General features: G+C 62.1%; 112 protein-coding genes and 1 tRNA gene (2 of these 113 running past the window's edge). 52 read left to right on the top strand and 61 right to left on the bottom strand.

Annotated features, from left to right (window positions below; translation table 11 throughout):
- The 5 genes from radA to EB235_RS26330 form a co-directional block, all read left to right on the top strand.
- Window positions 1–272, top strand: the 3' portion of a protein-coding gene (gene radA / locus EB235_RS26310; protein ID WP_027034475.1) for a DNA repair protein RadA. 1,132 nt of this gene lie to the left of the window's left edge; only the last 272 of its 1,404 coding nucleotides appear in the window; its start codon lies beyond the left edge, outside the window; its stop codon occupies window positions 270–272.
- A gap of 44 nt (window positions 273–316) precedes the next feature.
- Window positions 317–973, top strand: coding sequence for a CvpA family protein (locus EB235_RS26315; protein WP_027034474.1), 657 nt, complete (start codon window positions 317–319; stop codon window positions 971–973).
- Between the two features lie 103 nt (window positions 974–1,076).
- Complete coding sequence (purF, locus tag EB235_RS26320) at window positions 1,077–2,546, top strand: amidophosphoribosyltransferase (protein WP_027034473.1); 1,470 nt, start codon at window positions 1,077–1,079, stop codon at window positions 2,544–2,546.
- Window positions 2,547–2,637: 91 nt separating this feature from the next.
- Complete coding sequence (locus EB235_RS26325; RefSeq protein WP_027034472.1) at window positions 2,638–3,378, top strand: SDR family NAD(P)-dependent oxidoreductase; 741 nt, start codon at window positions 2,638–2,640, stop codon at window positions 3,376–3,378.
- Window positions 3,379–3,538: 160 nt separating this feature from the next.
- Window positions 3,539–3,757 (top strand): hypothetical protein, encoded by a 219-nt coding sequence (locus EB235_RS26330; RefSeq protein ID WP_027034471.1) that lies wholly within the window; start codon window positions 3,539–3,541, stop codon window positions 3,755–3,757.
- A gap of 49 nt (window positions 3,758–3,806) precedes the next feature.
- Here EB235_RS26330 and EB235_RS26335 read toward each other — a convergent pair whose 3' ends face one another.
- Window positions 3,807–4,313 (bottom strand): OsmC family protein, encoded by a 507-nt coding sequence (locus EB235_RS26335; RefSeq protein ID WP_027034470.1) that lies wholly within the window; start codon window positions 4,311–4,313, stop codon window positions 3,807–3,809.
- 236 nt (window positions 4,314–4,549) lie between these two features.
- Here EB235_RS26335 and EB235_RS26340 point away from each other — a divergent pair, with 236 nt between their 5' ends.
- Both EB235_RS26340 and EB235_RS26345 read left to right on the top strand, forming a co-directional pair.
- Window positions 4,550–5,437 (top strand): DMT family transporter, encoded by an 888-nt coding sequence (locus tag EB235_RS26340; RefSeq protein ID WP_027034469.1) that lies wholly within the window; start codon window positions 4,550–4,552, stop codon window positions 5,435–5,437.
- Window positions 5,438–5,491: 54 nt separating this feature from the next.
- Entirely contained in the window at window positions 5,492–6,400 is a 909-nt protein-coding gene (locus tag EB235_RS26345) for a DMT family transporter (RefSeq protein WP_027034468.1), read from the top strand.
- Between the two features lie 160 nt (window positions 6,401–6,560).
- Here the strand turns inward: EB235_RS26345 and EB235_RS26350 are convergent, their stop codons facing one another.
- Window positions 6,561–7,424, bottom strand: a complete 864-nt coding sequence (locus EB235_RS26350) for a LysR substrate-binding domain-containing protein (protein ID WP_027034467.1) — start codon at window positions 7,422–7,424, stop codon at window positions 6,561–6,563.
- Between the two features lie 114 nt (window positions 7,425–7,538).
- Between EB235_RS26350 and EB235_RS26355 the strand changes: the two genes are divergently transcribed.
- Window positions 7,539–7,946 carry a tautomerase family protein gene (locus tag EB235_RS26355; RefSeq protein WP_027034466.1) on the top strand — a complete coding sequence of 136 codons (408 nt, stop codon included), beginning with the start codon at window positions 7,539–7,541 and terminating at the stop codon, window positions 7,944–7,946.
- A 139-nt stretch (window positions 7,947–8,085) separates the two neighbouring features.
- Window positions 8,086–10,308 (top strand): AMP-binding protein, encoded by a 2,223-nt coding sequence (locus tag EB235_RS26360; RefSeq protein WP_027034465.1) that lies wholly within the window; start codon window positions 8,086–8,088, stop codon window positions 10,306–10,308.
- Window positions 10,309–10,335: 27 nt separating this feature from the next.
- Here the strand turns inward: EB235_RS26360 and EB235_RS26365 are convergent, their stop codons facing one another.
- On the bottom strand, window positions 10,336–11,154 hold the full coding sequence (locus tag EB235_RS26365; protein WP_027034464.1) for a CDP-alcohol phosphatidyltransferase family protein: 819 nt from the start codon (window positions 11,152–11,154) through the stop codon (window positions 10,336–10,338).
- Between the two features lie 3 nt (window positions 11,155–11,157).
- Entirely contained in the window at window positions 11,158–11,856 is a 699-nt protein-coding gene (locus tag EB235_RS26370) for a phosphatidylserine decarboxylase (RefSeq protein ID WP_027034463.1), read from the bottom strand.
- Between the two features lie 203 nt (window positions 11,857–12,059).
- Between EB235_RS26370 and EB235_RS26375 the strand changes: the two genes are divergently transcribed.
- The gene (locus EB235_RS26375; RefSeq protein ID WP_027034462.1) at window positions 12,060–12,782 is read left to right on the top strand and encodes a lysozyme inhibitor LprI family protein; all 723 of its coding nucleotides are present in this window, start codon (window positions 12,060–12,062) and stop codon (window positions 12,780–12,782) included.
- Between the two features lie 94 nt (window positions 12,783–12,876).
- On the top strand, window positions 12,877–13,743 hold the full coding sequence (locus tag EB235_RS26380; protein WP_027034461.1) for an SMP-30/gluconolactonase/LRE family protein: 867 nt from the start codon (window positions 12,877–12,879) through the stop codon (window positions 13,741–13,743).
- On the opposite strand, the gene EB235_RS26385 is transcribed toward EB235_RS26380, so the two are convergent.
- The 4 genes from EB235_RS26385 to EB235_RS26400 all read right to left on the bottom strand — a co-directional run bounded on the left by EB235_RS26385 (window position 13,740) and on the right by EB235_RS26400 (window position 17,427).
- Window positions 13,740–14,087, bottom strand: coding sequence for an antibiotic biosynthesis monooxygenase (locus tag EB235_RS26385; RefSeq protein ID WP_027034460.1), 348 nt, complete (start codon window positions 14,085–14,087; stop codon window positions 13,740–13,742). The genes EB235_RS26380 and EB235_RS26385 overlap by 4 nt on opposite strands.
- Window positions 14,088–14,179: 92 nt before the next feature.
- On the bottom strand, window positions 14,180–16,063 hold the full coding sequence (locus EB235_RS26390; protein ID WP_027034459.1) for an ABCB family ABC transporter ATP-binding protein/permease: 1,884 nt from the start codon (window positions 16,061–16,063) through the stop codon (window positions 14,180–14,182).
- Window positions 16,064–16,088: 25 nt separating this feature from the next.
- The gene (locus EB235_RS26395) at window positions 16,089–16,430 is read right to left on the bottom strand and encodes an ArsR/SmtB family transcription factor (protein WP_027034458.1); all 342 of its coding nucleotides are present in this window, start codon (window positions 16,428–16,430) and stop codon (window positions 16,089–16,091) included.
- A 64-nt stretch (window positions 16,431–16,494) separates the two neighbouring features.
- Window positions 16,495–17,427, bottom strand: coding sequence for a LysR family transcriptional regulator (locus tag EB235_RS26400; RefSeq protein ID WP_027034457.1), 933 nt, complete (start codon window positions 17,425–17,427; stop codon window positions 16,495–16,497).
- Between the two features lie 94 nt (window positions 17,428–17,521).
- Between EB235_RS26400 and EB235_RS26405 the strand changes: the two genes are divergently transcribed.
- Window positions 17,522–18,313, top strand: coding sequence for an NAD(P)H-dependent oxidoreductase (locus EB235_RS26405; protein WP_027034456.1), 792 nt, complete (start codon window positions 17,522–17,524; stop codon window positions 18,311–18,313).
- Window positions 18,314–18,339: 26 nt separating this feature from the next.
- Here EB235_RS26405 and EB235_RS26410 read toward each other — a convergent pair whose 3' ends face one another.
- Window positions 18,340–20,088, bottom strand: coding sequence for a LysM peptidoglycan-binding domain-containing protein (locus EB235_RS26410; RefSeq protein WP_027034455.1), 1,749 nt, complete (start codon window positions 20,086–20,088; stop codon window positions 18,340–18,342).
- Between the two features lie 157 nt (window positions 20,089–20,245).
- Here EB235_RS26410 and EB235_RS26415 point away from each other — a divergent pair, with 157 nt between their 5' ends.
- The gene (locus tag EB235_RS26415; protein ID WP_027034454.1) at window positions 20,246–20,857 is read left to right on the top strand and encodes a TIGR00730 family Rossman fold protein; all 612 of its coding nucleotides are present in this window, start codon (window positions 20,246–20,248) and stop codon (window positions 20,855–20,857) included.
- A gap of 28 nt (window positions 20,858–20,885) precedes the next feature.
- Here the strand turns inward: EB235_RS26415 and EB235_RS26420 are convergent, their stop codons facing one another.
- Window positions 20,886–21,776 (bottom strand): LysR substrate-binding domain-containing protein, encoded by an 891-nt coding sequence (locus tag EB235_RS26420; protein ID WP_027034453.1) that lies wholly within the window; start codon window positions 21,774–21,776, stop codon window positions 20,886–20,888.
- Between the two features lie 111 nt (window positions 21,777–21,887).
- On the opposite strand from EB235_RS26420, the gene EB235_RS26425 reads away from it, so the two are divergent.
- The gene (locus EB235_RS26425) at window positions 21,888–22,178 is read left to right on the top strand and encodes a muconolactone Delta-isomerase family protein (RefSeq protein WP_027034452.1); all 291 of its coding nucleotides are present in this window, start codon (window positions 21,888–21,890) and stop codon (window positions 22,176–22,178) included.
- 174 nt (window positions 22,179–22,352) lie between these two features.
- Window positions 22,353–23,351, top strand: a complete 999-nt coding sequence (locus EB235_RS26430) for a transporter (protein ID WP_027034451.1) — start codon at window positions 22,353–22,355, stop codon at window positions 23,349–23,351.
- Window positions 23,352–23,384: 33 nt separating this feature from the next.
- On the opposite strand, the gene rarD is transcribed toward EB235_RS26430, so the two are convergent.
- The 8 genes from rarD to cysS form a co-directional block, all read right to left on the bottom strand.
- Entirely contained in the window at window positions 23,385–24,302 is a 918-nt protein-coding gene (gene rarD, locus EB235_RS26435; RefSeq protein WP_027034450.1) for an EamA family transporter RarD, read from the bottom strand.
- 136 nt (window positions 24,303–24,438) lie between these two features.
- Entirely contained in the window at window positions 24,439–24,978 is a 540-nt protein-coding gene (locus EB235_RS26440) for a hypothetical protein (protein ID WP_027034449.1), read from the bottom strand.
- A gap of 4 nt (window positions 24,979–24,982) precedes the next feature.
- Window positions 24,983–26,599, bottom strand: coding sequence for a citramalate synthase (gene cimA / locus EB235_RS26445; protein WP_027034448.1), 1,617 nt, complete (start codon window positions 26,597–26,599; stop codon window positions 24,983–24,985).
- A 46-nt stretch (window positions 26,600–26,645) separates the two neighbouring features.
- Window positions 26,646–27,605, bottom strand: coding sequence for a prolyl aminopeptidase (gene pip / locus EB235_RS26450; protein ID WP_027034447.1), 960 nt, complete (start codon window positions 27,603–27,605; stop codon window positions 26,646–26,648).
- Entirely contained in the window at window positions 27,602–28,078 is a 477-nt protein-coding gene (locus EB235_RS26455; protein ID WP_027034446.1) for a GFA family protein, read from the bottom strand. The genes pip and EB235_RS26455 overlap by 4 nt, the downstream gene beginning before the upstream one ends.
- Window positions 28,075–28,566, bottom strand: coding sequence for a GFA family protein (locus EB235_RS26460; protein ID WP_027034445.1), 492 nt, complete (start codon window positions 28,564–28,566; stop codon window positions 28,075–28,077). Before EB235_RS26460 ends, EB235_RS26455 begins: the two co-directional genes overlap by 4 nt.
- 21 nt (window positions 28,567–28,587) lie before the next feature.
- Window positions 28,588–28,974: a VOC family protein gene (locus EB235_RS26465; protein WP_027034444.1), complete on the bottom strand. Its 387-nt coding sequence runs from the start codon at window positions 28,972–28,974 to the stop codon at window positions 28,588–28,590.
- The gene (gene cysS / locus EB235_RS26470) at window positions 28,971–30,404 is read right to left on the bottom strand and encodes a cysteine--tRNA ligase (RefSeq protein ID WP_027034443.1); all 1,434 of its coding nucleotides are present in this window, start codon (window positions 30,402–30,404) and stop codon (window positions 28,971–28,973) included. The genes EB235_RS26465 and cysS overlap by 4 nt, the downstream gene beginning before the upstream one ends.
- Before the next feature lie 162 nt (window positions 30,405–30,566).
- On the opposite strand from cysS, the gene EB235_RS26475 reads away from it, so the two are divergent.
- Entirely contained in the window at window positions 30,567–30,707 is a 141-nt protein-coding gene (locus EB235_RS26475) for a hypothetical protein (RefSeq protein ID WP_167334841.1), read from the top strand.
- 109 nt (window positions 30,708–30,816) lie between these two features.
- On the top strand, window positions 30,817–30,972 hold the full coding sequence (locus EB235_RS26480) for a hypothetical protein (RefSeq protein ID WP_080680992.1): 156 nt from the start codon (window positions 30,817–30,819) through the stop codon (window positions 30,970–30,972).
- A gap of 127 nt (window positions 30,973–31,099) precedes the next feature.
- Here EB235_RS26480 and EB235_RS26485 read toward each other — a convergent pair whose 3' ends face one another.
- Window positions 31,100–31,861 carry an SOS response-associated peptidase gene (locus EB235_RS26485; RefSeq protein WP_027034442.1) on the bottom strand — a complete coding sequence of 254 codons (762 nt, stop codon included), beginning with the start codon at window positions 31,859–31,861 and terminating at the stop codon, window positions 31,100–31,102.
- A gap of 128 nt (window positions 31,862–31,989) precedes the next feature.
- Between EB235_RS26485 and EB235_RS26490 the strand changes: the two genes are divergently transcribed.
- The 4 genes from EB235_RS26490 to EB235_RS26505 all read left to right on the top strand — a co-directional run bounded on the left by EB235_RS26490 (window position 31,990) and on the right by EB235_RS26505 (window position 34,342).
- A complete protein-coding gene (locus EB235_RS26490) occupies window positions 31,990–32,424 on the top strand; it encodes an NUDIX hydrolase (RefSeq protein ID WP_027034441.1) in 435 nt (144 codons plus the stop codon).
- 83 nt (window positions 32,425–32,507) lie between these two features.
- A complete protein-coding gene (locus EB235_RS26495; protein ID WP_027034440.1) occupies window positions 32,508–32,885 on the top strand; it encodes a TIGR02301 family protein in 378 nt (125 codons plus the stop codon).
- Between the two features lie 349 nt (window positions 32,886–33,234).
- Window positions 33,235–33,492 carry a hypothetical protein gene (locus EB235_RS26500; RefSeq protein ID WP_027034439.1) on the top strand — a complete coding sequence of 86 codons (258 nt, stop codon included), beginning with the start codon at window positions 33,235–33,237 and terminating at the stop codon, window positions 33,490–33,492.
- A 70-nt stretch (window positions 33,493–33,562) separates the two neighbouring features.
- Window positions 33,563–34,342, top strand: coding sequence for a hypothetical protein (locus EB235_RS26505; RefSeq protein ID WP_027034438.1), 780 nt, complete (start codon window positions 33,563–33,565; stop codon window positions 34,340–34,342).
- Window positions 34,343–34,376: 34 nt separating this feature from the next.
- On the opposite strand, the gene EB235_RS26510 is transcribed toward EB235_RS26505, so the two are convergent.
- Window positions 34,377–35,708: a dihydroorotase gene (locus EB235_RS26510; protein WP_027034437.1), complete on the bottom strand. Its 1,332-nt coding sequence runs from the start codon at window positions 35,706–35,708 to the stop codon at window positions 34,377–34,379.
- 75 nt (window positions 35,709–35,783) lie between these two features.
- Between EB235_RS26510 and EB235_RS26515 the strand changes: the two genes are divergently transcribed.
- From EB235_RS26515 to EB235_RS26525, 3 genes are all read left to right on the top strand, one after another.
- Window positions 35,784–36,644 (top strand): YgfZ/GcvT domain-containing protein, encoded by an 861-nt coding sequence (locus EB235_RS26515; RefSeq protein ID WP_027034436.1) that lies wholly within the window; start codon window positions 35,784–35,786, stop codon window positions 36,642–36,644.
- Window positions 36,644–37,279: a YfbR-like 5'-deoxynucleotidase gene (locus EB235_RS26520; protein WP_027034435.1), complete on the top strand. Its 636-nt coding sequence runs from the start codon at window positions 36,644–36,646 to the stop codon at window positions 37,277–37,279. Before EB235_RS26515 ends, EB235_RS26520 begins: the two co-directional genes overlap by 1 nt.
- A gap of 66 nt (window positions 37,280–37,345) precedes the next feature.
- On the top strand, window positions 37,346–39,487 hold the full coding sequence (locus EB235_RS26525) for a putative bifunctional diguanylate cyclase/phosphodiesterase (protein WP_027034434.1): 2,142 nt from the start codon (window positions 37,346–37,348) through the stop codon (window positions 39,485–39,487).
- Between the two features lie 15 nt (window positions 39,488–39,502).
- On the opposite strand, the gene EB235_RS26530 is transcribed toward EB235_RS26525, so the two are convergent.
- Window positions 39,503–40,393, bottom strand: coding sequence for a fatty acid desaturase family protein (locus EB235_RS26530; RefSeq protein WP_027034433.1), 891 nt, complete (start codon window positions 40,391–40,393; stop codon window positions 39,503–39,505).
- Between the two features lie 113 nt (window positions 40,394–40,506).
- On the opposite strand from EB235_RS26530, the gene EB235_RS26535 reads away from it, so the two are divergent.
- On the top strand, window positions 40,507–41,424 hold the full coding sequence (locus tag EB235_RS26535) for a LysR substrate-binding domain-containing protein (protein ID WP_027034432.1): 918 nt from the start codon (window positions 40,507–40,509) through the stop codon (window positions 41,422–41,424).
- Between the two features lie 40 nt (window positions 41,425–41,464).
- On the opposite strand, the gene EB235_RS26540 is transcribed toward EB235_RS26535, so the two are convergent.
- The 19 genes from EB235_RS26540 to rpoZ form a co-directional block, all read right to left on the bottom strand.
- Window positions 41,465–41,737, bottom strand: a complete 273-nt coding sequence (locus tag EB235_RS26540; protein WP_027034431.1) for a DUF3303 domain-containing protein — start codon at window positions 41,735–41,737, stop codon at window positions 41,465–41,467.
- A gap of 18 nt (window positions 41,738–41,755) precedes the next feature.
- Window positions 41,756–43,219, bottom strand: coding sequence for a RimK family protein (locus EB235_RS26545; RefSeq protein WP_027034430.1), 1,464 nt, complete (start codon window positions 43,217–43,219; stop codon window positions 41,756–41,758).
- Window positions 43,216–44,322, bottom strand: coding sequence for a peptidase C39 family protein (locus EB235_RS26550; RefSeq protein WP_027034429.1), 1,107 nt, complete (start codon window positions 44,320–44,322; stop codon window positions 43,216–43,218). The genes EB235_RS26545 and EB235_RS26550 overlap by 4 nt, the downstream gene beginning before the upstream one ends.
- Window positions 44,323–44,528: 206 nt before the next feature.
- The gene (locus EB235_RS26555; protein ID WP_027034428.1) at window positions 44,529–45,320 is read right to left on the bottom strand and encodes an anti-sigma factor family protein; all 792 of its coding nucleotides are present in this window, start codon (window positions 45,318–45,320) and stop codon (window positions 44,529–44,531) included.
- On the bottom strand, window positions 45,317–45,835 hold the full coding sequence (locus tag EB235_RS26560) for a sigma-70 family RNA polymerase sigma factor (RefSeq protein WP_027034427.1): 519 nt from the start codon (window positions 45,833–45,835) through the stop codon (window positions 45,317–45,319). Before EB235_RS26560 ends, EB235_RS26555 begins: the two co-directional genes overlap by 4 nt.
- A gap of 157 nt (window positions 45,836–45,992) precedes the next feature.
- Entirely contained in the window at window positions 45,993–48,776 is a 2,784-nt protein-coding gene (locus EB235_RS26565) for a DUF2339 domain-containing protein (RefSeq protein ID WP_027034426.1), read from the bottom strand.
- Window positions 48,777–48,859: 83 nt separating this feature from the next.
- Complete coding sequence (locus EB235_RS26570) at window positions 48,860–49,378, bottom strand: PaaI family thioesterase (RefSeq protein WP_027034425.1); 519 nt, start codon at window positions 49,376–49,378, stop codon at window positions 48,860–48,862.
- On the bottom strand, window positions 49,375–50,151 hold the full coding sequence (recO, locus tag EB235_RS26575) for a DNA repair protein RecO (RefSeq protein WP_027034424.1): 777 nt from the start codon (window positions 50,149–50,151) through the stop codon (window positions 49,375–49,377). Before recO ends, EB235_RS26570 begins: the two co-directional genes overlap by 4 nt.
- A gap of 134 nt (window positions 50,152–50,285) precedes the next feature.
- Window positions 50,286–51,455, bottom strand: coding sequence for a porin (locus EB235_RS26580; RefSeq protein WP_027034423.1), 1,170 nt, complete (start codon window positions 51,453–51,455; stop codon window positions 50,286–50,288).
- A gap of 698 nt (window positions 51,456–52,153) precedes the next feature.
- The gene (locus tag EB235_RS26585) at window positions 52,154–53,029 is read right to left on the bottom strand and encodes an aminoglycoside phosphotransferase family protein (RefSeq protein ID WP_027034422.1); all 876 of its coding nucleotides are present in this window, start codon (window positions 53,027–53,029) and stop codon (window positions 52,154–52,156) included.
- On the bottom strand, window positions 53,030–53,962 hold the full coding sequence (era, locus tag EB235_RS26590) for a GTPase Era (protein ID WP_155256496.1): 933 nt from the start codon (window positions 53,960–53,962) through the stop codon (window positions 53,030–53,032). It lies immediately after the preceding gene.
- A complete protein-coding gene (gene rnc / locus EB235_RS26595; RefSeq protein ID WP_027034420.1) occupies window positions 53,947–54,660 on the bottom strand; it encodes a ribonuclease III in 714 nt (237 codons plus the stop codon). The genes era and rnc overlap by 16 nt, the downstream gene beginning before the upstream one ends.
- A gap of 2 nt (window positions 54,661–54,662) precedes the next feature.
- Window positions 54,663–55,412: a signal peptidase I gene (gene lepB, locus EB235_RS26600; RefSeq protein ID WP_027034419.1), complete on the bottom strand. Its 750-nt coding sequence runs from the start codon at window positions 55,410–55,412 to the stop codon at window positions 54,663–54,665.
- Between the two features lie 78 nt (window positions 55,413–55,490).
- Entirely contained in the window at window positions 55,491–55,904 is a 414-nt protein-coding gene (gene acpS, locus EB235_RS26605; RefSeq protein WP_027034418.1) for a holo-ACP synthase, read from the bottom strand.
- The gene (locus tag EB235_RS26610) at window positions 55,901–56,500 is read right to left on the bottom strand and encodes a DUF2062 domain-containing protein (RefSeq protein WP_027034417.1); all 600 of its coding nucleotides are present in this window, start codon (window positions 56,498–56,500) and stop codon (window positions 55,901–55,903) included. The genes acpS and EB235_RS26610 overlap by 4 nt, the downstream gene beginning before the upstream one ends.
- A gap of 260 nt (window positions 56,501–56,760) precedes the next feature.
- A complete protein-coding gene (locus EB235_RS26615) occupies window positions 56,761–57,141 on the bottom strand; it encodes a VOC family protein (RefSeq protein ID WP_027034416.1) in 381 nt (126 codons plus the stop codon).
- Between the two features lie 66 nt (window positions 57,142–57,207).
- Window positions 57,208–57,786, bottom strand: a complete 579-nt coding sequence (gene pyrE / locus EB235_RS26620; protein WP_027034415.1) for an orotate phosphoribosyltransferase — start codon at window positions 57,784–57,786, stop codon at window positions 57,208–57,210.
- A 59-nt stretch (window positions 57,787–57,845) separates the two neighbouring features.
- Window positions 57,846–60,077 carry a RelA/SpoT family protein gene (locus tag EB235_RS26625; protein WP_027034414.1) on the bottom strand — a complete coding sequence of 744 codons (2,232 nt, stop codon included), beginning with the start codon at window positions 60,075–60,077 and terminating at the stop codon, window positions 57,846–57,848.
- 128 nt (window positions 60,078–60,205) lie between these two features.
- A complete protein-coding gene (gene rpoZ / locus EB235_RS26630) occupies window positions 60,206–60,607 on the bottom strand; it encodes a DNA-directed RNA polymerase subunit omega (RefSeq protein WP_027034413.1) in 402 nt (133 codons plus the stop codon).
- Between the two features lie 326 nt (window positions 60,608–60,933).
- Here rpoZ and EB235_RS26635 point away from each other — a divergent pair, with 326 nt between their 5' ends.
- A complete protein-coding gene (locus EB235_RS26635; protein ID WP_027034412.1) occupies window positions 60,934–61,515 on the top strand; it encodes an NYN domain-containing protein in 582 nt (193 codons plus the stop codon).
- A gap of 12 nt (window positions 61,516–61,527) precedes the next feature.
- Entirely contained in the window at window positions 61,528–62,184 is a 657-nt protein-coding gene (locus tag EB235_RS26640) for a uracil-DNA glycosylase (RefSeq protein WP_027034411.1), read from the top strand.
- 68 nt (window positions 62,185–62,252) lie between these two features.
- On the opposite strand, the gene EB235_RS26645 is transcribed toward EB235_RS26640, so the two are convergent.
- Window positions 62,253–63,266: a zinc-binding alcohol dehydrogenase family protein gene (locus tag EB235_RS26645; RefSeq protein ID WP_027034410.1), complete on the bottom strand. Its 1,014-nt coding sequence runs from the start codon at window positions 63,264–63,266 to the stop codon at window positions 62,253–62,255.
- A 110-nt stretch (window positions 63,267–63,376) separates the two neighbouring features.
- Between EB235_RS26645 and EB235_RS26650 the strand changes: the two genes are divergently transcribed.
- Window positions 63,377–63,739: a winged helix-turn-helix transcriptional regulator gene (locus tag EB235_RS26650; protein WP_027034409.1), complete on the top strand. Its 363-nt coding sequence runs from the start codon at window positions 63,377–63,379 to the stop codon at window positions 63,737–63,739.
- Between the two features lie 26 nt (window positions 63,740–63,765).
- Here the strand turns inward: EB235_RS26650 and EB235_RS26655 are convergent, their stop codons facing one another.
- Entirely contained in the window at window positions 63,766–64,239 is a 474-nt protein-coding gene (locus EB235_RS26655) for an Lrp/AsnC family transcriptional regulator (RefSeq protein ID WP_027034408.1), read from the bottom strand.
- Window positions 64,240–64,375: 136 nt separating this feature from the next.
- On the opposite strand from EB235_RS26655, the gene EB235_RS26660 reads away from it, so the two are divergent.
- A complete protein-coding gene (locus tag EB235_RS26660; protein ID WP_027034407.1) occupies window positions 64,376–65,266 on the top strand; it encodes a DMT family transporter in 891 nt (296 codons plus the stop codon).
- Between the two features lie 102 nt (window positions 65,267–65,368).
- Here the strand turns inward: EB235_RS26660 and EB235_RS26665 are convergent, their stop codons facing one another.
- The 3 genes from EB235_RS26665 to dapA all read right to left on the bottom strand — a co-directional run bounded on the left by EB235_RS26665 (window position 65,369) and on the right by dapA (window position 67,631).
- Entirely contained in the window at window positions 65,369–66,079 is a 711-nt protein-coding gene (locus tag EB235_RS26665; protein WP_027034406.1) for a glycoside hydrolase family 25 protein, read from the bottom strand.
- 165 nt (window positions 66,080–66,244) lie between these two features.
- Window positions 66,245–66,724 carry an SsrA-binding protein SmpB gene (smpB, locus tag EB235_RS26670; RefSeq protein WP_027034405.1) on the bottom strand — a complete coding sequence of 160 codons (480 nt, stop codon included), beginning with the start codon at window positions 66,722–66,724 and terminating at the stop codon, window positions 66,245–66,247.
- 25 nt (window positions 66,725–66,749) lie between these two features.
- Window positions 66,750–67,631, bottom strand: coding sequence for a 4-hydroxy-tetrahydrodipicolinate synthase (gene dapA / locus EB235_RS26675; RefSeq protein WP_027034404.1), 882 nt, complete (start codon window positions 67,629–67,631; stop codon window positions 66,750–66,752).
- Window positions 67,632–67,992: 361 nt separating this feature from the next.
- Between dapA and EB235_RS26680 the strand changes: the two genes are divergently transcribed.
- Window positions 67,993–70,023, top strand: coding sequence for a lytic transglycosylase domain-containing protein (locus EB235_RS26680; RefSeq protein WP_027034403.1), 2,031 nt, complete (start codon window positions 67,993–67,995; stop codon window positions 70,021–70,023).
- Window positions 70,024–70,125: 102 nt separating this feature from the next.
- Window positions 70,126–71,025, top strand: a complete 900-nt coding sequence (locus tag EB235_RS26685) for an alpha/beta fold hydrolase (RefSeq protein WP_027034402.1) — start codon at window positions 70,126–70,128, stop codon at window positions 71,023–71,025.
- Window positions 71,026–71,083: 58 nt separating this feature from the next.
- Here the strand turns inward: EB235_RS26685 and EB235_RS26690 are convergent, their stop codons facing one another.
- Both EB235_RS26690 and EB235_RS26695 read right to left on the bottom strand, forming a co-directional pair.
- The gene (locus tag EB235_RS26690; protein WP_027034401.1) at window positions 71,084–72,151 is read right to left on the bottom strand and encodes a tyrosine-type recombinase/integrase; all 1,068 of its coding nucleotides are present in this window, start codon (window positions 72,149–72,151) and stop codon (window positions 71,084–71,086) included.
- A 241-nt stretch (window positions 72,152–72,392) separates the two neighbouring features.
- Window positions 72,393–73,580, bottom strand: coding sequence for a porin (locus tag EB235_RS26695; protein ID WP_027034400.1), 1,188 nt, complete (start codon window positions 73,578–73,580; stop codon window positions 72,393–72,395).
- Window positions 73,581–74,030: 450 nt separating this feature from the next.
- On the opposite strand from EB235_RS26695, the gene EB235_RS26700 reads away from it, so the two are divergent.
- The 3 genes from EB235_RS26700 (at window position 74,031) to EB235_RS26710 (ending at window position 75,750) form a co-directional block, all read left to right on the top strand.
- A tRNA-Ser gene (locus EB235_RS26700) sits at window positions 74,031–74,121 on the top strand.
- A 92-nt stretch (window positions 74,122–74,213) separates the two neighbouring features.
- Window positions 74,214–74,465 (top strand): GIY-YIG nuclease family protein, encoded by a 252-nt coding sequence (locus EB235_RS26705; RefSeq protein WP_027034399.1) that lies wholly within the window; start codon window positions 74,214–74,216, stop codon window positions 74,463–74,465.
- A 97-nt stretch (window positions 74,466–74,562) separates the two neighbouring features.
- Window positions 74,563–75,750, top strand: coding sequence for a porin (locus EB235_RS26710; protein WP_027034398.1), 1,188 nt, complete (start codon window positions 74,563–74,565; stop codon window positions 75,748–75,750).
- 350 nt (window positions 75,751–76,100) lie between these two features.
- Here the strand turns inward: EB235_RS26710 and EB235_RS26715 are convergent, their stop codons facing one another.
- Window positions 76,101–77,783 (bottom strand): tetratricopeptide repeat-containing sulfotransferase family protein, encoded by a 1,683-nt coding sequence (locus tag EB235_RS26715; RefSeq protein WP_027034397.1) that lies wholly within the window; start codon window positions 77,781–77,783, stop codon window positions 76,101–76,103.
- Between the two features lie 115 nt (window positions 77,784–77,898).
- On the opposite strand from EB235_RS26715, the gene EB235_RS26720 reads away from it, so the two are divergent.
- From EB235_RS26720 to EB235_RS26745, 6 genes are all read left to right on the top strand, one after another.
- Window positions 77,899–79,011 carry a pyridoxal phosphate-dependent aminotransferase gene (locus tag EB235_RS26720; RefSeq protein ID WP_027034396.1) on the top strand — a complete coding sequence of 371 codons (1,113 nt, stop codon included), beginning with the start codon at window positions 77,899–77,901 and terminating at the stop codon, window positions 79,009–79,011.
- A gap of 219 nt (window positions 79,012–79,230) precedes the next feature.
- A complete protein-coding gene (locus EB235_RS26725) occupies window positions 79,231–79,515 on the top strand; it encodes an acylphosphatase (protein WP_027034395.1) in 285 nt (94 codons plus the stop codon).
- A 71-nt stretch (window positions 79,516–79,586) separates the two neighbouring features.
- Entirely contained in the window at window positions 79,587–80,237 is a 651-nt protein-coding gene (locus tag EB235_RS26730) for a TetR/AcrR family transcriptional regulator (protein ID WP_027034394.1), read from the top strand.
- A gap of 69 nt (window positions 80,238–80,306) precedes the next feature.
- On the top strand, window positions 80,307–81,470 hold the full coding sequence (locus tag EB235_RS26735; RefSeq protein ID WP_027034393.1) for an isovaleryl-CoA dehydrogenase: 1,164 nt from the start codon (window positions 80,307–80,309) through the stop codon (window positions 81,468–81,470).
- A 1-nt stretch (window position 81,471) separates the two neighbouring features.
- Window positions 81,472–83,079 (top strand): carboxyl transferase domain-containing protein, encoded by a 1,608-nt coding sequence (locus EB235_RS26740; protein ID WP_027034392.1) that lies wholly within the window; start codon window positions 81,472–81,474, stop codon window positions 83,077–83,079.
- Between the two features lies 1 nt (window position 83,080).
- Window positions 83,081–83,608 carry an O-acetyl-ADP-ribose deacetylase gene (locus EB235_RS26745; RefSeq protein ID WP_027034391.1) on the top strand — a complete coding sequence of 176 codons (528 nt, stop codon included), beginning with the start codon at window positions 83,081–83,083 and terminating at the stop codon, window positions 83,606–83,608.
- A 320-nt stretch (window positions 83,609–83,928) separates the two neighbouring features.
- Here the strand turns inward: EB235_RS26745 and EB235_RS26750 are convergent, their stop codons facing one another.
- Window positions 83,929–84,192: a hypothetical protein gene (locus EB235_RS26750; protein WP_155256495.1), complete on the bottom strand. Its 264-nt coding sequence runs from the start codon at window positions 84,190–84,192 to the stop codon at window positions 83,929–83,931.
- Between EB235_RS26750 and EB235_RS26755 the strand changes: the two genes are divergently transcribed.
- Window positions 84,191–84,511, top strand: coding sequence for a hypothetical protein (locus EB235_RS26755; protein ID WP_245268932.1), 321 nt, complete (start codon window positions 84,191–84,193; stop codon window positions 84,509–84,511). The two genes, EB235_RS26750 and EB235_RS26755, sit on opposite strands and share 2 nt — an antisense overlap.
- Before the next feature lie 49 nt (window positions 84,512–84,560).
- Window positions 84,561–86,543 (top strand): acetyl/propionyl/methylcrotonyl-CoA carboxylase subunit alpha, encoded by a 1,983-nt coding sequence (locus tag EB235_RS26760; protein WP_027034389.1) that lies wholly within the window; start codon window positions 84,561–84,563, stop codon window positions 86,541–86,543.
- 78 nt (window positions 86,544–86,621) lie between these two features.
- On the opposite strand, the gene EB235_RS26765 is transcribed toward EB235_RS26760, so the two are convergent.
- Complete coding sequence (locus EB235_RS26765) at window positions 86,622–87,743, bottom strand: branched-chain amino acid ABC transporter substrate-binding protein (RefSeq protein WP_027034388.1); 1,122 nt, start codon at window positions 87,741–87,743, stop codon at window positions 86,622–86,624.
- 425 nt (window positions 87,744–88,168) lie between these two features.
- Window positions 88,169–88,435 carry a sel1 repeat family protein gene (locus EB235_RS26770; protein ID WP_010915070.1) on the bottom strand — a complete coding sequence of 89 codons (267 nt, stop codon included), beginning with the start codon at window positions 88,433–88,435 and terminating at the stop codon, window positions 88,169–88,171.
- Between the two features lie 449 nt (window positions 88,436–88,884).
- Between EB235_RS26770 and EB235_RS26775 the strand changes: the two genes are divergently transcribed.
- On the top strand, window positions 88,885–89,226 hold the full coding sequence (locus tag EB235_RS26775; protein WP_027034387.1) for a DUF2147 domain-containing protein: 342 nt from the start codon (window positions 88,885–88,887) through the stop codon (window positions 89,224–89,226).
- Window positions 89,227–89,390: 164 nt separating this feature from the next.
- Here the strand turns inward: EB235_RS26775 and EB235_RS26780 are convergent, their stop codons facing one another.
- Complete coding sequence (locus tag EB235_RS26780) at window positions 89,391–89,933, bottom strand: hypothetical protein (protein WP_155256494.1); 543 nt, start codon at window positions 89,931–89,933, stop codon at window positions 89,391–89,393.
- Window positions 89,934–90,516: 583 nt separating this feature from the next.
- Between EB235_RS26780 and EB235_RS26785 the strand changes: the two genes are divergently transcribed.
- The 4 genes from EB235_RS26785 (at window position 90,517) to EB235_RS26800 (ending at window position 93,626) form a co-directional block, all read left to right on the top strand.
- Window positions 90,517–90,675, top strand: coding sequence for a hypothetical protein (locus EB235_RS26785; RefSeq protein ID WP_167334910.1), 159 nt, complete (start codon window positions 90,517–90,519; stop codon window positions 90,673–90,675).
- Between the two features lie 39 nt (window positions 90,676–90,714).
- Complete coding sequence (locus EB235_RS26790) at window positions 90,715–90,909, top strand: hypothetical protein (RefSeq protein ID WP_027034385.1); 195 nt, start codon at window positions 90,715–90,717, stop codon at window positions 90,907–90,909.
- A 116-nt stretch (window positions 90,910–91,025) separates the two neighbouring features.
- The gene (locus tag EB235_RS26795) at window positions 91,026–92,489 is read left to right on the top strand and encodes an AMP nucleosidase (RefSeq protein WP_245268987.1); all 1,464 of its coding nucleotides are present in this window, start codon (window positions 91,026–91,028) and stop codon (window positions 92,487–92,489) included.
- A 102-nt stretch (window positions 92,490–92,591) separates the two neighbouring features.
- Complete coding sequence (locus tag EB235_RS26800; RefSeq protein ID WP_080680988.1) at window positions 92,592–93,626, top strand: endonuclease/exonuclease/phosphatase family protein; 1,035 nt, start codon at window positions 92,592–92,594, stop codon at window positions 93,624–93,626.
- Between the two features lie 77 nt (window positions 93,627–93,703).
- On the opposite strand, the gene EB235_RS26805 is transcribed toward EB235_RS26800, so the two are convergent.
- The 3 genes from EB235_RS26805 to EB235_RS26815 all read right to left on the bottom strand — a co-directional run bounded on the left by EB235_RS26805 (window position 93,704) and on the right by EB235_RS26815 (window position 96,266).
- A complete protein-coding gene (locus EB235_RS26805; RefSeq protein ID WP_027034382.1) occupies window positions 93,704–94,303 on the bottom strand; it encodes a DUF922 domain-containing protein in 600 nt (199 codons plus the stop codon).
- A 61-nt stretch (window positions 94,304–94,364) separates the two neighbouring features.
- Complete coding sequence (locus EB235_RS26810) at window positions 94,365–96,044, bottom strand: electron transfer flavoprotein-ubiquinone oxidoreductase (protein ID WP_027034381.1); 1,680 nt, start codon at window positions 96,042–96,044, stop codon at window positions 94,365–94,367.
- 63 nt (window positions 96,045–96,107) lie between these two features.
- The gene (locus tag EB235_RS26815; RefSeq protein ID WP_155256493.1) at window positions 96,108–96,266 is read right to left on the bottom strand and encodes a hypothetical protein; all 159 of its coding nucleotides are present in this window, start codon (window positions 96,264–96,266) and stop codon (window positions 96,108–96,110) included.
- On the opposite strand from EB235_RS26815, the gene EB235_RS26820 reads away from it, so the two are divergent.
- Genes EB235_RS26820 through EB235_RS26830 form a run of 3 tightly spaced genes read left to right on the top strand, consistent with a single transcriptional unit; the run spans window position 96,265 to window position 98,700 of the window.
- Entirely contained in the window at window positions 96,265–96,909 is a 645-nt protein-coding gene (locus tag EB235_RS26820; RefSeq protein ID WP_027034380.1) for a hypothetical protein, read from the top strand. The two genes, EB235_RS26815 and EB235_RS26820, sit on opposite strands and share 2 nt — an antisense overlap.
- Window positions 96,910–96,960: 51 nt before the next feature.
- The gene (locus tag EB235_RS26825; protein WP_027034379.1) at window positions 96,961–97,833 is read left to right on the top strand and encodes a uracil-DNA glycosylase; all 873 of its coding nucleotides are present in this window, start codon (window positions 96,961–96,963) and stop codon (window positions 97,831–97,833) included.
- Window positions 97,834–97,887: 54 nt separating this feature from the next.
- Entirely contained in the window at window positions 97,888–98,700 is an 813-nt protein-coding gene (locus EB235_RS26830) for a helix-turn-helix domain-containing protein (RefSeq protein WP_027034378.1), read from the top strand.
- Here EB235_RS26830 and EB235_RS26835 read toward each other — a convergent pair whose 3' ends face one another.
- Window positions 98,701–99,723, bottom strand: coding sequence for a DMT family transporter (locus tag EB235_RS26835; RefSeq protein ID WP_245268931.1), 1,023 nt, complete (start codon window positions 99,721–99,723; stop codon window positions 98,701–98,703).
- Window positions 99,724–99,870: 147 nt separating this feature from the next.
- Between EB235_RS26835 and pepN the strand changes: the two genes are divergently transcribed.
- Both pepN and EB235_RS26845 read left to right on the top strand, forming a co-directional pair.
- Window positions 99,871–102,516 (top strand): aminopeptidase N, encoded by a 2,646-nt coding sequence (pepN, locus tag EB235_RS26840; RefSeq protein WP_027034376.1) that lies wholly within the window; start codon window positions 99,871–99,873, stop codon window positions 102,514–102,516.
- Between the two features lie 196 nt (window positions 102,517–102,712).
- On the top strand, window positions 102,713–105,034 hold the full coding sequence (locus tag EB235_RS26845) for a PAS domain-containing sensor histidine kinase (RefSeq protein ID WP_027034375.1): 2,322 nt from the start codon (window positions 102,713–102,715) through the stop codon (window positions 105,032–105,034).
- 47 nt (window positions 105,035–105,081) lie between these two features.
- Here EB235_RS26845 and EB235_RS26850 read toward each other — a convergent pair whose 3' ends face one another.
- From EB235_RS26850 to EB235_RS26870, 5 genes are all read right to left on the bottom strand, one after another.
- A complete protein-coding gene (locus EB235_RS26850) occupies window positions 105,082–105,552 on the bottom strand; it encodes a hypothetical protein (RefSeq protein ID WP_027034374.1) in 471 nt (156 codons plus the stop codon).
- Window positions 105,553–105,601: 49 nt separating this feature from the next.
- Window positions 105,602–108,562 carry a bifunctional [glutamine synthetase] adenylyltransferase/[glutamine synthetase]-adenylyl-L-tyrosine phosphorylase gene (locus tag EB235_RS26855; protein ID WP_027034373.1) on the bottom strand — a complete coding sequence of 987 codons (2,961 nt, stop codon included), beginning with the start codon at window positions 108,560–108,562 and terminating at the stop codon, window positions 105,602–105,604.
- Window positions 108,562–110,043 (bottom strand): sensor histidine kinase, encoded by a 1,482-nt coding sequence (locus EB235_RS26860; RefSeq protein ID WP_027034372.1) that lies wholly within the window; start codon window positions 110,041–110,043, stop codon window positions 108,562–108,564. The genes EB235_RS26855 and EB235_RS26860 overlap by 1 nt, the downstream gene beginning before the upstream one ends.
- Before the next feature lie 112 nt (window positions 110,044–110,155).
- Window positions 110,156–110,830 (bottom strand): response regulator transcription factor, encoded by a 675-nt coding sequence (locus tag EB235_RS26865; protein ID WP_027034371.1) that lies wholly within the window; start codon window positions 110,828–110,830, stop codon window positions 110,156–110,158.
- Window positions 110,831–111,184: 354 nt separating this feature from the next.
- Window positions 111,185–111,918, bottom strand: partial view of a Do family serine endopeptidase gene (locus EB235_RS26870; protein WP_027034370.1) — the end only. It continues 826 nt past the right edge of the window; the window shows 734 of its 1,560 coding nt (coding positions 827–1,560); its start codon lies off the right edge, out of view; its stop codon occupies window positions 111,185–111,187.

Raw genomic sequence — 111,918 nt, forward strand, 5'->3', positions numbered from 1 at the left:
CACTGGTTTCCTCGCTCACCGGTCTTGCCCTTCCCGCCGATTGCGTCTATTTCGGCGAAATCAGCCTTTCGGGCGCTGTGAGGCCGGTTGCGCATGCGCAGCAGCGCCTCAAGGAAGCCGAAAAGCTGGGTTTTGGTAGCGCGGTTCTGCCCTTGGGCAGCGAGGAACTTGCCGGAGGGATCGGGGCCGGCGCTTTCCAGCCCACCGAGCTTGCCGACCTCGTGGCACGCATAGCCGGCTCACGGCGCAGTCGCGCGGACGAAGAAGAGTGACGCGGCTGGTCGTGTGGTAAACGACATGAAGTGGGGCGAAAGACATGCCGATTACGCTGCTTGACGGAATTCTCGTCGGCTTCACCCTGGTCTCGGCGATGCTCGCCATGGTTCGCGGCTTCTCGCGCGAAATCCTGTCGGTCGTCTCGTGGGCGGCGGCAGCGGCGGCGGCTTTCTTCTTCTACAAGCCGGTCCTGCCCTATCTGAAGCCCTACATCGAGAACGAAAAGATCGCCATGGCCGCTTCGGCCGGGGCCGTCTTCATCATCGCGCTGATCGTCGTCTCGGTCATCACCATGAAGCTTGCCGATTGGATCATCGATTCCCGGATCGGCGCGCTCGACCGCACGCTCGGCTTCCTCTACGGCGCCGCGCGCGGCATCCTGGTCGTCGCGGTGGCGCTTTTGTTCTTCAACTGGCTGGCCGGCGCCAAGGCACCGGCCTGGGTGACGGAGGCCAAGTCGCGGCCGCTGCTGGAACAGATCGGCGCCAAGCTCGAGAGCCTGCTGCCCGAGGATCCCGAAAACGCCATCCTGAAGAAGCTCAATCCGAATCAGCCGGCTACTCCAGCGGCTCCGGCTGCGGACGCTCCTGCCGGTGGCGACGACGCCAACACACCGGCGCCTGACGACAATGACGCAACACCGCCGCCAGCCGACAACGCGCCAGCCAATCCGGCACCGGCAGCACCGGCAAACTGACGCCTAAGGGGGCGTCAGGACCGACGATCGTGTGAACGACTGCACAGTGTGCGTTGCTTTCGACGCGTGAGCACCTTATATGGCGATTTTAGCGGAGCTTAAGATGGCAGACGCAGACGACGTGCTTTCCGCCGAGGCCGACGACCATTTCCATGACGAATGCGGCGTGTTCGGCATTTTTGGCCGGCAGGACGCAGCCGCCATCGTCACCCTTGGGCTGCATGCGCTACAGCATCGCGGCCAGGAAGCGGCCGGCATCGTCTCCTACGACGGCACCCAGTTCCATGTCGAACGCCATGTCGGCTTGATCGGCGACACCTTCACCAAGCAGCGCGTCATCGACAGCCTGCAAGGCAACCGCGCCATTGGCCATACGCGCTACGCCACGACTGGCGGCGCCGGCATGCGCAACATCCAGCCCTTCTTCGCCGAATTGGCCGATGGCGGTTTTGCCGTTGCCCACAATGGCAATTTGACCAACGCCATGACGGTGCAGCGCGCGCTGCAGAAGCAGGGCGCGATCTTCTCATCCACCTCCGACACCGAGACGCTTTTGCACCTGGTTGCGACCAGCAAGGAGCGCGACCTCAACTCGCGCTTCATCGACGCGGTGCGGCAGGTCGAAGGCGCCTTCTCGCTGGTGGCGATGACGGCCAAGAAGATGATCGGCTGCCGCGATCCGCTCGGCATCCGCCCGCTGGTGCTGGGCGATCTCGACGGCGCCTGGATTCTCGCCTCCGAAACCTGCGCGCTCGACATTATCGGCGCGCGTTTCGTGCGCGACCTGAAACCCGGCGAGATGGTCGTCGTCACCTCCAAGGGCATTGAAAGCCTGTTCCCGTTCGAGCCGCAGAAGACCCGTTTCTGCATCTTCGAATATGTCTATTTCGCACGACCGGATTCCTCGGTCGAAGGCCGCAACGTCTACGAGGTGCGCAAGCGCATCGGCGCCGAACTGGCGCAGGAGAACCCGGTCGAGGCCGACATCGTCGTGCCGGTGCCGGATTCCGGCACCCCGGCGGCCATCGGTTTTTCCCAGGCCGCGGGCATTCCTTTCGAGCTCGGCATTATCCGCAACCACTATGTCGGCCGCACCTTCATCCAACCGGGCGATTCGATCCGCCACATGGGCGTCAAGCTCAAGCACAACGCCAACCGGCGCATGATCGAGGGCAAGCGCGTGGTGCTGGTCGACGATTCGATCGTGCGCGGCACCACCAGCCAGAAGATCGTGCAGATGGTTCGCGACGCCGGCGCCAAGGAAGTGCACATGCGCATCGCCTCGCCGCCGACCAGCGCGTCGTGCTTCTACGGCGTCGACACGCCGGAGAAGTCGAAGCTGCTGGCATCGCGCATGTCGGTGGAAGAGATGGCCGAGTTCATCCGTGTCGATTCGCTCGGCTTCCTGTCGATTGACGGGCTCTACCGCGCCGTCGGCGAGGCGGGCCGCGACAACGATCAGCCGCAGTTCTGCGACGCCTGCTTCACCGGCCAGTACCCGACCCGCCTGCTCGACTTCGAAGGCCACGACAATGTGCGCACGCTGTCGCTGCTGGCGAACAACGGGGCGTAGGCCAGACTCTTTGTTTTGACGCAATTCCAGACGGAAAACCGCTTCACACTTTTCCTGGAATTGCTCTGGACCACCTTACGGAAATTCTCGCATGACCCTCGACCTTACCGGCCGCGTCGCGGTCGTCACCGGCGCCTCGCGCGGCATCGGCTATTTCATCGCCAGGGAATTGGCCGCCGCCGGTGCACATGTCATCGCGGTGGCGCGCACGGTCGGTGGGCTGGAAGAACTCGACGACCAGATCAAGGCAGCCGGCGGCCAGGCGACATTGGTGCCGCTCGATCTCGCCGACATGGCCGGCATCGACCGGCTGGGCGGCGCCATCCATGAACGCTGGGGCAAGCTCGACATTCTCGTCGCCAATGCCGGTGTGCTCGGTGTCATCTCGCCGATCGGCCATGTCGAGGCAAAGACCTTCGAGAAGGTGATGACCATCAACGTCACCTCGACCTGGCGGCTGATCCGCTCGGTCGACCCGCTGCTCAGGCTTTCCGATGCCGGCCGGGCCATTATCCTGTCGTCCAACGCGGCGCATTCGGCGCGCGCCTTCTGGGCGCCTTACGCGGCATCGAAGGCGGCCGTCGAGACCATGATGCGCTCCTGGGCGCATGAGACGCAAAGCCTGCCGCTGCGCGTCAATGCCGCCGACCCGGGTGCCACCCGCACCGCTATGCGGGCCCAGGCGGTTCCCGGCGAGGATCCGGAGATGCTGCCGCACCCCTCCGAGATCGCCAAGCGCATCGTGCCGCTGGCCAGCCCGGACCTGAAGGAAACCGGCCTGATCTTCCAGGCCAAGCACAACCGTTTTGTCGCCTATAGGCAGCCCGAATAGCCGTATCCGGCATGCAAATCCGCCGTATCATCACGCGGCTGTGATCTGAGCGAGAAAAGCAGCGCTTCTGTCATGCTTTCGTCGTTTCCACAGAGTTGGTAGGATCGTATAGACTCCCACAACAACGAGCGCCCGAGCTGGGCAGAACAAGGACATCCCCATGGCTACGACCGCAGCGTTGGTTTGGTATCTGGTAATCGCCGGCCCGCAGGGCGGCATGGTCGTGCTCCCCAGCACCTTCGACAAGCGCGAACAGTGCACCGCCGCCATCACCGAATATCAGAAGCAGCCGACACCCACCGGCTGGTCCATACAGTGCGTGCCAAGCGCATCGCCCTTCACCGATGAAGGCGATGCCGAAGAGCCGGCAGCGCAGTAGATATCCGTTACAACAAGGCCCGCAGCCAAGGGCTGCGGGCCTTGTTATTTCAGCGCCGGGCGCTCACCGTCAGTTCCGGCTTCTGGTTGATGGTCTGGAACACCACGCAATAGCGCTCGGTCAGCTTCAAAAGCGAGTCGATGCGCTCCTGCGGTTCATCGGTGTCGAGGCTGAAATTGAGGCGGATGGCACGAAAACCGACCGGCGCGTCCTTGGCGACACCGAGCGTGCCGCGAAAATCAAGATCGCCTTCGGCCTCAACAGTGGCGGCGCCAAGCTTGAACTCGAGCGCCGTCGCCACCGCCTTCAGCGTCACCCCGGCGCAAGCCACCAAGGCCTCAAGCAGCATATCGCCGGAACAGAGCTCGAGCCCCGAGCCGCCGGTTGCCGGATGCAGACCTGCAATTGCGATCGCCCTGCCCGTCTCGATCTTGCAGGCCACCGACTGGTCGTCGATCGAGCCCTTCGCTCTCAGTGTAATCAGCGCCTGCGAAGCGTCGTCGCGATAGGCCTGCTTCAGCGGCGCCTGCATCGCCTTCAATTCGGTTGCATCCATTTCCGTTGCCTCTTTCGCTTTTGCGGCCAGCCAGCAGCGTGGCTTTGTCCGATTTAAGTGCCGATCGCGTTCCGGAAGCAAGCCCGCAATCCCTGCCCCAACGCAAGCTCGGGGCTGGGCGTAGCACTGTCTCGCCTTTCACCCGTATAGCTTGAAGCCGGGGCCTGATTACGCAGAGTCCTCGAGTACTCCTCGTACCGTTGCTGTCGCCTCCCGCAACACTGGTCCCGTGCCTTATGGCCGATATCGCCATCCTCGAAACACGCGAGAGGGTTTTCGCCGGAATCCTGCTGACCGGTGCCGCCTATCTGCTGTTTTCGACGCAGGACGCCTCTATCAAGCTGCTGGTCACCGGAATGACCGTCTGGCAGATCATGTTCTTCCGCAGCATCACCATCCTCGGCGCCTGCGCGGCAATCGGCGGACGGCAGCTGTTTGCCGACGCAGCGCGCTCGCCGATCGTGCGGCCAATGCTGGTGCGCAGCGCCTTTACGCTTGCCGCCTGGCTCTGTTACTACAACGCCGCGCGCAGCCTGCAGCTTGCCGAACTGACCACCGTCTATTACGCGGCGCCGATCATCGTCACCGTGCTTTCGGTGTTCCTGCTCGGTGAAAAGGTGCCGATGCTGCGCTGGCTGGCGGTTTTGATCGGCTTTGTCGGCGTCTTCGTCGCCTGTGATCCGACCCATCTCGGCCTGTCCCTGCCGGTGCTGCTGGTGCTGGCGGCCGCTCTTTTGTGGGCCATCGCCATCGTGCTCCTGCGCAGAACCGCGCTAGCCGAACGCTCGATGATCCAGCTCCTGCTCAACAATTTCTATTTCCTGGTGTTTTCGGCGGTGCCGGCACTGTTGTGGTGGCATACGCCTGATCTGACCCAATTGTTGCTTCTTGCCAGCGTCGGCGCGCTCGGCGGCCTGGCGCAATATCTGCTCTTCGAGGGCATGAAGCGCACGCCGGCATCGATCCTGGCGCCGCTCGAATACAGCTCGCTGCTGTGGGCGTTCGCGCTCGGCTTCGCGATCTGGGGCGACGTACCGCGCCGCGAAGTCTTCCTGGGCGCTACCCTTATCGTCGCCGCCGGCCTGCTGATCGTCGGCGGCGAGCATTTCCGCAAGCGGCTGTGATGTGCATCACTGCTGACGCTACGATGTCAGGACGCACCGGCGTAGGCTGGCGGCATGACTGATGTGACCGCCACCACAGACACTGTCGCCGAGCGCACGCTGGGCATCATTCTGGTGTCCTGTTCGGCGGCCGTCTTTGCGCTGACCGGCGTGCTGACAAAATCGATCCATGCCGACCCGCTGACGATCATCTGCTGGCGTGGCTTTGTCGGCTCGATCCTCATCAGCCTCTATGTGCTGTGGCGGCGGCACCGCTCCGGCGGACGCGAAAGCCTGAGGTTGGGCTGGCGCGGCTGGCTGCTGGCGGTCGAAGGCGCGCTGGCGAGCATCGCTTTCATTTCGGCATTCAAATTCACCTACGTCGCCAATGTCGCGGTCATCTACGCCACCGCGCCTTTCGTCACCGCATTGCTGGCCTGGGTGCTGACGCGCGAACCCTTCCGGTTGCAGACGATGGTCGCCGCGGCCGTTTCGCTTTGCGGCGTGGCGATCATGGTCTGGTCAGGCTTCGGCACAGGCCATCTGTTCGGAGACGGGCTGGCGCTGCTGATGACCATCGGCAGCGGCCTCTACATGATCATGGTGCGCGCCTTCCGCGACACGCCGGTGGTGTGGGCCGGCGCGGTTTCGGCCTTTCTGTTGTTTGTACTTGGCTGGTTCGTCACCGATCCGCTGGCGGTGTCGCCAAGGGATGCTGTTCTGCTCGTGACCTTCGGCGCATCCTTCGCGCTGTCGTCGATCCTGTGGACCGAGGGCGCCCGACTGCTGCCGGCGGCCGAATCTGGGCTGCTCGGCTCGGCCGAGGTGCCGTTCGCGATCCTGTTTGCCTTTCTGTTTCTGGGGGAGATCGCGCCAACGGCCAGCATGATAGGCGGCGCCATCGTGCTCTGCGCGGTGTTTGCCCATGCCGGCCGCGACTGGCTGGTGGCACGCTCGCAGCAGGCAGCGTCAAATATTTCTTAAAAAAGTGACACGGTCACGGAACCATCATCGGGGTCAGGCATTATTGGTGCGACGGGCCACCCCCCAAGTCCCCCAAACCCCTCGGCCCGTCCTACTCCCAAGCCGACCGCAAGGTCGGCTTTTTCTTTGGTATCAGCCGCGGATATCTAGACCTGCGGCTTCAACCGAGATGTCCCGACATTGCCAGGTTGCCGCTGAGCAGCGCCGCCAGATCGCCAGCGGGAGCATCGGCGCCGGAGCGCAGCCGGATCGCGAACTCAGCCATCGGGACCAGCGGCAGGCCAAGCTCGCGCGGTGCTTCGACAATGCCGGAATGGGCAAAGCGCGGGGTTCGCAAGGTCAGCGCAACGCCGGCATTCACCGCCGTGCGCAGGCCGGCCAGGCTGGCGCTGCCGGCGGCTATGCGGTAGCGGCGGCCGGCGGCATCGAGCGCCGCGAGTGCGGCCTCGCGAAACCCGCAATAGGGATCGAGCAGCGCCAGCGGCAGCTCTTCCTGTCGCGAGGCCAGTCCCTTCTGCGAACACAGCCATATCATCGGCTCGCGCAGGACGCCGACCTCGTCAGGTGCGGCGGCCTGGCGCATGACGATCGCCAGATCGAGGCTGCCGGCCTGCAGTGCCTGCGCCAGCTCAGTGGAGCGGCCGACCCGCAATTCGATCCTGACGCGTGGATGGCTGGTGGCGAAGGCACGCAGCAGGTCAGGCAGGCCACTATCGGCGAAATCCTGTGTCGTGCCGATGGCGACACGCCCGGCGGCTTGTGCCCCCTTCAGCGCCAGCCACGCTTCGCGGTGCACCGCGAGAATGCGCCTGGCATGACCGACAAGGTCCTCGCCGGCCGACGTCAGCCCACGACCCCGCCCCTGCGGCGCCAGAAGCGGCTCGCCGACAATCTCCTCCAGGCGCTGCATCTGGGCAGTCACGGCCGAAGGCGAACGGCCGACAGTTGAAGCCGCCTGCGCCAGCGAGCCGCTGTCGACGAAAGCGAGGAAGGTTTTGAGCAGATCCGGATCGAGCGTTTCCATAATTCGATATTATCGAATCTTAAATTGAAAACAATTCGATTTTTTTGATTCAAGGTTGATGACATGGTCTCTCCAACGGCGATCAGATGCCGCTAGAAACCAAGGAAAAGAAAAATGCCCATCATCAACATCAGCGTCACCGGCAAGCCCGACGCCGCCCTTTCCGCCCGCATCGCCAAGGAGATCACCGAGATCACCGCCACGCAGTTGCGCAAGGATCCAACGATCACCGCCGTTGCCGTATCCTATATCGATCCGCAGCACTGGTTCGCCGGCGGCAAGTCGCTGGCCGAGCACGGCACCAACACGTTCTGGCTCGATATCAAGGTGGTCGACGGCACCAACACCAAGCTCGAGCTGGAAGCCTATCTCAAGGCTATCTTCGGCGCCTTCGGCCGTCTGCTGGGCGGTGTGCACGAGGAAAGCTATGCCTTCGTGCATGAGGTGCCCGCCGCCGCTTATGGCTATGGCGGCAAGACGCAGGAGTTCCGCTTCATCAGCGGGCGATTGAAGGCGGCATGAGGGGTCTTGTTCCTTCTCCTTCCGGAGGGAGGAGGAACACAGCCTCTTCACACATTGACCTCGGGCCTACTTCCGCTACCCTCTACCTCCGAAGCGGCCGCAGAGCCGCGATGACAAAAATCGTTGGGAGAGATGCGGCATGATCCTGACACTGGCGCTGCTTGCGGGTCTTGTTGCGGCCTGGCTGCTGATCGGCGTGGTGGAAAAATTCCGCCTCGGCCTGCGTTTTACCCAGGCGCTGCTCTATGTGCCGTTCAAGCTCGCCTACCGGATCAGCGACAACCGCATCCGTATCGCGCGCAAGGCGCAGGCTCCTGTCATCTACGTGATCTCGCACCAGTCGCGCTTCGAACCGGCGCTGATGCTGTCGCTGCTGCCTGATGACACGCTGCACATACTCGACGAGGTCTCGGCGCGCTCGCCATGGCTCGAACCCTGGCGCGAACTTGGCCGCACCATCGCCTTCAATGCCGAACATGTCTTCGTCAGCCGCCGGCTGGTGCGCGTGCTGAAGGGCAAGGGGCGGCTCGCCGTCTATCTGCCGGATGCGGTCGAGCCCGACATCAAGACGTTTCGGCTGTTTCGCGCCGTCACCCGCATTGCCATGCAGGCGGACGCCCGCATCGTGCCGATCTTCGTCGCCGGCGCGCGCAGCCTGCCTGTGTCGCTGACGCCAGCGGACAAGGCACTGCGGCACTGGTTTCCCCAACTGTCGATCAGCGTGCTGGAGCCGATGACCATCGCCGAACTGGTGGCGCGCAATCCGGATCAGGCATCGAACACCAATGCGCTGTTCGACCGCGTCGCCGAGGCGCGGCTTTTCGGCACCGATCTCGATCGCGGCCTGTTCCTGGCCATGCGCGATGCGGCGGCCAGGGTCGGCGCCTCGCATCCGATCATCGAGGACGTCATCTCTGGTGGGCTGAGCTATCGCAAGATGTTCATCGGCGCGCGCGTGCTGGGCAAGCGCTTCGAAGCGGTGACGGCGCCGGGCGAAGCGGTCGGAGTGATGCTGCCCAACGCCAATGGCGTCGTGCTGTCGTTGGTCGGCCTTCTCTCGGCGGGCCGGGTGGCGGCGATGATCAATTACACGGCCGGACCGGCGAGCGTTACCGCTGCCGTGCGCACGGCCGTTATCCGCACCGTCATCTCTTCGCGCGCTTTCGTCGAGAAAGCCGATCTCGCCGACATCGTCGGTGCGGTCGAAAAGGGCGGCGCCAAACTTCTGTGGCTGGAGGATATCCGCACCAGCGTCACCACGCTGGACAAGCTTGCCGCCGCCTTGCTATGGCGCTGGCCGCTGCAGCGGCAGGATGCGGCCAAGCCGGGGGTGATCCTGTTCACCTCGGGTTCGGAAGGCACGCCGAAGGCGGTAGTCCTGTCGCAAAAGAACCTTCTCGCCAACGCCATGCAGGCCGAAGCGCGCATCACCATCTCGCCGGCCGATATCCTGCTCAACGTGCTGCCGGTGTTCCATTCCTTTGGCCTGACGGGCGGCACCATCCTGCCGCTGGTCACCGGAGTAAAACTGTTCCTCTACCCCTCGCCTCTGCACTACAAGATCATCCCCGAGATCGCGCGCAAGGTGAAGCCGACCATCATGTTCGGCACCGACACCTTCCTCGCCAACTATGCGCGCACCGCCAAGGATGGCGATTTCTCCAGCCTGCGCTTCGTCGTCGCCGGCGCCGAGGCGGTGAAGCCTGAAACGCGCCGCGTCTATCGCGAGCGCTTCCAGGCCGAGATCATCGAAGGTTTTGGGCTGACCGAGGCTGCACCGGTGGTTGCCGTCAACACCGCCATCCATGGCCGCGACGGCACTGTTGGCCGGCTCTTACCGGCCATGCGCATGAAGCTGGAACCGGTCGAGGGCATTTCGGACGCCGGCCAGCTGTGGCTCGACGGGCCGAATCTGATGATGGGCTACATGACCGCTGACCGCCCTGGTGAGTTGCAGCCGCTGACCGGCTGGCACGACACCGGCGACATCGTCGCAGTCGACCGGGAAGGCTTCATCACCATTCGCGGCCGAGCCAAGCGCTTCGCCAAGATTGCCGGGGAGATGGTGTCGCTGGGTGCGGTCGAGATGCTGGTGCAATCGCTATGGCCGGAAGAACGCCATGCGGCGGTTGCGGTACCGGACAAGCGGCGCGGCGAGCGCATCGTGCTGGTCACCACCGCCGACGATGCCAACCCCGACGAATTGCGCAAGTTCGGCAAACAGGCAGGGGCGGCTGAATTGATGGTGCCCAACGACATCGTCAAGGTGGAGGAAATCCCGGTGCTCGGTTCGGGCAAGACTGACTATGTCTCGACACGAAAGCTGGCAATCGACAGGCTGGGGCTGGGAGTGGCTGCCTGAGTCAGATCAAGGACTTCGGCGGACCTTTTAACCTATGTCCGAAGGCGGCACCTTCTCGCCCTCAAGCTTGGCGCGCTTCGAATAGGCCCGCACGGAGAACGGCAGGAAGATCAGATAGCCTGCGACCGAGGCCGTCAGCGTGTACCAAGGATAGGTCATCAGCAACAGGATGTAGAGCACCGCGGCCAGAATGACCGGCAGCACCCTGTCGCCAGGGATTTTGATGCTCTTGCCGGAATAGACCGGCAGCCGGCTGACCAGCAGGAAGGCGACCAGGATGGTGAAGCCGGTGGCGACGAAGGCTGCCGGGCGGCTGGGCTCCACCCCGAAACGCAGGAAATACAGATAGAGCGGGAGCATCACCAGCACCGCGCCGGCCGGCGCCGGCACGCCGACGAAATATTCGGACTGCCAAAGCGGCCGTTCGGCCTTCTCGTCGTCGAGCACGTTGAAGCGGGCAAGCCTCAGCCCACAGGCGATGGCGAACAGGAGCGCCGCGATCCAGCCGGGCGAGCCGGCGCGGTCGAGCAGGAAGGCATAGAGCACCAGAGCGGGTGCCACACCGAAATTGACGATGTCGGCCAGCGAATCCATTTGCGCGCCGAATTTGGACGTCGCCTTCAGCATCCGCGCTAGGCGGCCGTCGATACCGTCGAGGAAAGCCGCCAGCAGCACCATCACCACGGCCGGTTCGAAGCGACCTTCGAAGCCGAAACGGATACCGGACAGGCCGGCGCAGATGGCAAGCACGGTGACCAGATTGGGCAGCACCATGCGCATCGGGATCTCGCGGATGCGCGGACCGCCGCTGGCATGGGCCTCGAATTTTTTGTATTGCGTGCCCACCGCTCAGGATATCCGTACGAGGGGCGTGCCGGCGACCCCGCCGAATTCGGCGAGCACCGTTTCACCGCCGACCGCCGTCTGGCCAACGGCGACACGCGGCGTCGCGGTCAGAGGCAGGAAGACGTCGACGCGCGAGCCAAAACGGATCAGGCCGAAACGCTCGCCAGTGCCGATCGAAGCGCCGGCTTCCGCCCAGCAAACGATGCGGCGCGCCACCAGGCCGGCGATCTGGACGGCGGCCACGGTGCCGTTGGGGCTCTCTATGACCAGGCCGTTGCGTTCATTTTCGGTGCTCGCCTTGTCGAGTTCGGCATTGAGGAATTTTCCCGGCCGATGTTCGATCCTGGCGATGCGGCCGCGCACCGGGGCGCGGTTCACATGGCAGGAAAAGACGTTCATGAACACCGAGATGCGGGTCATCTCGACATTGCCGAGGCCAAGTTCGCGCGGCGGCAAAGCCGGACCGACCGCCGAGATGATGCCATCGGCAGGGCTCACCACCAGGCGGTCGTCGACTGGCGTGACCCGCTCGGGGTCGCGGAAGAAATAAACGCACCAGGCGGTCAGGATCAGGCCGATCCAGAACAGGATCGAGGAGAAATAACCGAGGAACAGCGTTGCCGCGCCAAAGGCCGCGATGAAGGGATAGCCCTCGCGATGGATCGGTACGAACGCGTTCTTGACCGTATCGACAAGGCTCATCGGGCTGGGGCAGGCTCCGTTTCAAGTCCGGCCTCAATAGCCGAAAGCCCCCTTCGCCGCAACGCAACAATCGGCCGCGCGGGCGAACGGGCAAGAGCCGGTCGTGCCCGGACAGCCGGACGCTCCGCGTTTCGTGAAGTGGCGACCGGCTTGCACGCCTGTTCCATTGCCGTCAGAATTCCGACCTGGGCGGGAAAACCCTCATGAAAAGCCGAAAATGCACGGGCTACGTTGTTGCACTGGTGTTGGCCATGGTGCCGGTAGTGTCCGGCCCTGCGCAGGCACAGACCAAGCCATCCTTCGACTGCGCCAAGGCTGCCAGCGTGGCGGAAAAGGCCATCTGCGCCGACCCTGCCTTGGCGCAGGCCGACGCCGACATGGCGAAGAATTATGCGGCATTGCTGAAGACACTCGACCCTCATGCCGGCAAGGCCTTGCGGGACGACCAGAGCGATTTCATCTTATATCGCGACCAGATTGCCGGCTTCAACGAGAACACGCCCAAGGACCAGCAGACTTTCGATCTCGGCGAATTCCTGCGCGACCGCGCGACGTTCCTTACAGGCATCCGCAAGCCGGCCGATACCGGCTTCATCGGCACATGGAGCAGCACACGCGGCTCGGTCGAGATCAAGGCGGCGGCCGCCGGCAAGCTCGACGTGTCGGAAGACGTCGCCAATCCTGTCTCCGGCGGCGGTGAGTGCGATATCGACGGCACGGTCAAGGCCGGCAAAAGCTTGCGGTTGGTCGATACAGACGACAGCGACAAGCCGACCGGGTTTGTCTTCACCTTCCGCCGCAATGGCGATGCGCTTGTCGTCGGGCAAAGCGGTACCGGCAAGGATGGCGCTTCGGAGCCGCCCTCATGCGGTGCAAACGGCCATGTCGATGGCACCTTCTTCCTGGGCGAAAAGCAGAAAGACTAGTGTCGGGAGATCGCCGCCTCGCCCGTCCTTGGTGAGATAGCACCTCATCGCGCCGCAAGGGCCGATGGTGCACGCGCAATGGAGGCTCTTGATCATGCAGACATCATCCGGCATCAAAGCTCGTCTCGTCACGGAGGGCCTCGCCTTCGGCGAATCGCCACGCTGGCATGACGGACGTTTATGGCTCTGCAACTGGGGTACCGGAGAGATTGTCGCCATCGACGCCGACGGCAAATGCGAGATCGTGCTCACTGTGCCGGCCGTCCTGCCCTATTCCATCGCCTGGCTGCCGGACGGACGGCTGCTCGTCGTCTCAGGCCGGGAAGGTTTGTTGTTGCGGCAACAAGCCGATGGCAGGCTCGTCACCCATGCCGATTTGCGCGGCCTGTCGAAAAGTCCGTGGAACGAGATCGTCGTCGATGGGCGCGGCAACATCTATGTCAATGGCGGTAGGCCGGCGCCGGCTGTCGGCCAGCAATTCGGCCCGGGCACCATCGTCCTGATCACTCCGGATGGCGCGGTCCGGCAGGTGGCGGAGGATATAGCCTTCGCCAACGGCATGGCGGTGACCCTGGACAACAAGACGCTGATCATTGCTGAATCCCATGCCAACCGGCTGACCGCTTTCGATATCGCCGGCGACGGCACCCTGTCCAACCGGCGCGTCTGGGCCGATCTAGACGGCTACCCAGACGGCATCTGCCTCGATGCTGAAGGCGCGGTCTGGTACGCGGATGTTCCCAACAAGCAGTGTGCGCGCGTGCGCGAAGGCGGCGAAGTGCTGCAGACCGTCACCGTGGATCGCGGCTGTTTTGCCTGCATGCTGGGCGGTGTGGACAGGAAGACGCTGTTCATTGCCGCCGCCGAATGGCGTGGCTTCGAGCACATGGTCAGCGATATCAGAACCGGCCAGGTGCTCAGCATTGAAGCGCCGGCACCTGGCGTCGGCTGGCCGGGCTAAAGCCCGGGAACCCGCTGGTAGTTGGCGATGTCGGCCCGCACGCCGAGCCGGGCGAGAGTCTCCTGCGGGTTGAAGGCAACGCGTTCTTGCGCCGCCTTGACGATCGGCACGACCTTGTCGACAGCCGCCTGGCTCTCCCATTCGACGATCGTCACCAGATTGAATTCGCCCGGTCCCGAAAATTGCTCAAGCAGGAAATCCTGCACGAAACCCTGCTGCTGGCGCAGCAATTCGTGCGTCGTCCTGACCTTGGTGAGGATCTCGTCGCGGGCAGCGGCCGGGACGACGAACTTGTCCACCCTGAACACGCTGCCGCCGTTAATAGTCTGATTTATATCGCTCATTTCAATTGTTCCGTTCCTGGATCGTGGTGTTTTCGGGCTCCGGGAAACGGCGTACAATCTCAACTTAAGTTGAGGTCAAGCGGATTTTTCTCCTACGACACCTCCGACGTACGGCGGCGAACGATGACGCCGAGTTCGTCGCCTTCGCGGGCGAGGCGCAGCCGCTCTTCGGCCTCGGTCGCCTCGCGCTGGCGGTCCCACATCGAGGCGTAGAGGCCATGCTTTCGCATCAGTTCGATATGGGTGCCGCGCTCAGCGATCTGGCCGTCCTTGAGCACGATGATCTCGTCGGCGGAAATCACCGTCGACAGACGGTGGGCAATGACAATGGTGGTGCGGCCCTTGCTGACGAGGTCGAGCGCTGCTTGGATCTCCTGCTCGGTGTGGCTGTCCAGCGCCGAGGTCGCTTCATCGAGCATCAGGATCGGCGGCGCCTTTAGGATGGTGCGGGCGATCGCGACGCGCTGCTTCTCACCGCCGGACAGCTTCAGCCCGCGCTCGCCGACCATCGACTTGTAGCCGTCGGGCAGCTTCTCGATGAACGGGCCGATCTGGGCGAGTTCGGCGGCCTTCCGCACCTCCTCTTCGCTCGCCCCGACGCGGCCATAGCGGATGTTGTAGGCTATGGTGTCGTTGAACAACACAGTGTCCTGCGGCACCATGCCGAGCGCCGCGCGCAGGCTGTCCTGGGTGACATCCCTGACGTCCTGGCCGTCGATCAGCACCTGGCCGCCCTGCACGTCGTAGAAGCGGAACAAGAGACGCGAGATGGTCGACTTGCCGGCGCCCGAGGGCCCGACAATGGCGACCGTCTTGCCGGCCGGCACCTCGAAGGAGACACCCTTCAGGATCTTGCGATTCGGGTCGTAGGAAAAATGCACGTCGCGGAACTCGACCTTGCCGGCACCAACGACCAGAGCCTTCGCATCAGGCTTGTCGATGATCTCCTGCGGCACGTCGAGCAGGTCGAACATGTGCTCGATGTCGGTCAGGCCCTGGCGTATTTCGCGGTAAATGAAGCCGATGAAGTTGAGCGGCACGGACAACTGAATCAGCATGGCGTTGATGAAAACGAAATCGCCAACCGTTTGCGTGTGGGCCTGGACCTCCAGCGCCGACATGCACATGACGACGACGGTGCCGAGGCCGAAGATGATGCCCTGGCCAAAGTTCAGCCAGCCGAGCGAAGTCCAGGTCTTGGTGGCGGCGATCTCGTAGCGCGCCATAGAGCGGTCGAAGCGCTCGGCTTCCATGGCTTCGTTGGTGAAGTATTTGACCGTCTCGAAATTCAAGAGCGAGTCGATCGCCTTGGTGTTGGCGTCGGTGTCGCTGTCGTTCATGTCGCGGCGGATCGAGATGCGCCAGTCGCTGGCCCTGACGGTGAACCAGACATAAAGACAGACGGTGGCTGCGACCACGGCCACGTATTTCCAGCCATAGGTGAAACCGAATATGCCAGCGGTCAGCGCGAATTCGAGGATGGTCGGCGCCGTGTTCAGCATGATGAAGCGTACGATCGTCTCGATGCCCTTGGTGCCGCGCTCGATGATCCGCGACAGGCCGCCGGTGCGGCGCTCGAGATGGAAGCGCAGCGACAACTGATGCATGTGGACGAAGGTGCGGAAGGCGAGCTGGCGCACCGCATGCTGGCCAACGCGGGCAAAAAGCGCATCGCGCAGCTGGTTGAAGCCGAGCTGGACGAGCCTCAGCACGTTGTAGGCAATGACCAGCATCACCGGGGCGAGCAGGAAAGACGGCAGCGGCGGCGGCGTTTTGGAGCCGCCGGCCAGCGCATCGGTTGCCCATTTGAAGAAATAGGGGCCGGCGACCAGGGTCACCTTGGCGACGACAAGCAGCAGCGTCGCCCAGGTGACGCGTGCCCTGAGATCAGCGCGGTCGGCCGGCCACATATAGGGCCAGAGGTTGCGCAATGTCGTCAGTGTGGATGTTTCGGCGGAGACGGTTTTTTCGACCACTTTTCTTGCCTTTTGGGTGAGAGGGTCAGCGGCCGGAGCAGCAGGAATTGACGAGGGCGTTCAGCGATGCCGATATTTCGGCAAGTGCCGCGCGGTCAACCGCGTAGCGGGAACGCTGGCGGTCGGGCTCGAAGCGGACCAGGCCGGCCTCGACCAGTATCTTCAGGTGCTGTGAGACCGTCGACTGCGCCAGATCGAAACGGTCGACGACCTCGCGGCAGCAGCACGAATTGCTGGCGGAGAGGTGCTTGATGATTTCGATGCGCGCCGGATGCGAAAGCGCGGCCAGCCGGGCGGCGATTGCACGGCTGTCGGGCGCGCTCGAAATGGCGTTGGGTCCGTGGGTTTCGAAGGGAATGTCGATCATCGTCCATCGGCGATAACCGATGGTTGGCACCACCGCAAGCTACTCTTCTGGGCAGAGATAGCGGCTAACGCCGCGAGATGGACTTCTCGATCCCCGGTATGCCGGCAATCTGTTCAGCCAGAAAGTCCAGCAGGAGGCGGACCCTTGCAACGCCCGCGCGCTCCGGGACAATCAGCATGTTCAACGCGACGGACGGCAGCGAATAATCATCCAGTATCGTCTCAAGCTGGCCCGCTGCCAAAAGATCATCGACGAGCCATCGATGAGCCGGTGCGATCCCTCGACCCGCGACCAGGGCTGCGCGCGCGGCCAGTCCATGGTCGACACGCAATCGTCCCGCGAATGGAACCATATGGCGTTCGCCGCCGGCGGCCTGCAAGGCAAGAGTTTCACTGCCCGCCACATTCGACATCCTTATGCCCTCATGTCCGGACAGGTCCGACGGCACCACCGGCCGGCCTCTAATCGCCAGATAGTCTGGCGATGCCACGAGCAGGCGCCGCGACAGGCCGAGGGCACGCAGCCTCAACGAGCTGTCCGTAAGCGGCCCCAGGCGAAGTGCGATATCGACACCCTCCCGGACGAGATCCACGCGTTCGTCGGTAAGGCTGAGGTCGATTCCAATATCGGGATATCGCTCCTGAAAGGCGAAGATCAGCCGGCTGGTGTGCAGAACCCCGAAAGCGGCGGTGCAGGATATGCGGATAGTGCCAGTCGGTGCACCAAGCGCGCCGCGCGCTTCGTCGCTGGCCTGTTCGACAAGACGCAGGATCTGGATGCTGTTTGCATAGTAGCGGCTGCCCTCATCGGTCAGCGTGACCCGCCGGGTGGTCCGGCTGAGCAAAGGCACTCCCACTGCCTCCTCGAGCTCCTGCAAATGCCTCGTGACTGTCGATTGCCCGATGCCGAGTTCGCCGGCAACCGATGACAGATTGCCCCGCTCCGCGACACGAACGAAAGTCCGCATGCGTTCGAAGGTGATATCCGATTTATCCATTATTTGGCACAATCATATGCATTGCCGATACATAGCGGATTACCGCGATATTGCCTACCTGACTGACAGGTTTTCAACCCCTGGAGTCACCTGCATGAAAATCCTGCTTGTCTTCGCTCATCCTGAATCGCGCTCACTCAACGCAGCGCTCCGACACGTCGCCGTCCAAGAACTCGAAGCACAAGGCCACGAAGTGCGGGTGACGGACCTTTACGCCCAGGGTTGGAAATCAGTGGTCGATCGGGCCGATTTTCCGGTTTTGGACTCAGACGCGCGGCTGAAGCCTGCCGCCGCGTCGAAAAAATCGTTTGAGGCCGACGCACTGACAGAGGACGTCAAGGCCGAGATCGCAAACCTGATGTGGGCGGATACGTTGATCCTCCAGTTCCCGCTGTGGTGGTTTGCCATGCCGGCGATCCTCAAGGGCTGGGTCGACAGGGTCTTCGCTTACGGCTTCGCCTACGGTGTCGGTGAACACAGCGACAAGCGGTGGGGCGACCGCTACGGGGAAGGAACGCTGGTCGGCAAGCGCGCAATGCTCATCGTGACGGCCGGTGGCTGGAACGAGCACTATGCGCCGCGTGGCATCAACGGAGAGATCGACGATCTGCTGTTCCCGATCAATCACGGGATCCTCTACTACCCCGGCTACGACGTGCTGCCGCCGTTCGTCGTCTACAGCGTCGATCGCTTCCGTGAAGCCGACTTCGAGCCGACTGCCGAATGCCTGCGCGAGAGGATGAGGACGCTCCCTATCACCCAGCCTATCCCCTATCGCCGGCAGAATGGCGGCGACTATTTGATCCCGATCATGAACCTGCGCCCTGAGCTGGGCGATCAGAACATGACCGGGTTCAAACTTCACCTGAGCGGTCCAACGAGCTAGCGCACTCGACCGTTCGATAGCCTTGGCTATTCCGTCTTGGTAGGCGTGGTCGTCGCCTGTTCGCCCATGGCCTTGAGGTCGGCGGCTTCGCCTTCCTTCGACTTTTCCGGAACCTTGAACACCTGCCCGGGCCAGATGCGGTCAGGGTCGCTGATCTGGTCCTGGTTGGCCAGGTAGATGGTGGAATAGCGCACGCCGTGACCATAGACCCGCCGCGAAATCCGCCACAGCGTGTCGTTGCGGCGGATGATGACCGCGCCGTCGGCATGTTCGAGCTTGGGCGACACCACTTCGGGCACGTCGCTTGGCGGTGTTGCGGCCGCCACGACGGCCGGAGCCTCGGTGGCGGGAGCCGCCGGTGCGGCTGGTGCCGTCTCGGCCGGAGCGGCGGCAACGGCTGGAGCCGGCGCTGGTGCCTCGGTGGCTGGCGCGGCTGGAGCCGGCGCGGGCGCGGCCGGAGCAGCCGCGACAACAGCCGGCGCCGATGGCGCTGGAGCGGCAGGCGCCTCGGCAGTAGCGGGTGCGGCTGGTTTCGTTTCAGCCGGTTTTGCTTCGGCGGGCTTCGTCTCTGCAGGTTTGGTGTCGGCGGGCGCCACGGCGGCAACTGCTTCGCCCGGCTCGCGCTCGAACGGCACGGCGGCGCGAGCCACCACCTTCACGCCGTCGGCATCGAGGCCGTCGACATGGATGGTGTAGCTGCCGACCGGAATGTCACGTGTGGCCTCGACCAGGAAATGACCGTCTGGTGAGGTCTGCGCGTCACCGAGCAGGATGTCATTGGCATAGGCGCGCACTTTGCGGCCCGGATCGGCAAGGCCGGCGACAAAGATCTTGTTGCCATCGATCTCGACCGCCTCGACCACGATCTTGGGTTCCGCCACCGCCGCGGCGGGCGGCGTTGCCGGTGCCGTCGGGGCGGGCGCCGCCTCGACGGCGGCCGGCGCTGGTGTCGTTGCAGCCGGCGCCGGAGCAGCCGTTGCGGGCGCCTCAGCCGCCGGAGCGGCTGGCGCCGGGGCAGCCGGAGCGGCAGCCTGATTGCCAGTTGCCGGCGCGGCTGGCTTGGTCTCAGGCGCCGGAACCGTGAGCAGTTCGGCCGGCTTGCCCGGCTCCTCGACCATGGCCAGCACCTGGCCGGCGGCATCCTTGGGAACCGAAACCACAGCGGTCTGCGCGGAGGCGGTCACAACCGTGCCGACGGTCGCGCGCAGGGAAATCGTATAGTCGCCCGGCTTCAGCGGATCGTCGAGCACGATGACAAAGGCACCATCGGGTCCCGCCACTGTCGAACCCAGCACGGTCGTGCCGTTGAGGATCTCGACCTTGGAATTGGGTGCAGCATTGCCGGCAACCACGATGGAGCCGTTGGCCTCGACGCGCACGACATCGAAAGTCGGCGCGATCGGGCCTGATGTGGCGGGCGCGGCCGGTGCCGCCGCATCAGTCGCGGGTGCTGCCGGTGCTTTGGCCTCGGTTGCAGGTGCAGCCGGCGCTGGAGCCGCCGTTGCCGGGGCTGCTGGGGCTGTCGTTGCCGGTGCGGCCGGGGCCGTCGCCTGAGGCGCCGCGGCGGGAGCAGCAGGTACCGCCGGCGCCGGCAGGCGCCCTTCCGTGCCGGGATCCGCCGGTTTCGGCGTCTCGGGCGGCGTCAAGGCCGCTACCTGCGCCGGCGGCACTGGATGAAGATACGGGTCCAGTGCGCCCGATACATAGGCGGCTCCTGCCACCGCGACGGTCCCACCCGCCGCGAACAGAAACCCCTTCAATGGATTAATTGCCATATTCCCACCCCTTAGCCACCTAATGCCGGTCTAGCGTGTTTTGCCAAAGCCGACAAGAAAAAGCCCGGCTTGTTGACCCCTTGGGCTTGACCTCGGTCGTGAACTCATAAATCTGGTTCACGACCCTTAACTGCGAACCTCATTATCGATCAGTTGCATGAACACGATTCGATCCGTCTGCGTCTATTGCGGCTCGTCACCGGGCCGCGATGAAATCTATGCGAAGGCCGGACACCTGCTTGGGCGCTCGATTGCCAAAGCAGGCTTGCGGCTGGTTTATGGCGGCGGCACCAAAGGCATCATGGGCGCCGTCGCCGAAGGCACGCTCAAGGCCGGCGGCAAGGTCACCGGCATCATTCCCCGCTTCCTGATCAACAAGGAGGCAACTGAAACCGCGCTTGACCGGCTCGACGAGTTGCTGATCACCGACAACATGCATGAGCGCAAACACAAGATGTTCGAGAAATCCGACGCCTTTGTGGCGCTGCCGGGCGGCATCGGCACAGTCGAGGAGATCGTCGAGATCATGACCTGGGCGCAACTTGGCCATCACCGCAAGCCGATCGTCTTCGGCAATGTCAACGGATTCTGGGACCCGATGCTGTCGTTGCTTGATCACATGGCGGCAGAGGGTTTCATCCATACTGCAAAACGCGTTCAGCCATTGGTGATCGACGATCCGGAAGCAATCGTCGCCGCCATCATGGTGGCAGGTTCTTCCGTCGATGCGCCGACCGAGGGCGTGCAGTCAGTGATAGACAAGATGTAGGGAATAGGCCGTAGGGAATAGGGCTTGCCTACTGCCTACTGCCTACTGCCCTCCGCAAATCCCCAATCACCGCCCGCCGGTCCTGCCGCCGCCAGGCCAGATGAATAGAAACCGTGCGGTCGAACCATGGCAGATCGCGAAACACGATCCGCGGCGGTGCTGCGGCACGCAGGCTGGATTGCACCGTCGCCAGGCCAAGGCCTGCGCTGACCAGGCCGAGCGAAGTCAGCGGATCGGCTGTTTCATAGGCGATGTCGGGCAGAAAGCCGGCCTTGGCGCAAGCGGCGAGGAATTGGCCGCGATTGGTGTCGTCAGGCTGGCGCACCACGGTGATCCAGGTGCGGCCATCGAGGTGCCCCGGCCCGATGTCTGACATCTCGACAAGCGGATCATCTTCGGGGATCGCCAGCACCAGCGGCTCGCACCGCACCAACATGCTTTCGATGTCCGGATCGTCGGCAGGGGCCGGAGCGTAGACGAAGCCGAGATCGAGCACACGCTGCCGCAGATCCTCAAACTGCGCCGCCGTGCGACTGCTCCTGAGCTGAAGATGGAAATCGGGCCGCTCACGGCGAAATTGCCTGAGCATCTCAGCCACAAGCCCGGCATGCACGGCGCCTTCGACATAGCCGATGGCGAGCCGGCCGACCGCACCGCTAGCCAGGTTGCGACCGAACTCCTCCACACGTCGCGCATTGGCGAGCAGCGCGCGGGCTTCGCTGAGGAAGGCGCGCCCCTCGACATTGAGATGAACCCGTTGCTTGGTCCGTTCGAACAGAGCAACGCCCAGTTGCTCCTCAAGCTGCATGATCTGCCGGCTGAGCGGCGATTGCGAAATATGCAGGATTTCGGCGGCACGGCCGACATTGCCGGTTTCGGCGACGGTGACGAAATATCTGATCTGGCGCAGGTCGAACATTTTCCTCCGAAGCTTCAAGTCCTGATAGGTCTCAACTTTAGCCTAATCAGTCTTGGACAGTCTGACCAGCCAAAAGCAATAATCGGTCATCCCAACCCAGAGGAGACCGACATGCAGTTCTTTGCCCTTCTTACCCGCAACACCGCAAAGTTCAGCGACGCTGACTTCGCACCGCTCCTGCCCGGCGAGGCCGAGCAGCGGCGCACGCTCTATGCCGAAGGCGCTGTGCGCCAGGTCTGGAACCGCGGCGACATTCCCGGCAGCGGCATGATGTTGGAGGCGGCCGACGACGCCGAAGTGCGCGGCCATCTCGCCACTTTGCCGCTGATCAAGGCCGGCATGATGGACATCGCCGTGATCGTGCCGCTCAACCCCTATCCCGGTTTTGGGCCGAAGCGCTGAATTACCTCAATCGCGAGTGGTGACGGCGCAGGCGCGCCGTCACCACGCTTACTGCTCGACACAGTGTGATCGACCGTCAAGAAACTGTCACACGAAACCGGCTTCTCGCATGCTAAAACCTGGCAGTTGAGCCGCTAGCGCGGTTCGTTGCTTGGACCATCTGGAGAAGCGACAATGAATATCGCCCTCCCCGCCGAAGGCACTGATCTTTCGCCCTATTTGCCCGATGAACACGGGCTGTTCTTCATCTACCATTTCACCGCTGAAGGTTCCCGTACCAAGGACCCCGCGCAAGCACTTTGGACCTGGCGCAGCTACCAGATCACCGATCTCCACGCCCGCCAGGAAATCGCTGCCGAGCAGGCTCTGCCGGCCCCGGCGCGCGATGCATTCCTGGCACCCAGCCATGGCTGCCACATCGACTATGAGGATGGTTGGCTCTATGGCGATCTGCCTGATCTCAAGCACGACTTTTCGGAAGCGCGCGGGCTCGTCCATTTCCGCTTCGCCTTCAACGACACGATGCTGATCGGCGCCCGTAAGCAGCCGTTGGAATCGGTCGACGCGGTCCGCAAGGTGGTGGAAAATGGGGCTCGGAAATTCCGCTCGCCGGCGGACCTGATCGAGGCGGTCATGGGCCAGTCGCTCGATGGCATGGCGATCGAACTTGGCAAGCTCGGCGACACGCTCGACGGCATCGAGGACCGCGTCGTGCGCGATGCATGGCACAATGAGCGGCAAGCGCTGGTCGAGGCGCGCCGGCAGCTGGTGGTGATCCACCGGCAGATGGCGACGCTCACAAACCTGTTCCGGCATCTCGACCATTCGCATCGCGACGAGTTGCCTGACCCGATCAACGACATGGCGGCCCGGCTCTCGCACCGGGCGCAGACGCTCTATCATGACGGAGAGCAGTTGCAGGCGCGCACGAGGCTTTTGCAGGACGAGCTGATGGCCAAGCTGACGATGCAGTCGAACCAGTTGCTCTATGTTCTCTCGGTCATGACAGCGGTGCTGCTGCCGATGACCATTATCTCAGGTCTTTTCGGCATGAATGTGGGCGGGCTGCCGCTGGTCGACACGCCAGCGGGCTTCTGGGTGGTGACGGCTGTGTCGGTGGTTATCGCTTTGGCCACCTACCTGTTCGTCAGGCGGCTCGGCCGGGGACTGTAGCGGCAGCCGGTCGGCAATGTCTTGCACCGAAGCCTATCGGGCAGCCGCTTTGCGCGCTGTCGTCAGCATCGACCAGGAATAGATCGCGAGCGCTGCCCAGATCAGGGCAAAGGCGACGGCCTGGGTGGTGCCGAACGGCTCATCGAAGATCAGCACAGCGATGAGGAACACCATGGTCGGCGCGATGTATTGCATGATGCCGATGGTGGAGAGCCGCAACAGCTTGGCGCCGAAAGCAAAGAGCAGAAGCGGTATCGATGTGATTGGACCGCAGCCAATCAGCAGCGCCGTATCGGTACCGCTGCTTGACACGATATGGTCCTGCCCGGTCGCGATCAGGTAGACGATGTAACCGAGCGCCGGCACCGATAGCAACAAGACCTCCACAAGGAATCCCGGGCTCGGGCCGATGGGCAACGTCTTGCGGAAGAAGCCATAGGCGGCGAACGAAAACGCCAGCGCCAGCGAAACCCAGGGCAGCTTGCCGCCCTCGATGGTCAGCACAGTCACCGCCACCGCCGCCAGCACCACGGCCGCGATCTGCAAACGGTTGAGCCGTTCGCCAAGCAGCAGCGCACCGACCACAACGACCACCAGCGGGTTGATATAATAGCCGAGCGCGGTCTCGACGGTGCGGTCGACGGCGATCGCCCAGACATAGATGCCCCAGTTGACCGAGATGAGCGCGGCCGTCAGCGCGGCCATGGCGATGGTGCGCGGCGAGCGAATTGCGGCCTTGAAATCCGCTGTGCGGCCGGCCCAGACCAGAACCACTGCCGCGATCGGCACGGACCAGACGATGCGGTGAGCAATCACCTCGGCAAGCGGCAAATGGGCCACGGCCTTCATGTAGAAAGGCAGCAATCCCCACAAGAGATAGGCACCCAGCGCCAGCAGGAAGCCACGGCGGGCTTGTGAATCTGCGTCGAGGGCAATTGCTTCAGTGGCCATGGGCCAACGCTATGGCCCAGTAGTCTTGGCAAGACCATCGCAAAGTTCTGATGGATCAATGGACTTTCGCTGATGGTTCAAGCGGCTGCCTTCGAAGACCTGCGTCCCCGAGAGCTATGGCAGCAAACTTGTCAGCTCATTTTTGGATGGGCTTCTCGACAAGCTCAAAGAACAGCCTGTCGGGCGCGCGCTCATCATGCCTGAAGCCCGTCAGCTCTGCGGCAAGATCGAGAGGAATGTCGAAAACGGAGTCGACTCCTGAGCGTTTGGAATCTTCTTTATCCTGTTTTGAAAAGGCCGCCTGCCTTAGGCTTTCAAAGGATGTTGGGAGATCACCTGTGGTATGAAGGTCCCTGACGTTCTTGTCGCCGCTATGCCATACTCTCCAGATGTTCTTTCCGCTGCTCCAAAGTTCGGCGCGAGCGAACATCGCATGTTCTTCTATGTGCACGACGACCATTTCCCTGCCCTGCGAGAACGCCGACAGATAGCTGTCGGGAGGATTGGGAAAGCTGCAGTAGCCCAGGATGATAATCGCCCAATTCTTTTCGCTGCGATAAGCGTTCACCGTGGCATCGAAATCTTCCGACGAACTACCGACTTCCCTGCCGAACAAGGCTGCGGCTTCCTTGATCCCGTAACCGCGGAAGCCAAACCAGCTTATCGAGAAGCCCACGTGCCTACTCCGCCGCCACCAGCCCAGCCATCTCGCGGTTCTTCATCAGCTTGTAGACAATTGAATCCATGAGCGCCTGGAACGAAGCGTCGATGATGTTTTCGGAAACCCCGACCGTCCACCAGCGCGCACCGGTGCCGTCATGAGATTCGATCAGCACGCGGGTGATGGCCTCGGTGCCACCATTGAGGATACGCACCTTGAAGTCGGCGAGCTCGAGGTCGACGATCTCGCTCTGGTATTTGCCGAGGTCCTTGCGCAGCGCGATGTCGAGCGCGTTGACCGGGCCATGCCCTTCGGCGACCGACATCTTCTCCTCGCCGTCGACCTCGACCTTCACGATCGCTTCGGAGACCGTCTTCAGCTGACCGTTGGCGTCGAAGCGGCGCTCGACCATGCAGCGAAACGAAGTGACGTTGAAGAATTCCGGCAGGCCATGCAGCATCTTGCGAGCGAGTAGCTCGAAGGACGCATCGGCGCCCTCATAGGCATAGCCCTCTGCCTCGCGTTCCTTAACCACCGCAATCAGCGCGTCGAGCCGGTGATCGTCCCTGGGCACGTCGATACCGCGTCGCTTCAGCTCGGCGAGGAAATTGGCCTTGCCGCCCTGATCGGAGACCATGACGCGGCGGCGGTTGCCGACGGATTCGGGGGGCACATGCTCATAGGTCGCCGGCTCCTTGGCCAGTGCGGAGGCATGGATGCCTGCCTTGGTGGCGAAGGCCGAGGCGCCGACATAGGGCGCCTGCGCTTCCGGGGCGCGGTTCAGCAATTCGTCGAAGGCACGGGACAGTCTGGAGATGCCCGTCAGCGCCTCGGTCGAAATGCCTGATACAAAACGATCGGCAAAGGCCGGCTTCAACGCCAGCGTCGGCACGATCGAGATCAGATTGGCATTGCCGCAGCGCTCGCCAATGCCGTTCAGCGTGCCCTGGATCTGACGCACCCCGGCCTCGACGGCGGCCAACGAATTGGCAACCGCCTGGCCGGTGTCGTCATGGGCGTGGATGCCCAGATGATCGCCCGGTATGCCTGATGCGATGACCTTGTCGACGATGACGCGTACTTCCGAAGGCTGCGCGCCGCCATTGGTGTCGCACAGCACCACCCAGCGTGCGCCGGCATCATAGGCGGTCCTCGCGCAGGCCAGCGTATAGTCGGGATTGGCCTTGAAGCCGTCGAAGAAATGCTCGCAGTCGACCATTGCCTCCTTGCCCGAAGCGATTGCCGCTTCGACCGAGGCCTTGATCGAGTCAAGGTTCTCCTCGTTGGTGCAGCCGAGCGCGACGCGGACATGATAGTCCCAGCTCTTGGCGACAAAGCAGATGGCGTCCGACTTCGACTGCACGAGGGCAGCAAGGCCGGGATCGTTGGACGCCGACACCCCTGCCCGCTTGGTCATGCCGAAGGCGACGAATTTGGCCCGTGCCGTGCGTTTCTGCTGAAAGAACGCAGTGTCAGTCGGGTTGGCGCCGGGATAGCCGCCCTCGACATAGTCCATGCCGAATGCGTCGAGCAGTTTTGCAATCGCGATCTTGTCCTCGACGGAAAAGTCGATGCCCGGCGTCTGCTGACCATCGCGCAGTGTGGTGTCGAAGAGATAGAGGCGTTGCTTTGTCATGGCTGCGTGGGTGCCTGCGCACCCTCCTCTGGCCCGGAGGCCGATGTCATTTCTTTCCTGCGAACTTGTCCGTTGCCCTGATCAACTGATCGAGAATACCGGGCTCCGAATAGGCATGGCCGGCACCTTCGATCAGATGAAAATCGGCCTTCGGCCAGGCCTTGTGCAATGCCCAGGCGTAATGCGCCGGACACGGCATGTCGTAGCGTCCGTGGACGATGGTGCCGGGGATATCGCCGAGCTTGTGCGCATCGCGCAGCAACTGTCCCTCTTCCAACCAGCCGGCATGGACGAAATAGTGGTTTTCGATACGGGCAAACGCGATGGCAAAGTCGTCCTCGCCAAACTTGCCGCTGGTCTCCGGCTCCGGCAGCAGTGTGATGGTTTCGCCTTCCCACAGGCTCCAGGCGCGAGCCGCTTCCAGTTGCGCCTTACGATCCGAACCAACCAAACGCTTCCGGTAGGCGGCCATCATATCACCGCGCTCAGCTTCCGGAATCGGGGCTACGAAACGCTCCCACTTGTCAGGGAACATCTCGGACACGCCGAACTGATAGTACCATTCGAGTTCCGCACGGGTCAGCGTGTAGATGCCGCGCACCACCAGTTCGCTGACCCGGTCAGGATGGGTCTCGGCATAGGCGAGCGCCAGCGTCGAGCCCCAGGAACCGCCGAACACCTGCCATTTGTCGAAGCCGGCCATCTCGCGCAGGCGTTCGATATCGGCAACGAGATGCCAGGTCGTGTTGGCTTCCAGCGAGGCGTTCGGCGTCGACTTTCCGCAACCGCGCTGGTCGAACAGGATGACATCATAGAGCTTTGGGTCGAACAGCCGCCGGTGCTTTGGTGAAAAGCCGCCGCCTGGCCCGCCATGCAGGAACACCGCGGGCTTGGCGCCCTTGGTGCCGGACCGTTCCCAATAGATCTGATGGCCGTCGCCGACATCAAGCATACCGGAATCGAATGGTTCGATTTCGGGATAGAGGGTACGCAATTGACTGCTCATAGCTGCAAACCTTTGGTCGGCCAGTCGGCCGTTTCGTGGTCGGGATGCTGGAAGGAGATGATCTGCTCTTGCCTGGTGTAGAAGTCGGGATCCTGATGGACGGGCTGATCGAAGATCGTCTCCACCCAGGGCAGCCGCGCGGCATAGTTGACCTGGATTTGCGGGGCAAGGTCCGAGCGGTCGTCAAATGCGCCGATGGCGATCTCCAGCCCGCCGGGCTGGCGATAGGTCAACGGCGTGCCGCAACGGGCGCAAAAGCCGCGATCGATGTTGACCGACGACTGGAAATAACTCGGTTCCTCGTGGGTCCATTCGACACCATCCTTGGGTACCGTCACCAGCGCGCCGAAAAACGAGCCGAACTGTTTCTGGCACATGCGGCAATGGCAGATGGACGGGCGTCCGAGCGCCCCCTTGATGCGAAAGCGCACGGCGCCGCACTGGCAGCCCCCGGTTCGGACAGTTTCGGTCATGTTTTTTTCTCCGGCGGCCATTGGTCGGTATCGTGGTCGGGATGCTGGTAGGAGACGAGATCGGCGAGGTATGGAGCCGACGACATGTCGGCCATCGTGTCCTCGCCAGGCAGGTCCGGAATGGTGTCGACGTAGGGCAGTTTTGCCTCGGTGCCCCACTGCATCGACGGTACGATTTCCGCAGGATTGTCGAACGCACCGATGGCCAGCCCGACACCATCCGGTGCGGTGAAGGTCAGCGGTGTGCCGCAATTGGCGCAAAAACCGCGATCGACATGGCTCGATGAGCGGAAATATTTCGGCTCGCCACGCGTCCAGTCGAGCCTGGCGCCGCGCACCGACACCAGCGGCGCGTAGAACGAGCCGAACGCCTTCTGGCACATGCGGCAATGGCAGACCGATGCGTCGCCAAGCGCGCCCTCGACGCGGAAACGGACCGCACCGCATTGGCAGCCGCCGGTATAGATCGGCCGGTTGTCGAGGCTCATGCCCGCCTCCAAATCATGGGTTCACTCCGGCGCATGGCAGACGGCCTCGACATTGTTGCCGTCGGGATCGAAGACGAAGGCACCATAGTAATTCGCATGATAGTGCGGGCGCAGACCCGGTCCGCCATTGTCCTTGCCGCCGGCGGCAAGAGCCGCGGCATGGAAGGCTTCGACTTCGGCACGGCTACGCGCGGTGAAGGCGACATGCTGATGGGCCTTCTGGCCATCCTTGCCTTCCTGCAACCAGAACACCGGCCGATCACGGCCGTAGCCGCCAACCTTGGCACCGCCGGTGTACTCCAGCGGCACCATATAAAGCAGCGAGGCACCAAGCGGCGCCATTGCCTTGTCGTAGAAAGCCTTCGAAGCGTCGAAATCGGCAACGTCGATGCCGAGATGGTCGATCATCTTTTTACCTCCCAGGTGGTGATGCGTTCTCCAGTGGCCGGATCCTTGCCGTCCTTCAACTGCACGCCTTGCGCCAAAAGGTCGTCGCGCACACGATCGGCTTCGGCCCAGTTCTTGGCAGCGATGAGCGCGAGACGATTGGCGATTGCCTTGGCGACCTTGTCCTCATCGACCTCTGCCGAGGCCACATCGAAGCCAAGGAACAGCAGCGACGCCTTTAGTGCAGCGGCAGCCTCGTTGCCCTCAGTCGCTTCGCCGGCCAACTGCGTCAAGACCTGGAAGGCAGCGTAAGTGGCGAGGTCATCCGACAGCGCATCGATGATCTCCGCCGGCAACTGCCCGGCCACTGGTGCCAAATCCGCCGCGCGTTTCCATTTGCGCAGCGTGTTCTCCGCCTCCTCCAGCTTACGCACGGAAAAGTCGATCGGCTCGCGGTAGTGCGTCATCAACATCGCCAGCCGCAGGACATCGCCCGGCCACCGGCGACCGCCAAAGGTCTCGGTCTCCAGCAGCTCGTGGATCGAGTAGAAATTGCCGAGGCTCTTCGACATCTTCTGCCCTTCGACCTGCAGGAAGCCGTTGTGCATCCAGACATTGGCCATGACTGATGTGCCGTGGGCGCAGCGCGACTGGGCGATCTCGTTCTCATGGTGTGGGAAGATCAGGTCGAGGCCGCCGCCATGGATGTCGAACACCTCGCCGAGATAGGCTGCCGACATTGCCGAGCATTCGATGTGCCAGCCTGGCCTGCCCCTGCCCCAGGGCGAATTCCAGCCCGGCTCTTCCGGCGACGACAGTTTCCACAGCACGAAGTCGCCGGGGTTTTTCTTGTGGGCGTCCACCGCGATGCGGGCGCCGGCCTGCTGCTCGTCGAGATTGCGCTTCGACAATTGCCCATAGTCCGGCATCGATACCGTGTCGAACAGCACTTCGCCTGCGGCGACATAGGCATGGCCGCGTTCGATCAGGCTTCGAATCAAGGTGATCATGTCGGCCTTGCCGTCGGCGCGCGGCTCGACGAATTCCGTGGCGCGCGGTTCGACCGTCGGCTCCAGGCAACCGAGCGTGGCGACATCCCGGTGGAACTGGTCGGCGGTCTTTTCGGTCACCCGCCGTATCGCTTCGTTAAGCGAAAGCGTCCCCGAAGCGATCTCGCCACCGAAATCACGCAGGGCGCGCGCATTGATCTTGTCGTCGACGTCGGTGATGTTGCGCACATAGGTGACATGCGTCTCGCCATAGAGATGACGCAGCAAGCGAAACAGCACGTCGAAGACGATCACCGGCCTGGCGTTGCCGATATGGGCGAAGTCGTAGACGGTCGGGCCGCAGACATACATGCGGACATTCTGCGCATCGATCGGAACGAAATCCTGTTTCGTGCGCGTCAGCGTGTTGTAGAGGCGCAGACCTTGCGATGCGTCGGACATTCCATGCCTTCCCGGTTCAGAACTTAATCTGGATGGAGCCAAGCCGCGCCGAGGCGCATCCGGACTCCAGCCTGCTGGCCGGGGCGTTTGTCCAATCTGGGGAAAGATGAGGCGAAAACGTCCGGACCAGCGCGAGGCTAGCCAATAATGCAAATGCCACAAATGGCGAAAGACGTTTTCATGGGCGGCTTTATCGCCTTGGTCAGTGTTGCCGTCAAGCCGCTGATCCCAGGAAAAACGTCGCCGGAACTGGCAAACTCGTCGCTCGATCACGCGGAATCAGCCAGTGAAACATTTTATTAAACATGTCGGCACAGTCATGAAACATTCGCCCGCTAGATCACCAGACGTCACGATTTGGTCGGAATCAGTCATCAAACCCAGACACGAAAACGTTACCAGGGAAGAGAATATGTCTCGAAGCAAGCAAGAAGCCAACCGCGCCAATCAACCGGCGCTGGCCAACCACTATCGCGCAATCGGCCCGGCCGCGATCGTCGCTGCCCTTCTTCACACCGCGAAGAAGAAGAAGCCGGCACCCAAGATCGTATCGCCCCGCGCTGCCTGAAGCGATGTGCGACCGGCGCCAACGGCGCCGTGCATGAGGCGCTCATCCACGCCTCCAGATAACAGCTTCAGTCTTTTGCTGAGCATGATCTTTCCCGAAAACCGGGGCCACTTTTCGGGATCATGCTCTAAAACAAAGTCATCTGACTGTCGTCCGCGCCGGACTTCTGGCGCTTGACCTTTTCGGGCTCCGGCCCGATCTCGCCCTTTTCCTGAATCTCCGGTCCAGTGTTGGCGACCTTGTTGACGAGATCGGACACGGGGATAGCCTCGAAGAAATCGAGTTGTGCCGGCCGCAGCAGGTTGGCGACATCGCGCGGCTCGAGCGTACGGCAATCCAGCCAGCGGGCGAAATCCCTGGGATCGATCATCACCGGCATCCGGTCATGGATATGAGCGATGTCGGCATTGGCGTTGACCGTCAGGATCGCGCCGGTGTCCATTTCCGAGCCGCCCGGCTCGGCATAGGTCTCGATCAGGCCGGCAAAGGCGACCAACCCGCCATGCCTGGGTCGGATCCAATAGGGTTGCCCCTTCTTGCCCCCTGTCTGCCGCCATTCATAGAAACCTGACGCCGGCACCAGTGCGCGGCGATGGCGCATGGCAGCCTTGAACGAGGCCTTTTCAATTGCGCCTTCGGAGCGCGCGTTGAACAGCAGCGGAAACTCCCTGGTGTCCTTGACCCAGGCGGGAATGAGTCCCCAGCGCACCAGCATCGCCTGCCGGTCCGGCAGATTGGAACCCGGCGCCCGGGGAACCCCGGCGGTCGCCATCAGCACAGGCTGCGTCGGCGCGATGTTGTAGCGAGCCGGAAAATCCTCCAGCTCGGCCAAGCCCAGCAAGGCTGCGGTCTGATCCGGCGTGGCGGTCAAGGCAAAGCGTCCGCACATGATCGATTGTGCCCTTTGAACAATTCGGATTGAAAGTGGCGATCGAACTGGCGTTGCGCAACCGCTAAAGCTTCACCATGCTGCGTGGTCCACAACAGACCTGCCTCCAGTGAACCGATCGAGAACAAATGAACGCAGCGCGCAAGACACTTCCGGCAGTCTCGGTCGCCGTGGTGCGTGGCGACACCGTGCTGCTGGTCAAGCGGGCACGGCAGCCCTCGCAAGGGCTCTATGCCTTTCCGGGCGGCAAGGTCGAGGCCGACGAAACGCTGGAGGATGCGATACGGCGCGAACTGCTGGAAGAGACCGGCTTGATGGCCACCAACTATCGCCCGCTGCGGGAAATCCACATCGACGGCAGGGACGACAGCCACCCGGTCGACTACCGGCTGACGGTGTTCGGTGCCGACTATGCCGGCGGCGAGGCCGTGGCCAGCGACGATGCCGAGACAGCCGCTTTCTATACGCTGGGCGAGATGGCGGCGCTGCCGCTTGCCGGTTCGGTGTTCGCGGTGGCCGAGGAACTCCTCGGTCCGCATTCAAACACCCCGACCCGGCCCTGAAAATCGCCTTGCAGACGACAAATTGTTTCGTCACAAAGGCTTACATTATCTGGCCAGCCATAACGGCCTAGGCAGAGAAGCCTATGAACCGTCCGTCAATACTCCTCGCCATTTGTCTCGCCGTCAGCACGGCCGTCCCCGCGCGGCCGGCACTCAGCGCCGAATCGCCGTTCGAGCCGGGACTGATGCGGCTGGCAGAGGTTCTGGGGTCGCTGCATTTCCTGCGCAATCTGTGCGGCGAGAAGGGCGACCAGTGGCGTGGCGAGATGGAGAAACTGCTCGATTCGGAAAATCCCGACCCGGAGCGCCGCGCCCGTTTCATTGCCAGCTTCAATCGCGGCTACCGCTCCTTCGGCGGCACCTATACCCAATGCACCGCTTCGGCCACCGAAGCCATCAGCCGTTACATGAAGGAAGGCGAGACGCTGTCGCGCGATATCGCCTCGCGCTACGGCAACTAGGCATCCGCCAACAGATATCCGCATCCGAGCCACCTGCGACCGACATATCCTGCTTGTGCCGGGCGATTTCTTGGTGCAATCCTGATGTGGCACTTCTGCAACAGTATTAACGAAACATTACCGCGCAGATGCGGAATTAACTCAAACTGAAGGTTTTCGCCCCGCAGGCCGGTCTTATCGGCTAAGTTTGAGCCGAATTGAATGAAGCTTCGCCAAGCGCAGTCGGCTTTTGTAAAGAACGATCAAAAAAATGTCGTATTTACAAATACTTACTTGAGGCTGCGTGTAAACGGAACAAATCAAGCCTGATCCGCTGATGGATCGCCGCTTGAAAGGGTGGACATCGCTTATGGAACATGCTGCCAACGACATCGACGCGCTGGTCCGGGAAGAAAAGCGCCTGACGGCGGTGGAGAGCCACAGCGAAGCCTGGGCTGAGGGGCTTTCGGCCGGCATCGAGCCAGAGATCATTGCCGAGGCGGCGCTCGAGACCGCGTTCGGCGAAATGTTGCGCGCCAATGGCGAGACCTCAGCTCTTGCCCTGCTCGACCGCATGCGTGAAAAGGTGATTGGTGGTGCCTTCGAACCTGAGCGGCTGCGGCACTGAACCCATATCCGGTTCTTTGACGATCCAGTGCCGTTCGGGCATCATGCCCGTGAGCAAGGAGATACGGGCAGTGAATTTTCCGATGTCAGGCGGGCCGAAGGGCCTAGTCCTCTACATCCGCCTCGCCGCTTGCTGCGCGGCGATTGCCTTGCTGACGTGCCTTGCCAGCAGCCCTGCCTATGCGCTGAGTGAGATCAAGCGTGAGGAGCTTCCAGCTCCTGTCACACCATCCACGAATGGCGAAGCACCGGGAACCTCGATTCCCATGCCTGACCCGGTGGGCAGGCCGCCCTCGACCAGCCAACCGGCTGCTCCGGACGCCGAGCCCGAAGGTCCATCGGACAGCGGCAGCAACAGGCCGCGCGTCGATCCGGAGACGCCCGCGCCGGAGGTCGTCTACGACCTTGGCAAGCTGCCCGAGCCCGTGCGGCGCATGCATGACCTGATCATCGAAGCCTGCAAAAGCGGCGACATCGAAAAACTCAGGCCCTTGATCGGCAAGGGCGACAGCATGACCCAGCTGTCGCTGACCGACATTGACGGCGACGCCATCACCTTCCTCAAGGGGCTCTCGGGTGATCCGGACGGCCAGGAGATCCTGGCCATTCTGGAAGAGGTGCTTAGTGCCGGTTATGTCCATGTCGACGCCGGCACGCCGCAGGAGCTCTATGTCTGGCCGTATTTCTTCGCGCTGCCGCTGGACAAGCTCGATGCCAAGCAGCGCGTCGAACTGTTCAAGATCGTCACTGCCGGCGATTTCGACGATATGAAGCAGTTCGGCGCTTATATCTTCTACCGTGTCGGCATCACACCCGCCGGTCAGTGGACATTTTTCGTCGCTGGGGATTAAGCGGCTTACCCTCCACGAGGGAAAGCAACGAAGGCTAGGCAGGCAACGCCTCGGAAAACTCCACCGCCCTGCCCTGACTTGGCGTGACGATTTCGCCTTCCCACATGATGCTGCGGCCACGAATGACGGTGCCGACCGGCCAGCCGGTGACTTGCTTGCCATCGTAAGGCGTCCAGCCTGCCTTCGAGCCAGCCTGGGCATTCGTGATGGTCTCGCGCCGCTTCATGTCGACAATGGTAAAGTCGGCATCGTAGCCGGCGGCGATGCGGCCTTTTCTGGCCATGCCGAAAATGCGCTGCGGGCCGTGGCTGGAGAGATCGACAAAGCGCTGCAGGGTGAGCCGTCCCGCATTGACGTGGTCGAGCATGATCGGCACCAGCGTCTGAACGCCGGTCATACCGGAGGGCGAGGCCGGATAGGGTTTTGCCTTCTCGGCCAGCGTGTGCGGCGCGTGATCGGAGCCGAGCACGTCGACGATGCCTTGCGCAATGCCATGCCAGACGCCGTCGCTATGGCGGGAGGCACGCACCGGCGGGTTCATCTGGATCAGCGTGCCGAGCCTGGGATAGTCGTCGGCACTCAGCGTCAGATGGTGCGGCGTCGCCTCGCAGGTCGCGACGTCCTTATGCTGTTCGAGGAACAAGATTTCCTCCGCGGTAGAGATGTGCAGGACGTGGATGCGGGCGCGGGTCTGTCTGGCGATGCGAACCAGCCGTTCAGTGCAGCGCAAGGCGGCGATCTCATCGCGCCAGACCGGGTGCGATGACGGATCGCCCTCGATGCGTTCACCGAGGCGCTCGCGCAGCCGGAACTCATCCTCGGAATGAAAGGCAGCCCGGCGGCGGGTATTGCGCAGGATCGAGGCGACGCCTTCGTCATCCTCGACCAGCAGGTCGCCGGTGGACGAACCCATGAAAACCTTGATGCCGGCAGCTCCCGGCAACCGCTCGAGTTCGCCGACGTGCCTCGCATTCTCACGGGTTCCGCCGACCCAGAAAGCAAAGTCGCAATGCATGCGATCACTGCCACGCCGAACCTTGTCGGCAAGCGTTGTCTCGCTGGTGGTCAACGGGTTGGTGTTGGGCATCTCGAACACGGCGGTGACGCCGCCAAGCACCGCCGCCCGCGAGCCCGTTTCCAGATCTTCCTTGTGCTCCAGCCCCGGTTCGCGAAAATGCACCTGACTGTCGACGACACCCGGCAGGATGTGCAGGCCACGGCAGTCGATCGTCTCTCCGGCCGAGGCCTGGCGGAGATCGCCTATTGCCGCGATGCGCCCGTCCCTGACACCGATGTCGCGGGCACCTTCGCCGTCATGATTGACCACAATGCCGCCTGTCAGGATGAGGTCGTAGGTCATGGCCATGCTCTCTTGCGGGGGGAGTGTCAGCGGCTTACGTAATGACCAACCGTTTTGCAAGATCAGGCTTTTATCCGTCCCATGCCCTTTGCCCTGCTGAAAGACCGCACCCTCATCTCCGTCTCCGGCCCGGATGCCGAGCACTTTCTGCAAAACATCCTGACCACCGATCTCGACGCGCTGGCTGCCGGCGAGGCCAAGCCCGGCGCACTGCTGGCGCCGCAAGGCAAGATCCTGTTCGACTTCCTGATCTCGCGTGCCGGTGAAAACGCCTTCCGGCTCGAATGCCGTGCCGACATTGCAGATGATTTCGTACGCCGGCTGATGCTCTACAAGCTGCGCGCCAAGGTCGAGATTGCCAAGTCGGAACAAGTGCTTGTCACCCTTGTGTGGGGAAAAGAGTCAATCGCCTCAGAAAATGATCCAACTGGGGTTGCCGACAGGCGTTTTGCCGATGAAAGCGTCGCGCGCTCCTATGCCGGCACCGCAGATACCGGCGACGTCACCGCGTGGCAGGCCTTGCGCATCGCCAACGGCATTGCCGAAAGCGGCGCCGACTATGCATTGGGCGATGCCTTCCCGCATGACGTGCTGCTCGACGAGACGGGCGGTATCGGCTTCAGGAAGGGCTGCTATGTCGGGCAGGAGGTCGTCTCGCGCATGCAGCATCGCGGCACGGCCAGGCGGCGCGTGCTGATTGTTCAGGCCGGGCTTCCCCTGCCCGCTTCGGGCACCGAGCTTACGGTCGAGGGACGGCCGGTCGGCACGCTCGGCTCGAGCGCCGGGGCTACCGGGCTTGCCATTGCCCGCATCGACAGGATCAAGGCAGCGCTGGACGCCGGCCAGCCGATCCTGGCGGGCGACATACCGGTGACTGTGACCATTCCCGCCTGGGCCAAATTCGGATTTCCTCAGGAAGCCGTTAGCGCGGAGGAAGCCTGATGGCGGCGGATCGTACCGGCGCGCCGCCACGCGCCTGGCAGCGCATGCTGTCCGGCCGCCGGCTCGATCTGCTCGACCCCTCGCCGCTCGATATCGAGATTTCGGACATTGCGCATGGACTTGCCCGCGTCGCGCGCTGGAACGGCCAGACCAGCGGCGAGCATGCGTTTTCAGTCGCCCAGCATTCGCTGCTGGTCGAATCGCTGTTCAACGACCTGGTACCCCAGGCTTCGGCCGCCGACCGGCTCGCGGCGTTGCTGCACGATGCGCCTGAATATGTCATCGGTGACATGATCTCGCCGTTCAAATCGGTGATGGGCGGCAGCTACAAGGACTGTGAGTTGCGCTTGCAGCGCGCCATCCATCTGCGCTTTTCGCTGCCGCCAGAGCAAGCCGCTGCTCTGCGCCGAGACATCAAGCGCGCCGACCAGATCGCCGCCTATTTCGAGGCAACGCTGCTTGCCGGCTTCTCGACCGCCGAGGCGACCGAGTTCTTCGGCCGCCCGCGCGGTTTTTCCGCCGAGCGCTTCGACTTCACGCCCCGCTCGGTAACCTGGGCGCAGAATGCCTTTCTGAAGCGATTTTCGGCGATCGAGAAGTCCCGGCACCAGGTTTCGACGCCGGCGGTTGGGTAGAAAAACGCTAAATTAACCGGAAACGTCAACAGTGCGATGTTCGATCTCGCACCGCAGGCGCGCCTGATGCCCGTCGTGGATGTCAAGGATGGTTCGGTCGTCCCGGAGCGGGTTGCCGAAGGCGTGGAGCGCTCGCGCCGCATGGAAGACGAACTTCGCGAACAGAACCAACGCTTTTCAGCCGCTGTCGAGAACATGTCGCATGGCCTGTGCATGTTCGATGCCGACGAGCGCATGATCATCTGCAACGGCAACTACATCAACATCTTCTGCCTCGACGCCAAGCTGATGCGACCGGGCATCCGCTTCATCGACATCCTGCGGCACAGCGTCGACATCGGCATCGCCTCGCAAAGCGCCGACGAGCTCTATGCCATCCGCAAACCCTATATCGACCAGGCGAAGCCCTCGACCTACGAAGAGACGCTGTCGGATGGTCGCATCATCAACATCTCGCACCGACCGCTTGCCTTGGGCGGCTGGGTCTCGATCTACGAGGACATCACCGAACAGCGGCGCGCCGAGCAGGATCTCAAGGAGCAGCACCGCCGTTTCGACGCGGCACTCGCCAACATGTCGCAAGGCCTGCTGATGTACGACGCGGACGGCAGGATGATCGTGCGCAACCGGCGTTTTCTGGAGATCTACAACGTCACCGCGGCGGACTTTCCGCTTGGAACCACGCACCGCGACGCCCTCGAACGGTTGCTGGAACTCGGCATCTATACGAAGATCGACGTCGACAGCGAGGTCGCCAAAACCGAAGCCTACCTGGCAGCTGCAAAAATTCATTCGGCCTATCGCTATCTTACCGACGGCCGGACGGTTCTGGTCACCCGCCGGCCGATGAGCGGCGGCGGCTGGGTGGTGACCTTCGACGACGTCACCGACCGCCGCCGCACCGAAGAGCGCATGATCCATCTTGCGCATCACGACACGCTGACCGGACTGCCCAACCGCTCGATGTTTCGTGAGCGGCTGGACCTTGCGCTTGAGGACGCCGCGGCCACGCCGTTGGCAATCTTCTCGCTTGATCTTGATCGCTTCAAGGTGGTCAACGATACTTGGGGCCATCCTGCCGGCGACTGGCTGTTGAAATGCGTGGCCGAGAGGCTGCAGCGCTGCCTGCGCAATGAAACAGACATCGTTGCCCGCTTCGGCGGCGACGAGTTCGTGGTCATACAGTTCAATTCCAGCGGCATTGCCGATGCTGAAAAACTGGCGAAGCGCATCGTCGAGGCAATCGCCAAACCGTTTCGTGACAAGAGCCGGGAGATGCATGTCGGCATCAGCCTGGGCATTGCCGTTTTTCCCGACAATGGCAGAGATGCCGACACGCTGCTGAAAAACGCCGATACGGCGCTCTATCGGGCGAAGAGCGAAGGGCGCAATCTCTATCGCTTCTTCGAGCCCGCAATGGACGCCATGGTGCAAGCCCGCCGGGCGCTCGAGGTCGACCTCGAGGCCGCACTGCCACGCCAGGAATTCGAACTCGATTTCCAACCCATCATGAACATCGCCTCCGGCGAGATCAGCGGTGCGGAGGCCTTGATGCGCTGGCATTCGCCAGCACGCGGCATTGTCGCGCCGGACGCATTCATTCCGGTCGCCGAAGAAACCGGACTGATCGTGCCGCTTGGCGAATGGGCGCTGAGGAAAGCCTGCACGGCGGCTGCAAGCTGGCCTCCCGGCTTGCGCATTGCCGTCAATGTCTCGGCCGTGCAGCTCAAAAGCGGCGGGTTTGCCCGCAGCGTCATCTCGGCGCTGGCCTTTTCTGGCGTACCGGCCGGGCAGCTGGAGCTGGAAATCACCGAAACCGTGCTGATGGACGAGAGCAAGGCGGTGCTCAAGACGCTGCGACAATTGCGCGAACTTGGCATCCGCATCGCGCTGGACGATTTCGGCACCGGCTATTCCTCGCTCGGCTACCTCAGGCGTTTCCCTGTCGACAAGATCAAGATCGACCGTTCGTTCGTTCGCGACATGGGCAATCGCCACACGGCGGCGATCGTTCGCACCATCATCGGGCTCGGCACCGAGCTTGGCATTGTTGTCACCGCCGAGGGCGTCGAAACCGAGCTGCAACTCGACATGCTGCGCGACAATGGCTGTGTCGAGGCGCAGGGTTATCTGATCGGCGTGCCGTCCAAGGCGGCGGACATCCGGCGCCTGTTGAAGTCGCGTGCCTCGCACAGCCTGACCGGCTGATGGCGTCGGCGCAAGTCAGCGCAGCGTCTCGATATACTTCTCATGGAAGCTGACATAGCCGGGCTCGACCACCCTGAGATGCCGCTCGATCAGCGCGTGAAACCGCGGCAATTGGTGAAACGGCACACCGGGATAGGCATGATGCTCGGCATGGAACGGCATGTTCCAGGCCAGCTTGCGCACCACCCAATTGGTCAGCGTGGTTCTCGTGTTCTCCAGCATGTTGGCAACGAACGGACAGCGGCCGTGCTCGGCCAGCAAATAGAGGCGCAGAAAGGGCTGCCCGAGCAGTGCGGGAATGATCCAGACATAGAGAAGCACTGTGAGCCGGAGATACACGGCGAGCAGAAGGACGACAGCGTAGAAGGCAATCATGGCGCGTGCCTCGGCTCGTGCCTTGGGTCGGCCTTTCGGCGGCACATAGCTTTCCTGGCTGCCACCAACTGCATTGGCGTAGAGCGTCCTGAGATGGCCCCACCACAGCGGGATGCCGGACACATGCACAAGATACTGCCGCAGCGTTTCCGGTTTGGGAAAGGCCAGTTCCGGATCGTTCTCAGGATCCTGCGTGTATCGATGATGGGCGAAATGGAAATAGCGGAACCAGTCGGCCGGCAGCGCGAGTGCCAGGCTGCACACCCGCGCCACGGCATCGTTCAGCCATTGCCTCTCGAACGCGGTGCGATGAACCGTCTCGTGCAGAAGCGTGAACAGGAACACGATCAGGATGCCTTGCGGCAGCATCAGCAGCGGCCAGAATGGCACTCTCGCGGCGATCAGCGATCCAATGACCACAATCGCGCCCCAGTGGGCGCCGAGCTGCAAGAGACCCGCGACATCGGATTTGGCGGTCAGGCGACTGCGCTCTTCAGGGGTCAATGAGGCGATTATGTCGCGATGGTCCATCGGCTTCGATCCAGGCTGGCGATTTGATGGAACCCACCCTAGTCGGTGAAAAAGCTTTCCAAAAACGACGATTCCTGCAATTTAGATAAGCTTACCTTATCTATCTGGCGATCATGGTCACATCTCCGTCCCTGAAAGGACTTCAGGCTTTCGAGGCCGCGGCACGCGCAGGCAGCTTTGCCGCGGCGGCGGAAGAGCTTTCAGTCTCGGCCGCCGCCGTCAGCCAGCTTATCCGTACCGTCGAGGAACAGATGGGGCGCAAGCTGTTTCATCGGGTCAACCGCAAGGTTGTCCTCACCGAGGCCGGCGTCGAGATGCTGCCACGGCTGACCATGGCCTTCCAGGAAATCGGCAGTGTCTCACGCGAACTGGGCGGTGACGCATTTCGCCCGCGCCTGGTGGTTTCGGTGCCGCCATCCATGGCCATGGGCTGGCTTTCGCAGCGTCTGGCCGGCTTCGTCGCCAGCCATGGCGCCGCCGACATATCGCTGCGCGGCGATGACGACCCGGTGCCGTTCGACCGTGAACTGATCGACATCAGGCTCTCCTACGGTCCGCACTATCGCGAGCACCCGACCGAGGACATCGTCCGGGACGCCGTCTATCCCGTCTGCGCGCCAACGCTTGCCAGCGCGGTCAAGACGCACCGCGGTCCACTCGCCGGGCTGCCGCTGATCCACACCGACTGGGGACCGACCGGCGCCTCGTTTCCGTCCTGGCGCAACTGGTTCGAAGCGGCCGGCATCGAGCCTGGCCGTGCAGTGCAGCGGGGGCTGTCGGCCAATTCGTCGCGCGCGGCACTCGACCTTGCCATTTCAGGACTGGGCGTGGCGCTGGCGCAAGGGATCTATTGCGCCGAGGCGCTGGAAGACGACCGGCTGGTCCGGCCTGTCGCCAAAGCCATCGCACTGCGCCAGCCCTATTGCCTGACCATCCCGGAGCGTAGCGCCAGGCGCGATGTCGTAGCGGCGTTCCGCGCCTGGCTGATCGAGGAATGCCGGCACACGGTGGGCTCACCGGCGCTCCGTTGAAGACTTGCGGCTCAGAAAGATGGGCGGCCATGCCGCCCACTTAGAGATGGGCGGCCAATGCCTCGACCATGTCCTTGTTCGTCGCCACGGGAATGATCTCGAATTCCACCAAGTCGGCCCATTCGATGACCCAGCGCTGCAACAGCGTGACATCATCGGCTTCCACCAAAAGGAAGCAGCGGCTCATATCCGCCGCGATCCAGGAGTGGTGCACGACAAGCTCGTCCGGCTTCAGCCGGCCACGCTCACCGAAGCGGCGATAGATCTCCTTGCGATCGCAGCCGGTGAAATCCTCAATGACGATGAACTGCATAGTCTGCCCTCAATTAAATCAACGTCCCGGCCGGTCGAGCCGTTCGAGGAACCATTGTGTCAGCCGAACCCAGACCTCGTCCTTCTCGCCGGAATCCTCCCAGCCATGGTCGAGATTGGGGTTGTCGTTGACCTCGATGACGAAGACGCCGTCCTTGGTCTCCTTGAGGTCGACGCCGTAGAGGCCGTCGCCGATGCAGCGCGCCGCCTTGACCGCCGTTTCGACGACATGGGGCGGCGTTTCCTTCAGCGTGAAGGTCTTGATGCCGCCCTGGTCGGGCTTGCCATTGGCCTTGTGGTTGACGATCTGCCAGTGCTTCTTGGCCATCAGATAGTGCACGGCAAACAGAGGCTGGCCACCGAGCACGCCGACGCGCCAGTCATATTCGGTGGGGATGAACTTCTGGGCGATCAGGAGGTCGGAATCCTCCAGCCATTCCGTCGCAAGCCGTGTGAGTTCCTCCAGATTCTCGCATTTCTTGACGCCGCGCGAGAAGGACGAATCCGGGATCTTCAGCACCAGCGGAAAGCCCAGTGTCTGTGCAGCCAATTCGAAGTCGGAGGTGCCGGCGATCATCACCGTCGGTGGCACCGGCACCTTGTTGTAGGCCATCAACTCGTTGAGATAGACCTTGTTGGTGCAACGGATCATCGACAGCGGATCGTCGATGACAGGCATGCCTTCCTGCTGGGCGCGGCGGGCGAACCGATAGGTATGGTTGGAGATCGAAGTCGTCTCGCGGATGAACAGCGCATCGTAGTTCGCGAGCTTGGCCAGATCCTTCCTGGTGATGGGTTCGATTTCGACGCCCATCTTTTCGGCGATCTTGGCCCAGTAACGCAGCGACGAGATTTGCGACGGCGGCAATTCCTCATGCGGATCGACCAGCGTGGCGAAGGTGTAGCGCGCCGGCGTGCGGCCCTTGGTGTCGCGCCACTCGCGGTTGGTGTAGGTCTCCAGGCACTGGATGAAGCTCTTTTCCTCATCCTCGGTCATCCGCGCCAGCGGATGGAAGCCGATCTTGCGGATCGAGGCCCACTCGGCGCTGTCCTTGATATGGACTTCGAGCGCAGGCGCCCGGAACCAGTCGAACAACAGCTTGGCGAAGCGGTCCCACACCTTGGACGGACCGATGCCAAAGAAGATGCAGACCTTGGCCGGAAAGGCGCCGCCGAGATCCTTGCGGCATTTGTTCAGCGCCAGCTCCAGTTCCGGCAACGCGTTCTCGTAGAGTTTGCGTTCCGACAGGTCGATCATCGTCTCGACGGTCGGGATGACCTTGTGGCCGCGCGAACTCGCCAGCAGCGAGGCATAGTAGCCACGGCTCTGATAGGCGTAGTTGTTCGACAGGTTGATGACCTTCGGCCGCTGGCCGCGAAACAATGAGGGATGCGCGAGATAGTCGCGATTGGTGATGATCTTGTGCGGTGTCGCCACCTGGTCGAGATCGCTCTGCCGGCCGGTAAGGATGACCCAGGTCATTGTGTGTCGCGCTTCCCCAGAGTGATGGCGGCGCGCAGTCCGTCGCGGCCGAACTGCGCCATGTTCATGAAGATGCCGTAGGGCACGGGAATGTTGGCGGCATCAAGGATGGTTTCCTGCCTTTCGTCCTCGACCCAGGGATCGTGGATCAGAATATGGTCGCCATCATCGCCAATGGCCAGCACCCAGTGCGGCACCTTCTTGCCAAACATCAGGAAGCCGCTGATCAGCACCAGCACCAGTTTTCCGCCAGCGATCGCGGTTCTGATATCATCGATGGTGAACGGGCGGTAATTCACCGGGATGCCGTAAAGTTCCGCACGGCGGCGAAAGTCGACCTGGGCCAGCTCCATCACCCGGCGCTTGTCCTCGCTGCGCACCGACTGCAGGAACAGCGCGCCATAGAAGGAAACGAAGATCTCCGCCGCGAGCCCGCTCTCATGCCCCGAGACGGCGAGGCCAAATGGCTCACAGCCACCCGGTCCCGACATCATGAAGACGGTCGTCGCTTCGCGCCAGAGGCGGATTTCCATCACCGGGTCGGGCACGAAGCCGCGGTCGAAATTGGCCATGGCCATCATCAGGCAGCACGGGCCGCAAGTGAACTCGCAGGTCTGCTGATAGAACGGCACCCGGGTGGCGATCGGAACGTCGCCGCGCAGGGTTTTCTCATAACGAAGCGCCGTTGCGCCGTCCTCGTAATAGCCCGGCTCACGGCCGATCTTGCGGTAGCCGGCCTGCTCGTAGATGCGGATGGCTCGGCTGTTATCCTCACGCACTTCGAGACGCAGCATCATGCGGTCGTGTTCGAAGGCCGCCTCTTCCGCCGACGCAAGCAGCATGCGGCCGACACCCAGCCCGCCGAAGAACGGACCCGTGGCTATGGAGTAAAGCCGCGCCACCCCACTGCCCTTACGAAACAGCACGATCGCGTAGCCGGCGACGCGGCCATCGACTTCGGCGACCAGCGTCTCAGCGGTCTCGCGTTCGATGAACAGACGAAAGGAGCGACGGGAAATGCGGTCGCTCGAGAAAACGGCTTTCTCGATGGCGGCGAGATCATCGACGTCAGACGCGCGGGCCGTGCGGATCTCGGCAGGCATGCGACTTGAGAAAACCTCGATTGGGTTGCGGAAACGGCCCGGTCAAAAGCGTCGCAAACACCGGCCGAAGCGCCGGTATTCATCAAGCGCTATCGCTCCTTGATTAGGGCCGAATTGTGACAGTTTCCGCCGCGGCAGGGAAGCGCACCGGCTTTGAACAGGATCGCTGTTTTGAAGAGCCGACGACGACGAAAATTGTGGCCAGCTCAGCTTGCAAGGCCTGCCATAAGCTGGCCGTAAGCGCTCTTGGCCACGACCGCCAACTGCTCGCGCGGCAGCGAGCCGACGACGGCGCAGCCATAGCCCTTGTCCAGCCAGTAGACGGCCTGCGGGCCGTCCTGCGCCGAGGCATAGGTGCCCTTGGCGTTCTGCGTCGATTCCGCGGTGACGAAAAGGGATATGCGCTCGCCCTTGTCGTCCTCGTAGAGCAGCATCGCGGCCTTGCTTTCGCCGGCTGGCAGCAGCCGGCCACCGACCAGCTGAAAACCGTTCGCGGTCAAGTCCGGCGCCACCAGCTTCAAGCCGACCCGATTGGACAGCCAGGTCTGCAGATGATCCTTGTCGCTGGCCGGCACTTCCACCGCATGCCGCTTCTCGGCGGCGTAGATGACATGGGCGGCGATCGCCTGTTCGGCGAGCTGATCCTCCGCCGGGTTCTCCTGGCCGACGCCGTCAATGCCGGCAAAGTAGCCGCCAAATCCGCCGGTGGCCAAAAGCACGGCAGCGGCAGCGGCAAGCCACCAGCGCGAACGCGGCACTGCTGCCTTGACCGGTGCTTCGCCGAGCACCACCTGGCGCAAGCGTACTGGTACAGCCTCGTCCAGCACACCGGCAAAGGCTGCGCGCAACGCCTCCCGGTCGGCAGTGAAGCGGGCGCTTCTGGCCTTCATCTCGGGATTGGCTTCGAGCCAGGCATCATAAGAGGCACGCTCATCGGCCGGCAGCTCGCCGTCGAGCGCCATGTGGATGTCACGTTCGGAAAAATCGCGGCGGATCATTTCTCGACGATCCTTATCGCACGGCGGCGCGCCGTATCGTCCAGCAAGCCACGCAATTCCTCACGCCCGCGCGCAATGCGCGACATCAGCGTGCCGGCGGGAACACCCAGAATGTTGGCGGCCTCGGCATAGGAAAAGCCTTCGATGGCAACCATGACAAGGGCCGCGCGGCGATCGGGGCTGATCGCCTGCAACGCGTCGATGATCTCGCGCGAGGCGATGCCCTCCAGTTGCTCGGCAGGCTGGGCCACCCCCTCGCCCGCCTCCAGCGGCAGCATTGCCGTTTCGCCGCGGCGGTTCACCTTGCGCATCTGGTCGATGAACAAATGATGCATGATCGTAAACAGCCACCTCCTGGGGCTCTCTCCTGTCTGCCAGTTGTCGAGCCGCGTGAGTGCGCGCTCGAGGCAGTCCTGAACGAGGTCGTCGGCAGAATCGCGATCGCGCACAAGCGAGCGAGCGTAACGACGCAGGCGCGGTATTTCGCCAAGGATTGCTGCCTTCTTTTCGTCCATGACCGCTGGTTCTGAGGTCGCCCTTGTAAATCCCAATTGAACGCGCCTTCCCGGCGCGACGCAAGCGGCCAGCGCGAAGCGGTCCGCCGCCCCGGTCACCCAAGCAATGAGATAACGCTGGTGGGTGCCGGTTTATTCCCGGCTCATTAAACTGTCGTCATCCCTGCTCGCTGACCGACATTTTCTCCTTCGCTGCGCGCGTCAAAAGCCGCTGATAGAAAAGGCCGATGCCGATCAGCACGGTGCCAAGCCCGATGAAGGACAGTGCCCTGAGCACGCCTTCCAGTTCCGACATGTCGAAGAGGAAGACTTTCACCACCGCAATCGCAATCAGCGCTGCCGAGGCGATACGCAGCACCTGCGATTTCAGCCAGACGCCGGAGGTAAGCAACACCACGCCGATGACCAGCCAGAGCGCCGAATAGGTGTAGGTCTCCAACTGGCCAAGTCCGCTCCACAGACCGATGAACTCGCCCTTGAACAGGCGACGGACCGACAGTGTGGCATAGGCGAAAGCAAGCACTGCCGCCACCAGCGCCAGCATCTGCGCATACCATTTCGGCCGCTTGTCCCTGGCAAAGAGTGCCAGCCCGCCGGCCGCGACGGCCGGCAGCAGATAGGCTAGGAACAACAGGTTGAACACCGGGATGCGGCCGGTCGATTCGTCGGTAAGCAAAGGGTTCAGCTGCAGGAAATGCTGGAAGACGATGAAGGCAACCGAGAGCACACCAGCGGCCATCGAGCCGTAGCGCAGCACCGAGCTTGGCGAGCGCATGTCGATGGCGACCAGTATGGCGCCGGCGCCGATGGCGATCAGCGTGTAGATCGCCTGTTCGGCGAGCGTCACGGCGCCTGTGTCGATGACACCGCCATGCATGGCGTGGCGCACCAGCATGGCGACGGTGAGCAGCGCGAAAAGTGCTGCACCCGCCTCCATGGCAAGGCGCGGCCGGCCATTGCCAGTTATTGGTAGTGCGGGGGTAGTGCGGGCGAGCTGCCACGCGGCAAGGCCGAAGGCCAATGCCGGGACGCCGTAGCCGGGCAGCAGCCAGTTGAACACCGGTGTCGTCGACAGGAATTCGGCGCCGACGATGGTCGGGTCGAAAGCGACGCGGCCAAGCACGGCGATCACCGCGCCGACCGAAATCCAGCCGAGCACCGGATAGGAGCGCCAGCGGGTGGCCAGCGCCGGCACAATCGCCGCGGCACCAAGCAGAATGGTGGTCCAACCGGAATCGAAAGCCATATGCAGCATCAGGAGGCCAGCGATCGCCGCGCCCCCAAAGGCGAATGAAACAGCCACGCCGCCCTTGAGCGGCGGCTCTTCCGCTCGTGCGATCCACTCGCCACCGGCGGCAAAAACCACGACCAGCAAAGCAGCGACCGCGGCGTAGGCAAAATCACGGTCGAGATTTCCGTAAGTGAGCCACAGCGCCAGCAGGATGACCAGCGGCGCAGCGATGCCCCATGCCGCCCAGCAGGCCGCACGGATCCGCGCCACGGCGGCGAAACGGCGGGCGGCCCAGAAACCGGCACTGACGAAGACCAGGCCAAGACCAAGGCCGATGCGCAGCGTCAAGGCATTTCCGGCCGCCACCTGCAGGCCGTCAAAGCCTATGTTGCCCTGGGACAAATCGGTGCCGATGGTGGTGGGCGGAATGATGCCGAGATAGATCATCACGCTCACCACCCCGGCGGCGTGCAGCAGTGGCAAGGCGCGCGGCCGGTAGAGTGCGGTGGCGACAAGGGCGACGAGGACCAAGGCGCCCGGCAAGGCATCGCCGGCGGCAACAAGTGTGGAGTCGACGGACAGGCCAAGTGCCGAAAATGCAACAAAAACGCCGGGAACGATCGATGGCCAGTCGAAGCCCGTCTTTGCAGTTTCCGCTCCGCCGTCTCGACTCCCCAGCCAAACAAGAGCAAGCACCGCCAGCGTCACCGCGTTGATGAACAGGATGACGGCAAGGTCGGCACCGGGCGCGTTCATCATGTAGGCGATGGTCCAGGCGCCGGTGCCGAAGAAGGCGGCTGCCATCAGGAATTTCCAGTCGCGCATGCGCGCGATCACCGCCGTGGCGGCAAGCACGATGGCGAGATAGACGAACAGCGCCCATGGATTTGGCGCCTGCGATGACACAAGCGCCGGCGTCGCCATCGAACCGACGAGGCCGATGCCGGCCAAGGCCTGACCGTGGACGAGAGCAGCGACAATCGTCGCCACGCCGATGGCGCCGAGCACGGTGAAGGCGAAGGCCGGGCCGACGAAACCGTAAATGGCATAAGCGGCGTAGACTGTGCCGAACAGGATGAAGGCGCCGGCCGCGGTCAGGATGGCTGGAATATAGGCGCCGGCGACACCTTGCACCGGCACCTTGAAGCCGGTGCGACGGATGAACTCGCCGCCGGCGATCAGGACGAGCCCGAGCAGCGCTGCCATGGTGAGCCGCACGCCGGGGCCGAAAATGCCGGCCTCGATGGTGTAGCGGATCAGGAACAGCCCACCCAGCGCCAGCGCGATGCCGCCGACCCAGACCGCCCAACGCGTGCCAAGCGCTGTTTCGACGTCGGACTGGCGGGCAGCTTTGGCCGCTGCGGCGGGCTTGGCAGGCTCCGCCACAGCCGGGGCTGCCTCGCCAGCCGACGACGGCCCGGACACAACCTCAACGGCCTCCGTAGCCGGCGCTTGCGCGGCCATCGCCGGCTCGCCAGCCACCGGCGCCGCGATTTCGGCCGCTGCCACAGCTACCGGGTTCGCATCGGCCGGCTTACCTTCGGTGACGGCTTGTTCGGATGGCTTGGCCGCGGGCGGCACCACGCCTGAAAGGACAAGGCTGCGCAGTGCGCCAAGTTCGCGCTCGATCAGGCCGATGCGGCCCTGCTGGCGCGAAATGATGACGAACAAAGCGATGATGGCGACAAGGCCGATCAGGCTCTCAAACATGGCGGTTCCCCCAAACCAGGCCAGTCTTCACTGACGTTTCGTCTCACTAACACTCAACTACGGCGGCTAGACGACTGGTAAACTCAACGCGCCGCCAGATTCGCAGCCGGAAAGATCGAACATGTTTCGGTGCCGAAAGCCAGCAGCTTGCCGTTGGCATCCTTCAGTGTCGCTTCCGAAACGGCAAGTGTGCGGCCCTTGTGGACCACTTTGCCTTCGCAGACCACCTCGCCGGTCCTGGGCGTGATCGGCCGCGTCAGATTCACCTTGAATTCCGCCGTCGTATAGGCCTCGCCCTTTTCGAGCAACGTCTGCACGGCGCAGGCGAGTGCCGAATCAAGCAGCGTCGCCGCCCAGCCGCCATGCACCGTGCCGAGTGGATTGAGATGCCGCTCATTGGGAACGCCGCGGAACACGGCGCGGCCTTCCGACACTTCGGTCAGATCGAAGTTGAGCTGGAAGGAAATCGGCGGCGCCGGATATTTGTTGTCGATGATGCGCTGTAGCAGTTCCACGCCGGTATATTTCTGGATATCGGCGTGCGGAATGGTGCCGAGGCCGAGCGGCGAGACCCGGCCCGGATACAGTTCGACTTCGCTCATGTGATGATTTCTCTGGCTGCATTTTCTCCGGCTATGGTCTTGCCGCGCGCGTGGTGCTTGCACAGTGCGGCAAGGAAGCCGGCGCGGGCATCGGGTTGTTCGATGCCGCGCGGCTCGTAGACGTGGCGCGTGAAAAAGAAACCGGTCAGCCGGAAGGCGTCTTGGACCGCCGCCGGATCCCCGCGCAGGCCGGAGCCACGTTGCAGAAACGCCGGCAGCGCCAGCATCTTGTCGCGCCAAGGCGCGCCGGCTTCACGCGACACCGCTCGGCCCGACTTCGGCGAGACATAGGCAAGGTCCTGTCGCGTGCCGGTGGCAGCGCATTGACTGAGATCGAGGCCGAAGCCGAGTTCATCGAGAATAAGAAGCTCGAAGCGTGCCACCAGTTCACCAGCAGCATCGGCATCGTCGAGATGGACGATCATCACGGCGAGCGCTTCGTAAAGGCCGCCATGGGCATCACGCTCAGGCAAAAGGCGCAGATGCGCGGCCATGGTCTGCAGTCCGTAGACGGCAACGGCGCTGTCCATCAGCCGCGCGGCATTCATCTCGATCGCCTCGGCCTGGAATGTGCCGAGATGCTCGTCAAGGCGCGCGCGCCACAGAAGATCGACGCGATTGCCGGGCTGGAGAACGGGCTGCTGCTTGCGTGAACGGCCGCCGCGCACGAGACCGAGATGGCGGCCATGGGCGCGTGTCATCACCTCGAGAATGGCGCTGGTTTCGCCATGCTTGCGAGTGCCGAGAATGATTCCCTCATCATGCCATTCCATGCCGGAGCTTTTCACCGATCGGATGGCGAAATCAAGATGAGGTCGCGGGTTCAGGCAGGCCGTGCCTCTCGGGCGGCAATAAAAAACCGCCCGCAGCGATACGCTGCGGGCGGCCTGGTAAGTCAGTCAGTCTATTAGAAATTGCGCTGGAAGCGGACGATGCCGCCAATGCCGTCCTTCTTGTCGGCCTTGGACCAGTTGCCGTAGAGGGAGGGGTTGCCGAAATTGCCGTAGTGATCCCAGTCGACTTCGGTGGTGATCGTGAAGCCCGGGACGATGGTGTAGGCGACGTTCGCCGCAAGAGCTATGTTCTTGTCGTCGTCAGCCGAAGCCTGGACGTTGAACGATGTCTTGTCGTTGAACTTGTAGGTGCCGCCGCCCCAGACGGCCCAGTTGCCACCCCATGGCTTGTACTGGCCACGGCCTTTTGCGTTGAGGGCGTTGGTCGGGTCCTTGAGGTTGTCGTCGGTGCCGTAACCGCCCATGACGAAGAGCGACAACTCCTTGGTGACATTGACGTCCAAACGAACTTTGCCGGACACTTCCTCGTAGTTGCTGTCATAAGCGACAACGCCGGTGATCGCACCCCAGTCGCCCTTGTACTTCAAGCCGCCGACGACATGCGGAACATAGCTGTCGATGGTGCTGGTGCCGGTGCCTTCTTCGAGCGAGACCACAGCCGTGAAGCCGCTGCCAGCGTCGAAGTAGTACTGGACGACGTTGGTGTCCTTGATGCCATACGGGATGATGGTGTCCTGGATGACGTTGCCGGCGTAACCGATAAACGCGTCATATGCCGTTTCATCCTTACCGACGCGCAGGCCACCGAGCTGGATCCAGGCGAAGTTCAAGGTGACGGGCTTGCTGATTGCCTGCCAGTCATTGGCGCTGCTAGCGTTTTGATTGGTATAGTCGCCGGACTTGTTGCCGAATTGAAAGCGGGTCTCGGTGAAGGTCTTCAACGTGCCGAGTTCGGTTTCCTGGCCGGTATAAGTCCGCAGCGCGAAGCGCATGTTCTTGTAGTAGGTGTCGTTGGTTTTGCCGCGGTCCTTGTCGTCCGGAACGTTGTTGACCCCATCCAGCGTGCCGGAATCGCCGACGCCGATGTCATAGCGGAGATAGCCGCCGATACGCAGGCACGTCTCGGTGCCCGGGATGTAGAAGTAGCCGGCGCCGTAGACGTCGCAGATCTTGACGTATTCGGCCGGTTCCGGTTCGGCGACGACAACCGCGTCCGCGGCGCGAGCGCCGGACACCGCGATCAGGGCCGCGGCTGAGCCGAGAAGGAGGCTCTTGATGTTCATTTTCTGACCTCTCCAGTCATAGTTTAAATGGCTTCGGATTTGTGGCTGGCGGATATGTTTTCCCGCCTCACCCCCACAATGAAAAAGGCGCGTACCGCGTCCCCTTTTCGCGGCGAACATACCCATCAATCCTCCGCCTTCAATGACGGTTTTGGAAATAACGGCGATTCTGTTAATAGATTATTGCTGTGTTGCACAAATAACACTGGCCTATACCGCGATTGGCACAATTGGCACAACGTCATATATTCAATATATATTCGGATTGTTTCTCGGCTAACTATACGTTCTGCACGAGATATTTCCAATCATTAGCCCAAAAATGGCATTTTTTGGCTACTTAGATTGAAAAGTAACCGTTACGTTGCGTCAGAAGACGCCAGGCGGGAGTCCTCCAGCCTGCGATGACGTAAGGGAATTCCAAGACCGCCTGCCAGGTCGGCCAAATCTCGCCAAGACGGTCGAAACAGGCTGGCGCACGCTCCAGCGCTATCGATTGTGACAGCCACCAGCTCCCGGTGAGCCGGTGCGGCGCCGCTTTCTCAAGCCCGACGTGACAAAAGCAGGCGAGCAAGAAACAAGGGCGATCGCGGAACCACCTCATGCTGAGTTGCGAGACTCTTTGTTTTGCCGCAATTCCAGGGGAAAGCGCTACGCGCCTTCCCGGGAAAACCATCTCACACTTTCCTGGAATTGCTCTAATCGGCCAGCACGTCGTCGATCACGCGTCGGGATTTTTCGACTTCTGCCTGATTGTTCGCATGGCCAGCGACCGTGATCAGCGCCTTCCACAGCGCCCAGCCGCGTCCGCGTGCCCAGGTCGCATCATCAACGGCAAGACCGGTGCGGAAAACCTCCCTGCTCTCGCCCTCGAACAAGGTCCAGGCGATCGCCAGGTCGCATGAAGGGTCGCCGACGCCGCAGGTGCCGAAGTCGATCACTGCGCTCAATCGCCCCGCTTCGACAAGGAGATTGCCCCAGCTGACATCGCCATGGAACCAGACCGGCGGCCCCTTCCAGGTCGCGGCAAGGGCCGCGTCCCAAACGGCACTCGCCAGGCTTGCGCCGATGTGGTTGCCAAGAGCGGTGATCGCTCGCCTTGTCTCGCCGTCATAAACGGCCAGCGGTCCGCCGCGAAAGAAATTATGCTGCCCGGGCGCCGGCCCGCCGGTGGGGTCGACGCGTTTCAGTGCAACCAGGAAACCGGCCAGGTCCGCCGCGAATTGCGACAGGCCAGAGATGCGCTCCCGCTTTGCCGTCTCGCCCTCGATCCAGCCATAGACGGACCAATGCCAAGGGTAGTCCTCGGCCGGCATGCCCATCGCAAATGGCCGGGGAATCGGCAATGGCAAAAGCGGCGCCAGCTTTGGCAGCCAGCGATGTTCTTTTTCCACTTGCAGGGCATAGTCGGCCGCGCTCGGCAGCCGCACGGTCATCTCATCGCCGAGATGAAAGGTCCTGTTGTCCCAACCGCCAAATTCGACCGGCCTGACAGCAAGATCCTTCCACTGGGGGAATTGCGCGGCGACCAACCGGCTGACCAAAGCCGTATCGATGTTCAGCTTGCCGGCCATTTAATGCGGGAATTCGAGACCCATCTCGCGATAACGCTCAGGATCGTCGCCCCAGTTCTCACGCACCTTGACGAACAGGAACAGGTGCACCTTCTGCTCGAGAATGCCTGCTATCTCCATGCGTGCGGCCTGGCCTATGGCGCGGATCGTCTCGCCCTTGTGGCCAAGCACGATCTTCTTCTGACTGTCGCGCTCGACATAGATGACCTGATCGATACGCACCGAGCCGTCCTGCTTCTCTTCCCATTTCTCCGTTTCGATATGGGAAGAGTAAGGCAGTTCCTGATGCAGCCTGAGATAGAGTTTCTCGCGGGTGATCTCGGCTGCAAGCTGACGCATCGGCAGATCGGAAATCTGGTCCTCGGGATAATACCAGGGACCGGCAGGCAGCGTTTCGGCCAGATAGTCGAGAACATCCTTGCAGCCGGAGCCGGTCAGAGCCGAGACCATGAAAGTGCGTTTGAAAGGCACCCGCTCGTTCGCCGCGGCCGACAGCGCCAAAAGTGCCTCGTGCTTGACCCGGTCGACCTTGTTGAGGATCAGCACCATCGGCTGGCGCACGTCCTTCAATCGCTCCAGGATCGCGTCGGCATCGCCCCGGATGCCGCGCTCGGCGTCGATCAGCAAAAGCACGATATCGGCATCCTTGGCGCCGCCCCAGGCGGTGGTCACCATAGCCGTGTCCAATCGCCGCTTCGGCTTGAAGATGCCGGGCGTGTCGACAAAGACGATCTGCGCGTTTTCATGCGTGGCGATGCCGCGCACGATGGCGCGTGTCGTCTGCACCTTGTGGGTGACGATCGACACCTTGGCGCCGACCAGTTGGTTGACCAGCGTCGACTTGCCGGCATTGGGCGCGCCAATCAGCGCGACAAAGCCGGAATGCGTGGCGGGGGCTTCGGCAGTTTCAATATCCGTCATGCAGCGTTCCATACACCTTCGCGCAACAGAAGGGCAGCCGCAGCAGCCTGTTCGGCCTCGCGCTTGGAACGGCCGTTGCCGGTCGCCGGCTGAAATGCACCAACCTTGACGCTCACCGTGAACAACGGATCGTGGTCCGGCCCTTCGCGGCTGTCGATCTGATAGGCAGGAACGGCACTCGCCGCCTGATGCGCCCATTCCTGCAATTCGGTCTTGGCATCACGGCGCGCAGCACCCGAAGCCTGCGAGCGCGGTTGCCAGTACTTATGGATGAAGCTGCGCGCTGCTTGCAGTCCGCCATCAAGGTAGAGCACGGCGATCAGCGATTCCAAGGCATCGGCGCGCAGATTGACGCGCTTGCGTCCCTCAAGGCCGCGCACATCCGATCCGGCACGGATCATCTCCGGCAGCCCGATATCCTCGGCGATCTCGGAAAGCGCCTCGGCATTGACCAGCGCATTGAGCCGCAGCGACAACTCGCCTTCCGCCGCATCAGGAAACGCGGCCAGCAGCATATCGGCAACGACCAGGCCGAGAACCCGGTCGCCGAGAAACTCGAAACGTTCATAGTCGGCGCCGGCATTGGCGCCGCGAGCACTGGCATGGGTAAGCGCACGCTGCAGGCGCTGGCGGTCGGCAAAAGCATGGCCCGTGCGTTCCACAAGCGCTTCGGCGAGCGCGTCGGCGGTCAGCCGCTTCGCCGCTGCCATCCCTAGTTGACGAAATGGAACAGGCGCGAAGCGCGCATCAGCGACGGCCATTTCCAGATTTCGAGCGGGCTTGCCTTGCCGGCGATCGAGAAGAAGACAAGGTTGGCGCGGCCAACCAGATTCTCGGCCGGAACATAGCCGACGGTGAAACGGCTGTCGGCGGAATTGTCCCTGTTGTCGCCCATCATGAAATAATGGCCGGCCGGAACGTCGAACTCGCGCGTGTTGTCGCCGATCGAATTCGGATTGAGGTCAAGCGTGTCGTAGCTGACGCCGTTGGGCAGCGTCTCGCGGTAGACATCGATCGGCTGCGGCATTTCCGTGATGTCGGGATTATCGATCTGGCCGGTCTTCACGCGCGGCACGCCAACGCCGTTGATGAACAGCTGGCCATCTTTCATCTGAATCTTGTCACCGGGCAGGCCGACGACGCGCTTGATGTAATCGACGGACGGATCCGGCGGGAACTTGAACACCACCACATCGCCACGCTTGGGCTCTGAGCCCCAGATACGACCCGAGAAAATGTCAGGTCCAAAAGGCAGCGAATAACGCGAATAGCCGTAGGACCATTTGGTGACGAACAGATAGTCGCCTTCCAGAAGCGTCGGCCGCATCGATCCCGAGGGGATCGAAAAGGGCTGGAACAACAGCGTGCGGATGACCAGCGCAAGCAAAAGCGCCTGGACGATGACGCTGACGGTTTCGCCAAGCCCGCCGGATTTCTTCTGGGATTTTTCAGCCACGCTCATGTCGTCCTCGATTGTGCGTTGGATGGTATAGAGTCTCGGCGCGCGCTGGGCAACGTCAATGCCGGTCGTCAGATGCAATCAATGTGGCGCTTCTTCGACGGGCAACGCCTCTATGATCACAAAGGCTTGAGCAAGCGGAAAATCATCCGTGATGGTGAGGTGGATCGCCGCCCGATGTCCCCCGGGCAGGATTTTGTCCAGCCGCGCCAGGGCGCCGCCGGTCAATGCCATGGTCGGCGCACCGCTGGGCAGGTTGACGACACCCATGTCGCGCCAGAACACACCTTGCGCCAGACCGGTCCCCAAGGCTTTGGCGCAAGCTTCCTTGGCGGCGAAACGCTTGGCGTAGGAGGCCGCGCGGGCACGTCGGTTCTCAGAACGCGCCTGTTCGACCTCGGTGTAAATCCTCTGGACGAAGCGCTGGCCGTGACGCTCAAGCGACTTCTCGATGCGCCTGATATCGATCAGGTCGCTGCCGATGCCGATGATCATTGTGCGGCGGAACCGACGCTTCCGCCGGGATGGGACGATTGCGCGTGGCGATGCGCTCGCTCGGCAAGGCGCTTGCGCCTTTGCTCGCGGAAGACATTCATGCCCCAGCGCGTGACACCGTAGAACAGGAGGCCAAACACCAGCCCGAGCGGCACCGCGCCGATCAGCATGGGCTCCAGCACGGGATGCCACAGTTTCGCGAAGGAAAGCGTGTGCAGCATCTCGCCCAGATGCGCAGGCGGACCATGCGCCGGCAGCCGGTCATGCAGGATGAGCTTGCCGGTCTCCCAGGATGCGCCCCACAGAATAGGAAAGGTGAGAGGATTGCCGAAGAAAACAGCGCCAAGTGCCGCCGCCACCAGATTGCCGGCGATGACCCAGCACAGGACGAAGGCAATGACGAAATGGAAGCCGACGGGAAAGAACGAGGCGAAGACGCCAGCCGCAACGCCTGCCGCAACCGCATGCGGCGTGGCCTTCAGCCGCAGGATGCGCTTGGACAAGTACTGAAGTGAGCGCGAAAACGAGCGGCGCGGCCAAAGGTAGGTACGCACCCGTTCGAGAAGACCATCAGGCTTGCGGCGTCGAAAAAGCACTCTGTTCCCGTTCCACAACTCTCGCACCGGCGATTTCCGCCGGCTATGAGATACATCATCTTGCGCTTAAGGATCGCCCGATGGCAATCACAACGTTGATATAGCGACGCGCGTGCGCAAGAACAACCGAACACCGTCTGTGCAGCGCGTGCATGTTGCCGCCCTTCCGGGACAGGCGTCCTTCGGTTCGAACATTGGACAATCGCGGCGAATTTATGGAGCCGGCAGCCGCTTCCCCGAAAGCACGGCCTTGCTGGCGGCTAAGATCGGTAGTCGCTGACCTCGACCAAATTGTCGTCCGGGTCGCGAAAATACACCGACAGCATCGGGCCCCGAGCGCCGACGCGTTCGACCGGGCCGAGTTCTACCACCACGCCATTGGCCTCGATATGGGCTCGGACTTCGTCGAGCGGCCTGTCGGTGATCAAGCAGAAATCGCCTGAGCCTGGTGTCGGTGACTTGGCCTTCGGCTCGAAAGTGCGGCGGACTTCGTGAACATTGATCTTCTGATTGCCAAACACCAGCGCTGTCGGCCGTCCCGCAGTATCGATGCGTTCAAAGCCCAGCACGCGTTGATAGAAGGCGCAGGTCGCTTCGAGCGAAGCGACCGTCAACACGAAATGATCGATGCCGACGATCATCTGCATTTATTTTCATGCATGTCGTCCCTCCCAAAACCGCTGCACACTCTTGGGCGCCATGCACGGTCAAATGTTGCGACTACCGGGCTTAACGGCCGGGATGGCGGCAAGTTCCGGTGGCAAGCGATCAGCGGGATAGGCCGGCACCTCATATTCGGCGAGCGCGATCAGCGGCACGCCGACATGGGACTTGCCGGCCGAACGGTCGATGATGCAGGCAGCCGCCACCACTTCGGCGCCAAGCTCGCGCAGGCAGTCGATGGTTTCGCGGATAGACAGGCCGGTGGTGACGATGTCCTCGACGATGACGACGCGCGCACCTTTGTCGATCTCGAAGCGGCGCAGGCGGAACTCGCCCCCTTCCCGCTCGACCCAGATCGCCGGCACGCCGAGGTGGCGCGAGGTTTCGTAGGCCGGAATCAGGCCGCCGATCGCCGGGCCGACGACATAGTCGATCTTGCCTGGCACCGCCTTGCGGATTTTCTCGGCCAGCGCCTTGCATAGCTGTTCGGTCTTGTCGGCATGCATGAACACCCGCGCCTTTTGCAAGAAGACCGGGCTGCGCAGGCCCGACGTCAAGATGAAATGCCCCTCCAGAACAGCACCCGCCTCACGGAAAATGCCCAGCACTTCATCGGTATTCATCTTTGCCCCTTTTGAATTGACCATTCCGAAAACCGGTTCCCACTTTTCGGGATCATGGTCTAGCCATTTACACGCCGTGCATCGCTGACGCTCGAATTGTCCTTGAGCTGCGACAGCAGCCGGTTGAGATGCTTCAGATCCCAGACTTCGAGATCGATCAGCATTTCGGTGAAGTCGGGCGCGGTGCGCACCATCGACAGCGTATGGATGTTGGCGTCGTTGGACGCAACGACCTGGGCGATGTCGGCAAGCGACCCCGGCGCATTGATGGCGGTGACCGAGACACGCGCTGGAAAGCGTTCCTTGGTGCGTTCATCGATGTCCCAGCGCACGTCGATCCAGCGCTCAGGCTGGTCGTCGAAGGCCTGCAGTGCCGGCGACTGGATCGGATAGATGGTGATGCCGGTGCCTGGTTGGACAATGCCGACGATGCGGTCGCCCGGCACCGCGCCTTCCGGCGCGAAACGCACCGGCAGGTCGCCGCGCACACCGCGGATTGGCACCGCGCCATCGCGCGGCTGATCCTTGTCCTTGCGCGCGGCCCGAGTACCGGGCATCTGGAACAGCATGCCGGCGGCGTTGCGGATCTTCGACCAGCCTTCCTCACGCTGCTTGGGGGCACTGACGGTGACGCGCTCGTCCTTGTAGTCGGGGAATACTGCCTTCATGACGTCGGTGGAGGCCAGTTCGCCACGGCCGACGGACGCCAGCACATCCTCGATGTCCTTGCGCGCCAGCCGGTGCAGCACCGGCTTCAGGCTTTCCTTGGTGAAGGTCTTGCCGGCCCGTTCGAAGGCACGCTCCAGAATGCGCGCGCCGAGACCCGAATACTGCTTGCGGATGGCGTTCTTGGTGGCCCGGCGGATGGCGGCCCGGGCCTTGCCGGTGACAACGACCGATTCCCAGGCTGCCGGTGGCACTTGCGCCTTGGAGCGGATGATCTCGACCTCGTCGCCGTTCTTCAGTTCCGTCATCAGCGGCATGATGCGGCCATTGACCTTGGCGCCGACGCAGGTGTCGCCGACATCGGTGTGCACGGCGTAGGCGAAGTCGATGGGCGTGGCGCCACGCGGCAATGCAATCAGCATGCCCTTCGGCGTGAAGCAGAACACCTGGTCCTGGAACAGTTCCAGCTTGGTGTTTTCGAGAAAATCCTCGGGGTTGTCGCCTTCGGCGAGCTGCTCGATGGTGCGCCGCAGCCAGGCATAGGCGTTGGTCTCCTTCGAGATCGCGGGGGCAGCACCATTCGTCTTGCCGCCGGTGTCCTTGTAGATGGAATGGGCGGCGACGCCATATTCGGCGATCTTGTTCATTTCGCGGGTGCGAATCTGCAGTTCGACGCGTTGGCGCGACGGCCCGACGATGGTGGTGTGGATCGAGCGATAGTCGTTCTGCTTCGGCGTTGAGATGTAGTCCTTGAAGCGTCCGGGCACCATCGACCATGTGGTGTGGATGGCGCCGAGCGCGCGGTAGCAGTCTTCGACGCTGTCGACAACGACGCGGAAGCCGAAGATGTCGGACAGCTGCTCAAAGGACAGCGCCTTGGCCTCCATCTTGCGGAACACCGACCAAGGCTTCTTCTGCCGGCTTTTTACGCCAGCGTTGATGGCATGTTTTTCAAACAGCGCCGACAGCGCCTTTTCAATGTCGGTCAGCACGCCCTTGTTGCGCTCGAAGATCTCGGCAAGCCGCGCGGTGACGGCGCGGTAGGCTTCCGGATTGATGAAGCGGAAGGCAATCTCTTCCAGCTCCTCGCGCATGCCTTGCATGCCCATGCGCCCGGCCAGCGGCGCATAGATGTCCATCGTCTCCTCGGCGATGCGCAGGCGCTTGGCCTCCGGCATATGGTCAAGGGTGCGCATGTTGTGCAAACGGTCGGCGAGCTTGACCAGCAGCACGCGCACATCTTCCGAGATCGCCAGCAGCAGCTTGCGCAGGTTCTCCGCCTGCTCGGCCTTCTTGGAGACGAGATCAAGCTTCTTCAGCTTGGTCAGGCCCTCGACCAGCTTGCCCATTTCGGGGCCGAACAGATCGTCGATCTCGGCCCGCGTCGCCGTGGTGTCCTCGATGGTGTCGTGCAGCAGGGCGACGGCTATCGTCGCCTCGTCCATGTGCATTTCGGTGAGGATAGCGGCGACTTCGAGAGGATGCGAGAAATAGGGATCGCCGGAAGCGCGCTTCTGGTGGCCATGCTTCTGCATGGCATAGACATAGGCCTTGTTGAGCAGCGCCTCGTTGACGTCAGGCTTGTAGCGCTGGACGCGCTCGACAAGCTCATACTGACGCATCATGGGCACAATCTCTCAGCGATGAAATGAATCATGCGCCGCACTGCTGTACGGCGCATGTCATAGATAGCCACGAAACTGCCGAGACGGAAGTGCCGCTGGATTGTTCCAGGCGCTTCCGGAGCGTTGCCTTAGTAGTCGTCGCTCTTTTCCGGGGGCACCAGGCCCTCGATGCCGGCCAGCAGATCTTCCTCGGTCATCCGATCGAACGTCACATTCTCCTCGGCGTCGTCGGCGTCGGTAGCCGCAACGGCACCGCCGGTCTGATCGGCAATCGCCTCGCCGTCGGCTTCGGGCTCGTCGACTTCGACATGCTTCTGCAGCGAATGGATCAGATCTTCCTTGAGATCGTCGGGCGACAGCGTTTCATCGGCGATCTCGCGCAACGCGACGACCGGGTTCTTGTCGTTGTCACGCGGCACGGTGATCTGCGCGCCCTGGCTGATCTGGCGAGCGCGGTGGCCGGCCAAAAGCACCAGCTCGAAGCGGTTGTCGACCTTGTCGATGCAATCTTCAACGGTTACGCGGGCCATGGACTGCCCCTTTCATGCCTGGATTTGATGGAAAACAGGCGCGGTCCATAACCCGAACGCCGCCAAAATACAAGCATCATGCCAAAGTCGGCGCCGCAAGGCACTCAATCCTGCGGTCAAACATCGGATTGAAGCAAAACGCCGTTGTGTCCATGGCGTCTGATGCCTCGATCACAATTGCTTGCGTTGCCTCATCTCGCCTTGGATTGCCGCCAAACTGGCGTTATCTCGGATGGCGAAGGTCAGCCGGTTTATTATGAGCCTGACCGATAGTCGCTGCCGCATTTCGTTTAGACGACCGCATTTTTCGAAAAGGAATATTTTCCATGTTCGACCCTCGGGAAAAAATAGCCCTGTTCATCGACGGCGCCAATCTCTACGCCACGTCGCGGGCGCTCGGCTTCGACATCGACTATCGCAAGCTCCTGGCGAGTTTCCACAAGCGCGGCTATCTCTTGCGCGCCTATTATTACACGGCGCTGGTGGAGGATCAGGAATACTCCTCGATCCGCCCGCTGATCGACTGGCTGGACTATAACGGCTTCAAGGTGGTGACCAAGCCGGCCAAGGAATTCACCGACTCGACCGGCCGCCGCAAGATCAAGGGCAATATGGACATCGAGCTCACCGTCGATGCGCTCGAGCTGGCCGACGTCGTCGACCACTATGTCATCTTTTCCGGTGACGGCGACTTCCGCACGCTGGTCGAAGCGCTGCAGCGGCGCGGCCGCAAGGTGTCGATCGTCTCGACTATGGCCTCGCAGCCGCCGATGATCTCAGACGATCTGCGCCGCCAAGCCGACCATTTCATCGACCTGACGACGCTGAAGAGCGAGGTTGGCCGCGACCCCTCCGAGCGGCCGGTGCGCCGGCCCGAACCGGCTGAAGTCGACGAGGACGACTACTGAGGCTGGTCAACCTTGACCGCTCTTTCCGCTTCCGAACCCGGCCGCGACTGTCCGCTCTGCCCGCGGCTGCATGATTTCATTGCGCAATGGCGGCAGCGCGAGCCGTCGTGGTTCAATGCGCCGGTGCCAACCTTCCTGCCACCGGGCGGCGAGGATGCCGTCCAGCTTCTGATCGTCGGGCTGGCGCCCGGCCTGCGCGGCGCCAACCGCACCGGGCGCCCGTTCACCGGCGACTATGCCGGCGACCTGCTCTACTCGACGTTGATCGCGCACGGCTTTGCACGCGGCGAGTTCAAGGCGCGGCCCGATGACGGGCTGGAGCTTGTCGGCACCGCGATCACCAATGCGGTGCGCTGCGTGCCGCCGGAGAACAAGCCTGTGGGCGCCGAAATCGCCACCTGTCGGACATTCCTGGTGCCGACGATCGCGCGCTTTCCCAATCTGCGCGCCGTTCTGGCGCTGGGGTCGATCGCGCACCAGTCGACGGTGCGCGCGCTGGGCGGGCGTGTCGCCGCCTACCCGTTCAAGCACGGCGGGCAATTGCCGGCCGGCGGCATTACGCTGTTTTCCAGCTATCATTGCTCGCGCTACAACACCAATACCGGTGTTTTGACGGAAGAAATGTTCGTCAGTGTGTTCAGCCAGATCGCAGCGTTCCTGCGGACATAACGTCGCTCCGTCTTTGTTTTTATGCATGTCGTGGCCCCAAAACCGAGGTCACTTTTGGGCAACATGCATTAGAACCCCTCCAGCACGATCTTGCCCTTGGCCTTGCCAGTCTCGATCAACGCATGGGCGCGCTTCAGATTGGCGGCATTGATAGGACCGAATATCTCGCCCAGCGTGGTGCGGATGGTGCCGGCGTCGACCAGCCGTGCCAGTTCGTTGAGATGCTCGCCCTGCGCGGCGATGTCCTGCGTCTCGAACATCGAGCGGGTGAACATGAACTCCCAATGGACCGAGACGCTCTTGCGCTTGAACGGATTGATGTCGAGCGTCTTGGGATCATCGATCAAGCCGAACCGGCCCTGCGGCGCGATCAATTCGGCGATCTCGGCCAGGTGCTGGTCGGTGTTGGTTGTCGAGAACACAAAGGCTGGTGCACCGATGCCGAGGGCCGCGACTTCGGCAGCCAGTGGCCTGGAGTGATCAATCACATGATGGGCGCCAAGCCCAAGCACCCAATCGCGTGTCTCTGGCCTCGATGCGGTGGCGATCACCGTCAGATCGGTCAGTTGGCGCGCAAGCTGGACCGCAATCGAGCCGACGCCACCGGCGCCGCCGACGATTAGGATGGCATTCGTGGCACCCGCGACAGGCTTCTTCACGTCAAGGCGGTCGAACAGCGCCTCTAAGGCGGTGATTGCCGTCAGCGGCAGCGCCGCAGCCTGGGCATAGTCGAGCGAGCCGGGTTTGCGGCCGACAAGGCGCTCATCGACAAGATGGAACTCGGCATTGGTGCCCTGCGGCGCGAGCGCACCGGAATAGAAGACATCTTCGCCGGCCCCGACCAGCGTCGCATCCGAACCCGTGGCGACGACCCGGCCGGCGGCGTCCCAACCAAGCACCCGCCAGCTTCCGGCTTCGGGTTTGGCACTTCGCCGTATCTTGGTGTCGACCGGGTTGACCGAGATCGCCTTCACCTCGACCAGCAGTTGACGGCCTTTCGGCTCCGGCTTGGGCAGGTCGATATCGACGAGGGAGGCCTCATCGGTGATGGGGGCTGGGATTTGATAGCCGACGGCGCGCATTTCGATCTCCGCGATTGCTGTTGAGCTTTGTCTGGGGCAGAGATGCGGATTATGTGCGCCGAGCGCAAGAATGCACATATAAAGCACATAGTGTCGAAAAGGATACCGTCATGCCGCGCATTCGCCATGAGCGATTCGATTGCAGCCCCGGCTGCACCGTGGAGGGAACGCTCCGCTATATCGACGGAAAGTGGAAGGGCGTCGTGCTCTACCATCTGTTGGAGGGCACGCTGCGCTTCAACGAGATACGCCGGCGGATTCCGAACTGCACGCAGCGCATGCTGACCAACCAGCTCCGCGAACTGGAAGCCGATGGGCTGATTGCCCGCAAAATCTTCCCGGAAGTGCCGCCGAAGGTGGAGTACAGCCTGACCCCGCGCGGCAGAAGCCTGGAACCGGTGATTACAGCCCTGAAGGTCTGGGGCGATGCGAATGTGACGCTGGCGCCAGAGGTTTCCCAGGCCGCGGCCTGAAGCAGGCCGATAGGGGCCAGCGGAGTTCACACCGGCAGCAGGGCATCCGGTTTCACGTCGCCGATCGAGGCATAGGTGTGTGTCTCCTTTACCCCCGGCAGCGGCAGGATGACGCGTTTGAGAAAGTCCTGATAGTCAGCCATCTCGGCAATGCGCGCCTTCACCAGATAGTCGAAGCCGCCGACGACCATATGACATTCCAGAACCTCGGGCGCCTTTGCCACCGCCTCGGCGAAGCGGTCAAAGATATGCGGGGCCGTGTGGTCCAGCCGAACCTCGATGAAGACAAGGGTGCCGCGGCCAATCTTTGCCGGATTGAGCACGGCCCTGACGGCAGTGATGAACCCGTCGCGAAACAGACGTTTCACGCGCTGGCTGGTGCCGGTCGGCGACAGGCCGACGCGCGCTGCCAGATCAAGCGTGGTGCGGCGTCCATCTTCCTGCAGCAACCGCAGAAGATTGCGGTCGATGGCGTCGAGATCACCTAGTTCGGGATTCACGTTCGAACCGTTCTGTTTGCGCGAATTACACTCAATACACTCGAAACAGGCGTATTTCATCGCAGCTTTTGTCGCAATAGCTTGTGATTTCGCAACGCTCGAGACCGTCCGGCGGTGTCGTTACAGGTGGCAGGACGTGGCAGAGAGCTCAGGAAACATAAAGCTGGCAGTTATCGCCGGGCTGACCATGATCGGCATCTACGCCGTGCAATTCGTCGCCGCCCGCTTCAGCCTCAGAGACCATCTGACGGTGACCGACATGGCCGCCTTGCGCTTTGTCGGTGCGGGTGCGGTGTTCCTGCCGGTCGTCTGGCAACGCGGCTTCGAACAGATGAAGGTATTGGGCTGGCGGCGGGCACTGGCATTGGCGGTTCTGGCCGGACTGCCTTACCCGCTGATCATCAATTGGGGCCTCACCTATGCGCCTGCCGTCCACGGCGCGGCACTTTGCCCTGCCTCGATCGTATTCTTCTCGTTCCTGCTGTCGCTCCTCCAGGAGCGCACGTCGCGGCAGCGAACTATCGGCATCGCCACGATCATCGTGGGGCTGTTGCTGTTCATCGCGCCGGCACGCGATGGCACCCGTGAGGTTCTTTTCGGCGACCTGCTGTTCGTCGGGTCTGGCCTCATGTTCTCCGCCTACGCAACGCTTGTGCGGCAATGGCGTATCGATCCGGTCACGGCCACCGCGACCGTCGTGCTTCTGTCGTGCCTGCCGTTACCGTTTCTCACCCTTTTCGCGCCAAGCGGCTTCCATGCCGCGGCAGGCGCCGAGATCATCAGCCAGATGGTCATCCAGGGTTTGCTTGCCGGGGCGGCCGCCATGTTCCTCTACACCTATATCGTCGGCCAGCTCGGGTCGCAGACGGCATCGCTGTTCATGCCTGGCGTACCGATAGCCACGGTCATTGTCGGTATGATCGTGCTCGGCGAAACACCGACCACCACCCAATTCGCGGCCATCGCGATCATGGCCACGGGGATGGGCTTTTCAGCGATGACTGGACGCGTTGCTGGGGAAATTTGAGAATTCCGCCAAAGGCTGGATCGCCAATGAATTCAATTAAATAGCCCGACCTTCGAAGAAACGGATTCTGGCGTGCAGCCCTGATCGATTTGGCAGAAGATTTTAATGCGCGGATGCAAGCAGCGCCGCCAATTTTTCAGGCCCGCCCTGCAAAACGTTCAAGTCGACGTCGCCCTGGATACCGTCCACGCGCCCCATATTGTGGTACTGCCAGTAGACCCAATCGTGGCGATCCGGCTCCATGAGCAAGGAACGAAGCCAGAGTGGCCGGACGGCGATCTGCCCGGCATAGGCCGCCTCCGCCTCATCGGTCAGATAGACGATTGCCGTCTTGCCGAACGCCGCCTCGACAGGTCCAAGGAAGGCCTGGAGTTCCGCATTCAACTGTTCGGGCGATGGCCGCTGCGGACAATTGCCGCCGAACTCGATGTCGACGACCGGCGGCAGCAAGGGCTGATCGTGCGGCACGACCGCGATGAAATTCTTCGCCTGGTCGGCGCCTGGCCGGCAGAAGGTGAAGAAGTGATAGGCGCCGACCGCGAGGCCAGCCGCGCGAGCCTCACGCAGATTGGCGGCAAAGGCGCGATCGACATGATCGCCACCCTCTGTCGCCTTGATGATGGCGAAGGCGACATCGTCTGCGGCAACGCGCCGCCAATCAATCTGGCCCTGGTGGTGGGAGACGTCGATGCCTCTGAGCGGATATTTGCCGCGATCAGGAGAATAGGTGTGGAAGTAGGTGAAGCCACCAGCGATAATGAGGCCCGCCACAACCAAGCCGGCCAAGCTCCAGAGAACAATCCGGTTCTTCAAGAGCATCCCCTGGTTTGTCGTCCTGGCTGATCGGTCGGAACTTGAAAGCCAAACAGTTGGCTTTCCTGGGGCTATTGCCTGACGCCCGCCCTTCGCTATGGCTTCGGGCGTTCGTCGCTCGAAAAGCCAAATCGTTGGCTTTTCGTCCGCTTCGCGGACCGCTCCTCACCCACGCTCCTTCAAGAGCCGGCCCTTCTCGCGCGACCAGTCGCGCTGCTTCTCGCTTTCGCGCTTGTCGTGCAGTTTCTTGCCGCGGCCGACCGCGAGCAAGAGCTTGGCGCGGCCCTGGTCGTTGAAATAGATTTTCAACGGCACCAGCGTCATGCCTTCGCGGTCGACGCTTTGCGACAGCTTCGCCATCTCGCGCTTTTTGAGCAGGAGTTTGCGGCGCCGGCGCGGCTCATGGTTGAAGCGGTTGGCCTGCAGATATTCCGGCAGATAGGAATTGATCAGCCAGATCTCGCCGCCCTCGACGGAGGCATAGCTGTCCTGGATGTTGGCCTGGCCCTGGCGCAGCGACTTGACCTCGGTGCCGGTCAGCACCAAGCCGGTCTCGACAGTGTCGAGCACCTCGTAGGAAAACCGCGCCTTGCGGTTTTCCGAGACGGTCTTGTTGTTTGGATCGGCTTTTCTGACTTGGTTCATGATGTGGAGAGGTGGCGCCTCATCGCTAATTAATCAAGCCGGCGTGCTTCAAAGCCGCATCGATCTTCTCGGCCGTCGACTGCTCAACGGTGACCAATGGCGAACGCAACACATTCTCGACCTTGCCGAGCTTCGACAGGGCATATTTGGCGCCGGAGACGCCGGGTTCGATGAAGATCGCCTTGTGCAATGGCAGCAGGCGGTCCTGCAATTCCAGCGCCTTGGCACTGTCACCGGAGAGCGTTGCTTCCTGAAACTCGGCGCACAGCCGCGGTGCGACGTTCGACGTCACCGAGATAGCGCCGACGCCGCCATGCGCGTTGAAGCCGAGCGCCGAAGCGTCCTCGCCCGAAAGCTGGATGAAACCCTTGCCGCAGGTCATGCGCTGCTCGGACACACGCTCGACCTTGCCGGTGGCATCCTTGACGCCGACGATGTTCTTGAAGTCGTGCGCCAGCCGGCCCATCGTCTCCGGCATCATGTCGATCACCGAGCGCGGCGGGATGTTGTAGATGATGATCGGCAGCTTGGTCGCCTTGGCGACAGCGGCGAAATGCTCGTAGAGGCCGCGCTGCGTCGGCCTGTTGTAATAGGGCGTAACGACCAGGGCGGCATCGGCGCCGGCCTTCTCGGCATATTGTACGAGCCCGACCGCTTCTTCGGTGTTGTTGGAGCCAGCTCCGGCGACGACCGGGACGCGACCCTTGGCCACCTCGATGCAGACCTTGATGACGTGGCGATGCTCGTCATGCGACAGCGTCGGCGACTCGCCGGTCGTGCCGACGGGAACCAAACCCGTTGTGCCCTCGGCGAGCTGCCATTCGACAAACGCGCGAAAGGCTTTCTCGTCGAAACGCCCGCTCTTCTCGAACGGTGTCACGAGCGCAGTAAGCGAGCCTCTCAGCATGTCGTCCAACTCCTTGGGACTTTTTGTTTACGCATGTCGTTCCCCCAAAACCGGTATCCACTTTTGGGCGACATGCTTCGGTTTGTTTGTGCATGTCGTTGTCCCAAAACCGGTATCCACTTTTGGGCGACATGCATCGGTGTTTTGTCGATCGGTTTGTCGTGCGCGCCTTCTAGCCGAAAGCGAAGCGGCGCACCATAGTCTCGACATGGTTGCGCGGCAAGCATTGCCATGGTGCCAGCAAGCGCAATTCGAACGGCCTCGATAACTCTTTGTTTACGAGCCCTTCACGACCTAAGTTTAGGCTTCGAGGCTTCTTCGCCTGCTGGTAAAATGCTGGATTAAGGAAAGATACGAGATCATGCCGACCCGTCGGCCTCACCTCTTCGCGCTGCTTGGCGCCATCGCCGTGTTGATACCCGGCATGGCGATCAGCAGCAGCGTCGATGTGCAGGTCACGTCGGCGATCCCGGTGCCGGGTGTGCAAGACAACGCGCAACAGGCCGCCTCCCCCAGCGTCGCGCTCTTGAAAAGCGGGCTGGACGCTCTGGCGGCCGGCGATATCACGGGCGCCCGTGGCGTGCGCGATGTGCTTCCCGCTCAATCGCTCGACCAGCATATACTGGCCTGGGCGATCGCGCTTTATGGCGGCGACAAGGTTCCGAGCGGCGACATCGCCGCCGCAGCGAAGATGCTGCCCAACTGGCCGGGCACGGTTGCCCTGCGCAAGAACAGCGAGCGCGCGCTCTACCGCGAGAACCCCGCCCCCGACATCGTCATTGCGGCATTCGATGGCAGCCAGCCGCAAACATTTGAAGGCGTCATGGTCCTCGCCCGCGCCTATGTGGCAACGGGCAACGTCAAGGCGGCCCGCTCGGTGCTGTCGCCGTTCTGGCGCACCACGGTCCTGGAAGCCAAGGACGAGACGGCGCTGATCAAGGAATTCGGCAGTCTGATCTCTGCCGCCGACCACCGTTTTCGCATGGACCGCATGTTCTATGCCGACAGGGTGAATTCCGCGCTGCGCATTGCCGGTCTTGCCGGCGCCCAGCAGTTTGCCGAGGCCTGGGTCGCGGCTGACAGAGGGGACAAGAATGCGCTGAAACTGCTGAAGGCAGTGCCGGAATCCCAGCGTTCAGCTGGCTACTTCTTCGCGCAGGCGGAATATCTGCGCAAGCAGGAGGATTTTGCCGGCGCCGCTGCCGTTGTGATGAAGGCGCCGACGGATCGCGAAGCTCTGGTCGATCCAGACGCCTGGTGGGTCGAGCGCCGGGTGCTGTCGCGCGAACTGGTCGACCAGGGCGACATGAAGACGGCCTACCAGGTCGTCGCCACGCATGCCGCCGAAAGTGCGGCCAATGCGGCGGAGGCCGAATTCCACGCCGGCTGGTATGCGCTGCGCGGCCTCAACGACCCTAAGCTTGCCGCAACGCATTTTTCGCGCATCGCCGACCTCGCGCAGGGGCCGATGACCCTGTCGCGCGCCTATTACTGGCTCGGCCGTGCCGCCGAAGTCGGCGGCCCCGGAAATGCCAAGGACTATTTTGGACGGGCCGCCACTTACGGCACGACCTTTTACGGCCAGCTTGCCGCCGAACGTATCGGCCGGCAGGCGCTCAACATCGTCTATCCCGCGCCGAGCGCTGCCGACCGGCAGAGTTTTGCCAGCCGCGAGGCCGTCAGCGCCATCAAGCGCCTGCAAGAGGCTGGTTACGACCGTTATGCCGAAACGCTTTATCGCGACCTTGCCGGGCAGTTGACCAGCCCGGGCGAACTGGCGCTGCTCGCCGTCCTTGCCGAGAAGCAAGACAACCATTTCATGGCGCTGAAGGTCGGCAAGATCGCCGGCGCGCGTGGCATCGATGTCGGTGCGCTGTCGCACCCGCTCGGCGTCATCCCCGATTCGGCCAACATTTCCGGCTCGGGCAAGGCACTGGCCTACGCGATCGCCCGCCAGGAAAGCGAATTCAACATCGGCGCGGTATCAAGTGCCGGCGCGCGCGGGCTGCTGCAGTTGATGCCTGGAACCGCCAAGCAACTGGCGAAGAAGGCCGGTTTGGAGTTTTCGCAGACGCGGCTCACCACCGATGCCGGCTACAACGCCACACTCGGCTCAGCCTTCCTTGGCGAGCAGCTTGACCGCTTCAACGGCTCCTACGTGCTGACTTTCGCCGGCTACAATGCGGGCCCCAACCGGGCCAGCCAGTGGGTAGCGAAATACGGCGACCCACGCGGCAAGGACATCGATGCGGTGGTGGACTGGATAGAGCGGATTCCCTACACGGAAACAAGAAGTTACGTGGAGCGTGTGATGGAAAATTACGAGGTCTACAAGATGCGCATTTCCGGCAAGTACGACATCGTCGGGGATCTGGTGAACGGGCGCAGCTGAGGCTTGCCCTGTCCGATCAGGTTGAAGAAAGAGCGTCTTTCATTTGACCGGCCCTGCCCTCGCCTGTAGCTGTCTGGGTCTATCCACCAGGGCCGAATTCAAATGTCGAGCGACGAAGGCTTTACCGACTTTTTCTATGCGGCGCCGGACGGGTTGAAACTGCACGCCCGGGTCTACGGCAAGGCCAATACCGGACACTGGCCGGTGGTCTGCCTGCCCGGCTTGACCCGGAACGCCCGCGACTTTCATGAACTTGCGCTCTATCTGTCGCAGCGTGCCGGCACTTCACGCCAGGTCGTGGCCTTCGATTACCGAGGGCGAGGGATGTCGGCCTACGATCCCGAAATCGCTCACTACAATATCGGTGTCGAAGCCGGCGACATCCTTGCCGGGCTGGCCGCACTCGGCATCGAGGAGGCCGCTTTCATCGGCACCTCACGCGGCGGCCTGATCATCCACGTGCTCGGGGCATTGAAGCCGGCCGTGCTGAAAGCCATTGTGCTCAATGACATCGGGCCTGTGATCGAAGCCGGAGGCTTTGCCAACATCCGATCCTATCTTGAGCGCTCGCCGAAGCCGAAGACATTTGATGAAGCCGTGGACGCGCAGCGGCGCACGCATGGCGGCGACTTTCCAGCCCTTACCCATGCGGACTGGGCTCGGATGGTGGGTGCGCTCTACCGCAACACGGATGTCGGACTGGTGCCCGATTTCGATCCGGCGTTGATCGACACTCTGGCCGGAATCGATTTCAGCAAGCCGTTGCCAGATCTCTGGCCGCAATTCGATGCGTTGATCGCCGCGCCGCTGCTTGCCATCCGCGGCGGCAATTCGAAACTGCTCTCCACCGCAACGCTCGAGGACATGCAAAAACGCCATCCCGGCATGGAGACGATCACCGTCGAGGGCCAGGGCCACGCGCCATTCCTGGAAACGGGAAGTCTGCCGAGCGCCATCGCGACCTTCCTGGATAGGGCGCAGCAGCAACCTCAAACAAAGTAAACCCCAAGACCAAATCTGGTCCTGGGGTCAGTATGTCAATATATCTAGGCTCGGCGAACTATTTGGCTTTCGAGCTTTTTCCGGGCGCCTTTGCCGCGACCGCCTTGCCCTTTTTCGCGGGCGTTGCCGCTGAAGGCGTGGTCAGCGGAGATGAAAACGCCGAACTTTGTGCGCCGCCAGCCAGTCCCTCGCCACGGGGCGTTTCCAGGACCACAACGCAACCGTCGAGATCGTTGGTGGCCAGATGGGCGTAGCGCATGGTCATCGAAAGTGTCTGGTGGCCGAGCCACATCTGCACGCGCCTGATGTCGATGCCGCCCTGGACGAGCCGCGAGGCGCAAGTGTGGCGCAGAATGTGCGGCACCACCTGGTCGTCGGCGCCAAGGCCGACCTCGGCCTTTGCGTCGTTCCAGATGGCGCGAAACTGCGCCTGGCTGAGCTTGGTGAACGGACCTTTGGGCCGGCGGCCCTCGGTCGGCGGCAGCTTGATGACTTCCTTGACCCGCTCGGTCATCGGAATGGTGCGGCTGCGGCCGGATTTGGTGATCCAGAAGGAGACCCGATGTTCCTGGATGTCATTCCAGATCAATCCGAGTGCCTCGCCGAGACGGCAACCGCTATCAACCAGGAAGACGGAAAGCCGGTAGGCATCCTCGCTGCGGCTCCTGATGGCAGAAAACAGCCTTGCCTCTTCCTCCCTCTCGAGGAAGCGAATCCGTCCCGCCCGCTCCTTCTGGCGGCGGAACTCGGGCAGGCTGTGGATATCTCCCATCTTGTAAGCCTTGCGCAGCAGTTTGCTGAGGGCAGCCATCTTTCGATTGATGGTTGCATTGCTGTTGCCGCGCTGGCGCAAGGTGCCGATAAGGTTATCAAGGGTACTCTGGTCAACGGCGCTGAAACGCTCCCCAAGGAGAATCTCATCTATTTCGCCGATGAATGAGCTGACATTGTATTTATGCCGCCCATCATCCCACAGTATGTCCCGGTAAGCTGAAAAAAGCTCTCCGACCCTGTACGACTTTACTTCTCTTATCTTGTTGTAGGTGTAGTTGATCTTTGAGTTCTGAGAAGAAAACATCGAAAACGGATCCGGGGGGCTACCCTCTTGAATCGCTTCGTTGGTCATAGTTCGTCACACCCCCGAGTGGATAGATCAGCCCTATCCGCTTGGAAGCGTCCTTTCAAGAGATTTTAATCACGCGGTTGTGATCCCATCCGCCCATCAACGGATCCCACGACATCGTCCCGCGGATTTATTCAGCTACCAATTCCCCCTGTTCCTTCGTTTGCGTTGACCCAGTCACGAAACAAAAACAGCCCGGGCGTTTGTGCGCCCGGGCTGGATTTCACCTGTAAGGAACCAGCCCTTAGAAGGAGCGCTGGAAGCGGAGCATGCCGCCGACGCTGTTCTTCTTGTCGCCACCGGTCCAATTGTAATTGTTTCCGGTACCGTCATTAAATTGGTCGTCAAACCTACCTGCATGCGCGTAGTCGACTTCGGCAGTGACCGTGAAGCCCGGAACAACGTCATAGGCAACGTTCGCTGCAATGCCGAGGTTCTTCCAATCGTCGTACGAGGCTTGCAGATTGAACGAGGTCTTCTCGTTGAACTTGTAGGTGCCGCCGCCCCACACCGCCCAGCTGCCGCCCCACGGCTTGTAGAAGCCGCGACCGCCTGCCGGGTCATCGTAGGATCTATCCTCGAGGTGGTTGGTCGAGCCGTAGCCGCCCATGATGAACAGCGACAGTGCGCTGGAGACGTTCACGTCCAAGCGGACCTTGCCGGACACCGATTCATAGTTGCTGTCGTAAGCAACGACGCCCGTGATCGCACCCCAGCCCTGCGTCCACTTCACACCGCCGACGACGTGCGGAACATAGCTGTCGATCGTGCCGACGCCATAGTAATGCCCGTAATCCTGGTTGCCGCCACCCGAACCTTCTTCGAGCGAGACTATGGCCGAGAAACCGTTGCCGGCGTCAAAGGTGTAGCTGATCAAGTTGGTGTCGAAGCCGCCATAAGGAACCAGCGTATCCTGAATGACGTTGCCCGCGTAGCCGATGAACGTATCGAAGGCCGATTCGTCCTTACCAATGCGGAGACCACCGAGCTGGATCCAGGCGAAGTTCAACGAGATGCCAGTGTTCTCAGCGGCGTTCTCATCGACATCGGCATTGTGGTTTTGGAAATTGATGCGGGTCTCGGTATAGGTCTTCAAGGTGCCGAGCTCGGTTTCCTGGCCGGTCCAGGTCTTCAGCGCGAAGCGAGCATGCTTTTGAAAGGTACCCTGATCCTTGTCGGTCTTGACGTCGCCGGTGCGAGCGCCATCGAACGAGCCGACGTCACCGACGCCGATGTCGTAGCGGATGTAGCCGCCGATGCGCAGGCAGGTTTCGGTGCCGGGGATGTAGAAGTAGCCAGCGCCGTAGACGTCGCAGATCTTGACGTATTCAGCGGGTTCCGGCTCGGCGACGACGACGGCGTCGGCGGCGCGCGCACCGGAAACTGCGATCAGGGCCGCAGCGGAGCCGAGGAGAAGGCTCTTAATGTTCATTTTCTGACCTCCAGTCAAAAGTTAAAAAACGGGTCTGGGTATTCTTTGCTGAAGGACAGCGTTCCCTGCCCCATCCCCACTACCGAAAAAGATGCGCACCGCGCCGCTTCCTCGAAACCGACATTACCCATGAGGCGGCGGCGTTCAACAACGATCGTACCGGCGAAAGGGCTGTCCGGCTGCTATCCCCCGGCGTTGTTGCACAAATGACACGATTTGGCCTCACTCAGAAAGCTCTCGTTAACCATCAGGCCTCCTGCAGCCGCTTATTTCCCGACGAATCCGACAATCCATCGATGGAATCATGGCAGGGCCGCGAGTCACCAGCCAGGGAGTTGCCGCAAAACGGCCGTACCAGGTAACCCGCGGTTCCGGCCCGCTGTTATTTTTCCATATAATGATGCGGGCTTGTTGATTGTGCCGGCGCTTTTCTTTATCCAGCGGCGCAACGGAGAGGTGGCCGAGTGGTCGAAGGCGCTCCCCTGCTAAGGGAGTAGAGGTCAAAAGCTTCTCGTGGGTTCGAATCCCATCCTCTCCGCCACCCTACGCCCTTCGGGCTTCGGGTGGCAGGCCACCCCGGTGCGCTAAGGGCGTAGGGTGTCGCCCGAAGCTACGGAGTAGCATAGGGGGACTATGTGGTACGTCTATTTCCTGCAGCTCCATAATGGTGACGTCTATGTCGGGTCGACAAACGACCTTCGATGCCGGTTCGAATCACATCAATCAGGCTATGTGACATCGACCAAGGCTCATCTGCCTGTCGCCTTGAAGACGTATATTGCGGTCGAAACCGAGGCCAATGCACGGCAGTTGGAGCGGTATTTCAAGACCGGATCGGGCAAGGCTTTTGCTAGCAAGCGATTTTGGCGAACCGAGCCCCGCTGACGGCCCACGATGTTATCTATCTGATATAGAACAAAAAACAGCCATTAGATCTGTTTTTTTCTGAACTCCGCTCTCGATTCTGACTGGAGGTCAGAAAATGAACATTAAGAGCCTTCTCCTCGGCTCCGCTGCGGCCCTGATCGCAGTTTCCGGTGCGCGCGCCGCCGACGCCGTCGTCGTCGCCGAGCCGGAACCCGCTGAATACGTCAAGATCTGCGACGTCTACGGCGCTGGCTACTTCTACATCCCCGGCACCGAAACCTGCCTGCGCATCGGCGGTTATGTCCGTTACGACATCGGCGCTGGCGATGTTGGCGAGTTCACCGGCGCACGCGCCGACGACGTCGTCAACGGCAAGAACCAGGGCACTTACTACAAAGACGCTCGCTTCACGCTGAAGACCTGGACGGGCCAGGAAACCGAACTCGGCACCTTGAAGACCTATACCGAAACGCGCCTGAACTTCCAGAACAGCCCCCTGGACAACGGTAACGATAATAACGCTCACAACAACATCGACCAGCATTTCGCCTGGATCCAGCTTGGCGGCCTGCGTGTAGGCGAAGACGAGTCGGCATTCGACACTTTCGTCGGCTACGCCGGCAACGTCATCAACGACACCATCGTTCCCTACGGCGGGTTCAAGACCGGTGTCGTTCAGTACTACTTCGACGCCGGCAACGGATTCTCGGCAATGGCCTCTCTCGAAGAAGGTTCGGGCGGCGCCGATCAGAGATATGCAAGTTATGGTTACGGCACCGCCACGGTCGACAGCTATGTTCCGCATATCGTCGGCGGCTTGAAGTACACGCAGGGCTGGGGTGATATCGTCGGCGTTGTCGCCTATGACAGCAATTACGAATACGCCTCGGGCAAGGTTCGCGTGGACGTGAACGTTTCCAGTGCACTGTCGCTGTTCGGCATGTTCGGCTACGCCAGCGAGGGAAAGCTTAACGACAACCGCTTCAGCACCGACCCCGACATCTCCTTTGCCAACGGCCGCGGCTTCTACAAGCCGTGGGGTGGCAAATGGGGCTTCTGGGCCGGCGGCACCTACAAGTTCAACGAGAAGGCCTCGTTCAACCTCCAGGTGTCGGGCGATCAGTGGAAGGACTACGGTGTTGCGGCGAACATTGCCTACACCCTCGTTCCCGGCTTCACGATCACGCCCGAAGTTGACTACCAGCACGTTGGTTCGGGCGCGATCGACGCCGGCAACGTTTGGGCTGGCGCCGAGAAGAAGAACGCCGTCGGCGGTATCATTCGCTTCCAGCGTGATTTCTAAGACCAGATATTTCTGGGGAGACAGGAGACCCGGCGGGCAACCGCCGGGTTTTTCTTTTTTGATGCATGCCGGTCCTCCAACGCCACTGCGCACTTTGAGCATGCATCAATTGGCTGCAGCCTCACAGCTTCGTCGTCCTTGGGCGGAGCGTAGCGAAGCCGCAAGGATGCATGCATGAGTTTTGCCGGGGGTGCGGTGGAGCAAGTTCTGCACCGCTGCGGCGCTCTCAGGTAACATCAGAGAGACTCGGGGCAAGCAAGGTCCAGCCCGAAGGATGACGACGGCGCGCTGGCGTAGCATTGGCGATTAAACCAAGCGCCAAACCACCCTATAAAGGGCGTCACTATCGGTCAAACGTCGGCGAGGTCTCCCAACGCTTCAATCAAAGGCTGGATCTCGTTTTCGTAATTCTTCCAGCGCTTCACGGAGGATTTGTAGATCGGCTGACGGACCTGCCAGCGGCTGGGCGTGGTGACCGCCCCTTCCCTATCGAAGAAGCGCAGGCATGCGTCATCCCAGGGCAGGCCGAGATAATCGATGAGCCGGCGCGACTGCGCCTCTTGATCCTCAACAAGTGTCTCATAGCGATTTTCAAAGATACGACCCGGGAAAACCTCGTTCCAGTGACGCATCAAGCGGTCATATTCCCGGTAGTAGAGGCCGAGTGCCCGCAGGTCTGAATTGTAGCTGTGTGCCGAGTTGAAAGGCAGGACAAAGCATGACACGCAATTGTCGATGGCATCCCGGCGGCAGTGAATGATACGGGCATTGGGAAAGAGCAGGGTGAGGAGGCCGATCAATTCGAAATTGTGCGGCATCTTATCCACGATGCGCTGTGCGGTTGGAGCGCGCTCCCTCAAATAAGATAGGTGCTCTTCGGCCAACGTCCTCGACAAGCTTTCAGTGACCGTCGTGACCGGCTTTTTCAAATCGAAAGCCGAGGATTTCAGACCGATCGCGTTGGCTACCCGACTCAGTTTGGTGAGCTCTCCGGCGCCATGGACCTCCGGATGACTGGCGCATATCTGTTCGGTAAGCGTTGTGCCGGAACGCGGCACCCCGACCACGAACACAGGGGCTTCCGAAGAATTGCCGTAGCCGGACCTTTCGGCAAAGAAGTCCGCCGTGAAGGTCTCGATCGATGCGTCAATGAAGCGGCGGTACTGGTCTATGTCAAATCTATAGCCTTCTGCCTGCTTCGCCTTCTTGAAATGGTCGAAGGCTTCCGCATAGCGCTTGAGGTCGTTTTCCACCTTACCGGCGGCGTAGTTGAGACTCGCTTTCGCCGCCGGCTTAATTCCCGGACTCTCCAACTCGCGCAGGATCGGCTGGAGTTCGGCCGGCTCCTCGGTGAATTTTCGGGTCTGCACAAGGTCGTAATAGGCCGCCCCTACGTCGACGCGGCGTTCGATCGCCTCCTTAAGAAAGACGCCGGCCTCGTCCATGCGCCCAAGACCAGTGAGCGCAGCAGCCATGCCGATCCGCGCCTTGGGGTGATTACGGTTAATCTTCAGCGCCTTCTCATAAAGCGGCAAGGCCAAATCGGGTTTGTCGTATTGGGTATAAACACGCCCCAAGGCACACAGTGCCTCTACAAGATCGGGCTGCACTTCCAGGGCATAGCGAATGTGTTTGATCGCAGCGGAAAACTCGCTCAGCTTGCCATAGGCCTCACCGAGGCTAAGATGATAATAGGGGTTTCCAGGCTCCTCGCCGACCGCGCGTGCGAAATAACGCAGGGACGCCTCGTCGTCGTAGCCCAGATAGACGGTGCCCAATATGTAGAGCGCCAGCGGATGGTTTGGCGTGCGCGTCAGCACCTCGAGGCATATGTCCTGGGCCTCGGCCAGCCGCTTGGCCTGTTGATGTTCATACGCCTGCACCAGCAATTGGTCATCAGCCCGCGCACGCGCGTCATTGGCCGCGCGCTCGAGTGGTTTTGCTACTGTCGGATTTGCTTGAGGCAAGCGCGGCTTCGGCGCGGGACCAGACTTGAGGTGTTTTGCCCAGGCGGGTGGCAGACGGTTGTTCATTGAATCTTGCTAGCAAAAAGCCACGAAGGAATCCAGCCTTCTGCACACTCCGCAAGCTTGCGCCCACCTTGTCGCCACGCTAGCAAGAAACTCCCTTTCCACGCGAGCTTCCGCCATGAGCCAACGCCCTTCCCTCACGCCGCTCATCGCAGCGCTTCCCTCGACAGTGCCCTTCGTCGGCCCGGAAGCGCAGGAGCGTGAGCGCGGGCGCGCTTTCCGCGCCCGCATCGGCGCCAATGAGAGCAGCTTTGGACCTTCGCCGCGCGTCATTGCGCGCATGGCCGAGATCGCCCGTGACATGTGGATGTATTGCGATCCCGACAATTACGATCTCAGGGTTGCAGCCGCCGCGCATCACGACATGGCTGTCGACAACGTGGTTGTCGGTGAAGGCATAGACGGCCTGCTCAGCCTGGTGGCGCGCATGTATGTGGCATCAGGCGATGCCGTGGTCACGTCGCTCGGTGCCTATCCGACCTTCAACTTCCATGTTGCCGCCGTCGGCGGAAGGCTGGTCACCGTCCCTTACGAAAACGATCGGGAAAGCCTGGACGGCCTGCTCGCGGCGGTCACTAGGGAAAAGGCGCCGCTGGTCTATCTGTCCAACCCGGACAATCCTATGGGCAGTTGGTGGGAAGCGGACGAGATCATTCGCTTCATCGAAGCGTTGCCGGAAACCACCATGCTGGTGCTCGACGAAGCCTATGGCGAATTGGGGCCGGCCTCTGCCCTGCCGCCGATCGATGTTTCCAGACCGAATGTCATCCGCATGCGAACCTTTTCAAAGGCTTATGGGCTGGCCGGTATACGGTGCGGCTATGCAGTGGCGGAGACGCAAGTGATCCGCGATTTCGAGAAGATCCGCAACCACTACGGCGTCAGCCGCATGGCGCAGATCGCCGGCGTCGAGGCGCTCGCCGACCAGGCCTATCTCGAGACTGTGGTGACGCGGGTGGCGGCCGGGCGCCGGCGCATCGCTGACATCGCCGAGCAGAACGGGCTGGCTCCGCTGGCCTCGGCGACCAATTTCGTCACTATCGACTGCGGCCAGGACGGCGCCTTCGCGCTTAAAGTACTGCAAGGGCTGCTGTCGCGCGACGTGTTCATCCGCAAGCCGATGGTGCCGGTGCTCGACCGTTGCATCCGCGTCAGTGTCGGCCTCGACCACGAACTGGACATTTTTGCCGAGGAGTTGCCCGGCGCGCTGGCAGCAGCACGAGGGAATTAGCGCATTTCGCAGCGTCAGGATGCCGGCGCTCCGCCAAGCAAAGACCTGACTCAGATCAGCATATCTGACAACTCGCTGGCTCCCTCTTCGCCTAAGCCTGTGGTCAAGCCGGCGAGATCGCGATCCATAGCCGCCCGAAGTCCCAAATTCAATGGCATCTCCCCGAGGTCGGTTGCCTTCGCTCGATCCTGCGCCAGACTCTATGCAAGGGAGTGAGCCATGAACGATCGGAAAAGGGCGGCGCAGGCGCGCGTGTACGGCAAGGTGCAAGGCGTCGGCTACAGGATCTGGGCGAGAGGCGAAGCGACAGGGCTTGGGCTGACGGGCTGGGTGCGCAATGAAAGAGACGGCTCGGTAACGGCATGGCTTGCCGGCACCGACGCGGCGGTTTCGGCCATGATCGAACGGCTTTGGCAAGGCCCGGCGGGCGCTTCAGTGTCGTGGATCGACGCGGAAGAGCTCGAGACGTGGAACGAGCCTAGAGACTTCAGAATCGTCGCATAGGCGTATAGTTTTTCAACGGTCTTGAATTAATTGAACGTTTGTTTTATTACTGCCGCCTTAACGAGGCGAGTATGGCGCGCACAATCGGATCCGATGGCGAAAAGACCGAGGCGGCAGTCCGCGAAGCAGCGGTCAACCTGATCGCGCGCTACGGTTACGAGGCGATGTCGATGCGCCAATTGGCGGCCGAGGTCGGCGTCCAGGCCGCCGCACTCTACCGCTATTTCCCGACCAAGGAAGACTTGCTGTTCACCCTGATGCGCGAGCATATGGAAGGGCTTCGCGAGGTCTGGGAACGCGCCCGCCCAGCCGATGCCGATCCGGCAGAACAGCTTGCGGCCTACGTGCGCAACCACATCGCTTTCCATATCGAGCGCCGGCACGCCACGCATGTGTCGAACATGGAGTTGCGCAGCCTGTCTCCCGACAGGCTGACACTGATCCTGCGCATGCGCACGGCCTACGAAAAGGATCTGCGCACGATCCTGCGCGATGGCGCTGAGGCTGGCGTCTTCAGCATTGAGGACACCGGCCTGACGGCCATGGCGCTGATCCAGATGATGACCGGCGTCATCGTCTGGTTTCGCCCGGGCGAGCGGCTGTCGATCGCTGAAGTGACGGCGACATATCTTTCGATGACAATGCGCCTCGTTGGCGCGCACACGGACACCTACAGCGCCGCGCATCCCACCGGACGCGCAAAGGACGCTGTAGCACTGTAATTTCGCGCATGTTCCTTTCCGGAAATCGAAGTCGATTTTCGGGGTCATGCGGCACTGGGGAGGAACGGCATGTACACGAACACGCTCAGCTTCGGGCATGACGAGGACATCGAGGCGCTGCGCGACCTGGTGCGCCGCTTTGCGCAGGACAAGATCGCGCCGATCGCCGGCGACATCGATCGCCAGAACGAATTTCCGGCGCATCTGTGGCGCGAACTCGGTGCGCTCGGCCTGTTGGGCATAACGGCCGATCCCGATTTCGGCGGCAGCGGCATGGGTTATCTCGCTCACGTGATTGCGGTGGAAGAGATTTCCCGCGCGTCGGCGTCGGTCGGCCTCTCCTACGGCGCTCATTCCAATCTCTGCGTCAACCAGATCAACCGCTGGGCAACGCCGACGCAGAAGGAGAAATTCCTGCCGCCGCTGTGCTCGGGCGAGCGGGTCGGCGCGCTGGCAATGTCGGAATCCGGCTCCGGCTCCGACGTTGTCTCGCTCAAGTTGCGCGCCGAAAAGCGCAATGACCGCTATGTGCTCAATGGCACCAAGATGTGGATCACCAACGGACCGGACGCCGAAACGCTGGTCGTCTATGCCAAGACCGATCCGGACCGGAAATCGCGTGGCATCACCGCCTTCATCGTCGAAAAGGCGATGGCCGGATTTTCCGTGGCGCAAAAACTCGACAAGCTCGGCATGCGCGGCTCCAACACCGGGGAACTCGTGTTCGAAAATGTCGAAGTGCCTTTCGACAATGTGCTGCACGAGGAAGGCCGCGGCGTTGAAGTGCTGATGTCGGGCCTCGACTATGAGCGCACCGTGCTTGCCGGCGGCCCGATTGGATTGATGGCGGCGTGCCTCGACGTGGCAATCCCTTACGTTCACGAGCGCAAGCAGTTCGGTCAGCCGATCGGCGAGTTCCAGCTGGTGCAAGGCAAGCTTGCCGACATGTATACGACGATGAACGCCGCGCGCGCCTATGTCTATTCCGTCGCCGCCGCCTGCGATCGCGGCCAGACGACGCGCAAGGATGCGGCCGGGTGTGTGCTGTTTGCCGCCGAAAAGGCGACGCAGATGGCACTCGACGCGCTGCAACTGCTGGGCGGCAATGGCTATATCAATGACTATCCGACAGGACGCCTGCTTCGCGACGCCAAGCTCTACGAGATCGGCGCCGGCACCAGCGAGATCCGCCGCTGGCTGATCGGCCGCGAGATCATGGCGGAGGGGGTGTAGCATGGCCGTCCTGCAGACCCAGATTTCCCCCTCCTCCGACACATTCCGTGCCAATGCCGAGCGCATGCGAGTGCTGGTCAGCGACATTTCTGAGAAGGCGGCAAGCGTCGAGCGTGGCGGCTCGGACGAAGCACGTGAGCGCCACGTCTCGCGCGGAAAACTGTTGCCGCGCGAACGTCTCGCCCAATTGCTCGACACCGGCTCGCCTTTCCTCGAGATCGGCCAGTTCGCTGCGTGGTCGATGTATGGCGAGGAGATTTCGTCGGCCGGGCTGATCGCCGGCGTCGGCCGTGTCGAGGGCACCGAGGTGATGGTCGTTGTCAACGATGCCACGGTGAAGGGCGGCACCTACTACCCGCTGACGGTGAAAAAGCACCTTCGGGCGCAGGAGATCGCGCTGCAGAACAATTTGCCCTGCATCTATCTGGTCGACAGCGGCGGCGCCAACCTGCCCAACCAGGACGAGGTGTTTCCGGATCGCGAGCATTTCGGCCGCATCTTCTACAACCAGGCCAACATGTCGGCTGCCGGCATACCGCAGATCGCCTGCGTCATGGGGTCCTGCACCGCAGGCGGCGCCTATGTGCCGGCGATGTCGGACGAGACGATCATGGTGCGAAACCAGGCGACCATTTTTCTCGGCGGCCCACCGCTGGTGAAGGCAGCCACGGGTGAAGAAGTCAGCGCCGAAGATCTCGGCGGCGCGGAGGTGCATACGCGGCTTTCCGGGGTTGCCGACCATTATGCGCTGGACGACGACCATGCGCTCGCCATCTGCCGTCGCATCGTCAAAAACCTGAATCGGAACAAGAAAGTAAGCCTAAACTTACAGAAGGCGATTCCGCCACTTCATCCGGCGGACGAACTCTACGGCGTCGTGCCGACGGACCTGCGTCAGCCTTATGACGTGCGCGAGGTAATCGCGCGCCTTGTCGACGGTTCCGAATTCGACGAGTTCAAGCAGAACTACGGCACCACGCTGATTACCGGCTTTGCCCATCTCCATGGCATGCCGGCCGGCATCATCGCCAACAACGGCGTCCTGTTTTCCGAAAGCGCGCTGAAGGGCGCACACTTCATCGAGCTGTGCTGCCAGCGCAGGATCCCGCTGGTCTTCCTGCAGAACATCACTGGTTTCATGGTCGGCAGGAGATACGAAGCCGGCGGCATCGCCAAGGACGGCGCCAAGCTGGTGATGGCTGTCGCCACCGCCAGGGTGCCGAAGGTGACCGTCATCATCGGCGGTTCGTTCGGCGCCGGCAATTACGGCATGTGCGGCCGCGCCTACTCGCCGCGCTTCCTGTGGATGTGGCCGAACGCCCGCATCTCGGTGATGGGCGGCGAACAGGCGGCAACGGTGCTGGCCATGGTCAAGCGCGAAGGCATCGAGCGCAAGGGTGGGGAATGGAGCGCCGAGGAAGAGGCGAAATTCAAGAAGCCGATCCTGATGAAATATGAACACGAGGGCCATCCGCTCTACTCGTCCGCGCGCCTGTGGGATGACGGCATCATCGACCCGGCGAAGACGCGCGACGTGCTGGCGCTCAGCCTGTCGGCCGCACTCAACGCCGAGATCGAGGACACGCGCTTCGGCGTGTTCAGGATGTGAGATGAACGCTCGTCCGCGGATCGAGGTTCATACCGGCGACATCACCAAACTGGCGGTCGATGCCGTCGTCAACGCCGCCAACACCTCGCTGCTCGGTGGCGGCGGGGTCGATGGCGCCATCCATCGCGCGGCGGGTCGCGAGCTCGAGTTCGAATGCCGCATGCTGAATGGCTGCAAGGTCGGCGACGCCAAGATCACCAAGGGCTACAAACTGCCGGCTCGACATATCATCCACACGGTCGGGCCGGTCTGGCAGGGCGGCGGCAAGGGCGAAGCCGAGTTGCTGGCGTCCTGCTATCGCAGGTCGCTGGAACTCGCGGCCGCCAATGATTGCCGCTCGGTGGCGTTTCCGGCGATCTCGACCGGTGTTTACCGCTACCCGAAAGATGCCGCGACTGAGATCGCCGTCGGCACGGTCAACAAGTTCGTCGAAGAGAAAGCAATGCCGGAGACCGTCATTTTCTGCTGCTTTGATGAGCAAATGGCAGAACTATACCGGCGCGCCATTGCTGCGCGGCGAAAAGGCTGAACTGTATGGACCAACCGATTCATCAGCAAAGGCAAACTCGAATCCCCGCCAACGAACTGGCGGCGAGGCAAAATGTTCGCTACTGCTTGTCCTGCGCAATGCAATGGGGACAGGACGAAGATGAAGCTGAAACATTGCCGGGGGACGGCCGTCCCGATACTTGCAAGTCTACTAATATTCGCAACGGCTGGCGCCAGCCCGGCCGAATCGCTCGCAGGAAGCAAGGGGCACGTCCGCTTCCCGGTCTTTCGATCGCCGGGAACGACAGGAGGCTGCGGCAAGAATTACGACCGATATATTGCAGCGCGCGGCCATTCCGCCTACGCAATGACCCCCTTCAATTGGTCGGCGGAATACACGATGTGCGGTGTCTCTCTAAATGCACCGTCGCAGCAAGCGGCGGAGGCCAAAGCATTGGAATTGTGCAAATCGGGCCTGAAAAAGTGGAAGGTTTCCACAGCCGGAGCGTGCAGTGTCGCTGCTTCGAAATAGGGTTCAGACAGCAAGCATCTTCCCGGGGGGAACAGAATGAAAACGACGAATTCCAGGCGACCAGCCATCGCGATACTGTGCGGGTTGTTCATGATTACCTCGCCCGGCATCAGCATTGCCGGGTCGCTGGCGGGCAGCGAGGGAGACAAGCGTTTCCCACCGGCTTTGAATGGCGATCCAAAATCGCCATGCACCAAGGCCTACAAGGCCTATGTCGCCGCCAGCGGCCATTCCGCCTATGCCACCACGCCGTATACCAGGGTGATGTCCCTTTATATTCTATGCGGCTCAAGCCTGAATGCGCCGTCGCAGAAGGTCGCCGAGGCGGCTGCGATGAAATCCTGCGTGGCCACACGTGCGCACTACAAGGTGACCAACGGCGGCGGCTGCGAGATCGCCGCGTCCAAATAGGCTGGCGCCTGCCGAACAGGTGCCGCCCGTCACAAAACCGGGAGGCTCCATGTTCACCAAAATCCTGATCGCCAATCGGGGCGAGATTGCTTGCCGTGTCATTCGCACGGCCCGCAAGCTCGGCGTGCACACCGTTGCCGTCTATTCGGATGCCGACGCGAAATCCCTGCATGTCGAGATGGCCGACGAGGCTGTTCACATCGGCCCCTCGCCGGTCGGCGAGAGTTATCTGCGCGGCGACAAGATCGTCGCGGCGGCGCTCGCGACGGGGGCGCAGGCGATCCATCCGGGTTACGGCTTCCTGTCGGAAAATCCTGATTTCGTCGACCAAGTGGTGGCGGCAGGGCTTATCTTCATCGGCCCGTCGGCGGCCTCGATCCGCGCCATGGGACTGAAGGACGCCGCCAAGCGGCTGATGGAAAAGGCCGGTGTGCCGGTGGTGCCGGGCTATCATGGCGAGGCGCAGGAGATCGTGCTGCTGGCATCCAAGGCGCGCGAGATCGGCTATCCCGTATTGATCAAGGCGCGCGCCGGCGGTGGCGGCAAGGGCATGCGCCGTGTCGAACATCCCGACGAGTTTTCCGAGGCGCTTTCCAGCGCCCGGCGAGAGGCGAAGGCTGCTTTCGGCGACGACCGCGTGCTGGTCGAAAAATATGTCGACAAGCCGCGGCACATCGAAGTGCAGGTGTTCGGCGACAATTTCGGCGATGCGGTGCATCTCTATGAACGCGACTGCTCCGCACAACGCCGCCACCAGAAGGTGATCGAGGAAGCGCCCGCCCCCGGCATGACGGCGGCTTTGCGCAAGGCAATGACGGAAGCGGCCGTGAAGGCCGCCAAGGCGATCAACTATTCCGGCGCCGGCACCATCGAATTCATCGTCGATGCCTCGCAAGGCCTGAAAGTCGACCGCTTCTGGTTCATGGAAATGAACACTCGCCTGCAGGTCGAGCATCCGGTCACCGAGATGGTCACTGGCACCGATCTGGTCGAATGGCAGTTGCGGGTCGCCAGCGGCGAGAAGCTGCCGAAGACGCAGAGCGAAATCACCCTTGCCGGCCACGCCTTCGAGGCGCGCATCTATGCGGAGGACGCGGCAAAGGGGTTCCTGCCGGCAACGGGTACGCTGCATCATCTGAAGTTTCCCGAGACGGCACCCGACGCGACCACCATGCGCATCGAGACCGGCGTGCGAGCCGGCGATGCCATCTCGCCCTACTACGATCCGATGATCGCCAAGCTGGTCGTCCATGCCAAGGACAGGCAAGCGGCGCTGGAAGCTCTTGGCGCGGCCCTATCGCGAACCGAGATCGCCGGGTCCACCGTCAACACCGCCTTTCTTGCCGCTCTTGCCGCCGATCCGGATTTTTGTACTGGTGACGTCGATACCGGCCTGATCGGCCGACATCAGGTGGCACTGACCGAGGTCGCACCACCAACCGGCGAGATCATCTCGGCAGCCGCGCTGGCCGCCTCCGGTGCAGAAGCATTGCCGCCATCGAACGATCCATGGTCGTCGCTTTCCGGCTACGCCCATTTCCACGGCGTGGCGCGGCGCACGCGGCTGAAGTTCGGCGAGGCCGATATTGCGGCAAAGGTTTCGGTGCGGCCGGACGGGCGCTTCCAGGTGGCGGTCGATGGACCCTATGACAACGCCAATGCGCATGACTTGCGCGCTGTTCCGCGCCTCGCCCGCTGGCCGGGCCACATCACGGTGTTCGAAGGCGCCATCGGCTATACGTTCGCGGTGCCGGACCCCTTGGCCAGAACCGACGAAGCCGCAGCCGCCGCCGGCAGCCTGCGCGCGCCGATGCCCGGTCTGGTCAAGCTGGTGCGCGCGGCCAAAGGCGACACGGTAATCAAGGGACAACCTCTGCTGATCCTAGAGGCCATGAAAATGGAACACACCATCGCCGCCCCACATGACGGGGTAATTGCCGAGATCGCGACCGAAGGGGCGCAAGTCACCGACGGGACCGTGCTGGTACGGTTCGTCGAGGACCAGAGCGCCTCGATGCCTGTCACGAACTGACAACTGGAATCGGACGATCGCAAAGAAAAATGGCCGGGACAAACCCGGCCATTTTCCTGGATTATCTCATCGCTGAGATTACTGCGCGATCGGCGCGTATTTGCCGTCATGCCACTGGTTGATGTCGTAGCTGGCATTCTTGAGGTCGCCCTTCTCGTCGAAGGTGACGTCGCCGACAACGGTGCTGATCGGCGTGCCGTTCTTCAACGCTTCGGCTACCTTGCCCGGATCGTCGCTGCCGGCGCGCTTGATGCCTTCGGCGAAAGCCTGGACCACCGCGTAGGAGAACAGCGTGAAGCCTTCCGGCACGAAGCCGCCGGCCTTGATCTTCTCGACGGCTGCCTTGGCTTCCGGCTTTGCCTGCGGATCCGACGGGAACACGAACATGGTGCCCTCGCCGGCCGGACCAGCAACCTGCCAGAATTCCGGCGAAGCGATGGAGTCCGGCATGATCAGCTGGAACTTCAGGTTCTGTTCGGCCGACTGACGCAGGATCAGGCCAGCTTCGGGATGGTAGCCGCCGAAATAGACGACGTCGGCCTTCAGATCCTTGAGCTTGGTGACGAGCGCCGAATAGTCCTTCTCGCCGGGGTTGATGGCGTCATAGTAGACTTCCTTGAGGCCGCCGGCATTCATTGTCGCCCTGACGGCATCAGCCACGCCCTGGCCGTAGGCGCTCTTGTCGTGCAGGACGACGACGTTCTTGCCGGCATATTTCTTGGCGATCCACGGGCCGATGAAGGCGCCCTGCGCATCGTCACGCGTATAGAGACGCATGATCGTCGGCCAGCCGGCCTTGGCGGCCGCGTCGGTCAGCACCGGGTTCGAGGAAGCCGGGCTCATCATCAGGAAGCCTGCTTCGGCATAGACGGCCGAGGCAGGGATGCTCGAACCCGAGCAGGCGTGTCCATCGATGAACTTGGTGCCATTGGCGACAATGCGGTTGGCCACCGAAACAGCCTGCTTGGGATCGCACTGGTCGTCCTCGATGTCGAGCTTGATCATCGAGCCGTTGACGCCGCCCGCGGCGTTGATGGCGTCGGCTGCGGCCTGTGCGCCCTGCTTGAACTGATCGCCGATCGTGGCGAGCTGTCCGGTCATCGGGCCGACCACCGAAACGGTGATGTCGTCGGCGAAAGCGACGGGCGCACTCATCATCAGGCCGAAAATGGCCGCGCTCAAAATACTCATTCTTTTCATGACAATAGAACTCCTCCACTCACGCGCGGCCGCCCCGGCCGCGCTTCTTCCAGAGAGGCGGGACAATTTCATCCTTCATTGGGCCTGTCTAGGCGCATCGGCACCGCTCGATTGGGCCTGCAAGGCGTCATCCACGCAAAAAAGCCACGCCAGCCTTGTTCCGGCTGGTCGTGGCTTTTTTGCCTGTCGGGCTGTTTCCCCAGCGCCCCCGCGCCGCGAACCCAACGGCGCCTTCCCTGTCTTCCCTTTGACCGTGATCTTTTCCGATTTTCGGGATCATGGTCTATCGCGCGGCTTGGACGTGTGCGACCTGCCGCATTCTTGTTGTTGATGGCCTTTGGCCTGGCTGTCTGCGCAGCCTTGTCCCTGTTTTGGCCCGACCGTCTGGAGCGGTCTTGGCCATAGCGTCCCCGTCTGACGAAAACTCAGTGCATGGTCATCCATTCGCGGGCTTCGCGCAGCGCCTTGGCGATCTCGACCTTCGACATGGCAGCCGACAGTTCCGAGCGCAGTTCCGCGGCGCGGGCCGAACCCTTGATGGCGGCGATGTTGAACCATTTGTGGGCGGCAACGACGTCGGTCTCGCAGTCGCGGCCGGTCGCATACATCATGCCCAGTTCGAAAAGAATGTCGGCCTGGGCAGTTGCCCCCATGGCGCCGAAACCTGCTTCAAGCATTTCAAAACGTGCCATTTCAGTCCCCTGTTTGTTGCCCCTGTCAGGCTCCCGAGAGCTGCCTTCTTTCGTTCTCGTCGGCTGCTCTTCCGATGCTTTCGAGAATGCCGCGCAGGCTTGAATCCGTCGTTAAATGGCGTGCTTAATTTGAGGAAAACAAAGCTAAAACAAGAGGTAAACACGGAAATTCGTTAAGGATACGAAGCCAGCAATTCGGCTGATTTTCGCCAAATTTGACGAAAATTTGCGAGGGCAAAATCAACACTCCGCTAACCCTAGGAAACAAACACGATGCGCCGATCGTTTTCATTTCCTCGTCGACAGTGCGAATTCAGGCGCCTTCAAAATCCCAAACTCTTCCGTTGCGGCACCGCTTTTGTTTTGCCTGGACCTGGATTAGCTTACGTTTGCGTAAGCGGCAGACCGGCGAGGCGGAGAGTTCGGCCGGCTATCCAAGGGAGCAAGACATGTTTCGAAAAGTCAGCCTGGCTCTTGCAGCCACATTGATGATGGCGGGTGTGGCGTGGGCCGATCCGATCGAGGGCAACTGGAAGACGCAAGCCGGCGATACCGCGGCGATTTCAGGCAGCGGCTCGTTTTCCATCACGCTCAAATCAGGAAAATATGCCGGCAAGACCATCGGCTCGCTGAAGGCTGCCGGCGACAACAAATATGCCGGCAGCATCACCGATCCGGCGAACGACAAGACCTATTCCGGCAAGGCGACATTGTCGGGCACCTCGCTCAAGATGAGCGGTTGCGTGCTTGGCGGGCTGATCTGCAAGAGCCAAACCTGGCACAAACTTTAATTCTGCAGAGTGATATCGGGCGGTCTTCCAAGGCGACAAAGGGAGACCGCCCGGCCATGCTACAGCCACGAGACCTAAAGGGACGCCGCGCGATCTCCTATGCTCGTTGGAGTTCCGGTAAGCAGGCCAGCGGCGACGCCTTGCGCAACACTGTGGACACAAGATCAAGCCGCAGCGAAACGGAGCCCTGTTAGGTTGTTGGACTCATATATATATTTAAATTTATCAGAAACGATTATGTCGAATCTAGCGACAAAGGGATCGCTCAACCTAAAGACATCGAGATCGGTTGAAAACCCTTCTTTCAATTTCAAATCAAAAATCCTAGATATATCACCGCCATCATATTCATATTTTTCATAGTTAGACCTTAAAAAGTCGAAGCCATCCACCTCTTCCATGGGAACATATATTTCTAGATCGTATTTGTCAGTTTTTGCTGTGTAGAATTTGTGGCGCCTCTGTAAAATTATCGGTCCAAACAGCTCGAATATTTCGCGCCTTGCAAAAAATCCACTCTTGATAGAGGTCGCGACGAAATCTCCGATAGGGAGGGGCCGCTGTTTGTCAAACCGGAATTGCAACTTGCTTTGGTCGATATCCCTCGCACCTTCCATTTCTAGAAAATCTTGCGGTCCGTAGTCATTCCCCCAATCACCAAGGATGGCATAATTTCTGGAATCTTGGTGGGTTCGCCAATATAACATCATAGCCCCTTAGAATTGAGTTCTACCAGCGTCGACGTCGTGCGCCCAGGTGAGAACATGCGCCCCCTGCTAATCCCAGTGCTTCCCCCGGTAAACCTTCATCGTGATCACGGCGCTCTCCCTCAAGGGTCCCTCAGGTAGCGGACCTTTCTTAGAAAAATTCGTATCCCCAAATGATAGAGAGGGGTAGCCCCAGTCCCCCGTGGGGCCCCCTCTCGGTGCGGGAGATACTGTGGCAACCGGCGTTTGTTTGAGACGGCGGTGCCTTTTATCGGCACTGAATCACTGGCAGCAAACCGTGCTTCCAGCTATGCGTCCAACACATTCCGTAAAATAAAAGCTAATTCTGGCACAAGCTCTGATCGGCCATTCCTTCCAAGTAATCTCAAAGCGGGGCCAGCGGGCCCCGTTTTCGTTTCTTCGACATGTCGAGCAACAATGCTCTTGCCTTGCTGCCATACAGGCCCGAGCGATCCTCAGTTAGATCCCGTCAATCAATTTGAACCGCAGATGAACGCCGGCATCAGAGCCGGTTCAGAGGCGTTGGGGCAGTCTCGTGCGTGTTGAAGGAGACACGACCCCAATGCTTGCTCGCCGCTTCACCATCGTCTGCCTGCTGATGAGCCTGTTTGGAATGTTCTTCGCCATCCTCGTCGCCGAAGCAGGCCGTTCGCCTCGCTCCTGGGACGAGGCCAGTTCCAGAACCTGCCGCCTCGCTTGCCCCACCCATCTTCGCAACTGAACAAAGACCCGACGTCTCGAAAAGAAAAGCACAGACATCATGAGCCGCATCGCTGCCAACACTCTCAAGACTCTTCGGCTTCTGCCGCGGGCGGCATTTATCCTGATGCTTTTGGCCGCTCCGGTGCTGGCTGTTCCGATGATGCGCGCCGATACCGGCTCGACGATCGAGGCGCCAGCCTTGAAGAACTCCGGCGTGGGTTTCGTTCTGCTGGTCAGCCTGCAGCGGGGATAAAGAAAAATGGCGCTTTGGGCGCCTTCGGCCGCGAGCCCCCTCCCAACCGCTCATCCGAGTCTCTATATTGAGCCATGGAAAAGCGAATCTACCCCCAAGCCATCGAATCCGTCGTCATGCCCGAGCCTTTTGGCCGGCAAAGCTTCGACAACGCCGAAAAAGCCGTCGCCGCACTGCAGGTTCTCTACGACCGCAACACCAAGTTCCTGCGCGACTCTTTCGCGGAACTGGCGGCAGCCGGCGGTGACAACGGCAAGCGCTACCGCGCCTTCTATCCAGAGATCGGCGTCACCACCAATTCATTCACCCAGATCGATTCGCGGCAGGCCTATGGGCACATGCCGACGCCGGGACATTTTTCGACCACGATTACCCAGCCGGATCTGTTCGAGAGCTACCTGATCGAGCAGTTGCGCCTGATCATGCGCAATCATGGTGTCGCGGTCACCGTTTCGGAATCAACGACGCCAATCCCACTGCATTTCGCCTTTCTCGAAGGTACCCATGTCGACGGCGCGGCGGCCGAACGCATCAAGCGGCCGATCCGCGACCTGTTCGACGTGCCGGACCTCGACGGCACCGATGATCAGATCGCCAACGGTACATTCGAAGTGGCCTTCGGCGAACCGAGGCCGCTGGCGCCGTTCACGGCGCAGCGCATCGACTATTCGCTGCACCGCCTGTCGCATTATACGGCGACCACGCCGCAGCATTTCCAGAACTTCGTGCTGTTCACCAATTACCAGTTCTACATCGACGAATTCGTCGCCCGCGCTCGCGTGCAGATGGCGGAAGGCGGCGGTGGATATTCCGAGTTCGTCGAACCGGGCAATGTCATCACCAAGGCCGGAGAAAGCGCACCCAGTTCAGGTGTGGCAGCGCCGCGCCTGCCGCAGATGCCGGCCTATCATCTGAAGAAGCCCGGCCATGGCGGCATCACCATGGTCAATATCGGTGTCGGCCCTTCGAACGCCAAGACGATCACAGACCACATCGCCGTGCTGAGGCCGCATGCCTGGGTGATGCTCGGCCACTGCGCCGGACTGCGCAACACCCAGGCGCTCGGCGACTATGTGCTGGCACATGCCTATGTGCGCGAGGATCACGTGCTGGATGACGATCTTCCGGTCTGGGTGCCGATCCCGCCGCTGGCCGAGATCCAGGTGGCGCTGCAGGAGGCGGTTGCCGAAGTCACCGGCCTGTCCGGCTATGATCTGAAGCGCATCATGCGCACCGGCACCGTCGCCACCATCGATAACCGCAACTGGGAACTGCGTGACCAGCGCGGACCGGTGCAGCGCCTGTCGCAGTCACGCGCCATCGCGCTCGACATGGAATCAGCGACCATCGCCGCCAATGGTTTCCGCTTCCGCGTGCCCTACGGCACGCTGCTGTGCGTTTCCGACAAGCCTTTGCATGGCGAGTTGAAGCTGCCCGGCATGGCGACCGAGTTCTACAAACGCCAGGTGGCGCAGCACCTGACCATCGGAATCAAGGCGATGGAGAAGCTCTCGGAAATGCCGATGGAACGGCTGCATTCGCGCAAGCTCAGGAGCTTTTCGGAGACGGCGTTCCAGTAGGCGGCTGCGAAGCCACGGCGAGGCAATTCGTCGTCTTGCCCACGCCGCAATTTGGCCGCTAAGCAGATCGAACGCAGGCGGCATTCAGCAGACACGACCTCAATGACAACAGGCGCGCGTTCGAACATGGTGGCTGGGTTGGCATTCCTGGCGATGACGGCATTGTCGGCCGCCTTGTTGGCGGGGTTCTTCGGCACGCTGCATCCGGCGTTCGATTCCTTCTCGCATTTCCGCATTCACCTCAGCGTGCTTATGGCGCTTCTGGCACTGCCGCTGCTCGCCACCTCGTTTCGGCTGCAAGCGGCGGCAGCGCTGCTCTTTGCCATCGCCTGCCTGGCCACGACGGCAAGCACCTTGTCGACGCTTTGGCCGCAGCCGGCGGTCGCCAAGCCCGCCGACCAGGCTGTCTACAGCCTGCTGCAGATGAATTTGCGCTTCAACAACCCGACGCCGAAGAAGGTGCTGTCGCTGATCGGCCGCACCAATCCGGACGTGATCACCCTCGATGAAGTGTCTGGCATGTGGGCGACCGAGCTTGGCACCATCACCAGCGCCTATCCCTACCGGATCCTGTGCCCTTATCCGAACGGCATGTTCGGCGTGGCGTTGCTGTCGCGGCGGCCCTTCGTCGCCGGCAGCACGCCGCATTGCGAGCCGCGCGGCGCCATGGCGATCGCCACCGTTGACTTCGGTGGGATCAGCGTCGATGTCGCCGCGATCCATCTGAGCTGGCCGTGGCCGAAGGAGCAGTACTGGCAGATCGGCGAACTGGCGCAACCGCTGGCCACGCTCGGCGAGACCGCGATCATGGCCGGCGACTGCAACGGCGTGCCGTGGAGTGCCGCGGTGCGGCGGGTCACGGCTCTCGGTGGGCTGACGCTTATGCCTTCCGCCGGCCCGACCTGGATCCACCGGACACTGCCGGACTTCCTGCGCCGCTATGCGGGCCTGCCGATCGACCAGGTGTTCAGCAAGGGCGGGCTGACGATCCTGTCGTCGACGCGGCTGGAGGATACCGGCTCAGACCATCTGCCGGTGCTGGTCGAGTTCACGCTCCGGCCACAGGAGCAGAAACCGGTCGACGAGCATGAAAGTGCGACCGTCTCCCTGCCTCAGCCAGGCAAGCCACAAGGCTGAGTTTGGCCACAAGGCTGAGTTTGGTCGCCCATTTACGGGGCGAGCATCGAATTCACCGGAAAAGCGCTGATGAAGCTCTATGATTTCGCCAGGGCATCGACCAGATACTCTACGTGACCGCCCTCCCGGTGCTCGCGCGCGTCGAAGGCGTTCTGCTTGCCCTCGTACTCGTCAAAGACAGCGTCGATCCGCCGGCGCGCTTCGCGCCGCGTTTTGGAGCACTGCGCGTCGTTTGCGGTGGTGAGCCCGGTAAGCGATTTCTCGGTCGCCGCCATCATCTGCCTGGCAATGTCGCCATGCGTCTCCTCATGCTTGCGAACACCGGTGAAGAAACGCGCCCAGCGCTTGTCGAGCGCCGGCGGGAGCGCGGAAACAACATGCGGGTAGGTAAAGTTCAGGTTGAGCGTCCCGTTGGCTTGGCGGATGCGGCAGGAGCCCTTGACCTGGACAAAGTCGAAATCCCAATCCTTGGTATAGCTGGTCTGGGCAATGGCGCGGGCCATGAAGCCATGCCGTGGGCCATTGCGGTCCATGGACTCGATCAGCGCCTCTCCGGTCGTGCCGGAAATATCATATGTCTGCGTCTTCACCAGGACTTTGACATGAGCCGATGCGGCGGTAGCGAAGCCGCACGATGCGCCGATGACCGCCAGAACTGAACGTGCGAGCAAGCGCATCCACGCTTCCCTTCAAAGATGACCAAGGCCGACGGTAGCATGCCGCCGGCGCTGAGGGCATTCACATTCCCTGGTAGACCGGGCCCTCGCCGCCCTGCGGCGGCACCCAGTTGATGTTCTGGTTCGGATCCTTGATGTCGCAAGTCTTGCAGTGGACGCAGTTCTGCGCGTTGATGACGAAGCGCACGTCCTTGGCCGCCGGATCGGCTGCGGCATTGCCATCCTTGTCGACCCATTCGTAGACGCCGGCCGGGCAATAGCGCGTCGAAGGCCCGGCAAAGACGTCGTGTTCGGAGCGCTTCTGCAGTTCCATGTCACCGACCAGCAGATGGACTGGTTCGTTCTCTTCGTGATTGGTGTTGGACAGGAACACGGAGGACAGCCGGTCGAAGGTCAGCACGCCATCCGGTTTCGGATAAACGATCTTCTTGTGCTTGGCGGCAGGCTCCAGCGCGGCATAGTCGGCCTTGCCGTGCTTCAGCGTGCCGAAGGGCGAGACGCCGAACAGCGTGTTCAGCCACATGTCGAGGCCGCCGAGGCCAATGCCGACAATGGTGCCGAAGCGCGACCACAGCGGCTTGACGTTGCGGACCTTCTTCAAATCCTTGCCGATGTCGGTCGCCCGCCAAGCTTCCTCGTAGGATTTGAGCTCATCATTGGCGCGGCCGGCGGCAATTGCTTCGCTGACATGATCGGCCGCCAGCATGCCCGACAGCACCGCATTGTGGGACCCCTTGATACGCGGCACGTTGACGAAGCCGGCAGCACAGCCCATCAGCGCGCCGCCGGGGAAGGACAATTTCGGCACCGATTGCCAGCCGCCTTCGGTGATGGCGCGCGCGCCATAGCCCAGCCGCTTGGCGCCCTCGAACGTGCCTGCGATCGCCGGATGCGTCTTGAAGCGCTGGAATTCCTCGAACGGCGACAGATAGGGGTTCTTGTAATTGAGGTGGAGGACGAAGCCGACCGCCACCTGGTTATCCTCGAGGTGGTAGAGGAAGGAGCCACCGCCGGTCTTCATGTCGAGCGGCCAGCCGAAGGAATGCTGCACCAGGCCCGGCCGGTGGTTCTCCGGCTTGACCTGCCAGAGTTCCTTCAGGCCGATGCCGTACTTGCCGGGCTCGCGGCCATCGGAGAGCTTGTATTTGGCGATCAGCTGTTTGGCGAGCGAGCCGCGTGCGCCTTCGCCGATCAGCACATATTTGCCCATCAGCGCCATGCCCGGCGCGAAGCCCGGACCGTGCGTGCCGTCCTTCTCTACGCCCATGTCGCCGGTGACGACGCCGGTGACGGCGCCTTCTTCATTGTAGAGCAGGCCGACGGCGGCAAAGCCCGGATAGATCTCGACGCCGAGCGCCTCGGCCTTACCCGCCAGCCAGCGGCAGACATTGCCGAGCGAGACGATGTAATTGCCATGATTGTTCATCAGTGGCGGCATGAAAATGTTGGGCAGGCGGAACGAGCCGGCAGGGCCCAGCACCAGGAAATGATCCGCCGTGACCGGTGTCTTGAACGGATGGCCCTCCTCCTCGCGCCAGCCCGGCAGCAGCCGGTCGATGCCGATCGGGTCGACAACGGCGCCGGAGAGGATATGCGCACCGACCTCGCCGCCCTTTTCCAGCACGACGACGGAAAGCTCCGGATTGACCTGCTTGAGGCGGATGGCCGCGGCAAGGCCGGCCGGTCCGGCGCCGACGATAACCACGTCGAATTCCATGCTTTCGCGTTCGATGTCGCTCATCAACCCCTCCGCACTGGCTTGCCGCTGTTGCGTATCTTGCTGGCTCCTGCGCTGCATAGCGCATCAATCGGCGACAGGAAACCGGCGCATACGTGACAATGCGGATTTGGCCAAAAAGTCGCGCATCCTGCGGCAAGGCAACCGTTTGTGCCCGATGCGCCCTGCCGCGCTTGCGTTTTTTAATTGTTCGGCGGCTTGCTTATCGGCCATACTTCCCGCCATGCGCATTCCTGGGCCAGCCGGCTTTCCTTCGACGCGCTTCCTTTTCCCGTCCGGCCGGGCCTGCCGGGCGATTCTTCTGGCCCTTCTGATATCGGCACCGGGTCACGCCGCGGCGGACGAGGTGAAAGTCTGGGCAACAGGCGCCTACTCCTTTTCCGATGAGCTTGGCGGCTTCCGCATCACCGGAGCCTCCGGCATCGGAACCAAGGACGATCCGCTTGTCATCACCGAAGAGCTGAATTCGGCGACACCGGTGACGCTGACCATCCGCACCACCAAGCCAATCCAGGCGTTCGGCAAGGCGGGCGAGTTCGCCAATGGCATCATGTACATGCGCATCGACGTGCTCAACAACAGCGGCCAAGCCTGGATCGAGTTCCAGTTCGAGCTTCAGGAGATACTGGATCAGCCAAGTGTCTTTGGCGACGGGCTTTCGTTCGATCAGCGCAACAAGACAACCGACGATATCCGGTCGAGCAACTTCGCCAATTTCGACCGCGACTTCGAACCCTATGACCGCTTGCTGTTCAAGAATGGCAAGGTCGATCCGCTCAAGACGGCCAGCTTCGAGTTCCTGATGACCGACTACACGCCCCGGTGGACCTTCTATGTCGTGCAGGATCCACGCATACCGACGGGATAGGGCGAGCCGCCAGCCTTGCAAATTGCAGTCATGCGGACGAATGTGCGTGCCATGACTGCCGCCTCCCCCAACAGCCCGACCGAAATTGCCGACATCCTGGCTTTCTATGCCAGCGCCGGCGTCGATGAGGCGCTGGAAGACGCCCCGGTGAATCGCTTCGCCGAGGCTGCGCCGAGGCCTGTGGAGCGCGCGCCAGTGCCAGCGGCGCCCCCTCGCGAAGACAAGGCGCCGGAGCGACCGGCAGCTCCCGGACTGGATGCGAGCCGGGTGCCGGATGCGCCGCCGGCGCGTTCGTCGGTCGCCGCGGTGCCAGACGAAGCACAAGCGGCGCTTGCGCGCCAGTTGGCGACGACGGCAACGACCCTGGACGAGCTACGCCAGCATATGGCGGCCTTCGACGGCTGCAATCTCAAGACCACCGCCAAGAATCTGGTGTTCGCCGACGGCAATCCGGAGTCGGCCGTGATGCTGGTCGGCGAGGCGCCCGGTCGCGACGAGGACATCGAGGGGCTGCCTTTCGTCGGCCGTTCCGGCCGGCTGCTCGACCGCATGCTGGCGGCGATCGGGCTCGACCGCACTTCGGTCTACATCGCCAATGTCATTCCATGGCGGCCGCCGGGCAATCGCACGCCGACGCCACACGAAACCGAAATCTGCCGGCCGTTCATCGAACGGCAGATCGAACTGGTCAATCCAAAGGTGCTGGTCAATCTCGGCGGGCCGTCGGCCAAGACCTTGCTCAACACCTCGGAAGGCATTTTGCGGCTTCGTGGCAACTGGCGTGTCCACACCACCGCCTCCGGCATCGCCATTCCGGCCATGCCGACGCTTCATCCGGCCTATCTGCTGCGGACACCCGCCCACAAGAAGCTGGCATGGCGGGACTTTCTCGAGGTGAAGGCGAAGCTGCGGACGCTCTCTTAGCGATGACTTCGCAGGTAATTGAAATGCCGTCCCTGTCGGCCTAACCATCCTGCTATGACAACAGCCCAAACCTCCGCCGGCAGCCTCATCCGCGAATGGCGCACGCGCCGCCGCATGAGCCAGCTCGACCTCGCCATGGAAGCCGAGATTTCGCAGCGGCATCTCTCCTTCGTCGAAAGCGGGCGTGCCGCGCCCTCCCGTGACATGGTCTTGCACCTGGCCGAGCAGTTGGCGATCCCGTTGAGGCAACGCAATCAGTTGCTGCTGGCTGCGGGCTTTGCGCCGAGCTTCGGCGAACGGCCGCTTACCGACACGATGCTGGCACCGGCGATGGCGGCGGTCGAGATTGTGCTCAAGGGCCATGAGCCGTTCCCGGCGCTGGCGGTGGACAGGCACTGGAACCTGGTTTCGGCCAATGCCGCGATCGCTCCGTTCCTAGCCGATGTCAGCGAGGCTTCGCTGCTGACGTCACCAGTCAATGTGCTTCGCCTCAGCCTGCATCCCGGCGGTATCGCACCGCGCATCGTCAACCTCCAGGAATGGCGCACGCACCTGCTCGAGCGTCTCAAGCACCAGAACGATGCCGCCGGCGACCCGGTGCTGGTCGAGCTGGAGCGCGAATTGCGCAGCTATCCTTCCGGCCTCAAGGGCAGCAGGCCAACCACCGTCGAGCCGAATGCCATCGTGCATCCGCTCAGGCTGGCCCATGGCGATCAGGTGCTGTCGTTCATAAGTACCATTACCGTGTTCGGCACGCCGCTCGACGTGACCTTGTCGGAACTGGCGATTGAGTCCTTCTTCCCTGCGGATGAACAGACAAGGGCGGTGCTGGTGCGGCTGGCTAAGGAGCGGAGCGACCGCTCCTGATCAGCCTTGTGGAGGCGTCACCTTGCGCGCTCGCTTGCGCTCCAGTCCGAGTTGCCGCTCGCGCCAGATGATGAAGATGCCAGCGGCCACCACGATCACACCGCCGACCAGCGTCCTGAACGAGGTCACGTCGCCGAAAACGAAATAGCCGACGATGACGCCGAGGATCATCGACGTGTATTCGAACGGCGCCACCACCGAGGCCTCGGCATGGCGATAGGCCGAGGTCATCAGGATCTGGCCGAGGCCGCCGCAGAAGCCGGCCATGACGAGCAGCGCGGCTTGCGCCGGCGTCAGCGATTGCCAGCCGAAAGGCAGCGTCAGCAGGGAGAGCACGCTGGCGGTCGACGAGAACCATAACACGATGGTCGCCGTCTTCTCCGTTTGCACGAGATTGCGCACAAGCAGCATGGCGACAGCCGAGATCGCCGCGGCCACCAGCGCGGCCATGACGCCCAGGACCTCCTGATCATCGAGCCCTTCATCCGAGTTGAGCAGGGTCAGCTCCGGCCAGGAAATGATGAGCACGCCAATGAGACCGATCGCGACTGCGCTCCAGCGATAGACGCGGATCGTCTCGCCAAGGAAGACCGAGGAGAACACCACGACCAGCAGCGGTTGTGCATAGTTCAGCGTGATCGCCTCCGGCAGCGGCAACCTGGTGAGCGCGAAGAAGCCAAGCCCCATGGCGCCGACGCCGACGATGCCTCGCGCGACATGGTTGAAGGGACGTTTGGTGACGAATGCCGTCGACAGATGTCCCTTCAAGGCCAGGAAGGCAATGATCGGGAAGATGGCGAAGAACGAGCGGAAGAAGACGATCTGCCCGGCCGGCACCTCGCCGGCCGCCTTGATGCAGGTTTGCATGCCGACAAAAACCGCCACCGACACGATCTTCAGGGCAATGCCCCTCAGAGTGTCGTGACCACCGGTTGTTTCTGGTTGAGCCCCGGCTCCTGATGTCACGCTGGCGATCGGTCCTTGATCGTTGCCTGTATGCCCGGCAACGCTGGCATTCAACATGCGTTGGCCGCGATGCCGCAAAGTAAGGCCTCGATAGACCCTCTCGCAGTTTTGTCGAGGGACTGTTTCGTGTAAAGAGCGCGGACTTCAATTTCTTGGACCGGCAGGAAGTCCGCTCCCAACGCAATCGACAGGAAAAACAACGGAATGCGCACGGACACCGGCCAGGTCTTCAAGCTCGAAGACTATCGCCCCAACGATTATCTCATTCCGCAGACCAATCTCACCTTCCGCCTTTCGCCCGAGGCCACAATCGTCACCGCTACACTGACGATCGAGCGTCGCGAGGGGGTGTCCGTGTCGGCGCCATTGGTGCTCGACGGCGACGGGCTGACGCTCAAGCGCATCGAGATCAACGGCAAGAAGGCAAAACCGGCGGATCTGCTGGCAACACCTGACCAGCTGACCATTCTCAAGCCACCGGCCGCCCGCCGTTTCCAGTTGCTCATCGAAACCCAGTTGGAGCCCGCCGGCAACGAAGCCCTGATGGGCCTCTACCGCTCGAACAACGTCTATTGCACGCAATGCGAGGCCGAAGGCTTTCGCCGCATCACCTATTTCCTCGATCGCCCCGATATCCTGTCCGTCTATACCGTGCGCATTGAGGCGCTGCGTGACGAGGCTCCGCTGCTCCTGTCCAACGGCAATCCCGGAGAAAAAGGCGATCTCGGCGACGGCTGGCATTATGCCGTCTGGCACGACCCCTTCCCCAAGCCGTCCTATCTGTTCGCGCTGGTGGCCGGCAATCTCGGTCAGGTCGCAGACAGTTTCGTCACACTATCCGGCCGTAAGGTCGAGCTCGGCATCTATGTCGAGCCCGGCAAGGAGAAGCTGGCCGGCTACGCGATGGATGCGCTGAAGCGATCCATGAAATGGGATGAGGAGGCGTTTGGCCGCGAATACGATCTCGACGTCTTCAACATCGTCGCCGTGTCCGACTTCAACATGGGCGCGATGGAGAACAAGGGCCTAAACATCTTCAACGACAAATATGTGCTGGCCGACCAGGAGACCGCGACGGACGCCGATTTCGCCAATATCGAGGCGATCATCGCGCACGAATATTTCCACAATTGGACAGGCAACAGAATCACTTGCCGTGACTGGTTCCAGCTTTGCCTGAAGGAAGGGCTGACGGTTTTTCGTGACCATGAATTCTCCGCCGACCAGCGCTCGCGGCCGGTCAAGCGCATCGCCGAGGTACGCCTGCTGCGGGCGCATCAGTTCCCCGAGGATCAGGGCCCGCTGGCCCATCCGGTGCGGCCGCGCCGCTATCGCGAGATCAACAATTTCTACACGGCGACGGTCTACGAAAAGGGCTCCGAAGTGGTGCGCATGATCCGCACCATCCTTGGGGCTAAGGCCTTTCGCGCCGGCATGGACCTCTATTTCGAGCGGCACGACGGCGACGCGGCGACGATCGAGGATTTCATCAAGGTGTTCGAGGATGCGTCGGGCCGCGACCTGTCGCAGTTCGCGCTGTGGTACCATCAGGCGGGCACGCCCAATCTGACGGTCAGTTCGACGCACAATCCGGCCGCGCAGGAATTCACGCTCGAAATCGAACAGTCGGTGCCGCCGACACCATCCGAAAGCCGCAAGCGGCTGATGCATATTCCGCTCGCCTTCGGTCTGATCGGCACCGGCGGCAATCCTGTCGATTATAGCGGCGTCGAGGGCGCCAGCGTCGAGCATGGCGTCATCCATGTCCGCAAGCGCCGCCATGTGGTGCGGTTCTCGGGTGTGACCGAGCGCCCAGCTGTGTCACTCAACCGCGGCTTTTCGGCGCCGGTGACGCTGTCGGTCGAGCAGAAGGCCGACGACCAGTTCTTCCTCGCCCGCCATGACAGCGATGCCTTCTCGCGCTGGCAGGCCTTCAACACGCTGCTCACCGATGCGCTGATCGCTGCCTTCCGAGAAATCCTTGGCGGCAAGCAGCCGGTCTTCGCGACGCGGCTGACCGAGCTCGCCGGCAGCATTGCGGGTGACGAGACGCTGGAGCCGGCCTACCGGGCCTTGGCGCTGGCGCTGCCTGGCGAGGCCGACATCGCCCGCGATATCGGCAAGAACATTGATCCCGATGCCATCTATACGGCTCGACAGGCCCTTGCGCTCGCGATCGGCATCGCCAATGGCGTGGCATTTTCCGGCCTCTACGACGGCCTTGCCGACAAAACCACGTTCAGCCCCGACGCTACGAGTGCAGGACGACGTGCCTTGCGCAACACATTGCTGGACTATCTCGCGCTGCTGCCGGGTGGGGCGGCATTGGCGGCCGAGCATTTCCAGTCCGCGACCAACATGACCGACCGCGCAGCCGCTCTTGGCGCGCTCGCTCATCGCCACCACGGCTCGCTCGAGGCCATCAAGGCGCTGGCGGCTTTCGAGACGACTTATGGGTCCGATCCGCTGGTCATGGACAAATGGTTCCAGATCCAGGCCAGCGTGCCGGGACCACAAGCTGTGGACACCGTGCGTGCCCTGGCCGCTCACCCGGCCTTCTCGATGGGCAATCCAAACCGGGTGCGCTCGCTGATCGGCACATTCTCCAGCGCCAACCAGACTGGCTTCCATCGTGCCGACGGCGAAGGCTACCGGTTCTTTGCACAGACAGTGCTCGAGGTCGAAAAACGCAATCCGCAAGTGGCGGCAAGGCTGGCGACAGCGCTGAGGTCATGGCGTTCGCTCGAACCGGGCCGGCAAGCCAAGGCCCGGGAAGCGCTGCTTTCGATCGCCAATGCCGAAAACCTGTCGGCGGATCTGAGGGATATTGTCGAGCGAACGCTGGCTTAGGCGTCCTTGTCTCTCCCGCGAGGGGGAAGGCCCGAGCCACTGGAGCTCCAAAAGCCCATTATTTTAGTCGATTTTTAATCTTTTTTCGCCGGACCACTGGACAAGGCGAATCACGTTTGATTCTTTACTGACGATTCGGAAGTGCGGTGTTTGCCGGATCACCAAGCAGCATAGGCAAATTCGGGGAGTGCCATTTATGGCGAAGGCGGACGCGTGGGGCGCGCCCGGTGGGATGGCTTTTGCGCGTCGCGAGATGCGCAGTGATGGCCTTGCCGGGAATACGCGGCTCATTGCCGAACCGGCCTACAAGCGGCTTCTGGCCGCCGAGCCGCTGCTGCGACGGTCGATACCGGCCCTCATCATCATCTTCCTGCTCGTCATCGCGGCGCTGCGTGTGCTGTCGCTGATGAACGAGCGCGACGATGTCGAGCGCGATGCCAAAGCGATCCTGACGCTGGCGGCGGCACAGCTCGCCAGTGCTCTGGCCACGACCTCGGATACCGTGCCCGGCGCCGTTCAGGATCTGCTGGAAACCACCAGCCGTCAGGGCGCGATGGGCCGCAGCCATGTGCTCGTCATCACCGACAGCGCCTTCAAGATCACCGCGGTGACGCCGCGCTCGATGCCCTGGCAAGGCCATGCCCTCGACGGCCTCGTCGAAGGCGGTCAGCCCCTGTTCATGTTCGGTGATCGCGCCGGCGTCATGGAGGTCAGCATCGGCGGACAGGACTGGTATGCCGCGGTCAGCGTGGCCAAGGACCAGAAGGGTGCCGCGGCGGCTTTGGTACCGCAGGACGCGGTCTTCGACGCCTGGCGCAAGACCGTCTCGCTCAACGTCACCCTGTTCGTGCTGACAGCCGGCGTGCTGATCATCATCCTTTATGCCTATTTCGGGCAGGCGGCGCGGGCGCAGGCCGCCGACCGCATCTATGTCGAAGCGCATCAGCGCATCGACATGGCGCTGGTGCGCGGCCGCTGTGGCCTGTGGGACTGGGACATGGTGCGCGGCAAGATGTACTGGTCGCGCTCGATGTACGACATGCTGGGCTACGAGCCCTGCGACACGATGCTGTCCTTCGGTGAGGTCGATGAGATCATCCACCCCGAGGATGGCGACCTGTTCGAGCTCGCCAACAAAATTGTTGCCCGGGAGATCGATCATATCGACCAGGTGTTCCGGATGCGGCACGCCGATGGCCAATGGGTGTGGATGCGCGCTCGTGCACAGGTCATGGATCCGGAAGCGCCGGAAATCCAGCTGATCGGCATCGCCGTCGACGTCACCGAGCAGCGCCATCTGGCGCTGCGGTCCGAGGCGGCCGATCTTCGCCTCCGGACCGCGATCGAGAACATCAATGAATCCTTCGTGCTGTGGGATTCTGCCCAGCGCCTGATCATGTGCAACTCCAAATACCAGCAGGACAACGGGCTTTCGGATCGCGACGTGATGCCGGGCGTGACGCGCGCGTCCCTGGAAGAGCGGATGCTTGCCTTTGCTTCCGAGCGCCGGCTCGCCAACACCAATGGTCCGCAAGGCGGCGCCACTTTCGAGCGGCAGCTGAATGACGGCCGCTGGCTGCAGGTCAACGAACTCAGGACCAGGGATGGCGGCATCGTCTCGGTCGGATCCGACATCACCCAGATCAAGCTGCATCAGGAAAAGCTGGTCGACAGCGAACGCAGGCTGATGGCAACGATCCACGATCTCAGCCTCGCCAGGCGCTCCGAAGAGGAGCGTTCCAGTGAGCTGGTCGACCTCAACCGCAAATACATGAAGGAAACCGAACGCGCCGAAGCGGCGAACCGGGCCAAATCCGAATTCCTGGCCAACATGTCGCATGAACTGCGCACGCCGCTGAACGCCATCATCGGCTTCTCCGAACTGATGGAACAGGGGCTGTTCGGCCCGCTCGGCTCGGAGCGCTACGAGGAGTACGCCACCGATATCAACAGCAGCGGCAAATATCTGCTCGGCGTCATCAACGACATTCTCGATATGTCCAAGATCGAGGCTGGCCAGTTCTCGCTGGATCAGGAGCAGATCGATCTCGGGCCGCTGATCAGCGAGACGGTCCGCGTCGTCTCGCTGCAGGCCGCGCAAAAGGCGATCACCGTCGAAACGCGTATCGCCGACGCGCTGACACTGTTTGCGGATCGCCGGGCGATCAAGCAGATCGTCATCAACCTCCTGTCCAACGCGGTAAAGTTCACCGGCCAGGGCGGACACATATCGGTCCGGGCCCGCAACACATCAGGCGCGTTGGTGCTGACGATCGAAGACAATGGCTGCGGCATCCCGAAAGCGGCGCTCGGCAAGCTCGGGCGGCCCTTCGAACAGGTGCAGAACCAGTTTTCCAAGAACCACGCCGGATCAGGCCTTGGCCTTGCGATCTCGCGCTCGCTGGCCGAGCTCCAAGGCGGCGCGCTGAAGATCCGTTCGACCGAGGGCGTCGGCACGATCGTGTCGGTGCGTATACCGGTGAAGAGGGCGACCCAGGCGGTCAAAGTCGCGGCTTGAGCAGCAGGCCCAGTCAATGTTGCCGGAGCCTGCTGTCTTCTGCAGCTTCACTGTACGCCGCCGTCGTCATCCGATTGGCGATGATGGCCAAAACGCCTGCCCTTCGGCAGCTCGCTCTTCTCGATCTTGCCGTCATTGTTCTTGTCGAGCATGGCGAAGACCTTCTTCTCGCGACCGGTGATGTCGTCTGAGGTCAGCGTGCCATCGCCCCTGGCGTCGTAGCGGGCGATGATGCGCTTGGCCATGCGTTCGAAACGGGCCTTCTCCAGCGCATCGGCGAGTTGGGCGACGGTCAGCTTGCCGCCATTGTCGGCGACGAGCTTCTTCAGCCGGGCGTTCATGGCATCCGAGAATTGGTCGAAGGTGATGGTGCCGCCATTGTCATTCACCGCCCTGTCGAGACGCATCATCGTGCGCTCGCGAATCTTTGCGCTGTCGATGTTTTCGGCGTACGCCGCGCTGCCGACGGCACCGGCGAGAGCGATGAAAGCAAATGCGAGTTTGGTTGACTTTCTCATGGTCTTCTCCTGTTGCATCGTCACCCCCGATGCGGCCGGACCCGCTATTTCACGGTCGTCCAGCACGAAGTAAAAGGTCGAAGTCCTTCCTGACCTTTTGCGACGTCTCCTTGAGGTGCGCTTCCAGCACACCGAAATCCGGCAGGTCGGTGACCGCCAGAAGCAGATCCGAAAGCCCTGGCGGAACATCGTCGCGCTCAAAGGCGCCGGTGAGGCACAGCCGCGTCATCTGGGTCAGCGCCAGATAGAGCGCATAAGCATCGGCAAGTTCCTGCCTGACTCCGGCATCGGCGAAGCGCGGTGTCAAGCGAGACAGGATCTCGGCCGTACCGGTGACGCGTGGCCCAGCCTCGACCTGCCCGGTGATGAGAGCCACCTGGGCGATGAATTCGAGATCGATCAGCCCTCCGGGGATCAGCTTGATGTCCCAGAGATCGCGTGGCGGCTTTTCCGTCTCGATCATGGCACGCATGTCCGAGGCTTCCGCCCTCACTTTTGCAGCGTCGCGCGGCTGGTCAAGCACGGCCGCCACTTCCGCTTCGACCTCAGCGCACAGACCGCCATCGCCGGCGATTGCACGCGCCCGCGACAGCGCCATATGCTCCCAGGTCCAGGCCTCCTGGCGCTGGTATTTCTTGAAGGCATCGATATGGGTGGCCACCGGCCCCTTGTTGCCGGACGGCCGCAGCCGCAGGTCGAGCTCGTAGAGCACACCCTCCGCCGTCGGTGCGGATACAGCCGAGATCAGCCGCTGCGTCATGCGGGTGTAGTAGTGCGACGGCGCCAATGGCTTGTCGCCGTCGGAATCCTCGGCGTCTGCATCGTGATCGTAAAGCAGGATGAGGTCGACATCCGACCCCGCGGTCAATTCGCGGCTGCCGAGCTTGCCCATGCCAAGCAGCGAAACGACGCCGCCAGCTATCGTGCCGTGCCGTGCCGAGAATTCGGCCATCACTGCCCGTAACGCTGCCTCGATGGTAAGATCAGCCAGATCGGAAAAGGCGCGGCCGGCACGAGCCGGATCGATCGACCCGGCGAGCAGTCGAACACCAATCAGGAATTTCTGCTCCGAGGCAAAGATGCGCAGCCGGTCGAGCACGTCTTCATAGAGGCGGTCGCCCTCAAGAAAGGCCGAAAGCCGCGCAGACAAATAGGCGCGGTCCGGCAACTCTGTCAGCAAGGCCGGGTCGAGCAGGCCGTCGAAGACATGGGGTCGGCGCGTGATGATCGCCGCCAGCCGGGGCGCGGCGCCCATGATCGTCGCTATCAGCTTGAGCAGCGCCGGGTTGGACTGGAGCAGCGAGAACAGCTGGATGCCGGCCGGCAGACCGGCAAGGAACTCGTCGAAGCGGATCAAGGCTTCGTCCGCCCGGCGTGTCTGGCCGAAAGCGCGCAGCAAGGCCGGCGTCAACTCCGTCAGCCGCTCGCGCGCCTCCGCCGACCGGGTGACGCGATAGCGGCCGAAATGCCAGCCGCGGATGACGCGGCAGATGTCACTCGGCCGCTGGAAGCCGAGACCATGCAGGGTCTGCAGCGTGTCGGGGTCGTCGACATCGCCGGTGAAGACCAGATTGCCGATCCCCGCCGAAAGCTCCGGCGCTGTTTCAAACAGCGCCGCATAATGGCGCTCGACCTGCTGCAACGAGGCGCGGAACGCCAGCGAAAAGGCAGCCGCATCGGCAAAACCCAGCATGCGGGCGATCCGCTCCAGCCCTTCGTCGTCTTCCGGCAGCGTGTGCGTCTGCTCGTCGGCCACCATCTGGACGGCGTGTTCGACGCGGCGCAGGAACCAGTATTGGCGGGCGAGCGCGTCACCTGCGTCTGATGTGATCCAGCCGCGCGCGGCAAGCTGGCCAAGCATCGGCACCGTCTCGCGGCCGCGCAGTTCGGGGAAGCGACCACCGGCGATGAGCTGCTGGGTCTGGACGAAGAACTCGATCTCGCGGATGCCGCCGCGTCCGAGCTTGACATTGTGGCCCTTCACCGCGATCTCGCCATGACCCTTGTGGGCGTGGATCTGGCGCTTGATCGAATGGACGTCGGCAATCGCCGCGTAGTCCATGTATTTGCGCCAGATATAGGGCTGAAGCTCCTTGAGGAAGGCGGCACCCGCAGCCAGATCGCCGGCCACCGGACGCGCCTTGATCATCGCCGCACGCTCCCAGTTCTGGCCGCGCGCCTCGTAGTAGCGCAGTGCGGCTTCGACAGGGATCGCCAGCGGGGTCGAACCGGGATCGGGGCGCAGCCTCAGATCGGTCCGGAAGACATAGCCGTGCTCGGTGCGGTCCTGCAGTATGCGGACCAGCCGTCGCGTCAGCCGCGAAAACAGTTCGGTTGCGTCGAGAGGATCGACCACGGCAGGCGCTTCCGGATCGAAGAAGACGACGAGATCGATATCGGACGAGAAATTAAGCTCATGCGCGCCAAGCTTGCCCATGCCGAGCAGGATCCAGCCCGATTGCCGCGACGGGTTGTCGAGGTCCGGCAGTTTGAGCTTGCCTTGGCCATGCGCATCACACAGCAGGAAGTCGACGGCTGCACGGGTGCAGGCATCGGCAAGATCGCTCAGCCGCCGTACGGTAAGAGATGTTTCCGCCTCGCCTGCGAGATCGGCGAGCGCGATCAGGAAATGCGCCTCGGCCTTGCACTGGCGCAGCTCCATCATCAGGCTGGATTCGGAAACCGTCTCAGCCAAAGACGCTTGATCGATCGCAGTGGTGATCGTTTTGAGACGCGCCTCGACCGGCTGGTCGAAAAGAGCATCCACAATCCGAGGCCTGCGCCGCGCCATGTCCCGCAGGAATGGGGAGAGGTCGAAGACGGCGGCCAGGAAATCCTGGCCCTCCCCCTTGCCGCCCAGGAACCTGGCAAGCCGCGTCAGCCCTTCTTCGCGTGCCGCCGCAGCGATTTCGGCCAGCTCCTGCCGCGCGCGCGCTTCGTCGAGAGGGACAAGCCCAACCGCCGGCTTCAGCAGCCAGTCCGTAGCCGTCCGTTTCGCGACCACGGCCATCAATGATCCTCCCGCGCGGGGAAACTCATGACCACGGATAGTCCCGGATTGCCAGGCAGGAGATCAAGCCGGCCGTAGTGGAAGGTCATCACCGCCTTGGCGAGGCTGAGGCCAAGGCCGGAGCCGGGCTGCGAACGGCTCTTCTCCAGCCGCACGAAACGCTCGGTCGCCCGGGCCCGATCAGCATCGTCGGGAATGCCCTGGCCGTTGTCGGCGACGGAAAGCCTGATCTCGCCATGGGTCCGCTCGAGCGCCACACGGACCGTGGGTTTGGACGTGGAGTCCGTCGAATATTTGATCGCATTGTCGACGATGTTGGACAGCGCCTGGCCAATCAATTCGCGGTTGCCGTCGACGAGAAAAGCACCATTCACTTCGGCTTCGAGCGAAACGCCTGCCTCTTCCGCCACCGGCTCGTAGAGCTCGACGACGTCACGCACGGCCGCCGCCAGATCGACGCGGTTGGTGTGTTCGGAAGAATATCCGGCCTCCAGCCGGGAGATCATCAGGATAGCATTGAAGGTCTTTATCAGCTGATCGGACTCGGTGATTGTGCCTTCCAGCGCCTGACGGTAATCGGCTGGCTTGTGCTTGCCGGACAGTGTCGCTTCTGCCCGGTTGCGCAGCCGGGTCAGCGGCGTCTTCAAATCATGCGCGATGTTGTCGGAAACCTGCTTCAGGCCTTCGTTCAGCGTATGAATCCTGGCCAGCATGGCATTGAGGTTTTCCGAAAGCCGGTCGAATTCGTCGCCGGCGCCGGTCACCGGCAGTCGGCCCGAGAGATCGCCGCCCATGATGCGGCGGCTCGCCTCCGACACGCTGTCGATGCGCTTCAGCGCGGCGCGGCCGACAAAGAACCAGATCAGCAGTCCGCCGAGCCCCATCATGCCGAGCGCCAGCATCAAGGCGCGGCGGATGACGGCACGGAAGCGCTCCGGTTCGCCAAGATCGCGGCCGACCAGCAGGATCATCTGGTTGGGCAGCCGCAGCACCAGCGCAATGGCATTGTGACCCTTCTCGCCTTCTGCCTGCGGCGCTGCGTTGTCGCCAGTTGCAGGAGACGTCGTCTGGTCGGACGTCCCGCTGCGCAGACGGTCGAGCTCGCCTTCGCCGAAGCGCTTGTAGGAGAACGGCTCGGTCGTCCAGCCCTCAGTATCGATCACACCAGGTTCCAGGGCCTGCACATTGCCGGTCAGGATCTGGCCATTGGCGTCGGCGATCAGATAGAGGTTGGCGCCGGGCTGACGGGAGCGGTTTTCGACCACGCGGACCAGCAACGGCAGGCCGCCCTTTTTGTAGGCGCGGGCCAAGCCTATTACCTCATCATTGATTGTGTCCTGCGTCTGCCCGGTCAGCATGCTCGCTGACAGCGATGTCATGTAGAAAACCAGCAGCACGGCGCACAGCGCGAAAAGCAGGAAGTAGAGCGCCGAAAGCCGCGCAGCCGTCGTCTTCATGATGGCGGGCACGGAAAGAGCCATGCTGTTGCCTAGATCAGCATGACGATTGGTCGAATCGTCATGCTGATCTAGCTCTTTCTTGTTGGAGCATGACCTTTTCCGAAAACCGGTTCCCACTTTTCGGGGCCATGCTCTAGCCGCCCTTCAGCATGTAGCCGGCGCCGCGAACCGTATGCAGGATAGGCTTGTCGAAGCCTTTCTCGATCTTGCCGCGCAGCCGCGAGACGTGAACGTCGATGACATTGGTCTGCGGATCGAAATGATAATCCCAGACATTTTCGAGCAGCATGGTGCGCGTCACCACCTGGCCGGCATGACGCATCAGATATTCGAGCAGGCGGAATTCGCGCGGCTGCAGCGTGATCTCGCGCGCCGCCCGGCGGACCGAATGCGACAGCCTGTCGAGTTCAAGGTCGCCAACCCGGTAGACGGTTTCGGTCTCCTTGGCGCTGGCGCGGCGGTTCAACACCTCGACGCGGGCCAGAAGTTCGGAGAATGCGTAGGGCTTGGTCAGATAATCATCGCCGCCGGCGCGCAGACCCGTGACCCGGTCATCGACCTCACCCAGTGCCGACAGGATCAGCACCGGTGTGGTGTTGCCCCGCGATCTAAGGCCGGCAATGACCGACAGGCCGTCTCGGCGCGGCATCATCCGGTCGATGACCATCACGTCATAGTCACCGGCGTCGGCCAGCGCGAAGCCGGTTTCGCCATCACCGGCGACATGCGCGGTATGACCGGCCTCGGCAAAGGCTTTCTGCAGATAATCCGCAGCCTCGCGATCATCTTCTATGACAAGAATCTTCATAGGACCGTTATACGCGATTTCGCTGGAAGGTTGAGTAGTAGGCATCTGCATTTTAGCCTTTGCCAAAGCGCATCGCGATCAAGATGATCGAGACCGCGTGCGATAAAATCTTGTTCTCTGATTATCTTCATCCCGGACATGCCTGTGTTCGGGCATGATCCTGCAATCACCACATCCTCTCGGCCCAGACCCGAGGGAGCGTTTTGGGTAGGCTTTCAAAATGTGCGGCAGCGGGCGATGGGAGGCCCGCTGCCGCCGGAGGAGAGCACGATGACTGACTAACGTACCCGGCTCCATGCTTTCCCATGCGGCGGCTCGGGGGTGTTTGAAACCGCCGCATCGGAAAAGTCGTTGTCAGCCCTTGGCGACGGGCAGCGCGACGAAGCGGTTGTTGTCGTCGCGGGTGATCTGCATCAGCACTGCCTTGCGGCCGGATTTCACCGCTTCGGTCATCGCCTTGGTGATGTCGTCGGCGCCATTCACTTCTGTCGAATTGACCGCGGTGATGACGTCACCCGGCTGGATGCCACGATCGGCGGCATCGCTGTCGGGATCGACATCGGTCACCACAAGACCCTTGCCGTTTTCAGATTTGGTGACTTTGAGGCCGAGATCGGCAAGCGTGTCGGGCTTTGCCGGAGCGGCGGGCTGCTGTTGCTGGTCATTCGAGGCCTGCTTGTCACTTGCCGGCAGCTTGCCGAGATCGACCTTGATGGTCTGGCTCTTGCCGTCCCGCCAGACAGTGACGTCGACCAATTTGCCCGGCGAATAAGCGCCAATCAGGCGGGCGAGTTCCTTTGGCGACGCGACGTCCTTGCCCTCGACCTGGGTGATCACGTCACCGGCTGTTATGCCGGCCTTCTTGCCGGGGCCGTCGTCCTGGGCGCTCGACACCAACGCCCCATTGTTGGACTTCAGACCGAGCGATTCGGCGATGTCTGATGTGACCGGCTGGATCTCGACGCCGAGCCAGCCGCGCTGAACCGCACCGCTGTTCATCAGGTCTTCGACAACCTGCTTGGCGGTCGAGGCCGGAATGTCGAAGGCGATGCCGACGCTACCGCCGGAAGGCGAGAAGATCGCCGTGT

The sequence above is a fragment of the Mesorhizobium loti R88b genome, from assembly GCF_013170845.1.
In the GTDB taxonomy this organism is placed as follows: domain Bacteria; phylum Pseudomonadota; class Alphaproteobacteria; order Rhizobiales; family Rhizobiaceae; genus Mesorhizobium; species Mesorhizobium loti_B.

Excerpts from the sequence above, each read along its gene's own strand:
- EB235_RS26315 (WP_027034474.1), top strand. The coding sequence starts at position 317 with ATGCCGATTACGCTGCTTGACGGAATTCTCGTCGGCTTCACCCTGGTC.
- purF (WP_027034473.1), top strand. The coding sequence starts at position 1,077 with ATGGCAGACGCAGACGACGTGCTTTCCGCCGAGGCCGACGACCATTTC.
- EB235_RS26325 (WP_027034472.1), top strand. The coding sequence starts at position 2,638 with ATGACCCTCGACCTTACCGGCCGCGTCGCGGTCGTCACCGGCGCCTCG.
- EB235_RS26330 (WP_027034471.1), top strand. The coding sequence starts at position 3,539 with ATGGCTACGACCGCAGCGTTGGTTTGGTATCTGGTAATCGCCGGCCCG.
- EB235_RS26335 (WP_027034470.1), bottom strand. The coding sequence starts at position 4,313 with ATGGATGCAACCGAATTGAAGGCGATGCAGGCGCCGCTGAAGCAGGCC.
- EB235_RS26340 (WP_027034469.1), top strand. The coding sequence starts at position 4,550 with ATGGCCGATATCGCCATCCTCGAAACACGCGAGAGGGTTTTCGCCGGA.
- EB235_RS26345 (WP_027034468.1), top strand. The coding sequence starts at position 5,492 with ATGACTGATGTGACCGCCACCACAGACACTGTCGCCGAGCGCACGCTG.
- EB235_RS26350 (WP_027034467.1), bottom strand. The coding sequence starts at position 7,424 with ATGGAAACGCTCGATCCGGATCTGCTCAAAACCTTCCTCGCTTTCGTC.
- EB235_RS26355 (WP_027034466.1), top strand. The coding sequence starts at position 7,539 with ATGCCCATCATCAACATCAGCGTCACCGGCAAGCCCGACGCCGCCCTT.
- EB235_RS26360 (WP_027034465.1), top strand. The coding sequence starts at position 8,086 with ATGATCCTGACACTGGCGCTGCTTGCGGGTCTTGTTGCGGCCTGGCTG.
- EB235_RS26370 (WP_027034463.1), bottom strand. The coding sequence starts at position 11,856 with ATGAGCCTTGTCGATACGGTCAAGAACGCGTTCGTACCGATCCATCGC.
- EB235_RS26375 (WP_027034462.1), top strand. The coding sequence starts at position 12,060 with ATGAAAAGCCGAAAATGCACGGGCTACGTTGTTGCACTGGTGTTGGCC.
- EB235_RS26380 (WP_027034461.1), top strand. The coding sequence starts at position 12,877 with ATGCAGACATCATCCGGCATCAAAGCTCGTCTCGTCACGGAGGGCCTC.
- EB235_RS26385 (WP_027034460.1), bottom strand. The coding sequence starts at position 14,087 with ATGAGCGATATAAATCAGACTATTAACGGCGGCAGCGTGTTCAGGGTG.
- EB235_RS26395 (WP_027034458.1), bottom strand. The coding sequence starts at position 16,430 with ATGATCGACATTCCCTTCGAAACCCACGGACCCAACGCCATTTCGAGC.
- EB235_RS26400 (WP_027034457.1), bottom strand. The coding sequence starts at position 17,427 with ATGGATAAATCGGATATCACCTTCGAACGCATGCGGACTTTCGTTCGT.
- EB235_RS26405 (WP_027034456.1), top strand. The coding sequence starts at position 17,522 with ATGAAAATCCTGCTTGTCTTCGCTCATCCTGAATCGCGCTCACTCAAC.
- EB235_RS26410 (WP_027034455.1), bottom strand. The coding sequence starts at position 20,088 with ATGGCAATTAATCCATTGAAGGGGTTTCTGTTCGCGGCGGGTGGGACC.
- EB235_RS26415 (WP_027034454.1), top strand. The coding sequence starts at position 20,246 with ATGAACACGATTCGATCCGTCTGCGTCTATTGCGGCTCGTCACCGGGC.
- EB235_RS26420 (WP_027034453.1), bottom strand. The coding sequence starts at position 21,776 with ATGTTCGACCTGCGCCAGATCAGATATTTCGTCACCGTCGCCGAAACC.
- EB235_RS26425 (WP_027034452.1), top strand. The coding sequence starts at position 21,888 with ATGCAGTTCTTTGCCCTTCTTACCCGCAACACCGCAAAGTTCAGCGAC.
- EB235_RS26430 (WP_027034451.1), top strand. The coding sequence starts at position 22,353 with ATGAATATCGCCCTCCCCGCCGAAGGCACTGATCTTTCGCCCTATTTG.
- rarD (WP_027034450.1), bottom strand. The coding sequence starts at position 24,302 with ATGGCCACTGAAGCAATTGCCCTCGACGCAGATTCACAAGCCCGCCGT.
- cimA (WP_027034448.1), bottom strand. The coding sequence starts at position 26,599 with ATGACAAAGCAACGCCTCTATCTCTTCGACACCACACTGCGCGATGGT.
- pip (WP_027034447.1), bottom strand. The coding sequence starts at position 27,605 with ATGAGCAGTCAATTGCGTACCCTCTATCCCGAAATCGAACCATTCGAT.
- EB235_RS26455 (WP_027034446.1), bottom strand. The coding sequence starts at position 28,078 with ATGACCGAAACTGTCCGAACCGGGGGCTGCCAGTGCGGCGCCGTGCGC.
- EB235_RS26460 (WP_027034445.1), bottom strand. The coding sequence starts at position 28,566 with ATGAGCCTCGACAACCGGCCGATCTATACCGGCGGCTGCCAATGCGGT.
- EB235_RS26465 (WP_027034444.1), bottom strand. The coding sequence starts at position 28,974 with ATGATCGACCATCTCGGCATCGACGTTGCCGATTTCGACGCTTCGAAG.
- cysS (WP_027034443.1), bottom strand. The coding sequence starts at position 30,404 with ATGTCCGACGCATCGCAAGGTCTGCGCCTCTACAACACGCTGACGCGC.
- EB235_RS26475 (WP_167334841.1), top strand. The coding sequence starts at position 30,567 with ATGGCGAAAGACGTTTTCATGGGCGGCTTTATCGCCTTGGTCAGTGTT.
- EB235_RS26480 (WP_080680992.1), top strand. The coding sequence starts at position 30,817 with ATGTCTCGAAGCAAGCAAGAAGCCAACCGCGCCAATCAACCGGCGCTG.
- EB235_RS26485 (WP_027034442.1), bottom strand. The coding sequence starts at position 31,861 with ATGTGCGGACGCTTTGCCTTGACCGCCACGCCGGATCAGACCGCAGCC.
- EB235_RS26490 (WP_027034441.1), top strand. The coding sequence starts at position 31,990 with ATGAACGCAGCGCGCAAGACACTTCCGGCAGTCTCGGTCGCCGTGGTG.
- EB235_RS26495 (WP_027034440.1), top strand. The coding sequence starts at position 32,508 with ATGAACCGTCCGTCAATACTCCTCGCCATTTGTCTCGCCGTCAGCACG.
- EB235_RS26500 (WP_027034439.1), top strand. The coding sequence starts at position 33,235 with ATGGAACATGCTGCCAACGACATCGACGCGCTGGTCCGGGAAGAAAAG.
- EB235_RS26510 (WP_027034437.1), bottom strand. The coding sequence starts at position 35,708 with ATGGCCATGACCTACGACCTCATCCTGACAGGCGGCATTGTGGTCAAT.
- EB235_RS26515 (WP_027034436.1), top strand. The coding sequence starts at position 35,784 with ATGCCCTTTGCCCTGCTGAAAGACCGCACCCTCATCTCCGTCTCCGGC.
- EB235_RS26520 (WP_027034435.1), top strand. The coding sequence starts at position 36,644 with ATGGCGGCGGATCGTACCGGCGCGCCGCCACGCGCCTGGCAGCGCATG.
- EB235_RS26525 (WP_027034434.1), top strand. The coding sequence starts at position 37,346 with ATGCCCGTCGTGGATGTCAAGGATGGTTCGGTCGTCCCGGAGCGGGTT.
- EB235_RS26530 (WP_027034433.1), bottom strand. The coding sequence starts at position 40,393 with ATGGACCATCGCGACATAATCGCCTCATTGACCCCTGAAGAGCGCAGT.
- EB235_RS26535 (WP_027034432.1), top strand. The coding sequence starts at position 40,507 with ATGGTCACATCTCCGTCCCTGAAAGGACTTCAGGCTTTCGAGGCCGCG.
- EB235_RS26540 (WP_027034431.1), bottom strand. The coding sequence starts at position 41,737 with ATGCAGTTCATCGTCATTGAGGATTTCACCGGCTGCGATCGCAAGGAG.
- EB235_RS26545 (WP_027034430.1), bottom strand. The coding sequence starts at position 43,219 with ATGACCTGGGTCATCCTTACCGGCCGGCAGAGCGATCTCGACCAGGTG.
- EB235_RS26550 (WP_027034429.1), bottom strand. The coding sequence starts at position 44,322 with ATGCCTGCCGAGATCCGCACGGCCCGCGCGTCTGACGTCGATGATCTC.
- EB235_RS26555 (WP_027034428.1), bottom strand. The coding sequence starts at position 45,320 with ATGATCCGCCGCGATTTTTCCGAACGTGACATCCACATGGCGCTCGAC.
- EB235_RS26560 (WP_027034427.1), bottom strand. The coding sequence starts at position 45,835 with ATGGACGAAAAGAAGGCAGCAATCCTTGGCGAAATACCGCGCCTGCGT.
- EB235_RS26565 (WP_027034426.1), bottom strand. The coding sequence starts at position 48,776 with ATGTTTGAGAGCCTGATCGGCCTTGTCGCCATCATCGCTTTGTTCGTC.
- EB235_RS26570 (WP_027034425.1), bottom strand. The coding sequence starts at position 49,378 with ATGAGCGAAGTCGAACTGTATCCGGGCCGGGTCTCGCCGCTCGGCCTC.
- recO (WP_027034424.1), bottom strand. The coding sequence starts at position 50,151 with ATGGAATGGCATGATGAGGGAATCATTCTCGGCACTCGCAAGCATGGC.
- EB235_RS26580 (WP_027034423.1), bottom strand. The coding sequence starts at position 51,455 with ATGAACATCAAGAGCCTCCTTCTCGGCTCAGCCGCGGCCCTGATCGCG.
- EB235_RS26585 (WP_027034422.1), bottom strand. The coding sequence starts at position 53,029 with ATGGCCGGCAAGCTGAACATCGATACGGCTTTGGTCAGCCGGTTGGTC.
- era (WP_155256496.1), bottom strand. The coding sequence starts at position 53,962 with ATGGAACGCTGCATGACGGATATTGAAACTGCCGAAGCCCCCGCCACG.
- rnc (WP_027034420.1), bottom strand. The coding sequence starts at position 54,660 with ATGGCAGCGGCGAAGCGGCTGACCGCCGACGCGCTCGCCGAAGCGCTT.
- lepB (WP_027034419.1), bottom strand. The coding sequence starts at position 55,412 with ATGAGCGTGGCTGAAAAATCCCAGAAGAAATCCGGCGGGCTTGGCGAA.
- acpS (WP_027034418.1), bottom strand. The coding sequence starts at position 55,904 with ATGATCATCGGCATCGGCAGCGACCTGATCGATATCAGGCGCATCGAG.
- EB235_RS26615 (WP_027034416.1), bottom strand. The coding sequence starts at position 57,141 with ATGATCGTCGGCATCGATCATTTCGTGTTGACGGTCGCTTCGCTCGAA.
- pyrE (WP_027034415.1), bottom strand. The coding sequence starts at position 57,786 with ATGAATACCGATGAAGTGCTGGGCATTTTCCGTGAGGCGGGTGCTGTT.
- EB235_RS26625 (WP_027034414.1), bottom strand. The coding sequence starts at position 60,077 with ATGATGCGTCAGTATGAGCTTGTCGAGCGCGTCCAGCGCTACAAGCCT.
- rpoZ (WP_027034413.1), bottom strand. The coding sequence starts at position 60,607 with ATGGCCCGCGTAACCGTTGAAGATTGCATCGACAAGGTCGACAACCGC.
- EB235_RS26635 (WP_027034412.1), top strand. The coding sequence starts at position 60,934 with ATGTTCGACCCTCGGGAAAAAATAGCCCTGTTCATCGACGGCGCCAAT.
- EB235_RS26645 (WP_027034410.1), bottom strand. The coding sequence starts at position 63,266 with ATGCGCGCCGTCGGCTATCAAATCCCAGCCCCCATCACCGATGAGGCC.
- EB235_RS26650 (WP_027034409.1), top strand. The coding sequence starts at position 63,377 with ATGCCGCGCATTCGCCATGAGCGATTCGATTGCAGCCCCGGCTGCACC.
- smpB (WP_027034405.1), bottom strand. The coding sequence starts at position 66,724 with ATGAACCAAGTCAGAAAAGCCGATCCAAACAACAAGACCGTCTCGGAA.
- dapA (WP_027034404.1), bottom strand. The coding sequence starts at position 67,631 with ATGCTGAGAGGCTCGCTTACTGCGCTCGTGACACCGTTCGAGAAGAGC.
- EB235_RS26680 (WP_027034403.1), top strand. The coding sequence starts at position 67,993 with ATGCCGACCCGTCGGCCTCACCTCTTCGCGCTGCTTGGCGCCATCGCC.
- EB235_RS26685 (WP_027034402.1), top strand. The coding sequence starts at position 70,126 with ATGTCGAGCGACGAAGGCTTTACCGACTTTTTCTATGCGGCGCCGGAC.
- EB235_RS26690 (WP_027034401.1), bottom strand. The coding sequence starts at position 72,151 with ATGACCAACGAAGCGATTCAAGAGGGTAGCCCCCCGGATCCGTTTTCG.
- EB235_RS26695 (WP_027034400.1), bottom strand. The coding sequence starts at position 73,580 with ATGAACATTAAGAGCCTTCTCCTCGGCTCCGCTGCGGCCCTGATCGCA.
- EB235_RS26705 (WP_027034399.1), top strand. The coding sequence starts at position 74,214 with ATGTGGTACGTCTATTTCCTGCAGCTCCATAATGGTGACGTCTATGTC.
- EB235_RS26710 (WP_027034398.1), top strand. The coding sequence starts at position 74,563 with ATGAACATTAAGAGCCTTCTCCTCGGCTCCGCTGCGGCCCTGATCGCA.
- EB235_RS26715 (WP_027034397.1), bottom strand. The coding sequence starts at position 77,783 with ATGAACAACCGTCTGCCACCCGCCTGGGCAAAACACCTCAAGTCTGGT.
- EB235_RS26720 (WP_027034396.1), top strand. The coding sequence starts at position 77,899 with ATGAGCCAACGCCCTTCCCTCACGCCGCTCATCGCAGCGCTTCCCTCG.
- EB235_RS26725 (WP_027034395.1), top strand. The coding sequence starts at position 79,231 with ATGAACGATCGGAAAAGGGCGGCGCAGGCGCGCGTGTACGGCAAGGTG.
- EB235_RS26730 (WP_027034394.1), top strand. The coding sequence starts at position 79,587 with ATGGCGCGCACAATCGGATCCGATGGCGAAAAGACCGAGGCGGCAGTC.
- EB235_RS26735 (WP_027034393.1), top strand. The coding sequence starts at position 80,307 with ATGTACACGAACACGCTCAGCTTCGGGCATGACGAGGACATCGAGGCG.
- EB235_RS26740 (WP_027034392.1), top strand. The coding sequence starts at position 81,472 with ATGGCCGTCCTGCAGACCCAGATTTCCCCCTCCTCCGACACATTCCGT.
- EB235_RS26745 (WP_027034391.1), top strand. The coding sequence starts at position 83,081 with ATGAACGCTCGTCCGCGGATCGAGGTTCATACCGGCGACATCACCAAA.
- EB235_RS26755 (WP_245268932.1), top strand. The coding sequence starts at position 84,191 with ATGATTACCTCGCCCGGCATCAGCATTGCCGGGTCGCTGGCGGGCAGC.
- EB235_RS26750 (WP_155256495.1), bottom strand. The coding sequence starts at position 84,192 with ATGAACAACCCGCACAGTATCGCGATGGCTGGTCGCCTGGAATTCGTC.
- EB235_RS26760 (WP_027034389.1), top strand. The coding sequence starts at position 84,561 with ATGTTCACCAAAATCCTGATCGCCAATCGGGGCGAGATTGCTTGCCGT.
- EB235_RS26765 (WP_027034388.1), bottom strand. The coding sequence starts at position 87,743 with ATGAAAAGAATGAGTATTTTGAGCGCGGCCATTTTCGGCCTGATGATG.
- EB235_RS26770 (WP_010915070.1), bottom strand. The coding sequence starts at position 88,435 with ATGGCACGTTTTGAAATGCTTGAAGCAGGTTTCGGCGCCATGGGGGCA.
- EB235_RS26775 (WP_027034387.1), top strand. The coding sequence starts at position 88,885 with ATGTTTCGAAAAGTCAGCCTGGCTCTTGCAGCCACATTGATGATGGCG.
- EB235_RS26780 (WP_155256494.1), bottom strand. The coding sequence starts at position 89,933 with ATGTTATATTGGCGAACCCACCAAGATTCCAGAAATTATGCCATCCTT.
- EB235_RS26785 (WP_167334910.1), top strand. The coding sequence starts at position 90,517 with ATGCTTGCTCGCCGCTTCACCATCGTCTGCCTGCTGATGAGCCTGTTT.
- EB235_RS26790 (WP_027034385.1), top strand. The coding sequence starts at position 90,715 with ATGAGCCGCATCGCTGCCAACACTCTCAAGACTCTTCGGCTTCTGCCG.
- EB235_RS26795 (WP_245268987.1), top strand. The coding sequence starts at position 91,026 with ATGCCCGAGCCTTTTGGCCGGCAAAGCTTCGACAACGCCGAAAAAGCC.
- EB235_RS26800 (WP_080680988.1), top strand. The coding sequence starts at position 92,592 with ATGACAACAGGCGCGCGTTCGAACATGGTGGCTGGGTTGGCATTCCTG.
- EB235_RS26805 (WP_027034382.1), bottom strand. The coding sequence starts at position 94,303 with ATGCGCTTGCTCGCACGTTCAGTTCTGGCGGTCATCGGCGCATCGTGC.
- EB235_RS26810 (WP_027034381.1), bottom strand. The coding sequence starts at position 96,044 with ATGAGCGACATCGAACGCGAAAGCATGGAATTCGACGTGGTTATCGTC.
- EB235_RS26820 (WP_027034380.1), top strand. The coding sequence starts at position 96,265 with ATGCGCATTCCTGGGCCAGCCGGCTTTCCTTCGACGCGCTTCCTTTTC.
- EB235_RS26815 (WP_155256493.1), bottom strand. The coding sequence starts at position 96,266 with ATGGCGGGAAGTATGGCCGATAAGCAAGCCGCCGAACAATTAAAAAAC.
- EB235_RS26825 (WP_027034379.1), top strand. The coding sequence starts at position 96,961 with ATGACTGCCGCCTCCCCCAACAGCCCGACCGAAATTGCCGACATCCTG.
- EB235_RS26830 (WP_027034378.1), top strand. The coding sequence starts at position 97,888 with ATGACAACAGCCCAAACCTCCGCCGGCAGCCTCATCCGCGAATGGCGC.
- EB235_RS26835 (WP_245268931.1), bottom strand. The coding sequence starts at position 99,723 with ATGTTGAATGCCAGCGTTGCCGGGCATACAGGCAACGATCAAGGACCG.
- pepN (WP_027034376.1), top strand. The coding sequence starts at position 99,871 with ATGCGCACGGACACCGGCCAGGTCTTCAAGCTCGAAGACTATCGCCCC.
- EB235_RS26845 (WP_027034375.1), top strand. The coding sequence starts at position 102,713 with ATGGCGAAGGCGGACGCGTGGGGCGCGCCCGGTGGGATGGCTTTTGCG.
- EB235_RS26850 (WP_027034374.1), bottom strand. The coding sequence starts at position 105,552 with ATGAGAAAGTCAACCAAACTCGCATTTGCTTTCATCGCTCTCGCCGGT.
- EB235_RS26855 (WP_027034373.1), bottom strand. The coding sequence starts at position 108,562 with ATGGCCGTGGTCGCGAAACGGACGGCTACGGACTGGCTGCTGAAGCCG.
- EB235_RS26860 (WP_027034372.1), bottom strand. The coding sequence starts at position 110,043 with ATGGCTCTTTCCGTGCCCGCCATCATGAAGACGACGGCTGCGCGGCTT.
- EB235_RS26865 (WP_027034371.1), bottom strand. The coding sequence starts at position 110,830 with ATGAAGATTCTTGTCATAGAAGATGATCGCGAGGCTGCGGATTATCTG.